Origin of the sequence: Pseudomonas sp. IT-93MI4, from assembly GCF_949767635.1 — a bacterium.
Classification (GTDB): domain Bacteria; phylum Pseudomonadota; class Gammaproteobacteria; order Pseudomonadales; family Pseudomonadaceae; genus Aquipseudomonas; species Aquipseudomonas putida_A.
Genome location: NZ_CATKPP010000033.1, coordinates 1 through 115343, shown reverse-complemented (window position 1 = coordinate 115343; position 115343 = coordinate 1). Strand labels below are relative to the sequence as shown.

The 115343-nt window shown below is 60.5% G+C and carries 106 protein-coding genes (1 of these 106 running past the window's edge); 78 read left to right on the top strand and 28 right to left on the bottom strand.

All coding sequences use genetic code 11. From position 1 onward, the window contains the following. From ydcS to ACM6I7_RS15085, 3 genes are all read right to left on the bottom strand, one after another. Positions 1-891: the 5' portion of a putative ABC transporter substrate-binding protein YdcS gene (gene ydcS / locus ACM6I7_RS15095; protein ID WP_115988133.1), read on the bottom strand. The gene continues 261 nt to the left of window position 1, outside the view; only the first 891 of its 1152 coding nucleotides appear in the window; its start codon is at positions 889-891; its stop codon lies beyond the left edge, outside the window. Between the two features lie 85 nt (positions 892-976). Beyond that, positions 977-2434, bottom strand: coding sequence for a gamma-aminobutyraldehyde dehydrogenase (locus ACM6I7_RS15090; RefSeq protein WP_285375567.1), 1458 nt, complete (start codon positions 2432-2434; stop codon positions 977-979). Between the two features lie 130 nt (positions 2435-2564). After that, the gene (locus tag ACM6I7_RS15085) at positions 2565-3479 is read right to left on the bottom strand and encodes a LysR family transcriptional regulator (RefSeq protein WP_007954670.1); all 915 of its coding nucleotides are present in this window, start codon (positions 3477-3479) and stop codon (positions 2565-2567) included. A 177-nt stretch (positions 3480-3656) separates the two neighbouring features. Between ACM6I7_RS15085 and ACM6I7_RS15080 the strand changes: the two genes are divergently transcribed. The 15 genes from ACM6I7_RS15080 to ACM6I7_RS15010 all read left to right on the top strand — a co-directional run bounded on the left by ACM6I7_RS15080 (position 3657) and on the right by ACM6I7_RS15010 (position 20339). Continuing rightward, a complete protein-coding gene (locus tag ACM6I7_RS15080; RefSeq protein WP_183785734.1) occupies positions 3657-4379 on the top strand; it encodes a tellurite resistance TerB family protein in 723 nt (240 codons plus the stop codon). 352 nt (positions 4380-4731) lie between these two features. Then, a complete protein-coding gene (locus tag ACM6I7_RS15075) occupies positions 4732-6354 on the top strand; it encodes a methyl-accepting chemotaxis protein (RefSeq protein WP_098967409.1) in 1623 nt (540 codons plus the stop codon). Next, the gene (locus ACM6I7_RS15070) at positions 6354-6872 is read left to right on the top strand and encodes a chemotaxis protein CheW (RefSeq protein ID WP_096795801.1); all 519 of its coding nucleotides are present in this window, start codon (positions 6354-6356) and stop codon (positions 6870-6872) included. Before ACM6I7_RS15075 ends, ACM6I7_RS15070 begins: the two co-directional genes overlap by 1 nt. Then, positions 6869-8146: a CheR family methyltransferase gene (locus ACM6I7_RS15065; protein ID WP_346650986.1), complete on the top strand. Its 1278-nt coding sequence runs from the start codon at positions 6869-6871 to the stop codon at positions 8144-8146. The genes ACM6I7_RS15070 and ACM6I7_RS15065 overlap by 4 nt, the downstream gene beginning before the upstream one ends. After that, positions 8143-8838 carry a chemotaxis protein CheW gene (locus ACM6I7_RS15060; RefSeq protein ID WP_007964201.1) on the top strand — a complete coding sequence of 232 codons (696 nt, stop codon included), beginning with the start codon at positions 8143-8145 and terminating at the stop codon, positions 8836-8838. Before ACM6I7_RS15065 ends, ACM6I7_RS15060 begins: the two co-directional genes overlap by 4 nt. Next, the gene (locus ACM6I7_RS15055; protein ID WP_414888810.1) at positions 8835-11123 is read left to right on the top strand and encodes a hybrid sensor histidine kinase/response regulator; all 2289 of its coding nucleotides are present in this window, start codon (positions 8835-8837) and stop codon (positions 11121-11123) included. Before ACM6I7_RS15060 ends, ACM6I7_RS15055 begins: the two co-directional genes overlap by 4 nt. Beyond that, positions 11120-12130 carry a chemotaxis response regulator protein-glutamate methylesterase gene (locus ACM6I7_RS15050; RefSeq protein ID WP_007964205.1) on the top strand — a complete coding sequence of 337 codons (1011 nt, stop codon included), beginning with the start codon at positions 11120-11122 and terminating at the stop codon, positions 12128-12130. The genes ACM6I7_RS15055 and ACM6I7_RS15050 overlap by 4 nt, the downstream gene beginning before the upstream one ends. A gap of 48 nt (positions 12131-12178) precedes the next feature. Then, a complete protein-coding gene (locus ACM6I7_RS15045) occupies positions 12179-13180 on the top strand; it encodes a diguanylate cyclase domain-containing protein (RefSeq protein WP_025112221.1) in 1002 nt (333 codons plus the stop codon). 235 nt (positions 13181-13415) lie between these two features. Continuing rightward, positions 13416-14511 (top strand): peptide chain release factor 2 gene (gene prfB / locus ACM6I7_RS15040; RefSeq protein WP_096795805.1). Its coding sequence is split into 2 segments (ribosomal slippage): positions 13416-13487 and positions 13489-14511, totalling 1095 coding nucleotides; the frame shifts between segments, so codons are not numbered across the junction. A 114-nt stretch (positions 14512-14625) separates the two neighbouring features. Beyond that, a complete protein-coding gene (gene lysS / locus ACM6I7_RS15035) occupies positions 14626-16128 on the top strand; it encodes a lysine--tRNA ligase (RefSeq protein ID WP_003222049.1) in 1503 nt (500 codons plus the stop codon). A gap of 105 nt (positions 16129-16233) precedes the next feature. After that, complete coding sequence (locus ACM6I7_RS15030; RefSeq protein WP_145597861.1) at positions 16234-16947, top strand: TetR/AcrR family transcriptional regulator; 714 nt, start codon at positions 16234-16236, stop codon at positions 16945-16947. 149 nt (positions 16948-17096) lie between these two features. Continuing rightward, positions 17097-17654 (top strand): hypothetical protein, encoded by a 558-nt coding sequence (locus ACM6I7_RS15025; protein WP_223008215.1) that lies wholly within the window; start codon positions 17097-17099, stop codon positions 17652-17654. 24 nt (positions 17655-17678) lie between these two features. Further along, on the top strand, positions 17679-18956 hold the full coding sequence (locus tag ACM6I7_RS15020) for a flavohemoglobin expression-modulating QEGLA motif protein (protein ID WP_003222055.1): 1278 nt from the start codon (positions 17679-17681) through the stop codon (positions 18954-18956). Between the two features lie 151 nt (positions 18957-19107). Continuing rightward, complete coding sequence (locus ACM6I7_RS15015; protein ID WP_414888809.1) at positions 19108-20013, top strand: alpha/beta hydrolase; 906 nt, start codon at positions 19108-19110, stop codon at positions 20011-20013. Next, a complete protein-coding gene (locus ACM6I7_RS15010) occupies positions 20010-20339 on the top strand; it encodes a hypothetical protein (protein WP_064586153.1) in 330 nt (109 codons plus the stop codon). Before ACM6I7_RS15015 ends, ACM6I7_RS15010 begins: the two co-directional genes overlap by 4 nt. Positions 20340-20513: 174 nt before the next feature. On the opposite strand, the gene ACM6I7_RS15005 is transcribed toward ACM6I7_RS15010, so the two are convergent. The 3 genes from ACM6I7_RS15005 to ACM6I7_RS14995 all read right to left on the bottom strand — a co-directional run bounded on the left by ACM6I7_RS15005 (position 20514) and on the right by ACM6I7_RS14995 (position 22474). Next, positions 20514-21302 carry an OmpA family protein gene (locus tag ACM6I7_RS15005; RefSeq protein ID WP_007964218.1) on the bottom strand — a complete coding sequence of 263 codons (789 nt, stop codon included), beginning with the start codon at positions 21300-21302 and terminating at the stop codon, positions 20514-20516. Positions 21303-21358: 56 nt separating this feature from the next. Next, positions 21359-21763 (bottom strand): DUF4398 domain-containing protein, encoded by a 405-nt coding sequence (locus ACM6I7_RS15000; RefSeq protein WP_007964219.1) that lies wholly within the window; start codon positions 21761-21763, stop codon positions 21359-21361. 366 nt (positions 21764-22129) lie between these two features. Then, positions 22130-22474, bottom strand: a complete 345-nt coding sequence (locus tag ACM6I7_RS14995; RefSeq protein ID WP_003222064.1) for a hypothetical protein — start codon at positions 22472-22474, stop codon at positions 22130-22132. 213 nt (positions 22475-22687) lie between these two features. Between ACM6I7_RS14995 and ppc the strand changes: the two genes are divergently transcribed. The 7 genes from ppc to ACM6I7_RS14960 all read left to right on the top strand — a co-directional run bounded on the left by ppc (position 22688) and on the right by ACM6I7_RS14960 (position 30013). Next, positions 22688-25318: a phosphoenolpyruvate carboxylase gene (ppc, locus tag ACM6I7_RS14990; protein WP_150370354.1), complete on the top strand. Its 2631-nt coding sequence runs from the start codon at positions 22688-22690 to the stop codon at positions 25316-25318. Positions 25319-25608: 290 nt separating this feature from the next. Further along, entirely contained in the window at positions 25609-26256 is a 648-nt protein-coding gene (adk, locus tag ACM6I7_RS14985; protein WP_003222067.1) for an adenylate kinase, read from the top strand. A 92-nt stretch (positions 26257-26348) separates the two neighbouring features. Then, positions 26349-27023, top strand: coding sequence for a tRNA (adenosine(37)-N6)-threonylcarbamoyltransferase complex dimerization subunit type 1 TsaB (gene tsaB / locus ACM6I7_RS14980; RefSeq protein ID WP_103368433.1), 675 nt, complete (start codon positions 26349-26351; stop codon positions 27021-27023). A 256-nt stretch (positions 27024-27279) separates the two neighbouring features. Further along, positions 27280-27588 (top strand): hypothetical protein, encoded by a 309-nt coding sequence (locus ACM6I7_RS14975; RefSeq protein WP_003222071.1) that lies wholly within the window; start codon positions 27280-27282, stop codon positions 27586-27588. Further along, positions 27588-28448 carry a DUF72 domain-containing protein gene (locus ACM6I7_RS14970; RefSeq protein WP_414888808.1) on the top strand — a complete coding sequence of 287 codons (861 nt, stop codon included), beginning with the start codon at positions 27588-27590 and terminating at the stop codon, positions 28446-28448. Before ACM6I7_RS14975 ends, ACM6I7_RS14970 begins: the two co-directional genes overlap by 1 nt. A 33-nt stretch (positions 28449-28481) precedes the next feature. Continuing rightward, positions 28482-29318, top strand: coding sequence for an isocitrate lyase/PEP mutase family protein (locus ACM6I7_RS14965; protein WP_134785530.1), 837 nt, complete (start codon positions 28482-28484; stop codon positions 29316-29318). Positions 29319-29320: 2 nt separating this feature from the next. After that, positions 29321-30013, top strand: coding sequence for an extensin family protein (locus ACM6I7_RS14960; protein WP_414888807.1), 693 nt, complete (start codon positions 29321-29323; stop codon positions 30011-30013). A 4-nt stretch (positions 30014-30017) separates the two neighbouring features. Here ACM6I7_RS14960 and ACM6I7_RS14955 read toward each other — a convergent pair whose 3' ends face one another. Beyond that, positions 30018-30638, bottom strand: a complete 621-nt coding sequence (locus ACM6I7_RS14955) for an energy transducer TonB (RefSeq protein ID WP_086792244.1) — start codon at positions 30636-30638, stop codon at positions 30018-30020. A gap of 93 nt (positions 30639-30731) precedes the next feature. Here ACM6I7_RS14955 and ACM6I7_RS14950 point away from each other — a divergent pair, with 93 nt between their 5' ends. Beyond that, a complete protein-coding gene (locus tag ACM6I7_RS14950) occupies positions 30732-31514 on the top strand; it encodes a class I SAM-dependent methyltransferase (RefSeq protein ID WP_097086416.1) in 783 nt (260 codons plus the stop codon). Between the two features lie 104 nt (positions 31515-31618). On the opposite strand, the gene ACM6I7_RS14945 is transcribed toward ACM6I7_RS14950, so the two are convergent. Then, positions 31619-32254, bottom strand: coding sequence for a TetR/AcrR family transcriptional regulator (locus ACM6I7_RS14945; protein WP_097086418.1), 636 nt, complete (start codon positions 32252-32254; stop codon positions 31619-31621). 94 nt (positions 32255-32348) lie between these two features. Between ACM6I7_RS14945 and ACM6I7_RS14940 the strand changes: the two genes are divergently transcribed. The 3 genes from ACM6I7_RS14940 (at position 32349) to ACM6I7_RS14930 (ending at position 37499) form a co-directional block, all read left to right on the top strand. Next, entirely contained in the window at positions 32349-33449 is a 1101-nt protein-coding gene (locus ACM6I7_RS14940) for an efflux RND transporter periplasmic adaptor subunit (protein ID WP_414888806.1), read from the top strand. A 6-nt stretch (positions 33450-33455) separates the two neighbouring features. Then, on the top strand, positions 33456-36524 hold the full coding sequence (locus tag ACM6I7_RS14935; protein ID WP_096795818.1) for an efflux RND transporter permease subunit: 3069 nt from the start codon (positions 33456-33458) through the stop codon (positions 36522-36524). Positions 36525-36764: 240 nt separating this feature from the next. Then, on the top strand, positions 36765-37499 hold the full coding sequence (locus ACM6I7_RS14930) for a hypothetical protein (protein WP_414888805.1): 735 nt from the start codon (positions 36765-36767) through the stop codon (positions 37497-37499). A gap of 38 nt (positions 37500-37537) precedes the next feature. On the opposite strand, the gene ACM6I7_RS14925 is transcribed toward ACM6I7_RS14930, so the two are convergent. From ACM6I7_RS14925 to plsB, 4 genes are all read right to left on the bottom strand, one after another. Beyond that, positions 37538-38227: a DUF4197 domain-containing protein gene (locus ACM6I7_RS14925; RefSeq protein WP_086792179.1), complete on the bottom strand. Its 690-nt coding sequence runs from the start codon at positions 38225-38227 to the stop codon at positions 37538-37540. Positions 38228-38248: 21 nt separating this feature from the next. Then, positions 38249-38647, bottom strand: coding sequence for a YbaY family lipoprotein (locus ACM6I7_RS14920; protein WP_414888804.1), 399 nt, complete (start codon positions 38645-38647; stop codon positions 38249-38251). Between the two features lie 50 nt (positions 38648-38697). Further along, positions 38698-39384, bottom strand: a complete 687-nt coding sequence (locus tag ACM6I7_RS14915; RefSeq protein WP_096795820.1) for a hypothetical protein — start codon at positions 39382-39384, stop codon at positions 38698-38700. A 97-nt stretch (positions 39385-39481) separates the two neighbouring features. After that, complete coding sequence (gene plsB, locus ACM6I7_RS14910; RefSeq protein WP_027611015.1) at positions 39482-41980, bottom strand: glycerol-3-phosphate 1-O-acyltransferase PlsB; 2499 nt, start codon at positions 41978-41980, stop codon at positions 39482-39484. 237 nt (positions 41981-42217) lie between these two features. Between plsB and ACM6I7_RS14905 the strand changes: the two genes are divergently transcribed. Beyond that, the gene (locus ACM6I7_RS14905; protein ID WP_016771489.1) at positions 42218-42427 is read left to right on the top strand and encodes a cold-shock protein; all 210 of its coding nucleotides are present in this window, start codon (positions 42218-42220) and stop codon (positions 42425-42427) included. Positions 42428-42581: 154 nt separating this feature from the next. Here ACM6I7_RS14905 and ACM6I7_RS14900 read toward each other — a convergent pair whose 3' ends face one another. The 4 genes from ACM6I7_RS14900 to ACM6I7_RS14885 all read right to left on the bottom strand — a co-directional run bounded on the left by ACM6I7_RS14900 (position 42582) and on the right by ACM6I7_RS14885 (position 47803). After that, a complete protein-coding gene (locus ACM6I7_RS14900) occupies positions 42582-42959 on the bottom strand; it encodes a hypothetical protein (RefSeq protein ID WP_414888803.1) in 378 nt (125 codons plus the stop codon). Between the two features lie 75 nt (positions 42960-43034). Beyond that, positions 43035-43844: a putative RNA methyltransferase gene (locus ACM6I7_RS14895; RefSeq protein ID WP_135295051.1), complete on the bottom strand. Its 810-nt coding sequence runs from the start codon at positions 43842-43844 to the stop codon at positions 43035-43037. Then, positions 43844-44995, bottom strand: coding sequence for a succinyl-diaminopimelate desuccinylase (dapE, locus tag ACM6I7_RS14890; RefSeq protein ID WP_414888802.1), 1152 nt, complete (start codon positions 44993-44995; stop codon positions 43844-43846). Before dapE ends, ACM6I7_RS14895 begins: the two co-directional genes overlap by 1 nt. Positions 44996-45211: 216 nt before the next feature. Then, positions 45212-47803, bottom strand: a complete 2592-nt coding sequence (locus tag ACM6I7_RS14885) for a glycosyltransferase (RefSeq protein ID WP_003222095.1) — start codon at positions 47801-47803, stop codon at positions 45212-45214. Positions 47804-48184: 381 nt separating this feature from the next. Between ACM6I7_RS14885 and tcdA the strand changes: the two genes are divergently transcribed. After that, positions 48185-49003, top strand: coding sequence for a tRNA cyclic N6-threonylcarbamoyladenosine(37) synthase TcdA (gene tcdA, locus ACM6I7_RS14880; protein WP_414888801.1), 819 nt, complete (start codon positions 48185-48187; stop codon positions 49001-49003). A gap of 102 nt (positions 49004-49105) precedes the next feature. On the opposite strand, the gene ACM6I7_RS14875 is transcribed toward tcdA, so the two are convergent. From ACM6I7_RS14875 to ACM6I7_RS14860, 4 genes are all read right to left on the bottom strand, one after another. Then, on the bottom strand, positions 49106-49510 hold the full coding sequence (locus ACM6I7_RS14875; RefSeq protein WP_414888800.1) for a SufE family protein: 405 nt from the start codon (positions 49508-49510) through the stop codon (positions 49106-49108). Further along, positions 49507-50712 carry an aminotransferase class V-fold PLP-dependent enzyme gene (locus ACM6I7_RS14870; protein ID WP_223008229.1) on the bottom strand — a complete coding sequence of 402 codons (1206 nt, stop codon included), beginning with the start codon at positions 50710-50712 and terminating at the stop codon, positions 49507-49509. The genes ACM6I7_RS14875 and ACM6I7_RS14870 overlap by 4 nt, the downstream gene beginning before the upstream one ends. A gap of 110 nt (positions 50713-50822) precedes the next feature. Further along, on the bottom strand, positions 50823-51857 hold the full coding sequence (gene dapD / locus ACM6I7_RS14865; RefSeq protein WP_003222105.1) for a 2,3,4,5-tetrahydropyridine-2,6-dicarboxylate N-succinyltransferase: 1035 nt from the start codon (positions 51855-51857) through the stop codon (positions 50823-50825). A gap of 32 nt (positions 51858-51889) precedes the next feature. Next, a complete protein-coding gene (locus ACM6I7_RS14860; RefSeq protein WP_003222107.1) occupies positions 51890-52252 on the bottom strand; it encodes an ArsC family reductase in 363 nt (120 codons plus the stop codon). Between the two features lie 279 nt (positions 52253-52531). Here ACM6I7_RS14860 and ACM6I7_RS14855 point away from each other — a divergent pair, with 279 nt between their 5' ends. Next, entirely contained in the window at positions 52532-54163 is a 1632-nt protein-coding gene (locus tag ACM6I7_RS14855) for a Na+/H+ antiporter (protein ID WP_115988118.1), read from the top strand. 21 nt (positions 54164-54184) lie between these two features. Here the strand turns inward: ACM6I7_RS14855 and ACM6I7_RS14850 are convergent, their stop codons facing one another. From ACM6I7_RS14850 to map, 5 genes are all read right to left on the bottom strand, one after another. Continuing rightward, positions 54185-54946, bottom strand: a complete 762-nt coding sequence (locus ACM6I7_RS14850) for a hypothetical protein (protein WP_223849621.1) — start codon at positions 54944-54946, stop codon at positions 54185-54187. 147 nt (positions 54947-55093) lie between these two features. Beyond that, positions 55094-55786, bottom strand: coding sequence for a M12 family metallopeptidase (locus tag ACM6I7_RS14845; protein ID WP_414888799.1), 693 nt, complete (start codon positions 55784-55786; stop codon positions 55094-55096). Positions 55787-55949: 163 nt separating this feature from the next. Further along, positions 55950-57149 carry a succinyldiaminopimelate transaminase gene (gene dapC, locus ACM6I7_RS14840; RefSeq protein ID WP_115988116.1) on the bottom strand — a complete coding sequence of 400 codons (1200 nt, stop codon included), beginning with the start codon at positions 57147-57149 and terminating at the stop codon, positions 55950-55952. Positions 57150-57208: 59 nt separating this feature from the next. Continuing rightward, positions 57209-59911, bottom strand: coding sequence for a [protein-PII] uridylyltransferase (locus tag ACM6I7_RS14835; RefSeq protein ID WP_098967462.1), 2703 nt, complete (start codon positions 59909-59911; stop codon positions 57209-57211). A gap of 41 nt (positions 59912-59952) precedes the next feature. Next, on the bottom strand, positions 59953-60735 hold the full coding sequence (gene map / locus ACM6I7_RS14830) for a type I methionyl aminopeptidase (RefSeq protein WP_007964271.1): 783 nt from the start codon (positions 60733-60735) through the stop codon (positions 59953-59955). 373 nt (positions 60736-61108) lie between these two features. Here map and rpsB point away from each other — a divergent pair, with 373 nt between their 5' ends. The 23 genes from rpsB (at position 61109) to ispD (ending at position 87254) form a co-directional block, all read left to right on the top strand. Next, positions 61109-61846: a 30S ribosomal protein S2 gene (gene rpsB / locus ACM6I7_RS14825; protein ID WP_003222119.1), complete on the top strand. Its 738-nt coding sequence runs from the start codon at positions 61109-61111 to the stop codon at positions 61844-61846. A gap of 203 nt (positions 61847-62049) precedes the next feature. After that, complete coding sequence (gene tsf, locus ACM6I7_RS14820; protein ID WP_027611027.1) at positions 62050-62913, top strand: translation elongation factor Ts; 864 nt, start codon at positions 62050-62052, stop codon at positions 62911-62913. Between the two features lie 212 nt (positions 62914-63125). Then, positions 63126-63869: a UMP kinase gene (pyrH, locus tag ACM6I7_RS14815; RefSeq protein WP_003222124.1), complete on the top strand. Its 744-nt coding sequence runs from the start codon at positions 63126-63128 to the stop codon at positions 63867-63869. Beyond that, positions 63866-64423: a ribosome recycling factor gene (gene frr, locus ACM6I7_RS14810; protein WP_047291868.1), complete on the top strand. Its 558-nt coding sequence runs from the start codon at positions 63866-63868 to the stop codon at positions 64421-64423. The genes pyrH and frr overlap by 4 nt, the downstream gene beginning before the upstream one ends. Positions 64424-64437: 14 nt before the next feature. Then, positions 64438-65193 carry a polyprenyl diphosphate synthase gene (gene uppS / locus ACM6I7_RS14805; RefSeq protein ID WP_003222128.1) on the top strand — a complete coding sequence of 252 codons (756 nt, stop codon included), beginning with the start codon at positions 64438-64440 and terminating at the stop codon, positions 65191-65193. Continuing rightward, positions 65193-65999, top strand: a complete 807-nt coding sequence (locus ACM6I7_RS14800) for a phosphatidate cytidylyltransferase (protein WP_007964272.1) — start codon at positions 65193-65195, stop codon at positions 65997-65999. Before uppS ends, ACM6I7_RS14800 begins: the two co-directional genes overlap by 1 nt. Further along, positions 65996-67186, top strand: a complete 1191-nt coding sequence (gene ispC / locus ACM6I7_RS14795) for a 1-deoxy-D-xylulose-5-phosphate reductoisomerase (protein WP_414888798.1) — start codon at positions 65996-65998, stop codon at positions 67184-67186. The genes ACM6I7_RS14800 and ispC overlap by 4 nt, the downstream gene beginning before the upstream one ends. A gap of 54 nt (positions 67187-67240) precedes the next feature. Beyond that, on the top strand, positions 67241-68593 hold the full coding sequence (gene rseP / locus ACM6I7_RS14790) for a sigma E protease regulator RseP (protein ID WP_414888797.1): 1353 nt from the start codon (positions 67241-67243) through the stop codon (positions 68591-68593). A 74-nt stretch (positions 68594-68667) separates the two neighbouring features. After that, on the top strand, positions 68668-71055 hold the full coding sequence (gene bamA / locus ACM6I7_RS14785; RefSeq protein ID WP_096795834.1) for an outer membrane protein assembly factor BamA: 2388 nt from the start codon (positions 68668-68670) through the stop codon (positions 71053-71055). 45 nt (positions 71056-71100) lie between these two features. Beyond that, positions 71101-71604 (top strand): OmpH family outer membrane protein, encoded by a 504-nt coding sequence (locus tag ACM6I7_RS14780; protein WP_003222140.1) that lies wholly within the window; start codon positions 71101-71103, stop codon positions 71602-71604. 3 nt (positions 71605-71607) lie between these two features. After that, a complete protein-coding gene (gene lpxD, locus ACM6I7_RS14775; protein ID WP_027611033.1) occupies positions 71608-72663 on the top strand; it encodes a UDP-3-O-(3-hydroxymyristoyl)glucosamine N-acyltransferase in 1056 nt (351 codons plus the stop codon). A gap of 106 nt (positions 72664-72769) precedes the next feature. Next, positions 72770-73210 carry a 3-hydroxyacyl-ACP dehydratase FabZ gene (fabZ, locus tag ACM6I7_RS14770; RefSeq protein ID WP_003222142.1) on the top strand — a complete coding sequence of 147 codons (441 nt, stop codon included), beginning with the start codon at positions 72770-72772 and terminating at the stop codon, positions 73208-73210. Then, entirely contained in the window at positions 73207-73983 is a 777-nt protein-coding gene (lpxA, locus tag ACM6I7_RS14765; protein WP_007964278.1) for an acyl-ACP--UDP-N-acetylglucosamine O-acyltransferase, read from the top strand. Before fabZ ends, lpxA begins: the two co-directional genes overlap by 4 nt. Positions 73984-73985: 2 nt before the next feature. Then, positions 73986-75116, top strand: coding sequence for a lipid-A-disaccharide synthase (lpxB, locus tag ACM6I7_RS14760; RefSeq protein WP_027611035.1), 1131 nt, complete (start codon positions 73986-73988; stop codon positions 75114-75116). Between the two features lie 8 nt (positions 75117-75124). After that, positions 75125-75751, top strand: a complete 627-nt coding sequence (rnhB, locus tag ACM6I7_RS14755; RefSeq protein WP_027611036.1) for a ribonuclease HII — start codon at positions 75125-75127, stop codon at positions 75749-75751. Between the two features lie 76 nt (positions 75752-75827). Beyond that, positions 75828-79349 (top strand): DNA polymerase III subunit alpha, encoded by a 3522-nt coding sequence (gene dnaE / locus ACM6I7_RS14750; protein ID WP_123587097.1) that lies wholly within the window; start codon positions 75828-75830, stop codon positions 79347-79349. A 139-nt stretch (positions 79350-79488) separates the two neighbouring features. Further along, entirely contained in the window at positions 79489-80436 is a 948-nt protein-coding gene (locus tag ACM6I7_RS14745) for an acetyl-CoA carboxylase carboxyltransferase subunit alpha (protein WP_064586192.1), read from the top strand. A 145-nt stretch (positions 80437-80581) separates the two neighbouring features. After that, complete coding sequence (gene tilS / locus ACM6I7_RS14740; RefSeq protein WP_414888796.1) at positions 80582-81898, top strand: tRNA lysidine(34) synthetase TilS; 1317 nt, start codon at positions 80582-80584, stop codon at positions 81896-81898. Between the two features lie 274 nt (positions 81899-82172). Next, on the top strand, positions 82173-83804 hold the full coding sequence (locus ACM6I7_RS14735; protein ID WP_003222153.1) for a CTP synthase: 1632 nt from the start codon (positions 82173-82175) through the stop codon (positions 83802-83804). 4 nt (positions 83805-83808) lie between these two features. Beyond that, complete coding sequence (gene kdsA, locus ACM6I7_RS14730) at positions 83809-84654, top strand: 3-deoxy-8-phosphooctulonate synthase (RefSeq protein WP_007954807.1); 846 nt, start codon at positions 83809-83811, stop codon at positions 84652-84654. 156 nt (positions 84655-84810) lie between these two features. After that, complete coding sequence (eno, locus tag ACM6I7_RS14725) at positions 84811-86100, top strand: phosphopyruvate hydratase (protein ID WP_003222156.1); 1290 nt, start codon at positions 84811-84813, stop codon at positions 86098-86100. A 171-nt stretch (positions 86101-86271) separates the two neighbouring features. Beyond that, on the top strand, positions 86272-86550 hold the full coding sequence (gene ftsB, locus ACM6I7_RS14720; RefSeq protein WP_007964293.1) for a cell division protein FtsB: 279 nt from the start codon (positions 86272-86274) through the stop codon (positions 86548-86550). Beyond that, a complete protein-coding gene (ispD, locus tag ACM6I7_RS14715; RefSeq protein ID WP_027611041.1) occupies positions 86547-87254 on the top strand; it encodes a 2-C-methyl-D-erythritol 4-phosphate cytidylyltransferase in 708 nt (235 codons plus the stop codon). The genes ftsB and ispD overlap by 4 nt, the downstream gene beginning before the upstream one ends. A gap of 143 nt (positions 87255-87397) precedes the next feature. Here the strand turns inward: ispD and ACM6I7_RS14710 are convergent, their stop codons facing one another. Next, complete coding sequence (locus tag ACM6I7_RS14710) at positions 87398-88294, bottom strand: LysR substrate-binding domain-containing protein (RefSeq protein WP_007964295.1); 897 nt, start codon at positions 88292-88294, stop codon at positions 87398-87400. A gap of 115 nt (positions 88295-88409) precedes the next feature. Between ACM6I7_RS14710 and ACM6I7_RS14705 the strand changes: the two genes are divergently transcribed. The 8 genes from ACM6I7_RS14705 to rpoS all read left to right on the top strand — a co-directional run bounded on the left by ACM6I7_RS14705 (position 88410) and on the right by rpoS (position 95629). After that, positions 88410-89522: an S-(hydroxymethyl)glutathione dehydrogenase/class III alcohol dehydrogenase gene (locus ACM6I7_RS14705; protein ID WP_027611042.1), complete on the top strand. Its 1113-nt coding sequence runs from the start codon at positions 88410-88412 to the stop codon at positions 89520-89522. Between the two features lie 65 nt (positions 89523-89587). After that, the gene (gene fghA / locus ACM6I7_RS14700) at positions 89588-90433 is read left to right on the top strand and encodes an S-formylglutathione hydrolase (RefSeq protein WP_414888795.1); all 846 of its coding nucleotides are present in this window, start codon (positions 89588-89590) and stop codon (positions 90431-90433) included. A 43-nt stretch (positions 90434-90476) separates the two neighbouring features. Then, positions 90477-90950, top strand: a complete 474-nt coding sequence (gene ispF / locus ACM6I7_RS14695; protein WP_027611044.1) for a 2-C-methyl-D-erythritol 2,4-cyclodiphosphate synthase — start codon at positions 90477-90479, stop codon at positions 90948-90950. Beyond that, a complete protein-coding gene (truD, locus tag ACM6I7_RS14690; protein ID WP_096795839.1) occupies positions 90947-92005 on the top strand; it encodes a tRNA pseudouridine(13) synthase TruD in 1059 nt (352 codons plus the stop codon). The genes ispF and truD overlap by 4 nt, the downstream gene beginning before the upstream one ends. Further along, complete coding sequence (surE, locus tag ACM6I7_RS14685) at positions 91993-92742, top strand: 5'/3'-nucleotidase SurE (RefSeq protein WP_414888794.1); 750 nt, start codon at positions 91993-91995, stop codon at positions 92740-92742. The genes truD and surE overlap by 13 nt, the downstream gene beginning before the upstream one ends. 41 nt (positions 92743-92783) lie before the next feature. Continuing rightward, positions 92784-93419 (top strand): protein-L-isoaspartate(D-aspartate) O-methyltransferase, encoded by a 636-nt coding sequence (locus tag ACM6I7_RS14680; protein ID WP_169841266.1) that lies wholly within the window; start codon positions 92784-92786, stop codon positions 93417-93419. Between the two features lie 212 nt (positions 93420-93631). Further along, on the top strand, positions 93632-94513 hold the full coding sequence (locus ACM6I7_RS14675; RefSeq protein ID WP_027611047.1) for a peptidoglycan DD-metalloendopeptidase family protein: 882 nt from the start codon (positions 93632-93634) through the stop codon (positions 94511-94513). Positions 94514-94618: 105 nt separating this feature from the next. Then, entirely contained in the window at positions 94619-95629 is a 1011-nt protein-coding gene (gene rpoS, locus ACM6I7_RS14670; protein WP_007964304.1) for an RNA polymerase sigma factor RpoS, read from the top strand. Positions 95630-96241: 612 nt separating this feature from the next. Here rpoS and fdxA read toward each other — a convergent pair. Further along, the gene (gene fdxA / locus ACM6I7_RS14665) at positions 96242-96565 is read right to left on the bottom strand and encodes a ferredoxin FdxA (RefSeq protein ID WP_003222178.1); all 324 of its coding nucleotides are present in this window, start codon (positions 96563-96565) and stop codon (positions 96242-96244) included. Positions 96566-96728: 163 nt separating this feature from the next. Beyond that, on the bottom strand, positions 96729-99311 hold the full coding sequence (gene mutS / locus ACM6I7_RS14660; RefSeq protein WP_027611048.1) for a DNA mismatch repair protein MutS: 2583 nt from the start codon (positions 99309-99311) through the stop codon (positions 96729-96731). A gap of 209 nt (positions 99312-99520) precedes the next feature. Here mutS and ACM6I7_RS14655 point away from each other — a divergent pair, with 209 nt between their 5' ends. From ACM6I7_RS14655 to ACM6I7_RS14570, 18 genes are all read left to right on the top strand, one after another. Then, a complete protein-coding gene (locus tag ACM6I7_RS14655) occupies positions 99521-100255 on the top strand; it encodes a LexA family transcriptional regulator (protein WP_414888793.1) in 735 nt (244 codons plus the stop codon). A 525-nt stretch (positions 100256-100780) separates the two neighbouring features. Continuing rightward, complete coding sequence (locus ACM6I7_RS14650; protein ID WP_027611050.1) at positions 100781-101356, top strand: DUF642 domain-containing protein; 576 nt, start codon at positions 100781-100783, stop codon at positions 101354-101356. Positions 101357-101430: 74 nt separating this feature from the next. Continuing rightward, complete coding sequence (locus ACM6I7_RS14645; RefSeq protein WP_003222183.1) at positions 101431-101772, top strand: phage holin family protein; 342 nt, start codon at positions 101431-101433, stop codon at positions 101770-101772. A gap of 72 nt (positions 101773-101844) precedes the next feature. Further along, positions 101845-102366, top strand: coding sequence for a hypothetical protein (locus ACM6I7_RS14640; protein ID WP_096795842.1), 522 nt, complete (start codon positions 101845-101847; stop codon positions 102364-102366). Between the two features lie 3 nt (positions 102367-102369). Then, complete coding sequence (locus ACM6I7_RS14635) at positions 102370-102978, top strand: phage baseplate assembly protein V (RefSeq protein ID WP_414888792.1); 609 nt, start codon at positions 102370-102372, stop codon at positions 102976-102978. Between the two features lie 14 nt (positions 102979-102992). Continuing rightward, a complete protein-coding gene (locus tag ACM6I7_RS14630; RefSeq protein ID WP_414888791.1) occupies positions 102993-103325 on the top strand; it encodes a phage baseplate protein in 333 nt (110 codons plus the stop codon). Beyond that, positions 103322-104317 carry a baseplate J/gp47 family protein gene (locus ACM6I7_RS14625; RefSeq protein ID WP_414888790.1) on the top strand — a complete coding sequence of 332 codons (996 nt, stop codon included), beginning with the start codon at positions 103322-103324 and terminating at the stop codon, positions 104315-104317. Before ACM6I7_RS14630 ends, ACM6I7_RS14625 begins: the two co-directional genes overlap by 4 nt. Next, complete coding sequence (locus ACM6I7_RS14620) at positions 104314-104949, top strand: phage tail protein I (protein ID WP_414888789.1); 636 nt, start codon at positions 104314-104316, stop codon at positions 104947-104949. The genes ACM6I7_RS14625 and ACM6I7_RS14620 overlap by 4 nt, the downstream gene beginning before the upstream one ends. Next, positions 104950-107787 carry a phage tail protein gene (locus ACM6I7_RS14615; RefSeq protein ID WP_414888788.1) on the top strand — a complete coding sequence of 946 codons (2838 nt, stop codon included), beginning with the start codon at positions 104950-104952 and terminating at the stop codon, positions 107785-107787. It abuts the gene before it with no gap. A 10-nt stretch (positions 107788-107797) separates the two neighbouring features. Then, a complete protein-coding gene (locus ACM6I7_RS14610) occupies positions 107798-108307 on the top strand; it encodes a DUF4376 domain-containing protein (protein WP_096795847.1) in 510 nt (169 codons plus the stop codon). A gap of 103 nt (positions 108308-108410) precedes the next feature. After that, positions 108411-108596: a hypothetical protein gene (locus ACM6I7_RS14605; protein ID WP_007964321.1), complete on the top strand. Its 186-nt coding sequence runs from the start codon at positions 108411-108413 to the stop codon at positions 108594-108596. A gap of 2 nt (positions 108597-108598) precedes the next feature. Beyond that, positions 108599-109765, top strand: coding sequence for a phage tail protein (locus ACM6I7_RS14600; protein ID WP_096795848.1), 1167 nt, complete (start codon positions 108599-108601; stop codon positions 109763-109765). Then, entirely contained in the window at positions 109765-110271 is a 507-nt protein-coding gene (locus ACM6I7_RS14595; RefSeq protein ID WP_201135673.1) for a phage major tail tube protein, read from the top strand. Before ACM6I7_RS14600 ends, ACM6I7_RS14595 begins: the two co-directional genes overlap by 1 nt. Before the next feature lie 171 nt (positions 110272-110442). Continuing rightward, entirely contained in the window at positions 110443-111024 is a 582-nt protein-coding gene (locus tag ACM6I7_RS14590) for a phage tail assembly protein (protein WP_096795850.1), read from the top strand. A gap of 128 nt (positions 111025-111152) precedes the next feature. After that, the gene (locus tag ACM6I7_RS14585) at positions 111153-113627 is read left to right on the top strand and encodes a phage tail tape measure protein (protein WP_103370573.1); all 2475 of its coding nucleotides are present in this window, start codon (positions 111153-111155) and stop codon (positions 113625-113627) included. Beyond that, complete coding sequence (locus tag ACM6I7_RS14580; protein WP_346650960.1) at positions 113624-114007, top strand: phage tail protein; 384 nt, start codon at positions 113624-113626, stop codon at positions 114005-114007. The genes ACM6I7_RS14585 and ACM6I7_RS14580 overlap by 4 nt, the downstream gene beginning before the upstream one ends. Then, positions 114000-114212, top strand: coding sequence for a tail protein X (locus ACM6I7_RS14575; RefSeq protein WP_007964330.1), 213 nt, complete (start codon positions 114000-114002; stop codon positions 114210-114212). The genes ACM6I7_RS14580 and ACM6I7_RS14575 overlap by 8 nt, the downstream gene beginning before the upstream one ends. A gap of 9 nt (positions 114213-114221) precedes the next feature. Continuing rightward, on the top strand, positions 114222-115250 hold the full coding sequence (locus ACM6I7_RS14570; RefSeq protein ID WP_346650959.1) for a phage late control D family protein: 1029 nt from the start codon (positions 114222-114224) through the stop codon (positions 115248-115250). Positions 115251-115343 lie beyond the last annotated feature (93 nt).

The following is a 115343-nucleotide window of genomic DNA, read 5'->3' as shown; positions in this document are numbered from 1 at the left end:
ATGCTTGGCTTCGGCGTGCAGCATGGTGGTGTCGGCCCAACCGGTAGCGCCTTCTTTCGGGATGGTCGACGCGATCGGCTGCTTCTCGTTGATCAGGCCGTTGACCTGATACGGCCAGGCGCTCGACGCCACCACGCCTTCGTTCTTGAAGTCGCTCATTTGTACCGTGGTGTCGTGCCAGTAGCGGTGAATCAATGGCTGCTGCGCGCGCAGCAGATCGAGCACGGCCTTGTACTGCGCTTCGGTGAGTTGATACGGATCCTTGATCCCCAGCTCAGGTTTGGCGGTCTTCAGGTACAGCGCCGCGTCGGCGATGTAGATCGGGCCGTCATAGGCCTGCACGCGACCCTTGTTCGGTTTGCCGTCGGGGAAATTCTGCGCGTCGAACAGGACGTTCCAGCTGGTCGGCGGCGTCTTGAACACGTTGGTGTTGTACATCAGCACGTTCGGACCCCACTGATACGGGGTGCCGTAGGTCTGGTTGTTGACCACATACCACGGCGCATCTTTCAGCCGTGGGTCGAGGGTGTTCCAGTTCGGGATCAACGCGGTGTTGATCGGTTGTACGCGCTTGCCGACGATCAACCGCAGCGAGGCATCGCCCGAAGCGGTGACCAGATCGTAACCACCCTTGGCCATCAGGCTGACCATCTCGTCGGAGGTGGCGGCAGTCTTCACATTGACCTTGCAGCCGGTTTCCTTCTCGAAACCGCTCACCCAGTCGTAGGCCTTGTCGCTCTCGCCACGTTCGATGTAACCCGGCCAGGCGACAATATCCAGCTGACCTTCGCCGGCGCCGACAGCCTTCAGCGGCTCGGCAGCTTGCAGGCTGGCGCTGGCCAGCAAGGCTGTGGTGATTGCACTGAACAGTGCGGTCTTGTGCACGAACATGGTTGAACCCTCTTCTTTAAATTATGGTCGGGGCAGTTGTGAACGCGGTGAAGCCATGCCGTTTTGCGGCTTGTTATTAGCGTAGTCAGAGATGCTGGCCGTGGCGGGCCATGATGTGCCGCACCACGCTGTAGTCCTGCAGCGAATCACTGGATAAGTCTTTGCCGTATCCGGAGCGTTTCAGCCCGCCGTGGGGCATTTCGCTGACCAGCATGAAATGGCTGTTGATCCAGGTGCAGCCGTACTGCAAGCGGGCGGCGACCTGCATTGCCTTGTCCAGATTCTGCGTCCACACCGACGAGGCGAGGCCGTATTCGGAATCGTTGGCCCAGTCCACGGCTTGCGCGAGTTCGTCGAAGCGGGTCACGGTCACCACCGGGCCGAACACTTCGCGCTGGACGATTTCATCGCTCTGCTTGCAACCGGCCAGCAACGTCGGTTGGTAGAAGAATCCGGCGCCGGAATGCACCGCCGCGCCGGTCACCCGCTCGATGTGCGGCTGGCCGAGTGCGCGCTCGACGAAACTGGCGACGCGGTCGCGCTGGCGGGTGCTGATCAGCGGGCCGATCTCGTTGTCGGCATCGCGCTTGCCGGCGAAGCGCAGGCTGCTGACTGCTGCGCCGAGTTCGGCGATCAGTTTGTCGTGAATCCCGGCCTGGGCGTAGATGCGGCACGCCGCGGTGCAATCCTGCCCGGCGTTGTAGTAACCGTAGGTGCGCACGCCGTCGACCACCGCTTGAATGTCGGCGTCGTTGCAGACGATCACCGGGGCCTTACCGCCAAGCTCCAAGTGTGTGCGTTTCAGGGTTTTCGCTGCAGCCTGGAGAATCTTCTGCCCGGTGACGATATCGCCGGTCAGCGACACCATGCGCACTTTCGGATGGCCAACAAGGTGGCTGCCGACGCCTTCACCGCCACCGCAGATGATGTTGATCACCCCGCGCGGCAGGATCTCGGCGAGTGCTGGCGCCAGTGCGAGGATCGACAGCGGTGTGTGTTCCGACGGCTTGAACACCAGCGTATTGCCGGCGGCGAGGGCCGGGGCGATTTTCCACGCGGCCATCATGATCGGGTAGTTCCACGGCGCAATCGACGCCACCACGCCAATCGGATCGCGACGCACCATGCTGGTGTAACCCGGCAGGTACTCGCCACTGAGCTGACCGGTCTGGCAGCGCACGGCACCAGCGAAGAAGCGGAACACGTCGACGGTGGCGGTCAGATCGTCCTGCCGCGCCAGGTGCAGCGGCTTGCCGCAGTTCAGCGCTTCGAGGCGGGCGAGGTAATCGGCGTGTTTTTCGACGGCGTTGGCGATGTCCAGCAGCAGACTGGAACGTTGTTGCGGCGTGGTGCGCGACCATTCGGCAAAGGCGCGGTGGGCGGCGAGAATCGCGGTTTCGACCTGCTCGGTGCTGGCCTCGGCGATGTGGGTGAGGATTTCACCGCTGGCCGGGTTGAGGATCGGTTCGACAAAACCCTGCCCGGCGACCAGTTCGCCGTCGATCAACAACGCGGTACACATCGGGGTCTGCACGCCAGCCATTTTCCGCGATCTCTTTTCTTGTGTGGTCATTGTGGCTCCCGTGCCCGGGAGCCGACCGTCTTATAGATGCAGCAAGACTAGTGCGCGGCTCCGAGGTCGACAAATTCTAAATACTGAAGGTGGCATTCGATTAAATAGATGGCTTGCGTCCGCCGTGCGGTTGTTCGCGGGCCACAGTCAAAAACGGGTCGACCAGAGCGGGACGTGCAGTACCGCGGCGCCAGGCCAGACCGACATCGAGGGTCTGGTTGAGGTCGGCAATCGGCCGCGCTTCGATGATGTCGCCCTCCAGTGACCATGGGCGATAAGTCATGTCCGGCTGGATCGACACACCCAAACCCGCCGCCACCAGACTTCGCACCGCCTCGGTGGATGCGGTTCTGAGAGTGATCTTCGGTTGCAGCCCGGCACCGCGCCACAAGCGCTGGGCATTGCGATCCATCTCGTCGACGTTCAGTTGAATCAGCGGCTCGCGAGCGACGTCGGCGAGGTTGATGCTGTCGTGTTCCAGCAGCGGATGCTGGGCCGGCAGCCACAGACGGTGCGGTGAGTGGGTCAGCACTTCGGTCTGCAGGGCGTGGCGGTCTTCGAGGTTGGACAGGATCAGCACGCCGACATCGATCTCGCCGCTGACCAGCAAATGCTCGATGTACGGCCGCTCGTCCTCCATCACCCGGATCTCGACATTGGGATAGGCACGCTGGAACCGGGTGAGCAAATCGGCGAGGTAATAACCGGCGACCAGGCTGGTTACGCCGACGATCAACTGACCGGCGACCTGATCGGTGCTCTGTTGCAGGCTGCGCTTGGCGTTGTCTACGGTGGCCAGAATCAGGTGCGCCTGGCGCAGGAACTGGTGGCCCTGGTGAGTCAGGGTCATGCCCTTGGCGTGGCGGTTGAACAGGCTGACGCCGATTTCCTCTTCCAGTTGCTGAATCGCCAGGGTCAGGGTCGATTGGGAAATAAACGCGGTTTGCGCGGCGGCGGAAATCGAGCCGGTCTCGGCCACCGCGATGAAGTGACGGATCTGACGCAGGGTCATCATGAGGAGGGTACCCGGTGGGCGGTTTTTATAGATTGGCCTGAGTGTATATCTATTTTCGCGAAGGGCTGTTGCAGGCGGAGCAACATCTGGAAGCACACTCGCAAGCAGGGGCGGGGCACTTTCGAACTAGGCTGAGGGCCTGATAGATCCGGATAACCCCTGTTTTGGAGGCGGAATATGAACACCCGTGGATTGCTCGATCAACTACTCAAGTCTGGCCAGGATCTGTTGCAGAACAAGGCCGGTGGCGCGCAGAACAAACCCGCGGCTGGCGGGCTGGGCGGTTTGCTGGGTGGGTCTTCAGGCTCCGGAGCGCTGGGCGGCCTGCTCTCGGGGGCGGGCGGTGGTGCTCTGGCGGCCGGGGCCATGGGCCTGCTGCTCGGCAGCAAAAAGGCGCGCAAGGTCGGCGGCAAAGTTGCGGTCTACGGTGGCCTCGCTGCCCTTGGTGTGCTGGCCTATAAGGCTTACGGCAACTGGAACGCCCAGAAAGGCACCGCCCCACAAACCGAACCGCAGACCCTGGATCGACTGCCACCGGCGCAAGCCGAACAACACAGCCAGGCCATTCTCAAGGCGCTGGTCGCCGCCGCCAAGGCTGACGGCCACATTGATGACCGCGAACGCCAGTTGATCGAAGGCGAGTTCACCAAACTCGACAACGATCAGGAGCTACAGCACTGGCTCCACGCCGAACTCAACAAACCCCTCGATCCCGCAGATGTCGCCCGCGCCGCCAGCACCCCCGAAATGGCGGCGGAAATGTACATCGCCAGCGTGATGCTGGTGGATGAGGAGAGCTTTATGGAAAAGGCGTATCTGGAGGAGTTGGCCAAGCAACTGAAGCTGGAGCCGGGGTTGAAGGTGGAGCTGGAGAAGCAGGTGCGCCTGGCATCGCAATAGAACTGCCTGAGCACGGTATTCATGTAGGAGCTGCGGTACGCTGCGATCTTTTGATTTTTTAAGCCAACAGCAAAAGATCGCAGCGTGCCGCAGCTCCTACAAGGTTTTGGGCCAGACGCCGAAGCCTGCTCGCGATTGCGTTTTCAGCCTCCCTTCCATAGCAATGGCCGATCCAGCGCCCCTTTTTGCCATTCCATCACTGGCACGCCAGCCCCGGATTGTCGGACAGTCCCACCCCAGAGCCTTCCCGCGAACCAAGTCGGGCCGGCCCGAGGGTTAAAAAGCGTCTTATAAATGAAACACCGCCCTCGGCTATACTCCCCGCATTTCGACTTAGGCACGAGGAATCACTGTGAAGAACTGGACGTTGCGCCAACGCATTTTGGCGAGCTTTGCGGTGATTATCGCGATCATGTTGCTGATGGTCGTTGTCTCGTATTCACGCTTGCTGAAGATCGAGGCCAGTGAAAGCAGCGTGCGTGACGACGCGGTTCCCGGCGTCTATTACAGCTCGATGATCCGCGGGGCGTGGGTTGACAGCTATCTGCAGACCCAGGAACTGCTCGGCCTCAAGGAAGGGCAGGGCATCAGCAGCGAAGACGCGGCGGACTACAAGGCATTCGAGACGCGCCTGCAAGAGCAGATGGCCAACTACCGCAACACCGTCACCACCGACGAGGACCGGGTCGAGTTCGCTGCGTTCGAGAAGGATCACGACACCTACATGCAGATCCAGGATCAGGTGCTCGACTTGCACAAGCGCAACCTGGAAGCCGACGCGGTCAAGCTGTTCACCGAGAAGCTGACCCCGGCCTGGTACACCGGCCGCATGAAACTCAACGACATCATCGGCGAAAACAAGCGGGTCGCTGATCAGGCCATGGCCAACATCGACGAGGCAGTGGCGGCGGCCAAGGTCAGCATGTTCGTCTCGCTGCTGGTGGCCGTGCTCGCAGCCGGCGCCTGCGGTCTGTTGCTGATGCGCGCGATCATGGCGCCGATGAACCGCATCGTGAAAATCCTCGAAATCATGCGTACCGGCGACTTGAGCAGCCGTCTGAATCTGGATCGCAAGGACGAGTTCGGCGCGGTGGAAACCGGCTTCAACGACATGATGACCGAGCTGACTTCGCTGGTGTCCCAGGCCCAACGCTCCTCGGTGCAGGTGACCACTTCGGTGACCGAAATTGCCGCCACCTCCAAGCAGCAACAGGCCACCGCCACCGAAACCGCGGCCACCACCACCGAAATCGGCGCGACCTCACGTGAAATCGCCGCCACCTCGCGGGATCTGGTGCGCACCATGACCGAAGTGTCCACCGCCGCCGATCAGGCCTCGGTACTCGCCGGTTCCGGCCAGCAAGGCCTGGCGCGCATGGAAGACACCATGCACTCGGTGATGGGCGCAGCCGATCTGGTCAATGCCAAACTGGCGATCCTCAACGAGAAGGCCGGCAACATCAATCAGGTGGTGGTGACCATCGTCAAGGTCGCCGATCAGACCAACCTGCTGTCGCTCAACGCTGCCATCGAGGCCGAGAAGGCCGGCGAGTACGGGCGTGGTTTTGCCGTGGTCGCCACCGAAGTACGGCGTCTGGCGGATCAGACCGCCGTCGCCACTTACGACATTGAGCAGATGGTCCGCGAAATCCAGTCGGCGGTGTCTGCCGGCGTGATGGGCATGGACAAGTTCTCCGAAGAAGTGCGCCGGGGCATGGCCGAAGTGCAGCAGGTCGGCGAGCAACTGTCGCAGATCATCCATCAGGTGCAGGCGCTGGCGCCGCGGGTGCTGATGGTCAACGAAGGCATGCAGGCCCAGGCCACCGGTGCCGAACAGATCAACCATGCGCTGGTGCAGTTGGGCGACGCTAGCAGCCAGACCGTCGAGTCGCTGCGTCAGGCCAGTTTCGCCATCGACGAACTGAGCCAGGTGGCCGTCGGGCTGCGCAGCGGCGTTTCGCGATTCAAAGTCTGATGAGCGAAGTCACCGCCAAACGCAGCGCTGCGCCGGTGGCGAAGCAGGCGTTGTTCCTGCTGTTTCGCATCGGCAGCGAGCGTTACGCCTTGCGCGCCACCGAGGTGGCGGAAGTGTTGCCGCGCCTGCCGTTGAAGCCGATTGCCCAAGCGCCGAACTGGGTCGCCGGGGTGTTCGCCTATCGCGGTGCGGTGGTACCGGCCATCGACCTCAGCGCGCTGACTTTCGGCCATCCCGCCGAGGCGCGCACCAGTACGCGGCTGGTGCTGGTGCATTACCGTCCGGATGAACAGCAGCCGTCGCGCTGGCTCGGGCTGATCCTTGAGCAGGCGACCGACACCCTGCGCTGCAATCCCGAGGATTTTCAGCCGTATGGCCTGGACAATCGTCAGGCACCGTACCTCGGCCCGGTGCGCGAAGACGCCCAAGGGCTGGTGCAATGGGTACGGGTCAACGACCTGCTGGATGACGCGGTGCGCAGCCTGCTGTTCCCCGCGCCGCATGAGGCGCAGGCATGAGCAGTGATCAGCGTTTTTTCGATTTCCTCAAGGAACGCATCGGCCTGGATGTCACTTCGGTGGGGCCGGCGATCATCGAGCGCGCGGTGCGCCAACGCACCACGCTCTCGCAGGCGGCGCACAGCGATGAATACTGGCAACTGCTGCAGGGTTCGCGGGACGAACAGCAGGCGTTGATCGAAGCGGTGATCGTTCCCGAAACCTGGTTTTTCCGTTATCCGGAATCCTTCGCCACCCTTGGCAAGCTGGCGCGCAAGCGGCTGGACGAATTGAACAACATGCGCGCGCTGCGCATTCTCAGCCTGCCGTGCTCCACCGGTGAAGAACCCTATTCGATTGCCATGGCCTTGCTTGATGCCGGCCTCAAACCGCACCAGTTCAAGGTCGACGGCATGGACGTCAGCCCGCTGTCGGTGGACAAGGCGCGACGGGCGCTGTACGGCAAGAACTCGTTTCGGGGGCAGGATCTGGATTTTCGCGAGCGTCATTTCACCGCCGAGCAGGACGGCCATCGGGTCAGCGAAGCGGTGCGTGAGCAGGTGCGCCTGCAGGCCGGCAATGTGCTGGATCCGACGCTGCTGGCGGGTGAGCCGCCGTTCGATTTTGTGTTCTGCCGCAACCTGCTGATCTATTTCGACCAGCCGACCCAGAAGCAAGTCTTCGAAGTGCTCAAGCGTCTTACGCACATTGATGGCGTGTTGTTCATCGGCCCGGCCGAGGGCAGTCTGCTCGGGCGCCTGGGCATGCGCTCGATCGGCATCCCGCAGTCGTTTGCCTTCAGTCGACACGCTGAACCCATGCCCGAACCTGTGGCATTGCCGACCCCGACCCCTTTGCCGGTGCGCCAACCGCTGCGCAGTCCGCCGCCAGTATCGCCGCCGGTGCGTCCGCGGCCGTTTGCCAGCGTTGCATCGTTGCCCGTCAACAGCAAAAGCGCCAACCCGGACGCGGCGACCTTGCTCGCCAACATCGCCGCGCTGGCCAACGAAGGCAAAAGCGCCGAGGCCCGCGCGGCATGCGAGCAGTATCTGCGCAGTCACGAACCGGTGGCGCAGGTGTTCTATTGGCTCGGTCTGCTCAGCGATGTTGCCGGTGCCGCGCTCGAAGCCCAGAGTCATTACCGCAAGGCCTTGTACCTTGAACCGCAACACCCCGAAGCGTTGATGCACCTGGCCGCCTTGCTGCAGGCCCAGGGCGACAGCGCCGGTGCCAGACGATTGCAGGAACGTGCCGCCCGCAGCGGCCGCACCGCCGACAGTGAGCGTAAACGATGATCCCGTCCGACACCTTGAACGTCACCCACGAAGACGCCCGGGCCATCGATGATTGCTGGAACCGTATCGGTATTCATGGCGACAAGTCGTGCCCGTTGCTGGCCGAGCATATTCACTGCCGCAACTGCGCGGTGTATTCCGCCGCCGCTACGCGCCTGCTGGACCGTTATGCATTGCAGCAGGACGAACGCGATCCGGTCGCCGTGGCGGTCGAAACCGATGTGAAAACCCGTTCGCTGCTGATGTTCCGCCTCGGCGAGGAATGGCTGGGGCTGGCCACCCGCAGTCTGGTGGAGGTAGCGCCGCTGCAGGCGATTCACTCGCTGCCGCACCAGCGTTCGCGGGCCTTGCTCGGCGTGGCGAACGTGCGCGGCGCGCTGGTTGCGTGCCTGTCGCTGGTCGAGTTGCTCGACCTTGATGGCAACGCCGCACCGGCCACTGGCGCGCGGATCATGCCGCGCATGCTGATCATCGCCGCCCACGGCGGACCGGTGGTGGTGCCGGTGGATGAGGTCGACGGCATCCACGCCATCGATGAAAAAATTCTCGACGCCGCGTCGCGTGCCGGCGGTGAGCACAACAGCACGGCCAGCGCCAAATACACCCGTGGTGTCCTGCAATTCCGGGGGCGCAGCCTGCGTTGGCTGGATGAAGAACAGCTGCTGTCCGCCGTGACCCGGAGCCTCACATGACCCCCGAGCAAATGCGCGACGCCTCGCTGCTGGAGTTGTTCAGCCTGGAAGCCGAGGCCCAGACCCAGGTGCTCAGCAGCGGGCTGCTGGCGCTGGAGCGTAATCCGACTCAGGCCGACTATCTGGAATCGTGCATGCGTGCGGCGCATTCGCTCAAGGGCGCGGCGCGGATCGTCGGCATCGACAGCGGTGTCAGCGTCGCCCATGTGATGGAAGATTGCCTGGTCAGCGCGCAGGAGGGGCGGCTGTTGCTGCGTCCCGAGCACATCGATGCGTTGTTGCAGGGCACCGATCTGTTGATGCGCATCGCCACGCCGGCCAATGCTCCGCAAGCGCCGGACATCGAAGCGTATGTGGCGTTGATGGGGCGCCTGCTTGACCCTTCGGCACCGCCCGCAGTCGCGCCACCGCCAATGGCCGAATTGCAGATGCAGGCGCCGCCGCCTGCACCAATTGAAACCCCGGCGCCCGTGATCGATACAGCGCTGGAAACCTCCGATCCGGCACCGCGCAAGAACAAGCGCACCACCGAGGGCGGCGAGCGCGTGCTGCGGGTCACCGCCGAACGCCTGAACAGCCTGCTCGACCTGTCGAGTAAATCGCTGGTCGAAACCCAGCGCCTCAAGCCGCATCTGGCGACCATGCAGCGTCTCAAACGCATGCAGAATAATGGCCTGCGGGCACTGGAAAGCCTCAACGTGCATCTCAAGGAACATGCGCTGAGCCTTGAGGCCCAGGAAGCCCTTGAAGATGCGCGGCGCTTGCTGGCCGAGTCTCAGCAATTGCTCGCGGAAAAGAACGCCGAGCTCGACGAGTTCGCCTGGCAAGCCAGCCAGCGCGCCCAAGTGCTCTACGACACCGCGCTGGCCTGCCGCATGCGCCCGTTTGCCGACGTGCTCACCGGTCAGGTGCGCATGGTTCGAGACCTGGGGCGCAGCCTCGGCAAACAGGTAAGGCTGGAGATCGAAGGCGAGAAGACCCAGGTCGATCGCGACGTGCTGGAAAAGCTCGAAGCGCCGCTGACTCATTTGCTACGCAACGCGGTCGATCACGGCATCGAAACCCCGGAACAACGCTTGCTCAAGGGTAAGTCCGAAGAAGGCCTGATCCGCCTGCGTGCCTCGCATCAGGCCGGTTTGCTGGTGCTGGAGTTGAGCGATGACGGCAATGGCGTCGATCTGGAAAAGGTCCGCCGCAGCATCGTTGAACGCCAATTGTCACCGGCAGAAACTGCCGCGCAGTTGAGCGAAGAAGAACTGCTGACCTTCCTGTTCTTGCCGGGTTTCAGCCTGCGCGACACGGTGACCGAAGTGTCCGGGCGTGGCGTCGGTCTTGATGCGGTGCAGCACATGGTGCGGCAACTGCGCGGCGCGGTGGTGCTGGAGCAGACGGCAGGCGAGGGCAGCCGCTTTCATCTGGAAGTGCCGCTGACCCTGTCGGTGGTGCGCAGTCTGGTGGTCGAAGTCGGCGAGGAGGCTTATGCGTTTCCGCTGGCGCATATCGAACGCATGTGCGATCTGGAGCCACAGGACATCGTGCAGATCGAGGGCCGTCAGCATTTCTGGCACGAAGGTCGGCATGTCGGGCTGGTCGCGGCCAGTCAGTTGCTGAATCGTCCGGCCAGTCAGAGCAGCGGTGAAACCCTCAAGGTCGTGGTGATCCGCGAGCGTGACGCGGTCTACGGGGTGGCGGTCGAGCGGTTTGTCGGCGAGCGCACGCTGGTGGTGCTGCCGCTGGATGAGCGACTGGGCAAGGTTCAGGATATTTCCGCCGGGGCGCTGCTCGACGACGGTTCGGTGGTGCTGATCGTCGATGTCGAAGACATGCTGCGCTCGGTGGACAAACTGCTCAACACCGGGCGTCTCGAGCGCATTGCCCGCCATGGCAATCAGGCCGCCGAAGTGGCGCGCAAACGGATTCTGGTGGTCGATGACTCGCTGACCGTACGCGAGTTGCAACGCAAGTTGCTGCTCAATCGCGGCTACGACGTGGCGGTCGCGGTAGACGGCATGGACGGCTGGAACGCGCTGCGTTCGGAGGACTTCGATTTGCTGATCACCGACATCGACATGCCGCGCATGGATGGCATCGAACTGGTCACCCTGTTGCGCCGCGACAACCGCCTGCAATCGCTGCCGGTGATGGTGGTCTCGTACAAGGATCGTGAAGAGGACCGGCGTCGTGGACTGGACGCTGGCGCCGACTATTATTTAGCCAAGGCCAGTTTTCATGACGACGCCCTGCTTGATGCAGTGGTTGAGCTCATTGGAGGAGCGCGGGCATGAAAATCGCAATCGTCAACGACATGCCCCTGGCGGTGGAGGCTTTGCGCCGTGCGCTGGCCTTCGAGCCGGCGCATCAGGTGGTCTGGGTCGCCAACAACGGCGCCGAGGCGGTGCGGTTGTGCGCCGAAAACACCCCGGATCTGATCCTGATGGACCTGATCATGCCGGTCATGGATGGCGTCGAGGCCACGCGACGGATCATGGCCGAAACCCCGTGCGCGATCGTTATCGTCACGGTCGACCGTCAGCAGAACGTGCACCGGGTCTTCGAAGCCATGGGCCACGGCGCGCTGGACGTGGTCGATACCCCGGCCATTGGTGCGGGGAACGCGCAGGAAGCGGCGGCGCCGTTGCTGCGCAAGATCCTCAACATCGGCTGGCTGATCGGCGAGAAAACCCCGCGCTCGCGCCCGGTGCCGACGCCCCACCGCAGTTCGGCGTCGTGCAAGCGGCTGGTGGCGATCGGCTCGTCTGCCGGCGGACCGGCCGCGCTGGAAGTCCTGCTCAAGGGCCTGCCACGCCATTTCTCGGCCGCTATCGTGCTGGTGCAGCACGTGGATCAGGTGTTTGCCGCGGGCATGGCCGAATGGCTGGCCAGCGCCAGTGGCCTCGATGTACGCCTGGCCCGCGAGGGCGAGCCACCGCAGGCCGGCGCGGTGCTGCTGGCCGGCACCAACCACCATATTCGTTTATTGAAAAACGGCACGCTGGCCTACACCGCCGAGCCGGTCAACGAGATCTACCGGCCTTCGATCGACGTGTTTTTCGAAAGTGTCGCCAGCTATTGGAACGGTGATGCCATCGGGGTTTTATTGACCGGGATGGGACGCGACGGGGCGCAAGGGCTTAAGCTCATGCGCCAGCAGGGTTATCTGACCATCGCGCAGGATCAGCAAAGCAGTGCGGTGTACGGCATGCCCAAGGCAGCAGCGGCGATCGATGCGGCCGTCGAAATCCGTCCACTGGAAAAGATAGCGCCACGATTGCTGGAGGTTTTCCCCAAATGAACAGGCTATTCCGCAATCCTGGCCCCCGCAGTACTCAGGTGACCGCCCATGAATGATTTACAGATCGACGACATTAAAACCGACGAAAACGCCGCCATGGTGTTGTTGGTGGACGATCAAGCGATGATCGGCGAAGCCGTGCGCCGTGGGCTGTCGAATGAAGAGAACATCGACTTCCACTTTTGCTCCGACCCGCACCAGGCCATCGCCCAGGCGGTACGGATCAAGCCGACGGTGATTCTGCAGGACCTGGTGATGCCCGGCCTCGACGGCCTGAGCCTGGTGCGCGAATACCGCAATCATCCGGCGACCAAGGACATCCCGATCATCGTGCTGTCGACCAAGGAAGACCCGCTGATCAAGAGCGCGGCGTTCTCGGCCGGGGCCAACGACTATCTGGTGAAACTGCCGGACACCATCGAACTGGTGGCGCGCATCCGCTATCACTCGCGCTCCTACATGACCCTGCTGCAGCGGGATGCGGCGTACCGTGCGTTGCGCGTCAGCCAGCAGCAATTGCTCGACACCAACCTGGTGCTGCAACGGCTGATGAATTCCGACGGCCTGACCGGGCTGTCGAACCGCCGGCACTTCGACGAGTACCTGGAGCTGGAATGGCGCCGCTCGCTGCGCGACCAAAGCCAGTTGTCGTTGCTGATGATCGACGTCGATTACTTCAAGTCCTACAACGACAGCTTCGGCCACGTCGAAGGCGACGAGGCGCTACGCAAGGTCGCCACAGCGATCCGCGACGCCAGCGCCCGACCGTCGGACCTGCCGGCCCGCTACGGCGGTGAAGAGTTTGCGCTGGTGCTGCCGAACACCTCGCCGGGCGGCGCACGCCTGGTGGCGGAGAAACTGCGCCAGACCGTGGCGGCGCTGAAAATTCCGCACAACACCCCGGGCGACGGGGCGAGCCTGACCATCAGCATCGGCCTGGCGACCATGGTGCCGCAGGCGGGCAGCGATTGCCGGCTGCTGATTTCGGCGGCGGATCGCGGGTTGTATCTGGCGAAAAACAACGGGCGTAATCAGGTGGGTATCGAATAGGTCTCTCGAACCTGCAAATCCCCTGTGGGAGCGGGCTTGCTCGCGAAGGCGGAGTATCACTCGACATCAATGCTTAATGACACACCGCCTTCGCGAGCAAGCCCGCTCCCACAGAGGATGCGCACCAGGCGATGTCAAGTGAATCGCCTTAACAGCCGCCAGACGGGCTGCCGTGACAGCGTGATTACGTTATACTCGCCGGCTTTCAAAAGTTCGCCAACGAGTGCTGCCCGTCATGGAAATCAACCCGATCCTGAACACCATCAAGGACCTGTCCGAGCGCTCCGAAACTATTCGGGGGTATCTTTGACTACGATCAAAAGCATGAGCGTCTGATCGAAGTCAATCGCGAGCTTGAAGATCCTGCAGTCTGGAACAAACCTGAATACGCCCAGGAACTGGGCCGCGAGCGAGCATCGCTGGCGCAGATCGTCGACACCCTGGATGAGCTGTCCAGTGGTCTGGCCGATTCCCGCGAGCTGCTCGACATGGCTGTTGAAGAAAACGACGAAGGCGCGGTAAACGACGTCGTTGAATTGCTTCAAGGGCTTGAAGAGTCACTGGCCAAGCTTGAATTCCGCCGCATGTTCAGCCACGAGATGGACCCGAACAACGCCTACCTGGACATCCAGGCCGGCTCCGGCGGCACCGAGGCCCAGGACTGGGCCAACATCCTGCTGCGCATGTACCTGCGCTGGGCCGACAAACGCGGTTTCGACGCGACCATCATGGAGCTGTCGGCCGGTGAAGTCGCCGGTATCAAAGGCGCGACCGTGCACATCAAGGGTGAATACGCCTTTGGCTGGCTGCGCACCGAGATCGGCGTGCACCGTCTGGTACGCAAGAGCCCGTTCGACTCCGGCAACCGTCGCCATACCTCGTTCTCTGCGGTTTTCGTCTCGCCAGAGATCGACGACAAGGTCGAAATCGAAATCAACCCGGCAGACCTGCGGATCGACACCTATCGTTCCTCCGGTGCCGGTGGTCAGCACGTAAACACCACCGACTCGGCCGTACGTATCACCCACGTACCGACCAACACCGTGGTCAGCTGCCAGAACGAACGTTCCCAGCACGCCAACAAGGACACCGCCATGAAAATGCTGCGGGCCAAGTTGTACGAGCAGGAAATGCAGAAGCGCAACGCCGCCTCGCAAGCGCTGGAAGACACCAAGTCGGACATCGGCTGGGGTCACCAGATCCGTTCGTACGTGCTCGATGCGTCGCGGATCAAGGACCTGCGCACCAACATCGAACGCAGCGACTGCGACAAGGTACTCGACGGCGACATCGACGAATACCTGGAAGCCAGCCTGAAATCGGGGCTGTAAAAGACGCAATACAGCATCGGCTGATTCAGCCCGATCCCTGTAGGAGCCAGCTCTGCTGGCGATCCCCGGGCCGCAAGGTCCGGGGGCAACGAACCTAATGGAATATCTAAAGACATGAGCGACCAACAACTCGACCCGCAAGCCCTGCAACAGGAAGAAAACTCGCTGATCGCCCTGCGCAAGGAAAAGCTGGCTGCCGAGCGCGCCAAGGGCAACGCCTTCCCGAACGACTTCCGCCGCGAAAACTACTGCGAAGATCTGCAGAAGAAATACGCGGACAAGACCAAGGAAGAGCTGGCCGAGGCTGCAATCCCGGTCAAGGTTGCCGGTCGCATCATGCTCAACCGTGGCTCGTTCATGGTGATCCAGGACATGACCGGTCGCATCCAGGTCTACGTCAACCGTAAAACCCTGTCCGAAGACACCCTGGCCGCCGTCAAGACCTGGGACATGGGCGACATCATTGCCGCCGAAGGCACCCTGGCGCGTTCCGGCAAGGGCGACCTGTACGTCGAAATGACCAACGTGCGCCTGCTGACCAAGTCGCTGCGTCCGCTGCCGGACAAGCACCACGGCCTGACCGACACCGAACAGCGCTACCGTCAGCGTTACGTTGACCTGATCGTCAACGAAGACGTGCGCCAGACCTTCCGCGTGCGTTCGCAAGTGATCGCGCACATCCGCAGCTTCCTGATGAAGCGCGACTTCCTCGAAGTCGAAACGCCGATGCTGCAGACCATTCCTGGCGGCGCCGCAGCCAAGCCGTTCGAAACCCACCACAACGCGCTGGACATGGAAATGTTCCTGCGTATCGCGCCTGAGCTGTATCTGAAGCGTCTGGTGGTTGGCGGTTTCGAGAAAGTGTTCGAGATCAACCGCAACTTCCGTAACGAAGGCGTTTCGACCCGTCACAACCCTGAATTCACCATGTTGGAGTTCTATCAGGCTTACGCCGACTATGAAGACAACATGGACCTGACCGAAGAACTGTTCCGTGAACTGGCACAGCTGGTGCTGGGCAGTACCGACGTGCCTTACGGCGACAAGGTGTTCCACTTCGGCGAGCCGTTCGCCCGTCTGTCGGTGTTCGACTCGATCCTCAAGTACAACCCTGAGCTGACCGCCGATGACCTGAACGACATCGACAAGGCGCGCGCCATCGCCAAGAAGGCCGGTGCCAAGGTGCTGGGCTTCGAAGGTCTGGGCAAGCTGCAGGTGATGATTTTCGAAGAGCTGGTCGAGCACAAGCTGGAGCAGCCGCACTTCATCACTCAGTACCCGTTCGAAGTGTCGCCGCTGGCCCGTCGTAACGACGAGAACCCGAACGTCACCGACCGTTTCGAGCTGTTCATCGGCGGCCGTGAAATCGCCAACGCCTACTCCGAGTTGAACGACGCGGAAGACCAGGCCGAGCGTTTCATGGCGCAGGTGGCCGACAAGGACGCCGGCGACGACGAAGCCATGCACTACGACGCCGACTTCGTGCGTGCGCTGGAGTACGGCATGCCGCCAACGGCCGGTGAAGGTATCGGCATCGACCGTCTGGTGATGTTGCTGACCAACTCGCCGTCGATCCGCGATGTGATCCTGTTCCCGCACATGCGACCGCAAGCGTAAACGTTTCAGTTAAAAAGCCGCCTAAAACAGGCGGCTTTTTATTGCCTGTCTGGTACAAATGTATCAATTGGTTAATTTTGCAATAGCAGAGGAAGTCCAGTCGTGATGGTTGCAATCGCTCAAGAAGGTGCAGCGGGTATCGCCACTGCGGTCGCTGAAAGTGTTCAGTACCAAGGCCGCAAGGCCAGCCGACAGGGCAGTGAGCAGCGTCGACAGGACATTCTCGACGCGGCGATGCGCATTGTCGTGCGTGACGGCGTGCGCGCCGTGCGCCACCGTGCGGTGGCGGCCGAGGCCGGTGTGCCACTGTCGGCCACTACTTATTACTTCAAGGATATCGATGACCTGCTCACCGATACTTTCGCCCAATACGTCGAACGCAGCGCGGCCTACATGGCCAAGCTGTGGATCAACAACGAAGGCCTGCTGCGCGAGATGGTCGTCAGTGGCGACGGCAGCCCCGAGTCGCGCTCGCAACTGGCGGACGACATCGCGCGGCTGATGGCTGACTATGTGCACCGGCAACTGGTCAATCGCCGCGAACACCTGATGGCCGAGCAGGCGTTCCGCCAGGAAGCGCTGCTCAACCCGCGGCTGGCGGATCTGGTGCGCTCGCATCAGCAGATTCTGCTGCAAGGCACCTGCCAGTTGTTCCAGGTGCTGGGCTCGCGTGAACCGCAGCAGGATGCCAAGGTGTTGACGGCGATTATCGGACGGATGGAATATCAGGGCCTGCTCAACGAAGCCGAGCCATTGGCCGAACAGGACATGCTCGGGATTCTGACGCGGTATATGCATCTGGTCCTGGCCTCGGTCTGACGCCAATCCCTGTGGGAGCGAGCCTGCTCGCGAATGCGGTCTGACATTCAACATCTTTGTTGCCTGACACACCGCTTTCGCGAGCGGGCTCGCTCCCACAGGTGAAAGTGGTGATCGTCAGGGCGGGATATGTTCATAGGGAGTATTGAATGAAAGCCTGGCGTGGCGTGCTGATCGCCTTGTCGTTCCTGCTGCTCAGTGGCTGTCTGGTGACCTTCAAGGATCCGCTGCCTGCCAGTGACCCGGCGCCCAAGGGCCTGCTGGGCACGTGGTCGAGCACCAATGCCTGGGGCGAGCCGATGAACCTTGAGCTGACCCGCGTCGGCAACGATCGCTATCAGGCCGTCACCTGGTTCAAGGCCCGGCCTCACGAGCGCGAGGCGTACCCGTTCACCGTGTCGCGCCATGGCAGTCGCTGGTACCTGTCGGCGAAAGTGCCGGCGCGTTACGGTGGGCAATACACCATCGCCGGTTTCGAACTCACCGACAAACACGAGCTGGTGGTGTACAACCTCGACCTCGAACAGATCAATCAGGCGATCAAACAACAAACCCTCGACGGCAAGGCTTTCCAGACCGAGGACGACGGCGACGGCGTGCAAGTCGACAGTAGCCTCGACAAGGTCTTTGCTTACCTCGACGATCCGGCCAATTCCGATGTATTCGTCGAGGCCGCGCGCTATCAGCGCCAGGCCCGCGCCAAATAATTCAGTTTTCTACAGGAGTTTCGGGTGGACGATTACCAGCAGACGATACGCACGCTGTCCGATCGCATTGTGCTGGCGCAGACGCCGATCCGCGTGCTCGATGCGGTGAAGTGGGACGAGAACATCCGCAAGGGTTTTCTCAAGGCCAAAGGCAAGGAAATGCCGGCGGTGGATCGCGACTACTACCTCAATCGGCCGCTGTCTTTCGATTCGAGCAAGGTCAAACTGGAATTCCAGAACATCGAGCGCGACATCACCCGCCAGCTCGGCCAGTTCAACCCGGTCGGGCAGATCATGCGGCGCATGTGCAAGGAATACCGCATGGTGGTGCGCATGCTCGAAGCGCGCGGCACCGAGGATTTCGGCCTGATCTCCCAGGAACTCTACGGCGCCGCCTCCGATGCGTTCCACGCCGGCGACCCGACCCTGGCCGACCTCGGCCTGATGATGTCCGACTACCTGAACAACATTGATGGCCGTGGCGACCTGAAGGACGAACCGAAGATCCTCACCGCCAAGGATGCCGTGCATCTGCTGCAAACCCGGTTGAACAAGGTGTTTGGCGAGGCCGAGGAAACCATCCGCGTGTTCGAGTCCGACGGCATCGTCGCCGACGCGGCGGCAGGCGCCGACTACATCAAGATCCGCACTGACGCGCTGTTCAACGACCGCGACGTGCGTGCACTGGAAGTCCACGAAGGTCTGGTGCACGTCGGCACCACGCTCAATGGCTTGAACCAGCCGATCTGCACCTTCCTGTCCAAAGGCCCACCGTCGTCGACGGTGACCCAGGAAGGCCTGGCGATCTTGATGGAAATCATCACCTTCGCCTCCTACCCGAGTCGCCTGCGCAAACTGACCAACCGCACCCGCGCCATTCACATGGTCGAGGAGGGCGCGGACTTTTTGCAGGTGTTCGAGTTCTTCCGCGAGCAGGGCTTTGAAATGGCCGAAAGCTACGGCAACGCCAGCCGGGTGTTCCGTGGTTCGACCCCGACCGGTCTGCCATTCACCAAAGACTTGTCCTACCTCAAGGGCTTTATCATGGTTTACAACTACATTCAGTTGGCCGTGCGTAAAGGCAAGCTCGAGCAGGTGCCGCTGCTGTTCTGCGGCAAGACCACGCTGGAGGACATGCGTACCCTGCGTCAGTTGGTCGATGAAGGTCTGGTGGTGCCGCCGAAATATTTGCCGGAACAGTTCCGCGACATGAACGCGCTGTCGGCGTGGATGTGCTTCTCCAACTTCCTCAATCACCTGAGCCTGGACCGGATCGAGGCGGATTACTCCAATATCCTCTGAACCACACACAAACCCCTTGTAGGAGTGAGCCTGCTCGCGATAGCAGTGTGTCAATCAACATAAATATCGACTGGCACACCGCTATCGCGAGCAGGCTCACTCCTACAGTTTTTGACTGTATTCCAATTCGAATTCTGCGAGGTTTCACCGGATGAGAATCCTCGGCATCCTTTGCCTGCTCCTGACCCTCAGTGGTTGCAGTTCGTTGTTGTTCTACCCCGAGCCGGGCCAGATCTTCACCCCGGAAAAAGCCAAGATCGAATACCGCACCGTCACACTGGTCACGGCCGATGGCTTGAAGCTGAACGCCTGGTGGCTACCAGCCAAACCTGGCGTTGAAGTCAAAGGCACAGTCCTGCACCTGCACGGCAACGGCGGCAACCTGCCGATGCACCTCGGCGGCAGTTGGTGGTTGCCGAAAAATGGTTATCAGGTGCTGCTGGTGGACTATCGCGGGTATGGCTTGTCCGAGGGCAAGCCGAGCCTGCCGGCGATCTATCAGGACATCGACGCCGCGTTCGCCTGGCTCGACAAGGCGCCAGAGGTCAAAGGCAAACCGCTGATCCTCCTCGGCCAGAGCCTCGGCGGCTCGATGGCCGTGCATTGGCTGGTGCAGCACCCGGAGCGGCAGAAGCAACTCAAGGCCTTCGTGCTCGACGGTGTGCCCGCCAGTTATCGCAGCGTCGGCCAGTACGCCCTCAGCACTTCATGGCTGACCTGGCCGTTTCAGGTGCCGCTGTCGTGGCTGGTGCCGGATAGCGACAGCGCGATCAACTCGATGCCGCAGCTCAACGGGGTGCCGAAACTGATCTTTCACAGCATCGATGACCCGCTGGTGCCAATGGCCAACGCCATCCGCCTGTATCAGGCTGCACCGCCACCGCGCGTGCTACAGCTGACCCGCGGCGGCCACGTGCAGACCTTCGGCGACCCTGTCTGGCGCCAGGTAATGCTGCGCTATCTGGAAGATCCCGAACATTTCAACGGCCTGCGCCGCCTCGGCGAGATCCCGAATTATCCGCAAGCTCCGAATTCTGAAGATGAGAGTCCGCAATGACTGAAGAACGTAACGCCATCCCGCTGATCATCACCGGTATCTGCAGCATCCTCGGCACCGTCGGGGCGCTGTGGTACTACGGTTACCTGCACTTCGCCAAACCCGAGGATGCGCTGCTGCTCAACGAATTCACCATGCTCAAGACCGTGCCGGGCGAAGACTACAAAGTCTCACTGGACCCGGCGCCGCAAGTGGCGCAGTGCATCGATGGCGTGCTGGTGCTGTTCGACACCGAGCAGAAAGGCCTGACCGGGGTGCTGATCAATGCGCAGAAAAAAGCCGTGCGCTGCATGGGCCAGGAAACGCCGCAGAAACTCGAGCAATAATCCGATCCATTGTAGGAGTGAGCCTGCTCGCGATAGCGGTGTGTCAGCCAACATATATATTGAATGTCAGACAGCTATCGCGAGCAGGCTCACTCCTACAGGGTATTGTGTTCGTGTATGAAAAAAGCCCCGCCTGACTCAGTCAGGCGGGGCTTTTGCGTTAACGCGTGTTGCTTAGTTCGAGCTGACCGCCGAACGTGGCATCACTGGCTGGTTGTCGTTGGAAATGGTCACTTCCACACGACGGTTCATCGCACGACCCGAGACGCTGCTGTTATCGGCAACCGGGTATTCCTTGCCATAACCCTGAACCACGATGCGCGAAGGATCTACGCCCATCTTGATCAGAGCGACTTGTACCGAGGTGGCACGACGCTCGGACAGCGACTGGTTGTACGAAGCCGCGCCGGTGCTGTCGGTGTAGCCTTCAACGATCACTTTGCGATCAGGGTTTTCCTGAAGGAATTGCGCCAGTTTGTTGATGTTCACCAGACCGCTGGATTTCAGGTCAGCCTTGTTGGTGGCGAACAGTACGTCACCGAAGGTCACCAGGGTACCGCGATCGGTCTGCTTGGCGTTCAGGCTCTGCTGCAGTTGTTTGATCTGCTGATCACGAGCGTCCAGACGCGCCTGGGCACGTTGCGCGGCAGCGTTTTTCAGGTTGTTTTCAGCGGTGCGCAGGGCGATGGTCTGCTTGGCCACTTCCACGCGCTGGTTGGTCAGGTAGGCCAGTTGGTCAACCTTGGCTGCGTCTTGCTTGTCCAGATAAGCCTTGTCGGCCTTGTCCAGGTAATCGCTGGCGTCCTTGGTTTCCAGGGCAGCGACTTTGCTCGCCTGTGGGTTGGCCTGCAGGCCGGCGTAGTTGGTGCGCGCCTGTTCCAGGTTCGGGTTAGGCGGAGTAGAGCAGGCAGCCAGGGCAACGCTTGCGGCCAGAAGAGCGGGGATCATCAGTTGCTTACGCATAATTTGTCGTCCTTTCTATCGATAAAAGTTTCAGCTTTGCGATTCGGGATGCGCGCTTACTGCACGGTGCGCTGACTTTCCTGACGCAGTTCCTGAACACCTTTCTGGGAATCCTTCACAGCCTGTTCGGCCTTGGCAGCCTGAGCCTTACGTTCTGCTACGCGAGCGTCCCATTCAGCTTGTTCGGCGAGGGTGCGAGCCTGCTCATACTTCTTGTCGTGCATGGCAATTTCGGCTTGCTTGAGCTTGTCCTGAGCCTGCTTCATTTCCACTGCAGCGAACTCGGTACCACCGGCGCTGACGGCGCTGTTGACGGCCGATTGAGTCACGGCGTACTGCTCGGTCGGCGGGTTACCGGCGCAACCGGCCAGAACGAAGCTGGTACCGATAGCCAGAGCAGCCAGTTTCAGACCGCGCAGGTGGGAGAACGAGGTTTGGGTCTTCATGGTCTTCAACTCCATTGTTTAACTCCTGATAAAACCGAAAATCCATCCTGGTCGAGGAGCCGCAAGCGTCGTGTAAAAGCGCGTTTTTGAAACGCTCGTTCCAGGCGTGGTTACAGCTTCCGACCGGAGGCGTTTTTCAAAAGTTCAGAAAAGATGGCCTATCGCCAAATTTTTTTTTGACCAAGCGGACAAGGCTCTAAACCGGGAACTTTGGAGGCGGGGAGAGGTACGCGCGGGGGAAAGTCAGAAAACTTTTCAAAAGGAAACACGATCCTGTAGGAGTGAGCCTGCTCGCGATAGCAGTGTGTCAGTCAGCATCAAAAGCCACAGATACACCGCTATCGCGAGCAGGCTCACTCCTACAGTTTGATCTTTGTTGTGTCAGTGTTTTTGCTTGCCGGCAGCGGCGGATAAATCCTGCAGATGCCGGCGAGAAAGCGCCAGAAACCGCGGTGTCGGCCCGACATCTTCATACAGCGGATCACCTTCCTCATCGGTGGCGACCACGGTCGAACCTTTCACATACGGCAGGCTCGCCTCGAATTCTTCGAGCGCGGCGCCGATCAGTTCGCCGAGCAGTTCTTCCGGGTGGCGTTTGGGGTACATCTCGGCGATCGCCGCCAGTCGTGCAGCGGCCTCGACGTCCAGATGAATCGTGTAGCCAGTGTCGGTCAGTCGACCCTTGGCGTTTTCTTCCCAATGCTGGGCGAGTTCACGAATTTTCATGATGACCTCATTTCGCGCCTGCTCGTGGCAGGCCTGGGTGAGTGTCCGGCGGGGCCGGCGGCAAGCCGTTGTGCGGCTTACTGTTGAGACTAGCTCCAAGCCCCAAGGTTTAAAGTCCCTTCGTCGTCTGCTTGTAAGAAGCGCCGTAGAGCGGCACTCTCTGGGCAAAGCATTCGTTTCTGCGCCGTCCCGATTAACGCTGGAGAACTGCTGATGACCGATATTGATGCACGCTTGCGCGAGGACGTTCACCTGCTCGGTGAGCTGTTGGGCAATACCATCCGTGACCAGTACGGCGAGGAATTTCTCGACAAGATCGAGCAGATCCGCAAGGGCGCCAAGGCCGACCGCCGTGGCTCGATGGACGCCGAACTCAGTGCCAGCCTCAATCAGTTGAGCGAAGACGAACTGCTACCGGTGGCGCGGGCGTTCAACCAGTTTCTCAATCTGGCGAACATCGCCGAGCAGTATCAATTGATTCATCGCCGCGAAGAGTCGCAACCGGCGCCGTTCGAATCCCGCGTGCTCCCGGAACTGCTCGCCCGCCTGCGCAACGAAGGCCACAGCGCCGAATCCCTGGCCCGACAACTGGCGCGCCTGGAAATCGAACTGGTGCTGACTGCCCACCCGACCGAGGTGGCGCGGCGCACCTTGATCCAGAAGTACGACGCGATCGCTGCGCAACTGGCCGCCCAGGATCATCGCGACCTGACCAGCGCCGAGCGCGAACAGATCCAGAACACCCTGCAACGGCTGATCGCCGAAGCCTGGCACACCGAAGAAATCCGCCGCACCCGGCCGACCCCGGTCGACGAAGCGAAATGGGGTTTTGCGGTGATCGAGCATTCGCTGTGGCAGGCGATCCCCAACCATATGCGCAAGGCCGACAAGGCGCTGTATGAAGCGACGGGCCTGCGCTTGCCACTGGAGGCGGCGCCGATTCGCTTTGCCTCGTGGATGGGTGGCGACCGTGACGGCAACCCGAATGTCACGGCCGCAGTGACCCGCGAAGTGCTGTTGCTGGCGCGCTGGATGGCTGCCGACCTGTATCTGCGCGATGTCGATCACCTGGCGGCCGAGCTGTCGATGCAGCAGGCCAGCGATGCGCTCAAGGCCAAGGCCGGCGACAGCGCCGAACCTTACCGGGCGGTGCTCAAGCAATTGCGCGAACGCCTGCGCGCCACGCGCAACTGGGCGCACGCCTCGCTGAGCGCAACAACGCCAGCGCCAGCCGACGTGTTGCACAACAACCGCGATCTGCTCGATCCGCTGGAGCTGTGCTTCAACTCGCTGCACGAATGTGGCATGGGCGTGATCGCCGATGGGCCGTTGCTCGATTGCCTGCGTCGGGCGGTGACCTTCGGCCTGTTCCTGGTGCGCCTCGACGTGCGCCAGGATTCGACGCGGCACAGTTCGGCAATGACCGAAATCACCGATTACCTCGGCCTCGGTCGCTACGAAGACTGGGACGAAGAGCAGCGCATCAGCTTCCTCACCCGCGAATTGAGCAATCGTCGGCCACTGCTGCCGGCGCATTTCAAACCGTCCGCCGACACCGCTGAAGTGCTCGCCACTTGCAAGGAAATCGCTGCCGCACCGGGCGCCTCGCTGGGTTCCTACGTGATCTCGATGGCGGGCGCCGCCTCCGACGTGCTGGCGGTGCAACTGCTGCTGAAAGAGTCCGGCGTGCTGCGGCCGATGCGCGTGGTGCCGCTGTTCGAAACCCTCGCCGACCTCGACAACGCCGGGCCGGTGATGGAGCGTCTGTTGCTGCTGCCGGGCTACCGCGCGAGGCTGCAAGGCCCGCAGGAAGTGATGATCGGTTATTCCGACTCGGCCAAGGACGCCGGCACCACCGCGGCGGCGTGGGCGCAATATCGCGCGCAGGAGCGGCTGGTGGAGATCTGCCGCGAGCAGCAAGTCGAACTGCTGTTGTTCCACGGTCGCGGTGGCACCGTGGGCCGTGGCGGCGGTCCGGCGCACGCGGCGATCCTGTCGCAGCCGCCGGGGTCGGTGGCGGGGCGTTTCCGCACCACCGAGCAGGGCGAAATGATTCGATTCAAATTCGGCCTGCCGGACATCGCCGAACAGAACCTCAATCTGTATCTGGCTGCCGTGCTGGAAGCGACGTTGTTGCCACCACCGCCACCGACGCCCGAATGGCGACACCTGATGGATGAACTGGCCGCCGATGGCGTCGCCGCGTACCGCGCCGTGGTGCGTGAAAATCCGCAGTTCGTCGAGTATTTCCGCCAATCGACGCCGGAGCAGGAACTGGGGCGCTTGCCCCTTGGCAGCCGTCCGGCCAAGCGCCGTGCCGGTGGGATCGAGAGCCTGCGGGCGATTCCGTGGATCTTCGGCTGGACGCAAACGCGGCTGATGCTGCCGGCGTGGCTCGGCTGGGAAACTGCGCTGAGCAAGGCGCTGGAGCGCGGCGAAGGCGAACTGCTCGGGCAGATGCGCGAACAGTGGCCGTTCTTCCGCACCCGTATCGACATGCTGGAAATGGTCCTGGCCAAGGCCGACGCTGACATCGCGCTGTCGTACGACCAGCGTCTGGTCGAGCCGGACTTGCTGCCGTTGGGCGCGCAGTTACGCGACCTATTGTCGCAGGCGTGTGCGGTGGTGCTTGGTCTGACCGGGCAGTCGCAGCTGCTGGCACATAGCCCGGACACCCTGGAATTCATCCGTCTGCGCAACACTTATCTTGATCCGCTACATCTATTGCAGGCCGAGCTGTTGGCCCGATCACGGCAGCAAAATGTCGAGCAGGGCAGCCCGGTGGAGCAGGCGCTGCTGGTGTCTGTGGCGGGGATTGCCGCCGGGTTGCGCAATACCGGCTAAGGTTTTTGCGGTGGTATCAGGCACCCGGTGCACAGGCCGGGTGCCGCTTTGTACACAGAGAGAAAGTGCGGTCAGGCGACAGTTAGTGATGGGGTTGCGACTTGGGTTACCGCGTCGCAAGGTCGCGGCGGGCGCCGGTTTCTCCGACTTTTGGCGTCTTGTGTGGGCGCAGCCTGCTGTGTATCTTGATCAGCCTTTGGCCGTTTGTGCGGCCACGACCCGTTTTTTTGAGATTGGCCCAAAGAGGCGAATCCCGTTGTTTTCTATATAAAAAATTGAGGAGCACATCGATGCGCGTCATTCTGCTGGGAGCTCCCGGGGCCGGTAAAGGTACTCAGGCTAAGTTCATCACCGAGAAATTCGGCATTCCGCAAATCTCCACCGGCGACATGCTGCGTGCAGCGGTCAAGGCTGGCACTCCACTGGGCGTTCAAGCCAAGAGCATCATGGATGCGGGCGGCCTGGTGTCGGATGACCTGATCATCGCGCTGGTGCAGGATCGCATCGCTCAGCCAGACTGCGCCAACGGCTTTCTGTTCGACGGTTTCCCGCGCACCATTCCACAGGCCGAAGCGCTGGTAACTGCCGGTGTCGAGCTGGACGCCGTGGTTGAAATCGCTGTTGAAGACGAAGAAATCGTTCAGCGTATCGCCGGTCGTCGCGTTCACGAGGCCAGTGGCCGCGTTTACCACATCGTCTACAACCCGCCGAAAGTGGCTGGCAAAGACGACGTCACCGGCGACGATCTGGTGCAGCGCAAGGACGACACCGAAGAAACCGTACGTCATCGCCTGTCGGTCTACCATTCGCAGACCAAGCCGCTGGTGGATTTCTACCAGAAGCTCTCCGCTGCCAACGGCAAGCCGAAGTACAGCCATATTCCGGGCGTTGGTTCGGTTGAAGCGATCACTGCCAAGGTGCTCGAAGCGCTGAGCTGAAAAAGCTGATCGGCTGCATCATCTACGGCCCGCTTGCGGGCCGTAGTTGTTTATACTGACGCACTTTTTCCCCACCTGTTTTGGATACATCGATGAGCACCTTGCTGGCCCTGGACACCGCGACCGAAGCTTGCTCCGTTGCCTTGCTGCATGACGGCAAGGTCACGAGCCATTACGAGGTGATCCCGCGTCTGCACGCGCAGAAGCTGCTGCCGATGATCCAGCAACTGCTGGCCGATGCCGGCACCACGCTGCAAGCGGTGGACGCGATCGCGTTCGGTCGCGGGCCGGGTGCGTTTACCGGTGTGCGGATTGCCATCGGCGTGGTGCAGGGGCTGGCGTTCGCGCTGGATCGTCCGGTGCTGCCGGTGTCCAACCTCGCCGTCCTGGCGCAACGTGCATATCGCGAACACGGCGTGAGCCAGGTCGCGGCGGCTATCGATGCGCGGATGGATGAAGTGTATTGGGGCTGCTACCGCGAAACGGCTGGCGAGATGCGTCTGGTCGGCGTCGAGGCGGTACTGCCGCCGGAAGTCGCGGCGCTGCCGGGCGATGCCAGCGGTGAGTGGTTCGGTGCAGGTACCGGTTGGGGCTATGGCGAGCGGATCGCGGTCAACCTCACCGGCTCCGATGCCGGCATGCTGCCTCACGCCGAAGACCTGCTGACCCTGGCGCGGTTTGCCTGGGAACGCGGCGAGTCGATCCCTGCCGATGATGCGCAACCGGTTTACCTGCGCGACAAAGTCGCCACCCCCAAGGCTCGCTGATTCACCACAAAACCTGTGGGAGCGGGCTTGCTCGCGAAGAGGCCATGTCAGTCTCTATCCAGGTGCCTGACACACCGCTTTCGCGAGCAAGCCCGCTCCCACAGATCCGGTGTTCAATTAAAGTCACTGCCAATCGTCAGTTTCCAACCCCGCGCTTTAAACCTTTTGCGCTTTATGTGTTCTAGTTATCACTCGGCAATTTGCTAAGTCGGTCAAGTGCCGCTAAATTGCCATCATCGATACCGAGCATGAAATTATGCGTATAGACGGCCTCTCCTCTCAGTCCTACCCCATCAAGCGCAAGCCTCGCAAAGGCAATGTGGCGCTGGATGAATCCGTCGACGATATCGACGGCGAGCTGGAATTCCCGACTGAAGAGCAACTGGCCGCCCGCGCTGCCAAAGCCTCCGCACAACGCCTGGCCAATCTGCCCGCCCGTCAGCAAGACATGATTTATCACCGCGCCATGAGCAAAAGCGTAGCGATGGCCTTGGCCAGCTACCTGAGCACCGCCGGTTTTGTCGATTGGGATGCGGATGTGCTGGGCCTCGACCTATACATCTGATGGATCTGCCTTACTACCTCGGTTGTCCGTCCTGGAGTGAAAACGCCTGGCGCGAGTATCTGTACCCCGAAGACGCCAAGACCGCCGATTTCCTCAGCCTCTACTCCCAAGTGTTCAATGCAGTCGAAGGCAACACGACCTTCTACGCCAGCCCGTCGCCGGCCACTGTGCAGCGTTGGGCCGAGACCATGCCCGAACACTTTCGCTTCACTGCCAAGTTTCCCGGCGACATCAGCCACAGCGGTGATCTGCGCGATCAACTGACCGCCGCCGAAACCTTCGTAAATCTTCTCAGCCCGCTCGGCGAACGTGTTTCGCCGCTGTGGCTGCAACTGTCGAAAAGCTTCACCCCGCATCGACTGCCGGAGCTGACCTCGTTCATCGACGCGCTGGACCGACCGCTGGCGGTGGAAGTGCGTCACGAACAGTTCTTCGCCAAGGGTGAGAGCGAACGCCTGCTCAATCGCTTGCTGCTCGACCGTGGCGTAGAACGCATCTGCCTCGATCCACGGGCGCTGTTCAGTTGCCTGTCGACCGAGTCTTCGGTGATCCACGCGCAATCGAAAAAGCCGCGGGTGCCGACGCGGCCGGCGGCGTTTACCCAGTTCCCGCAGGTGCGCTTTATCGGCCACCCGGAGCTGGAAGCGAATGATCCGTTCCTGGTGCCGTGGGTGGCTAAAATCGCCGAGTGGATCGAAGAGGGCCGCACGCCGTACATCTTCCTGCACACCGCCGACAACGTCATGGCGGCGAAGCTGGCGCAACGTTTTCACGCACAATTGATGCAACGTTTGCCTGGCCTGCCATCCCTGCCTGAGCTATACAGAGAACCCGCCGCCGAGCAACTCGGCTTGCTCTGAAGGCGGATTTTTCCCCTGCCCAGGAGCCTGCCGATGGACGCCCACGCCCTTCAAGAACAAACCCGAAAAGCCCAGGCCTTCAAGGCCCTGCATGAAGGTGCGGGGATTTTCGTGATTCCCAACCCGTGGGATGCCGGTTCGGCGAAGATGCTCGCCAGTCTGGGTTATCAGGCACTGGCAACCACCAGTGCCGGTTACGCGTTTTCTCAGGGCAAGGCCGATGGCGCCTTGAGTCTCGATGACACCCTGGCCAACGTCCGGGCGATTGTCGCGGCCACGGATTTGCCGGTAGCGGTGGATCTGGAAAACGGTTTCGCCGATGACCCGGCCGAGTGCGCCAAAAGCTTGCTGCGTGCGGCCGAGGCCGGCGCGGTCGGTGGTTCGATCGAGGACGCCACGGGCCGTGCCGACGCACCGATCTACTGCTTCGAACACGCCGTGGCACGCATCGAAGCCGCCGTCGCTGCGGTGCGCACGCTGCCATTTCCCTTCATCTTGACCGCCCGCGCGGAAAACTACCTGCACGGCAATCCCGATCTCAACGACACCATTCGCCGCCTGCAAGCCTTTGCCGAGGCGGGCGCCGACGTGCTGTATGCGCCGGGTTTGCGTAGCGCCGAAGAGGTGTTGGCGGTGGTGCGCGCGGTGGCGCCAAAACCGGTCAACGTGCTCATGTCCGGCGGTTTGAAACTGACCGTACAGGAGTTGGAAGAAATGGGCGTGCGCAGGATCAGCACCGGCTCGGCGCTGGCCTTGGCAGCGTTCGGCGAGTTCTTCCGCGCGGCTGAAGAGATCCAGCAGCGCGGGACGTTCGGCTTTACGTCGCAGTCGATGCCGTACGCCAAGGCCAATCAGTTTTTCAAAGGCTGAGCATGGGCCGCTGGATCGCGCTGTCGTTACTGCTGATCATCGCGGGTGCCGTGCTCAGCGTCTGGCGCGGCTGGCTCGACGTGCCGGCCGAGTGGAACCCGTGGGCGCCGCTGGACGTGAAGGCCGCGCCGAACTGGCTGACCGGTTTCAAACAGATGCGCCTGCGCGGCAATCCCGAATTATGCGCACAAGTCCTGAGCAACTCGGGTCTGCGCGTCACCGCGCAAGCCGACAGCCCCGACGCCAAGTGCCCGCTGATCGGCACCGTGCGCGTGCAGGGCGGTGAGGTGGCGCTGAGCAGCAGCTTCCTCGCCAGTTGCCCGCTGGCGGTGGCTTACGCGATGTTTGAACGGCATACCCTGCAACCCGCCGCGCAATCTGTTTACGGGCAAAGGGTGGCGCGCCTTGATCACCTCGGCAGCTTCGCCTGTCGCAATGTCTACAACCGCGAGAGCGGAGCGCTCAGTCGGCATGCCAGTGCCGATGCGCTGGATATCAGCGGTTTTCGGCTGGCCGACGGGCGCAGCATCAGCGTGCTCAAGGACTGGCCGAAACAGAATCAGGACGCGCGGTTTCTGCGGCAGGTGCGCGATGGCGCCTGCGAGGCGTTCAGTGTGGTGTTGAGTCCGGATTACAACGCCGCCCACCGCAATCACTTTCATGTCGATGTCGGGCGCTGGAGCGTGTGTCGCTGAGGGATCAGGCGGCGAGGCGCAGGTTCTGCAAGACGATCGGGCGCGCCCAACCGTTATCGAAGTCCAAAGCCTTCTGCTGCTCGACGATTTCTTCCGGCGGGAACGGTGGATAAGGTTTTTGCAGCAGATCGAGGTCGAATTCGGCAATTGGCAGGTACAGCGGCTTCTTCTGCGGCGCCGGGCCAGGCTCGGGAAGCGGCTGACCATTGTTGATCACGATTGGACGGACCCAGCTGCTGTCGAAGTCCTGCTGCTCTTGCTGAGCTTTGAGTTCTTCTGGCGGGAACGGTGGGAACGGCTTGTCCAGCAGATCGGTTTCGAACTCGGCGATCGGCAGGAACAGCGGCTCCGGCGGGCGCACTTCGGTCTCGACCACATCGCACTGACGCTGCTCGACGATGTGCGCGTGCAGCTCGCTGCCCAGGGTCGGTTCTTCCGGGCTGTTCAGGTCAACCGGTGGAAAGGTGCCACAGGCCGGCACCACATCACTCGTCTGTTCGGCCATCGCCTGGGCAAAGAAATCCTGCCACAGGTGACTGACGCCGCCCAATGCTTGAGTGTTATGACGGCTGAAGTCGCCCTTGGGCGAAATGTAGCCAATCGATGTGGGAAGAATGCCTGACATTTTTTTCGGTTGACGCTCAGCTCTGGCAAAATGCGCGTTGATTGGTTTATCGGCCACTTTTTGCCGATCCTTAACTTTTTTGAGCGTGTTTTCATGATTGAGCAACCCGCGGCCTGCCGCATCCATGTCCAGGCCCTCGGCCCGACGTTTGAAGCGCAAGCCGAGCAGTGGGCCAAGCGTCTGGACCTGCCGCTGCAGGTGGACGACGGTGAGTTCGCCTTGCAGGTCGGCGAGCAGGGTTTGCAGCTGCAGCAGCTCGGCCCGGATGCACCAGGGCCGGTGCGGGTGGACTTTGTCGAGGGCGGCGCGGCGCATCGGCGTCTGTACGGTGGCGGCAGCGGGCAGATGATCGCCAAGGCGGTCGGCATTGCTCAAGGCGTGCGCCCACGGGTGCTGGATGCCACGGCGGGGCTGGGCAAGGACGCGTTCGTGCTGGCCAGTCTGGGTTGCGAGATGAGCCTGATCGAACGCCAGCCGTTGATTGGGGCGTTGCTGGAGGATGGTCTGGCGCGGGCGGCGGAAGATTTCGACGTGGCGCCGATTGTCGCGCGGATGAAGTTGCTCAAGGGCAACTCGATCGAGGTCATGCGCAACTGGGAGGGCGAGCCACCGCAGGTGATCTACCTCGACCCGATGTTCCCGCACCGCGAGAAAACCGCGCTGGTGAAGAAGGAAATGCGCCTGTTCCGGCCGCTGGTCGGGGATGATCCGGATGCGCCGGCATTGCTCGAAGCGGCGCTGGCCCTGGCGACACACCGGGTGGTGGTCAAGCGCCCGCGCAAGGCGCCGTGCATCGAGGGGCCGAAGCCGAGCCATGCGCTGGATGGCAAGTCGAGCCGGTATGACATCTACCCGAAGAAAGCACTCAAACCCTGAGACCGCGTCGCCGCCTTCGCGAGCAGGCTCGCTCCCACATTGGAATGCATTTCAAATGTGGGAGCGAGCCTGCTCGCGAAGGGGGTAGACCAATCACCAGGTCTCTAGGGTCTGTAAGCCCGCATGAACAACCCCACTACCTCCTGCACATGACTCTCTGAGGCCTCTTCGCTCAGCGGCTCGCCGCAGCAATACAGCAAACGAAAATTCCCCGCACCCTTGAGCAGGCAGAAGAAATGCTCGGCCGCATTACGCGGCAGGTCGATGCTCAGCGCGCCGGTCTCGTCGATGCGTTTCAGCAACCGCTCCATGCCTTGCACCATGCGCTCGGGGCCGGCCTCGAAGAAAATCTGTGACAGCTTCGGATCCTGCGTGCCCAGCGCCATCATCAAGCGATGCAGATTCACCGACTCGTCGCTGTTGATCAGTTGATGAAAGCCTCGAGCAATGTTCAGCAACACATTTTCCACGGGGATTCCGGCGGGCAATTCGAAGAACAGCGGCGGTAACTGCTCCTCGCATTTGGCCATCACCGCGGAGGAGAACAGCGTCTCCTTGTCGTTGAAGTGGCTGTAAACCGTCAGTTTCGACACGCCAGCCTCGGCGGCGACCGCGTCCATGCTGGTGTTGGCGTAGCCGTGACTCAGAAACAGGGTTTTCGCCGCGTCGAGGATCGCCCGGCGCTTGGCCGGATCCTTCGGACGGCCCGGGCCGTTTGGAGCTGCAAGATTGTTCGACATTCTTCGCTTTTAATACTGGACTGGTGAGTTTGCTATTAATACCATACCGGCCAGTATAAATATTCCAAGCACCATTAGCGAAAGGTCCGTCACCATGTTCCGCCATGCGTTGTCGTTTGCCGTGCCAGTCAGCCTGGCTGTTTTATTGTCCGCATGCGGTCAGGAAGAGGCGACGCAAGTCAGCATTCGACCGGCCATGGTGGTGCAGCCAGAGCCTTCAGCGCAGGCGATGGAAAGTTATCCGGGCGAGGTGCGCGCCCGTTACGAACCGGATCTGGCGTTCCGCATTGGCGGCAAAGTCAGCCGACGACTGGTCGAAGAAGGTCAGCGCGTGAAGGCCGATCAGCCACTGGCCGAGCTCGATCCGCAGGATGTGCGCCTGCAACTGGAAGCCACCCGCGCACAGGTCACCGCCGCCGAAGCCAATCTGAATCTGGTGCGCGCCGAGCGTGACCGCTACAAGACTTTGATGGAACGGCAGATGGTCAGTCGTTCGGCCTACGACAACGCGGAAAACCTCTACCGCTCCGGCGAAGCGCGCCTCAAGCAGATCAAAGCCGAATTCAACGTCTCGACCAACCAGGCCAGTTACGCCGTGTTGCGCGCGCCGCAGGACGGCGTGGTGGCCAAGCGTGCGGTGGAAGTCGGGCAGGTAGTCGCCGCCGGGCAAACCGTGTTCACCCTCGCCACCGATGGCGAGCGCGAAGTGTCGATCAGCCTGCCGGAACAGAGCTTCGGACGGTTCAAGGTCGGCCAGCCAGTGACCGTTGAACTGTGGACCCAGCAGAACCAGCGCTTCGCCGGGCAGATTCGTGAACTGTCTCCGGCAGCCGACCCGAAATCCCGCACCTTCGCTGCGCGCATCTCGTTCACCAGCGGCAAAGTCCCGGCTGAGCTCGGGCAGAGCGCCCGGGTGTTCGTGCAATCGGCGGATGCTGTGCCGCTGTCGGTGCCGCTTTCGGCCCTGACTGCCGAGAACGGCGCGACCTACGTCTGGGTCGTCAACGCCAACAACACCTTGAAAAAGACCCCGGTGCGCATCGGCCCGTTCGGCGAGAAAAGCGTGCCGGTGCTCGAAGGCCTGAATGCCAGCGACTGGGTAGTCGCCGCCGGGGTTCACGTATTGCTCGAAGGTCAGCAGGTGCGGCCTGTGGATCGCTCCAACCGAGTGGTCAATCTGGCGGACAAGGAGTAAGTCCCGATGCGCTTCAACCTCTCTGAATGGGCGCTGCGTAATCGCCAGATCGTACTGTTCCTGATGCTTTTGCTGGCCATCGTCGGCGCCTTGTCCTACACCAAGCTCGGCCAGAGCGAAGACCCGCCGTTCACCTTCAAGGCCATGGTCATTCAGACCCGCTGGCCGGGGGCGACCGCGCAGGAAGTCTCGCGTCAGGTCACTGAACGCATCGAAAAGAAATTGATGGAAACCGGCGAGTACGAACGCATCGTGTCGTTCTCCCGCCCGGGTGAGTCGCAGGTCACGTTTATTGCCCGCGATTCGATGCATTCCAAGGAAATTCCCGACCTCTGGTACCAGGTGCGCAAGAAGGTCAGTGACATTCGTCAGACCTTGCCGCCGGATATTCAGGGACCGTTCTTCAACGATGAATTCGGCACCACGTTCGGCAACATCTATGCGCTGACCGGCGACGGTTTCGATTACGCGGTGCTCAAGGATTACGCCGATCGCATCCAGATTCAGCTGCAACGAGTCAAAGATGTCGGCAAGGTCGATCTGCTCGGTTTGCAGGACGAGAAGATTTGGGTCGAGTTGTCCAACGTCAAACTCGCCACCCTTGGCTTGCCACTGGCGGCCGTGCAGCAAGCGCTGCAAGAGCAGAACGCGGTGTCCACCGCCGGGTTCTTTGAAACCGGCAGCGAGCGCGTGCAACTGCGGGTCTCGGGGAATTTTCAGACGGTCGAGGAGATCAAGAACTTCCCGATCCGTGTCGGTGACCGGACGTTCCGCATCTCCGATGTCGCCGATGTGCATCGCGGTTTCAACGATCCACCGGCGCCGCGCATGCGCTTCATGGGCGAAGACGCCATTGGCCTCGCAGTAGCGATGAAGGACGGCGGCGACATTCTGGTGCTGGGCAAAGCGCTGGAAGGCGAGTTCTCGCGCCTGCAGAAAAACCTTCCGGCCGGCATGCAATTGCGCAAGGTGTCCGACCAACCGGCGGCAGTGAAAACCGGGGTCGGCGAGTTCGTCCAGGTGCTGGTCGAGGCACTCGCGATCGTGTTGCTGGTGAGCTTCTTCTCCCTCGGCGTGCGCACCGGCATGGTGGTTGCGCTGACCATTCCGCTGGTGCTGGCGATGACCTTCGCCTGCATGTATTACCTCGGCATCGGTCTGCACAAGATCTCGCTCGGCGCGCTGGTGCTGGCGCTGGGCTTGCTGGTGGACGACGCGATCATCGCCGTGGAAATGATGGCGATCAAAATGGAACAGGGCTTCGACCGGATCAAGGCTGCGAGCTACGCCTGGACCAGCACCGCGTTCCCGATGCTCACCGGTACGCTGATCACCGCCGCGGGTTTTCTACCGATCGCCACCGCGCAGTCCGGCACCGGCGAATACACCCGTTCGATCTTTCAGGTAGTGACCATCGCCTTGCTCGCCTCATGGGTGGCAGCGGTGATGTTCGTACCGTATCTGGGGGAAAAACTCCTGCCGGATCTGGCAAAGATTCATGCGGCCAAACACGGCACGACTGACGGGCAAGCCGACCCGTATGGCACGCCGTTTTATCAACGGGTTCGACGTCTGGTGGAGTGGTGCGTGGCGCATCGAAAAACCGTGATTGTGCTGACAGTGGGGCTGTTTATTGCGTCGGTGATGCTGTTCCGTTTCGTCCCGCAGCAGTTCTTCCCGGCCTCCAACCGACTGGAATTGATGGTCGATCTGAAGCTGGCTGAAGGTGCGTCGCTGGCCAACACCACGGCGGAGGTCAAACGCCTGGAAGCGATGCTCAAGGATCACGCCGGCATCGATAACTACGTAGCGTATGTCGGCACCGGCTCGCCGCGTTTCTACCTGCCGCTGGATCAACAACTGCCGGCGGCGAGCTTCGCCCAGTTTGTGGTGTTGGCGAAAAACATCGAGGAGCGCGAGACCCTGCGCACTTGGTTGATCGAGACCCTTAACGAGCAATTCCCGACCCTGCGTTCGCGGGTCACGCGTCTGGAAAACGGCCCGCCTGTTGGCTATCCGGTGCAGTTCCGCGTCACCGGTGAACACATCGAGGAAGTCCGTGCGCTGGCGCGCAAAGTGGCGGCCAAGGTTCGCGAAAACCCGCATGTGGTCAACGTGCACCTGGATTGGGAAGAGCCGAGCAAAGTGGTTTACCTGAACATCGATCAGGATCGTGCGCGGGCGCTCGGTGTGAGCACGGCCAATCTGGCGAAATTCCTCCAGAGTTCGCTGACCGGCTCGAGTGTCAGCCAGTACCGCGAGGACAACGAGTTGATCGAGATTCTGCTGCGCGGCACGGTGCATGAGCGCACCGAGTTGACGTTGCTGCCGAGTCTGGCGGTGCCGACCGATAACGGTCGCAGTGTGGCGCTGTCGCAGATTGCCACGCTGGAGTACGGGTTTGAGGAAGGGATCATCTGGCACCGTAATCGTCTGCCGACCGTGACAGTGCGTGCCGACATTTACGGCAAGGAGCAGCCGGCGACGCTGGTGAAGCAGATCGAGCCGACGCTGGATCCGATCCGTGCCGAATTGCCTGACGGGTATCTGCTGGATGTTGGCGGTACGGTTGAAGATTCGGAGCGTGGACAGAAGTCAGTGAATGCCGGGGTGCCGATGTTCATTGTGGTGGTGCTGACGTTGCTGATGGTGCAATTGCGCAGTTTCTCGCGTACGGCGATGGTGTTTCTGACGGCACCGCTGGGGTTGATCGGGGTGGTGTTGTTTCTGATGGTGTTCCGCCAGCCGTTCGGGTTTGTGGCGATGCTGGGGACGATCGCGCTGTCGGGGATGATCATGCGCAACTCGGTGATTCTGGTGGATCAGATCGAGCAGGATATTGCCTCTGGTCTCAAGCCTTGGCAGGCGATTATCGAGGCGACGGTGCGGCGGTTTCGGCCGATTGTGTTGACGGCTTTGGCGGCGGTGCTGGCGATGATTCCTTTGTCGCGCAGTGTGTTTTTCGGGCCGATGGCGGTGGCGATCATGGGGGGGTTGATTGTGGCTACGGCTTTGACGCTTTTGTTTTTGCCTGCTTTGTATGCGGCCTGGTTCCGAGTGCGTCGCGACGCTTGATGGTTTTGGACTTGGCGGCCTTTGGGCCGACCAGGTTCTGGGGGTTTTGGGTTTATATCCGTTGCTTCGGGTGCTGCGGCTGGCGGTTTCGCCCTTACGGCGAGTCACTTTTGCAGACGCCCAAAAGTAACCAAAACGCTGGGCCCCGGCGTACGGCCCTCGCTTAGGCTCGGGTTCCTTCGTTGCGGGGTTCATCCGGGCGCATCGCCTCCGGTTTGCTTCGCTGCACCTCCTCTCGATGTGTTCGACTTCGTCGAACGGTCGCTGCGCTCCCACCCCCGGACAAACCCCTCCACTCAGCCTGCCGAAGGGGCCGGCAAGGCAAGATCAAGAGCTTCAGCCGAGCTTGCGCTCATCCTGTTGAGTGGTGAAAAGCATGTGGTCGGCTTTTGCTTTTCTGTAGGAGTGAGCCTGCTCGCGATGGCGGCCTGCCAGCCGACCAAACTCCAACTGACCGTCCCCAATCCCACTGTGGGAGCTGGCTTGCCAGCGATGGAGGCCTACGAGCCGAACAATCTCCAACTGCCTGCACCCAATCCCACTGTAGGAGTGAGCTTGCTCGCGATGGCGGCCTATGAGCCGACCAATCTCCAACTGCCTGCACCCAATCCCACTGTAGGAGTGAGCTTGCTCGCGATGGCGGCCTACGAGCCGGCCAATCTCCAACTGCCTGCACCCAATCCCACTGTAGGAGTGAGCTTGCTCGCGATGGCGGCCTATGAGCCGACCAATCTCCAACTGCCTGCACCCAATCCCACTGTAGGAGTGAGCTTGCTCGCGATGGCGGCCTATGAGCCGACTAATCTCCAACTGCCTGCACTCAATCCAACTGTGGGAGCGGGCTTGCTCGCGAAGAGGCCCGCCCAGCCACCCAATCTCTTTGGTCTGTTTAAAAATCGCTCGCTGAGCTGTCGGTTAACCGCGTCCTCGATCAGGTCGATCCGCAAGGCTGACACGCAACAAAAAGCCCGCTGACCTTCACCGGTTCAGCGGGCTTTTTCGTGCGGCAAAAATTACAAAGTGCCGAACACTTTCTTCGCAAGGCCCGTCGCTGCAGCAGCCGGATTCTTGCGGATGGTTTCTTCCTGTTTGCCGATCATTTCGAACAGGCCATTGAGCGCTTGTTCGGTGACGTAGTTTTCGACGTTGGCGCTCTTCGCATCCACCACGCCGAGGGTCGCGGCCTGGCCGGCGAAGGCGTTGTATTTCTGCGCTACGCCGACCTTGTCGGTGGCTTGTTTGACGATGGGCAGGAACTTGGCGCGGATCTGCTCGCGGCTGGTTTTGTCCAGGTATTGGGTGGCCGAGTCAGTGCCGCCGCTGAGGATGCCTTTGGCGTCGGCCACGGTCATTTTCTTCACGGCGTCGACGAGGATCGGCTGGGCCTGGGTCACGGCGCTTTCTGCGGCCTTGTTCATCGCGGTTTCGAGTTCGTCGACCTGGGCGCCCATGCCGAAGGCTTTCATCTTGCCGGCGACTTTGCCGAGTTTGCCCGGCAGTTCGATTTTCACTTCCGGGTTGTTGCTGAAGCCGCCCGGGGTGCCGAGTTGTTTGACGGCGATTTGCGCGCCTTGGGTCAGGGCGTCCTTGAGGCCGCCGGTGGCGTCTTGTTGCGAGAGGTCGCTGAGCGACAGCGCCAGGGCGCTGGCAGAAATCATCAGGCCCGCGCACAGGCCGGCGAAGCGAAGGGTAGGGCGGAGCATGGCAGCTTCCTTGAAAGACAATTAGCGAATGGCGTCGACGCGGATTCTCAGCGGCTGCGGATCGTTGCCGTCCAGTTGCACGGCGTGGTTTTCGGTGGTGATGAACATCAACTCGCCGTTGACTTCGATGCGCGCGCTGACCGAGTAGCGGTGGCCGGGTTTGACCTGGGCCGGATCGTAACTCAAGTGGAACGGCAGCGGCACCTGGCCTTTGACCGGGCCTTTCTGTTCGTCGAGAACCACCGCCGGGGCGTCGGCCAGCGACACGTCCTGCAGGCTCACGCTCAGGGTCGCGCTTGGTGGCAGGGCGATGCGTTGCAGGTAGAACACTTCGCCGTCGAGGCCGACCTTGCCGGCGGGGGTGGTCGACTGGCAGGCGCTCAACAGGGTGGCTGCGGCGAGAAGGGTGAGTTTTTTCATCGGGACCTCTGAGACGATTGCGCCGGAAGAATCCCGGCGCCGAAGGAAATCTAGCGGATTTTGGCGCCAGCGTCAGTGAACAAACGTAAGGGTTTTTCCAGCCACTGCATTAATTTCTGAAACGACAGCGCGCGGGTACTGGGCACCGCGGGAGCCAGTTCGACTTGTTCAGGCGAGATCAAAAGACGTTGATGGTAGCGGTTTTCAATACCCGTCAGTGCATAGCGTTTACCGGGTATAACGCTGTCAGGATCATATTTCAGATAAAACCCGGAGACTGACTGTTCGTCCTGTTTGACACTTACCAGCTCAACTTCGGGAGACTCTGCTTCATGCAGACTGATGGTGACCGCTTCTTCTGGCGCAACAATTTCGGCTTCTTGAGCCTCGACATATAGAAAACCGATCGGGCTCAGGTGCAGGGTTTGCCGATGGGGAGTGTTGTTGACAGTGACGAAGTAGTCCTGCTCGATCAGCAAGGGTATTTGGTCATGAAGGATCTGCACATTGACTTGGTACCTGACGCCTACATCGCCGTAGTGATGAGGGAAGTCAAATTTCCAGCCAGCGTCGAAGATCGCAGCACGGTGCCAGTCCTTGATGTTAACAGGCGATTGGGAATTGAAAACTTTGACGCTGACAATGGTTTCATTGACACCATCGGCAGGCGCGTGGAATTCGGGCGGTAGGCGGAAGTCCAGGATTACTGCGCAAGTTTCTTCGGTTAACAGGCTCATCTCGATATCCGTATCGTGATTGGTGGAGTGAGCCTATTAATCCATGAATCAACTAACGGGGCCATTGAAGTGCGCGCCCGTTAGTTGTCAGCAAGTTTCAGACTTGTGGTGTATCCGCTGTTTCGGCGGCATCTTCACTGCGATGCAAAGCCACCTGACGAATCGACAGACGAATCTCCGCCGGCAACACCCGTTTGGCAGCGCCTTCGGCCAGTTCGCCGAGCAGTTCGTGGTAGCTCAACTTGCCCGCTTCGTCGCGACGCAGCACGTCGAGGTCGAGCAGGGTCTGGATGAAGTGGCGGAACAGGCTCTTGTCGAAGAACTCCGGGGCGTTCAAACCGTGGAGGATCGACAGGCGCTGGGCCATGACCGTGCACAGATCCTCCAGCTCTTCGGCGCTGATGCTGTTCTGGCCGCTGTTGAGCAGCAGGGACACGGTCATGTAGAAACGCTGCAGGGTCTGGGCGATGCTTTTCGACAGCAGGGTCAGCAACACAAAGTGCCGCGAACTTGGCGCCGGACGCATGTACACGTCCTTCTCGAAACGCAGCAGGCCTTGCTCGACGAACGCTTCCAGCCATTGATCGACCACGCCGTCCAGTTCCTCCAGCGACCAGCGAATGAACAGCTCCGACTGCAAGTACGGATACAGCGCGCGGGTGTAGCGCAGGATCTGCTCGCGGCTCATGCGCGAGGTGCTCTGGAAGAAGCTCGCCAGCAGCGCCGGCAAGGCGAAGATGTGCAGCACGTTGTTGCGGTAGTAGGTCATCAGGACGGCGTTCTGCTCGTCCAGATAGAGAATCTTGCCCAGCGCATCGTTCTGCTCGGACAGCAGATCCATGTCCTTCACATGCTCGATCAGCGCGCGGCCATCGCCTTCCGGCAGGGTCGTGTGCGGCGAGTAAGGGACTTTGCGCAACAGCGCCAGATACAGATCCAGCACCCGTGCCATGGCCCGATCGTCCAGTGCCAGGCGGGTGGTCGAGAGCAGCGCCAGCGCCACCAGATTGACCGGGTTGATCGCCGCTGCTTCGTTCAAGTGCTGCGCGACTTTCTCGCCAAGGCGGTTGGTGGTCTCGTTGAGCCACGCCGGTTTGTACTGCGGGCCGAGTTCCTGCTGGCGCCAGTCTGGCTGTTCGCTGTCGAGGAATTCCGCGAGTTTGATCGGCTCGCCGAAGTTCACAGCGACCTGACCGAAGCGCTGCTTGAGCGCGCCGATGACTTTGAAGATGTCGAAGATCGACTCTTTCTTCTTGCTCGCGCCACGCAGTTCGCCGAGGTAGGTACGACCTTCCAGCACGCGCTCGTAACCGATGTACACCGGCACGAAAACGATCGGCATCCGCGACGAACGCAGGAAGCTGCGCATCGTGATCGCGAGCATCCCGGTTTTCGGTTGCAGCATGCGCCCGGTGCGCGAGCGGCCGCCCTCGACGAAGTACTCGACCGGGAAACCTTTGGTGAACAGGGTGTGCAGGTATTCGTTGAACACCGAGGTGTACAGCGGATTGCCCTTGAACGTGCGGCGCATGAAGAACGCGCCGCCACGACGCAGCAGGCTGCCGATCACCGGCATGTTCAGGTTGATCCCGGCGGCGATGTGCGGCGGGGTCAGGCCGTTGCGGAACAGCAAGTAAGACAGCAACAGATAGTCGATGTGGCTGCGGTGGCACGGCACGTAGATCACTTCGTGACCCTGGGCGACCTTCTGCACGCCTTCGATGTGGTTGACCTTGATCCCGTCGTAGATCTTGTTCCAGAACCAGCTCAGCACCACTTCGAGAAAACGGATCGCGGTGTAGGTGTAGTCCGAGGCGATCTCGTTGCCGTAGCGCAGGGCCTGGGCCTTGGCTTTTTCCGGGGAGATGTTTTCGCGCTCGGCTTCGTCGAGGATCGCTTGCTTGACCAGTGGCTGGTTGAGCAGGCCTTTGACCAGGTTACGGCGGTGGGAAATGTCCGGGCCGATCACCGCGGCTTTGAGGTTGCGGAAGTGCACGCGCAGGATCCGCTGGGCCATGCGTACGGTGCGTTCGTGGCCCTTGTTGTGCTCGATCAGTTCGCGCAGGTGAATCGGCGCGGAGAACTGCACGCGGGTCTTGCGCCCCAGAACGATGATGCTCAGCAGCCGGCGCAGGCGCCCGGTGACGGCCCAGCTGTCGGCAAACAGCAACTTCCACGGACTGTTTTCGCTGTCCGGCGACTGGCCCCAGAACACGCTCACCGGAATGATCTGCGCGTCTTCGGCAGCGTTCTGGGTCAGGGCGCTGACCAGACGGGTCAGGGTCGGCGGTGCGCCGCGCTTGTCCTGACGACCGAGCCAGTCCGGATCCGGCGTCAGATAGAAAAACGCCGCCGGTTCGATCAACGGCCCCACCGACACCGGCAGCACCGGACGCGGCAGACCGGCCTTGGTGCACTCGGTGTCGACCACCGCCAGATCGGTGAGCGAAGGGTTTTGCAGGACGTAGAACACCGGACGACTGCGGTCGAGGTTGAGGGTGAACGACGACTGGTTGATCGTCTCCGAGCGAACCCAGAGGTACAACAGTCGGCGCAAGGTGCCAAACACAAGACGGCGGAACGGGGAACGGGTCATACGGCTTCTGCGTGAGTGAATAAAACCGAGCGTTTGCTCGGGCGGTCGACAGTTTGCCGTATTAGTCGAAAATCGGCAAAAAAGCGGCGAAGTAATCTCCTGTTGAGACTTTTTGCGCCTGTCATATACTCGGCAATCTGTCGCCGGGGCCCTTTATGGACGTCGGGCGCAGGCTGACGTTCCGCAAAGGCTTTCCTGCGAAAAGCCTGTTCAATAATAAAAAAGGAGTATGAACAGATGGCAACACGTGAAACCGGCAATGTGAAGTGGTTCAACGACGCCAAGGGCTACGGCTTCATTCAGCGCGACGACGGGGTGGACGTGTTCGTGCACTACCGCGCGATCCGTGGCGAAGGGCATCGCTCGCTGACTGAAGGTCAGCAGGTTGAGTATGCGGTGATTACTGGCGAGAAGGGTTTGCAGGCTGAGGATGTGGTCGGTCTGTAACACAACCCTCCAAAACATCCCAAAACCACTGTGGGAGCGGGCTTGCTCGCGAATGCGTCGTGTCATTCAGCACATGTGTAGCTGATACACCGCATTCGTCGGAACGCCGCCCGGAGCAAGCCCGCTCCCACATTTGGATCTGCGTTGACTGTTGTTACGCGGTTTTCCAGGTGATCTCTTCTTCACCGTCGGCGCTGATGCGAATCCAGCGATCAGCCGTTTCCTCACCCTCTTCCTCGACCCACGTTCCCGGTGCGCAACGCACTTCGACGTTCAGCGCGGCGAAAGCTGCACGGGCGCAGGCGATGTCGTCGTCCCATGGGGTCGCATCGCTTTCCAGGTACAGGCTGTTCCACTTGCCCACGGCTTTCGGCAACCAGGTCACCGGGATGTTGCCGGCCTTGCACTTGTAGGTCTGGCCTTTCTGTACCCAGTCGCTGCACTGGCCCAGAGCCTCACCGAGCCAGGCGGAAATTGCCTTGTGGTCGACGTCGGCGTCTTTCAGGTAAATCTCGATATCCGGTTGGCGCATGGATGTCCTCACTGCGGGTCTGAAAAATCCATTCGCGGATTTAGCCGGCCCCGGGCACTTGCCCGAGACCAAAAGTTATTGAAGAACGAAATAATCGTAGCGCATCGATACGGTGGTCACGAACGGCTCGGCCTGTTCGATCACGGCGGCGCGGCGTTCGGCACTGGCGCGCCAGCCGTGGGGCGTCATCGCCAGCAGGTTGGCGCGATCCTCGGGCTTGTCCAGCGTCAGTTTGAATTCCAGGGTTTCGCTGTGCGCCAGCGCCATGCCTTCCGGCACCAGGGCCAGATGCTTGTCGTCGGTGTATTCGCGCACTTCGTCGTACAGACGTTCGCGCAGTTCCATCAGGTGGCCGCTGGTCGGGCCGACCTTCATCAGGCCGCCGCCGACGCTGAGCAGGCGCTTGGCTTCTGCCCAGTCCAGAGGGCTGAAAACGCTGGCGAGAAACTGGCAACTGCCCGACGCCAATGGCACGCGGGCCATGCTGGCGATCAACCAGGTGATTGCCGGATTACGCTTGCAGGCGCGTTTGACCGCCTCGCGGGAGATGTCCAGTGCGTAGCCATCGGCGTCCGGCAGGGCATCGGCGATCTGTGCGGTGTAGTAACCCTCGCCACAGCCGATATCGACCCAGCGCGCTGGCGCATAACTCGCCGCCAGCTCGGCCAGACGCTTGGCCACCGGCGCGTAATGCCCGGCATTCAGGAAGTCGCGGCGCGCCTCGACCATCGCCTGATTGTCGCCAGGGTCACGGCTGTTCTTGTGCTGCACCGGCAACAGATTCAGGTAGCCCTGACGCGCACGGTCGAAGCGGTGGCCTGCGGGGCAGACCACGCCGTTGTCGACGCTGTTCAGCGGTTCACTGCAGATCGGGCACGCGAGCATCAGGCGAGCAACTTGATCAGGGTCTGGTAGTAGATCTCGGTCAGCACGTCGAGATCGGCCGCCAGCACACGCTCGTTGACCTGGTGGATGGTCGCGTTGACGGGGCCCAGTTCAACAACCTGCGTGCCCATGGTCGCGATGAAGCGGCCATCGGAAGTGCCGCCGCTGGTCGACGCCTTGGTCTCACGGCCGGTGATGTCCTTGATGCTCGACGACACCGCGTCGAGCAGCGCGCCCGGCTCGGTGAGGAACGGCAGACCGGACAGCGCCCAGTCGATGTGCCAGTCCAGATCGTGTTTGTCGAGGATGTCGGCCACGCGTTTCTGCAGGCCTTCGACGGTGGATTCGGTGGAGAAGCGGAAGTTGAACACCGCCACCAGATCACCCGGGATCACGTTGGTCGCGCCGGTGCCGGAGTTGAGGTTGGAAATCTGGAAACTGGTCGGCGGGAAGAAATCGTTGCCGTGATCCCAGTGCTCGGCGGCCAGCTCGGCCAGCGCCGGAGCGGCGAGGTGGATCGGGTTCTTCGCCAGATGCGGGTAGGCCACGTGACCCTGCACGCCGCGCACGGTGAGCTTGGCGCCCAGCGAGCCGCGACGACCGTTTTTCACCACGTCACCGACCAGCGTGGTGCTCGACGGTTCGCCGACGATGCACCAGTCCAGACGTTCTTTGCGCGCCACCAGACGTTCAACCACCGCTTTGGTGCCGTGGTGCGCCGGGCCTTCTTCGTCGCTGGTGATCAGGAACGCGACCTTGCCCTTGTGGTTCGGGTAGTCGGTGACAAAGCGCTCGGCGGCGACGGTCATCGACGCCAGGCTGCCTTTCATGTCCGCCGCGCCGCGACCGCAGAGCATGCCGTGTTCATCGATCACCGCGTTGAACGGGTCGATCTGCCAGGCGGTCACCGGACCGGTCGGCACCACGTCGGTGTGGCCGGCGAAGCACAGCACCGGGCCGTCGTCGTTGCCGTGGGTGGCCCAGAAGTTATCCACGTCCTCGATGCGCATCGGCTCCAGGGTGAAACCGGCATCGCCCAGGCGCTGCATCATCTGCTTCTGGCAATCGGCGTCGACCGGCGTCACGGACGGACGGCGGATCAGGTCGATGGCGAGTTGAAGGGTCGGCGAAAGGTCGGCGTGGGCCGTCATGGAAAACTCCGGAGTCATGAATGTGGGCGCGGACTATCAATGTGGGAGCGAGCCTGCTCGCGAATGCGGTGTGTCAGTCAACATAATCGGTGAATGTTACAAAGCCTTCGCGAGCAGGCTCGCTCCCACAGGGATTAGAGGAGTGCCCCGCAAAATGGCGGTTATCTTAAAGCAAAACGGCGACCATTGGCCGCCGTTTAGTGGATCAAAGAGGAATTAGACGACAGGCGCCGGTTCAGGCGCTGTCGCAGGTTTTGGCAGCGACGAGAGGAACGCCATGATCAGCGCGGCCAGGTACGGCAGCGACTGCACCAGCAGCATCGCCACCCAGAAGCGCATGTCGTTGCTCGGAATGCCCTGCACCAGGTAGATCCCCAGCGCCGCGCCCCACAACAGCAGCATGATGAACAGCTCTTCCCGCGCTTCGGAAATCGCCACCCAGAAGCCATGGTTGTCGGCGTTTTTCGGCGTGCGGAAGAACGGAATGCTGCTGGTGAAGAAGCCGTACAGCACCGCTTTGGCGATGGTGTGCGACAACGCCAGGCCAGCCAGTGCGGCGCAGAACGCATCTTTGAGGTTCACGCCGACGGCGCGACGGTAGAGGAAGATGATCTTGCCGACCTTGAACACGAACAGCGCCAATGGCGGGATTGCGAAAATCAGCAGCGGCGGATCGACCCGTTGCGGCACGATGATCATCGCCGCCGACCACAACAGCGCGCCGACGGTGAAGAAGATGTTCATGCCGTCCGCGACCCACGGCAACCAGCCCGCGAGGAAGTGGTAACGCTGGCCACGGGTCAGTTCGGTGTCCTTGCCGCGCAGCAGGCTGCGGGTGTGACGCTTGATGATCTGGATTGCGCCGTAGGCCCAGCGGAAACGCTGCTTCTTGAAGTCGATGAAGGTGTCCGGCATCAGACCCTTGCCGTAGCTGTCGTGGTAATACGCCGCCGACAGGCCTTTTTCGAACACGCGCAGGCCGAGTTCGGCGTCTTCACAGATGCACCAGTCGGCCCAGCCCAGCTCTTCCAGAACCGAACGCCGGGTCATGGTCATGGTGCCGTGCTGAATGATCGCGTCGCGGTCGTTACGGGTGACCATGCCAATGTGGAAGAAGCCCTTGTATTCGGCGTAGCAGAGCTTCTTGAAGGTGCTTTCGTTCTGGTCGCGGTAATCCTGCGGCGACTGCACCACGGCGATTTTCGGATCGGCGAAGTGCGGCACCATGTGCTTGAGCCAGTTCGGATGCACGCAGTAGTCGGAGTCGATCACCGCAATCACTTCGGCGTCCTTGGCGGTGTGCGGAATCAGGTAGTTCAGCGCACCGCCCTTGAACCCGGCTAGCGGTGATACGTGGAAGAACTTGAAGCGCGGGCCGAGGGTTGCGCAGTAGTCGCGCACCGGCTCCCAGACGGCCGGGTCTTTGGTGTTGTTGTCGATGATCAGGACTTCATAGTCCGGGTAATCGAGGGCGGCCAGGGCATCAAGGGTCTGTTTGACCATCTCCGGCGGCTCGTTGTAGCAAGGGACGTGGATCGAGACTTTCGGCCTGTAGTCCGAGTCGCCCACCACCGGCAGGAATTCACGCCGGCGCTTGTGGGTCCAGACCGCTTCGGCCAGTTCATGCGCCTCGGTCAGCAACACGATAAACACCCCGAGCGCACCCAGCGCCAGGAGGAAACCCACCGTCAGGCTGAACCACGTGCTGTATTGCTGGCTGTAGTCGTAACCGATCCACACCAGCACCGAACCGCAAAGGAACGCGATAAAGGTCAGGAAGGTGCGGCCACGCTGGCGCAGGGCCGAGCCGTCGATCATCAGCAGGGTCAGCGACAGCAGCGCCAGCACCACCGAACCGATGGCCAGCACGCGCCATTGCGGGATGGCGACCACCGGGCCTTCGAAGTTGAATTTCTGCTGGCGCGCGGCGTTGAACACGCCCCAGTAGGCGCCCACCGAACCTTCGTCACTGGCCTTCCACGGCTGGTCGAAGGCTTCGATCACGAAGTAGTTGAAGCCCTGACGGTTGAGTTTGTTGACCAGCGTACGCAGATAGATAGCCTGATCCGCCGGCGACGCATCGGCGCCACCACGCATGCGACCGTTGCTCGGCCAGCCGACTTCGGACAGCAGCAACGGTTTTTTCGGGAACAGCTTTTTCAGGTCACGGGCGCGGTCGAAGACGAACTGTCCGGCCTTGTCCACGGGGATGAATTCCCAGTAAGGCAGGACGTGCGCAGCGATCAGGTCAACGTGCTTGGCCAGTTCCGGGTGTTCTTCCCAGACGTGCCACTGCTCGGAGGTGGTCACCGGCACTTTCACCGCCGCGCGCACGCGATCCAGCAGCACGCTCAGTTGCTCGGCGGTGATTTCCTTGCGGAAGATCGCCTCGTTACCGACCACCACACGAACCACGCTGCGCGAAGTATTGGCCAGTTCGATGGCGCGCTGGATCTCGCGCTCGTTGCGTTCCTGATCGGGGCTGATCCAGATCCCGAGGGTCACGCGCAGACCGAACTCTTCCGCCAGTTTCGGGATGTCCTGCAGCGAACCGTCGACCGAGTAGATGCGGATGTTGTCCGTCAGCTTGCTCATGATCTCCAGGTCACGGCGCATTTCGTCGTCAGTCGGATACTGATCCTTCTGTGGGAATTGGCCCTGCTGGAATGGCGAATAAGAGAAACCGGAGATCTGCTCCGGCCAGTTGGGCGCGGAGACCGGGCGATTGATCAGCGCCCAGAAACCGGTGAACAGGGCGGCGATTGCCAGAACCACCACCAGGTTGAGACCAAATTTACGCGATGACATAGCTATTTCGGGTTCCAAAGGCTGTGGAACGAAGGAACGGATCGGCTTACGCCAAAAGGGCGCGAATCCTACACCGGCAGTTCACTGCTCGTACACCGGGCAGGAAAATGCCCGACATTGGGCAGTCCAACCTGATTTAAGTTCTTTAGTAACAGCTTGTAAGAGAAAACTTTGTTGTTTAGTTATAGCAATTCCCAGTGGCGAGGGAGCTTGCTCCCGCTGGACTGCGAAGCAGGCCGCTTTTCAAGGGCCGCTTCGCGACCCGGCGGGAGCAAGCTCCCTCGCTACAAGGTTCGTGCAAACGGCTGCGTTCACCGTTCATAGCGTCAAAGATGCTCTTGGCCGCCGACGGCCCTATAATGCGCGCCGGTTTTTGGGGTAATGGTCATGAGTACAGAAGATCCGCGGTTTGCAGGCATCGCCCGTTTGTATGGCATCAAGGGCCTTGAGCGCCTGCGTGCGGCCCATGTGGCGATTGTCGGCGTCGGTGGCGTCGGTTCCTGGGCGGCGGAAGCAATGGCCCGCTGTGGCGTCGGCGAGATTTCGCTGTTCGACCTCGATGACGTCTGCGTCAGCAACGCCAACCGCCAGTTGCACGCGCTGGACAGCACCGTCGGCAAACCCAAGGTCGAAGTGATGGCCGAGCGCCTGCGCGGGATCAATCCGGATTGCACCGTGCATGCGGTGGCGGACTTCGTGACGCGCGACACCATGGCCGAGTACATCACGCCGAACATCGACTGCGTGATCGACTGCATCGACGCGGTCAACGCCAAGGCTGCGCTGATCGCCTGGTGCAAACGCCGCAAGATCCAGATCATCACCACCGGCGGTGCGGGTGGGCAGATCGATCCGACGCTGATTCAGGTCTGCGACCTCAACCGCACGTTCAACGACCCGCTGGCCTCGAAAGTGCGTTCGACGTTGCGTCGCGACTATGGCTTCTCGCGTACCGTGACTCGCCATTACAGCGTGCCGTGTGTGTTCTCCACCGAACAACTGCGCTATCCGAAACCGGACGGCAGCATCTGTTTGCAGAAGAGTTTTGTCGGCGACGGGGTGAAGCTCGACTGCGCTGGCGGGTTTGGCGCGGTGATGATGGTCACGGCGACGTTCGGCATGGTCGCGGCGACCAAGGCGGTGGACAAGATTGTGGCGGGTGTGCGGCGGCCAGCGGATCGGGTGAAGCCTCAGGTTTGATTCTGGGGCTGATGGCCTCATCGCGAGCAGGCTCACTCCTACAGGGGGACGCATTCCAATTGTAGGAGTGAGCCTGCTCGCGATGGCTGCGAAGCAGCCGCTTTATTTAGCCAACTCATTCATCCGCTGGAGCACGGCATTCAAGCCATTACTGCGCGACGGCGACAACTGCCGCGAAAGTCCCAGCTGATTGAACCAATCGGGCAAATCCACCTGCCGCAACTCGGCAGCGCTTAAGCCGTTGACCCGCAACAGCAGCAACGCCACCAGCCCACGAATCATCCGCGCATCGCTGGCAGCGCTGAACTGCCAGTGACCGTCCTGCAACTCACCCACCAGCCACATTTGACTCTCACAGCCATGCACCCGGTTGGCTTCGCATTTGTCCGCGTCGTTCAGCGGCGGCAGACGATCGCCAAACTGCATGAGCAACCGCGCCCGTTGTTCCCAACCGGCGGCATTCTGAAAGGTCTGCAGCGCTTCGGCGGCGGCGAGCGGCAGGCTCATCGCAGCAACTCCAGGGCCTGATCCAGCGCTTCGAAGAAACGCTCCAGATCCTCGGAGTCGTTGTACAGCGCCAGTGACACGCGAATAGCCCCGGCCAGTTCGAAGCTTTTCAGCAACGGCATGGCGCAGTGATGCCCGGCGCGCACGGCGATACCTTGCTCGGTCAGCAAGTGCGCCAGATCGGCGTTGTGCACGCCCTCGACGACGAAACTCGCCAGCGCCAATTGCGGCTTGCCCAGCAGACGAATGCCGTTGCGCGCGGCCAGGCCTTGCAGCAGGTAAGCGTGCAGCGCAGCTTCGTGGGCCGACACCGCGTCCTGATCCAGGCCAGCCAGATAATCGAGGGTTGCGCCGAGGCCGATCACGCTGGCAATCGGCGGCGTGCCCGCCTCGAAACCCAGCGGGGCAGGGCGGAAGCGTGCATCGTGATAGTTGGCTTCCAGCACCATTTCGCCGCCGAACTGCCATGGCTGCAGTTGCTCAAGCGCCTTGTTGCGCCCGAACAGCACGCCGAGACCATCGGGGCCGTACAGCTTGTGGCTGGAAAACACATAGAAGTCGCAACCCAGCGCCTGCACGTCGTGGCGACCATGCACCACACCTTGTGCGCCATCGACCACGGTCAGCGCGTTGTGCGCCTTGGCCATCGCCAGCAGCGCCGGTAACGGTTGCCAGGCACCGAGCACGTTGGACAGCTGACTGACCGCCAGCAAGCGAGTGCGCGGGGTGATCAGACGCACAGCGGCGCCGAGGTCGATCACGCCGTCGGCGTCCAGCGGCAGGATCACCAGTTTCAGCTCGCGACGCTGCGCCAGTTGCTGCCACGGCAGCAGGTTGGCGTGATGCTCCAGGGCGCTGATGACAATTTCATCGCCCGGGTGGAAAAGATGTTCCAGGCCATAGGCCAGGAGATTCAGCGCACTGGTGGCGCCATGGGTGAAGATGATCTGCCCGCTGTCACCGGCATTCAGCCACTGGGCAACCTTGAGCCGACTGTCTTCGAACGCCTGCGTCGCGTGCGCGCCGGGCAGATGCTGCGCACGGTGCACATTGGCTGCGCCGTTGGCGTAGTAATGCGTCAGTGCGTCGAGCAGGGCCTGGGGTTTTTGCGTGGTGGCGGCGTTGTCCAGATAGGTCTGGTCTTGCCGTTGCAGGGCGGCGATGGCCGGAAAGTCGGCGCGCCAGGGGGAGGGAATCATCATCTGTTCAGCCTGTACACAAGACACTGTGGGAGCGAGCCTGCTCGCGAAGCTTTTTGCGACCTCAAGGACGCCTTCGCGAGCAGGCTCGCTCCCACAAGTGCCTGCGGCACTTAGTTGTGAGCGTGCAGCGCTTCGTTCAGCTCGATCGCCGATTTGTGGGTCTTGCACTCCACAGCACCGGTTTCCGAGTTGCGACGGAACAGCAGGTCAGTCTGACCGGCCAGTTCACGCGCCTTCACAACCTTGACCAGGTTGTTGTGCTCGTCCAGCAGCGCGACCTTGGTGCCGGCGGTCACGTACAGGCCCGACTCGACGGTGTTGCGGTCGCCCAACGGGATACCGATACCGGCGTTGGCGCCGATCAGGCAGCCTTCGCCCACCTTGATCACGATGTTGCCGCCGCCCGACAGGGTGCCCATGGTCGAGCAGCCGCCGCCCAGGTCCGAACCCTTGCCGACGAATACGCCAGCGGAAACGCGGCCTTCGATCATGCCCGGGCCTTCGGTGCCGGCGTTGAAGTTGATGAAGCCTTCGTGCATCACGGTGGTGCCTTCGCCCACGTAAGCGCCCAGACGCAGACGTGCCGCGTCAGCGATACGCACGCCGGCCGGCACCACGTAGTCGGTCATTTTCGGGAACTTGTCCACCGAGAACACTTCCAGCAGCTCGCCGCGCAGACGCGCTTCCAGTTGCATTTCGGCCAGTTCGCTCAGGTCGATTGCACCCTGGCTGGTCCAGGCCACGTTCGGCAGCAGCGGGAAGATACCGGCCAGGCTTACGCCGTGTGGCTTGACCAGACGATGCGACAGCAGGTGCAGCTTGAGGTACGCCTCAGGCGTCGAGGTCAGCTGTGCGTCTTCGGCCAGCAGGGTGGCGACCAGTGGCTTGTGGCTCTCGGCCAGACGGGTCAGCAGTTTGCCTTGAACGGCGTCGATGCCTTTGACCGCTTCAGCCAGTTGCGCAGCCTGCGCAGTGGTGAAGGTGATGGCCTGGTTGCCTTCGGTGTAACCGAGGATCGGCGCAACAGCGGCGACCAGTTCGGCCGACGGGTTGAGCAGTGGCTGAGCGTAGAACACTTCCAGCCAGGCGCCTTGACGGTTTTGCGTGCCGACACCAAAGGCGATGCTGAACAGAGAGTTGGACATGTGAATACCTCTAGCAATAAGTGACGGGCTGCTTACTTGAGTGCGGCCGCGTAGATGTCTGGCTTGAAGCCAATCAGGGTTCGGTCACCGAGATCGAGCACCGGGCGCTTGATCATCGAGGGTTGAGCGAGCATCAGTTCGATGGCTTTCGACTGGTCGAGATCGGCTTTACGTTCGTCGTCGAGTTTGCGAAAGGTCGTGCCTGCACGGTTCAACACCGTTTGCCAGCCGTGCTCGTCACACCATTGGGTCAGGTGCTCACGGTCGATACCGGCGGTTTTGTAATCGTGAAAGTCGTAGCTGACAGCGTGTTCATCGAGCCAGGTGCGCGCCTTCTTCATGGTGTCGCAGGCTTTGATGCCGAAAAGGTGCAACGTTTTACTTGAAACGGTCAAGGAATCGCCCCCTTTACAGGTGCTGGAAAAAAATGGTGTCGGATTATGCCATGACCAAAGCGTTTCGTCGGCCACGGTTGTCGTAACGCTGCAAAACCTGTGGGAGCGAGCCTGCTCGCGAAGGGGCCATGACAGGCAATATTTCTGTTGAAGGAGACACCGCATTCGCGAGCAGGCTCGCTCCCACAAGGGCAGTGAGACATAGGTGCAAACGCCAGACGCATCCTAAGCGGCTAATATGGCAGTTCAACGCTGTCGATTGTCTGAGATTTCCGCTTTATGCAAACCGCTTATACCGTCCTGATCCTGCTGATGCTGGTCAGCGTTTCGCGGCTGGTCGGACGGGTCATCCCGCTGCCACTGCCCCTCGTGCAAATCGCCGCCGGTGCCTTGCTGGCCTGGCCGACACTGGGCCTGCACGTCGCGCTGGACCCCGAATTGTTCCTGTTTCTGTTCCTGCCCCCGCTGCTGTTTTCCGACGGTTGGCGCATGCCCAAACGCGAGTTCTGGCATCTGCGCGGGCCGATCCTGACGCTGGCGGTTGGCCTGGTGCTGTTCACCGTGGTCGGCGCCGGGTACTTCATTCACTGGCTGTTGCCGAGCATTCCGCTGCCGGTGGCCTTCGCGCTGGCGGCCGTGCTCTCGCCGACTGACGCCGTGGCGGTCTCGGCGATCTCGCAGAACCGCTTGCCGACACCGCTGATGCACATCCTGCAAGGCGAGGCGTTGATGAACGATGCCTCGGGTCTGGTGACGTTCAAGTTTGCCTTGGTGGCGGCGGTGACCGGGGTGTTCTCGCTGGCCAATGCCAGCCTGACGTTCGTACTGGTGGCGGTCGGGGGCTTGGCCGTCGGCGTCGCGCTGAGCTGGCTGGTCGGGCGCTTGCGCGCGTGGATGATCGCCCGTGGCTGGGACGATCCGGCCACCCACGTGGTGTTCATGTTGCTGCTGCCGTTCGCCGCCTATGTACTGGCCGAGCGACTGGGCGCTTCGGGGATTCTTTCGGCTGTCGCGGCGGGGATGATGCAGAGCTGGCTCGATCTGCTGCCGCGGCAGACCAGCACCCGGCTACTCAATCGCAGCGTCTGGTCGCTGCTTGAATTTGCCTTCAACGGCCTGATCTTCCTGCTGCTGGGTCTGCAATTGCCGGACATCATCAAGGCCGTGGTCAGCCACGAACCGACGTTGTGGCCGACGCTGATGTATCGCGGCCTCGACGTGGTGGCAATTTTCCTTGCCCTGGTGCTGTTGCGCTTTATCTGGGTGCAGAGCATCTGGCGTTTGTCGGTGCTGCTGCGACGGCTGCGCGGCAAGGGCGACCTGACGCAAGTGCCGACCGCTCGATCTTGCTGGCTGCTGACTGTCGGCGGAGTGCGCGGGGCGGTGACGCTGGCCGGTGTGATGTCGGTACCGATGTTGATGGGGGCCGAGGCGTTCCCCGAGCGTGATCTGCTGATTTTCATCGCCGCCGGGGTGATTCTGTTGTCGCTGATTTGCGCCTGCATAGCCTTGCCGTTGCTGTTGCGCGGCATCGAGAAAAGCCCGGACGACAAGCGCCGCCAGGAAGTGCGCGACGCCTGGCGCAAGACCGCCGAGGCGGCGATCCATGCGCTGGAAACCGAAGAGGTCGGCCCGCAGGATGCGGCGCAGGCCGCACTCTCGGCGGAACTCAAGGCGCGGATCATGTCCGAGTATCGTCATCAGCTCGACGTGTTCAATGATTCGGCCGAAGCCCAGGCGCTGGCGTTCCAGATGGATCTGCTGGAACGCCGCTTGCGCTTGAAGGCGTTGCGGGCGCAGCGCCTGGAGTTGTATAGCCTCAGTCGTCAGCACCAGATCGGTGATGACGTGTTGCGTGAGGTATTGGGTGAGCTGGATTTGAGTGAGGCGAATCTGGGTCAGGTCAAATAGCCTGACACGGACCTGATGCGCTCACTCACTCGCGGGGCAGGGATAAGCGTTCGCCATGAAGATTTTGTCCTTTTCGCTGAGATCCAGATTAATGAAGAGCTGGAAGTCTCCGATGGTCCAGGACTGGCTGATGCGATAGTGCATGATCGACTTTGGATCGTATTCCGAATAAATGCTTTCGTCGGGATTGCCGCGGTCAAAGTACCAGTCGTGCAGGCGTTTGCGCGTCACGCTGGCCTGGGAGTCGTCTTCTTCCGGGTCGGCGGTGATTCCAAATTGTGCATAGATGGCTGGCTTGTCCCAGGGAATATCTGCCGTGGGATTGGTCTGTTCATGCTCCGCGCCCAGCATGTGACCGAACTCATGCATGACATTGGCTGCGAAGTAACGTGGCAGACTCGGATGCGGCCACAGTGTCATGGTCGGCTCATCGGGGTGTAGCAGAGCATCCGTACCTATCCGGGAGGAAAACGTTCCTTCCTGACTGAGTATGCGGATGTCGCCCACTTCACCTTCAACGAAATCGAATTTCAAGTTGATGTGCGGCAACCAGTTGCTGGCAGCGGCAATGGTCGCGTCCTTGAATTCCTGCGTACCGTTGAGGAAGGCGATGCGGAGAGTGCTGCCGGGAGTCCAGAATTTTGCCGGATTGTTTTTAGCCCACATTTTACTGAACCTCCGAAGTGCATTTGATGTTGCGGGAGGTGCGTGTGGTTTCGGTTTTTTTGTTTGGCTGAAGCCGGGTTGAGTGCATAACTGAACATCCATGTTTTCGTTCGTCATATGTAACTTCTCGGGCTGCTTTTTGTTCCCGGAAAGTCGCTTTGAATGAAGGATGCTAGTTGCTGCGCCTGAGCAGGTAAATTGGATATGTGTACGATTTTATGACGGATTACCGTGCCAACAGAACTGGCACGGTAAAGATGTGATTCAACGTGGGTAAATCAACCGCATGAGCTGTTTGTCTTTATCACTGATTTCGCGATTGATCGGATTCGCCCAATTGCCAAGCGTCAAATTGTTGGGAACAGGATGGTGCATGATGGATTTTCGATCGTATGGCAAGTAAAGCGCGTCGGCATCGTCAAAAGGCGTAAATATATTGTCGTCAACTTCGCCTCGCGACAGTGGATTCATCGGTCTGTTCTGGTAGTAGTTGTAAACATTTTCTTTATTCCAGGGGATTTGCGCCTTGGGGTGCTGGTGTTCGTGCATCGCGCCGAGTGCGTGGCCAAACTCGTGGATGACGACCGTCTCGAAGTCTTCGTGTTCGGGGTCGATGCCAAGGTTCATGGTTGGCGTGTCAGGAAACATATCCAGTGCATCGGTACCCAGAAATGAACTGTTCACCACACCCTCGGTGGCGATTCGGATCTCACCCTCTACGCCTTCAACGAACTCAAACTTCAAACTGATATAAGGAAGCCATTTTTCGGCGGCGGCAATGATTTTATCTTTGTGTTCCGGAGTTGGGTTATCCATGAAAGCTATTTTCAGAGTGTGTCGGCTTGGCCAAAGTTTGTCGTAGTGTACCAACGAGCGTTTTTTTCGGCTGTTTTTAAGGGCGCTGGATTTGAGTTCTTTAGCCGGTTTTTGCAGCGTGCAATATTGAAAGTTGTCCATGCTTTGTCTTGCTCCTTGATTTGTCTTTTTGGTTGTTTCGCGCATGCAAAAAACCACTGCGCGAGATTAAGCTTCGGGCAGTGTCTGGAGTAGTCGTAAAGTGGTTTTAAATGTAACTTGAGGGGTATGTCCGTGCCAGATGACTGGCACGGATATTAAAAACTCAGTGTTGGCGGGTGATGAAGTCGCGGATCCGTTCTGCAGCTTCAACACATTCAGCCAAAGGCGCAACCAGTGCCATGCGCACGCGCCCGGCGCCCGGATTCACGCCGTCGACCTCGCGCGACAGATACGAGCCTGGCACGACAGTCACATGTTCCTGCTCGAACAGGTCGCGGCAGAATGCGGCATCGTCACCGGCCACGTTCGGCCAGAGGTAGAAGCTGCCGTCCGGACGCTGTACGTCCATCACCGGGCTGAGAATTGCCAGCACTGCGTCGAACTTCTCGCGGTACAGCGCACGGTTGGCGCGTACATGCACTTCGTCATTCCACGCCGCAACGCTGGCCAGTTGGGTTTGCACCGGCATCGCGCAACCGTGGTAGGTGCGGTACAGCAGGAAACCCTTGAGGATATCCGCGTCACCGGCGACGAACCCGGAGCGCAGGCCCGGCAGGTTGGAGCGCTTGGACAGGCTGTGGAACACCACGCAACGCTTGAAGTCCTTGCGGCCCAGTTCGACGCAGGCGCTGAGCAGGCCCGGCGGCGGGGTCTGTTCGTCAAAGTACAGTTCGCTGTAGCACTCGTCGGCGGCGATCACAAAGTCGTATTCGTCGGCCAGGGCGATGAGTTTTTTCAGTACATCAACCGGGATCAGCGCGCCGGTCGGGTTGCCTGGCGAGCACAGAAACAGGATCTGGCAGCGTTTCCAGATGTCTGGCGACACGGCGTCGAAATCCGGGTTGAAGCCGTTTTCGTCCAGGCAAGGCAGGTAGTGCGGCTTGGCCCCGGCGAGGAACGCTGCGCCTTCGTAGATCTGATAGAACGGGTTCGGGCTGACCACCAGTGCATCGTCGCCACGGTTGACCACGGTCTGGGTGAAAGCGAACAGCGCTTCGCGGGTACCGTTGACCGGCAGCACATTGCGCGCCGGATCGATCCAGCCGCTCGGTACGCCAAAACGACGTTCGCACCAGCCGGCGATGGCTTCGCGCAGGGCCGGGATGCCGAGGGTGGTCGGATACACCGCCATCTGATCCAGATTGTTCGCCAGCGCTTCGGCGACAAAGCTTGGCGAGCGATGTTTCGGCTCGCCGATCGACAGGGCGATCGGGCGTTTGTCCGGGTTCGGCGTGACCGTGCCAAGCAGCGCGCGGAGTTTTTCGAACGGGTAGGGCTGGAGCTGGTTCAGAGCGTTGTTCATGGGGGCCTCGTTCAATGTGGGAGCGAGCAAGCCCGCTCCCACAGGGGGGAATTGCTGGATCAAATACTGATGCGCGAAAGCTTGATATCCGGTTCCTGATTGACGCTCAGTTGCTCGACGATTGCGTCCTGCAGGCGACTGCACAGCAGCGGGTCGGAGAGCGGCTGGTTGTGGGCGTCGGTGATGAAGAACACGTCTTCTACGCGTTCGCCCAGGGTCGCAATCTTGGCGTTCTGCAGCGACAGGTCGAATTCGAGGAAGATCCCGCCGATCCGTGCCAGCAGGCCCGGGCGGTCAGGCGCCGTCAACTCCAGCACTGTCACCGGACGCTGGGCGTCGTTGTGGATCGTCACCTGCGGCGCGAAGGCGAAGTGCTTGAGCTGGCGCGGCACCCGGCGCTGGATGATCGTCGGGTAATCGTCAGGATTGCGCAGCGCTTCGGTCAGACCGTCGCGAATCTGTTTGACCCGCGCCGGGTTGTCGCCGATCGAGTCGCCGTCGGTATCGAGCACGATGTAGGTGTCGAGGGTGAACTGGCTGCTCGACGTGATGACCCGGGCGTCGTGAATGTTCAGGTTGAGCTGGTCCATCGCGGCCACGGTCACGGCGAAGAAGTCGTGCTGGTCCGGGGCGTAAATGAAGATCTGCGTGCCGCCCTCGAACTCGCGCTGGGTGGTTTCCTTGATCAGCACCAGCGGACCGCCATCGGCCGGCTGCTGCAGGATCGCGTCACTGTGCCAGGCCACGTCGCCGGCTGTGTGACGCAGGAAATAGTCATCGCCCAACTGTGCCCACAACTGCTCGACATCGTCCGGATCAGTGCCACCGCGCACCAGGATGTCCAGCGCCGCACTCTGGGTCTGGCGGATCTGCTCTTCGCGATCCACCGGGTTTTCCAGGCCACGGCGCAGAGCGCGTTTGGTCTCGGTGTAGAGCTGGCGCAAGAGGCTGGCGCGCCACGAATTCCACAGGGTCGGGTTGGTGGCGTTGATGTCGGCCACGGTCAGCACGTACAGGTAATCCAGACGGGTTTCGTCGCCGACGATCTGGGCGAAATCGTGGATCACCTGCGGATCGGACAGATCCTTGCGCTGTGCGGTGGTCGACATCACCAGGTGGTTCTGCACCAGCCAGACGATCAGGCGGCTGTCCCACAGCGGCAGCTGATGGCGCTGGCAGAACGCTTCGGCATCGACTGCGCCGATGTCCGAGTGATCGCCATGCCGGCCCTTGCCGATGTCGTGATACAGGCCGGCCATGTAGATCAGTTCGGGCTTGGGCAGTTTGGCCATTAGCTTGGCGGCCAACGGGAATTTTTCCGACACCTGGGTGTACTGCAACTTACGCAGGTGCTTGATCAGGTTCAGCGTGTGCGCATCGACCGTATAGATGTGGAACAGGTCGTGCTGCATCTGCCCGACGATGAAGCCGAACTCCGGCAGATAGCGCCCGAGGATGCCGTAGCGGTTCATCCGGCGCAGGTTGCGGTGCACGCCGATCTTGCACTTGAACAGCTCGATGAACAGGCTGGTGTTGCGGATATCGTTGCGGAAATTGTCGTCGATCAGGTGCCGGTTCTCGCGCAGCAGACGAATGGTGTCGGCGCGCACGCCTTTGATTTCCGGCTGCTGGGCCATCAGCACGAAGATCTCGAGCATGGCGAACGGCGTGCGGCGGAATACGTTGTCGTTGCGTGCTTCGATGTAGCCGTCGTGCAACTGGAAGCGCGAGTTGATCGGCTGCGGCGGTGCTTCGTCTTCCGGGGCGAGGATGACTTCCTCGAAGTGCTGGATGATCAGGTCGCTGAGCTGGGCGATGCTCATGACCACGCGGAAGTACTGCTGCATGAAGTTTTCGACGGCCTGTTTGGCGTCGTCGCCTTCAAAACCGAGCAGGCCGGCGATGGTCCGTTGATGATCGAACAAGAGGCGGTCTTCCGAGCGCCCGGCGAGCATGTGCAGGGCGTAACGCACTTTCCAGAGGAATTCCTGGGACGACGCCAATAGGGCGTTTTCGCTCTCGACCAGGAAACCTTCACCGGCGAGGGCGCGCAGGTTCAGGGTGCCGTACTGACGCCGGGCCACCCACAGAATCGTCTGGATATCCCGCAGGCCGCCGGGCGAGCCTTTGACGTTGGGTTCCAGGTTGTATTCGGTGTCGTTGTACTTGTGGTGACGGGCCTTTTGTTCGGCGCGTTTGGCCAGGAAAAACTCCTTGGCCGGCCACATGTGCGCGGTGCTGGTGACATCGAGCATGCGCTGGCGCAGGCGTTCGGGGCCGCAGATGGTGCGGCTTTCCATCAGGTTGGTGACCACTGTCAGGTCGGCGCGGGCCTCTTCGGCGCATTCGTCGACCGAGCGTACGCTCTGACCGACTTCCAGACCGATGTCCCACAGCAGCGTCAGAAAACGCTCGATGGAATCGCGGAAGACTTCGTGATCGGCGCTGTCCAGCAGGATCAGCAGGTCGATGTCGGAATAGGGGTGCAACTCACCCCGGCCGTAGCCGCCGACCGCGACCAGCGCGATGTCGGCGTCTTCGCTCCAGTTGAACTGCTCCCAGGCTTTTTGCAGGATGTTGTCGACGAACCACGCACGGTCTTCGATCAGTCGGCGGATGTCGCGGCCGCTGCGAAAACGCGTGTCGAGGACCTCGCGCGCCTGGCGGATCGCCTTCTTGAACGCCGCGATGGGACTCGCTTTCAGGGCCAGTTCCGCCTGGAACTGGCCGCGGTCGAAGAGTTCGGGATCCACCTGCGGCATCGATTGGCTTTCCTTCTATAAGGCTGGAAACGTTCTTGGGATCAGGCCGAGACGCGCGGGATGGTGTCGTCGGCGCGCAGGGTGAAAATCTCGTAGCCGGTGTCGGTCACCAGCAGGGTGTGTTCCCACTGCGCCGAGAGTTTGCGGTCCTTGGTGATCGCGGTCCAGCCGTCGCCCAGTACCTTGGTGTCGGCCTTGCCCTGGTTGATCATCGGTTCGATGGTGAAGGTCATACCGGCCTTCAGTTCCATGCCGGTGCCGGCGCGACCGTAATGCAGGATCTGCGGCTCTTCGTGGAACACCTTGCCGATGCCGTGGCCGCAGAACTCGCGAACCACCGAGAAACCGTTCTTTTCCGCGTGCTTCTGGATGATCTCACCGATGTCGCCGAGGCGGCAGCCAGGTTTGACGATTTCGATCGCCTTGTACATGCATTCCTGAGTGACCTGCGACAGGCGTTCGGCCCAGACCGGCACTTCGCCAACGTGGAACATGCGGCTGGTGTCGCCGTGGTAGCCGTCCTTGATCACGGTGACGTCGATGTTCAGGGTGTCGCCATTCTTCAGCGGCTTGTCATTCGGGATGCCGTGGCAGACGACGTGATTGATCGAGGTGCAGATCGACTTCGGGTAGCCCTTGTAGTTGAGCGGGGCAGGGATGGCCTGCTGCACGTTGACGATATAGTCGTGGCAGATCTGGTTCAGTTGATCGGTGGTCACGCCCGGTTTGACGTGTTCGGCAATCATTTCCAGCACATCGGCGGCCAGTTTGCCGGCGACACGCATGCCAGCGATGTCCTCGGGGGTTTTGAGGTTGACGGTCATACAGGCTCTCTCTGCGCTCGGCGGCGCTTGCTGATACGGATAGGGTGGCAGGTGTGCGTTTTGCGACCCTGAAAAACGCGATTCTACCAGACGAAAGGAGCAAATCCGCGCCTGCGTGCATCGCGTCTGTCTATACAATGGTGCGCTTGAAGGCGATTCCAAGGGGGCTGCGCCCATGTCCCTGGTGCGATTGCAGATTCCGGGTTCCGTTTCTGTGCACCCTGTGGTATAAAATGCGCCGCTTTCCGGGGATGCCCCGAAAAGCTTAAATCCACACACGTGTCGACACGATGACCTGGGTGCTTTTGGCTTTATGCCACTGGTTGGTCATTGGGATACGTGGAGGCCAAACCCGACTTATTAAGGAACTATCATGTCCCAAGTCAACATGCGCGATATGCTGAAGGCCGGTGTGCACTTCGGTCACCAAACCCGTTACTGGAATCCGAAAATGGGTAAGTACATTTTCGGCGCGCGTAACAAGATTCACATCATCAACCTTGAAAAAACCCTGCCAATGTTCAACGAAGCTCTGACTTTCGTAGAGCGTCTGGCCCAGGGCAAAAACAAGATTCTGTTCGTCGGCACCAAGCGTTCCGCTGGCAAGATCGTTGCTGAAGAAGCAGCACGTTGCGGTTCGCCGTACGTCGATCACCGCTGGTTGGGCGGCATGCTGACCAACTTCAAAACCATTCGTGCTTCCATCAAGCGTCTGCGTGACCTTGAAGTTCAAGCCGAAGACGGTACTTTCGCCAAGCTGACCAAGAAAGAAGCGCTGATGCGCTCCCGTGACCTGGAAAAGCTGGATCGTTCGCTGGGCGGCATCAAGGACATGGGCGGTCTGCCAGACGCACTGTTCGTGATCGACGTTGACCACGAGCGCATCGCGATCACCGAAGCCAACAAGCTGGGCATCCCGGTCATCGGCGTTGTCGATACCAACAGCAGCCCGGAAGGCGTTGACTACATCATCCCAGGCAACGATGACGCAATCCGCGCTATCCAGCTGTACATGGGTTCGATGGCTGACGCAGTGATCCGTGGTCGCAACAATGTTGCTGGCGGCACTGTTGAATTCGCAGCTGAAGAAACTCAGGCTGCAGCTGAGTAATCGACGCCCTGGCGTTGACTCAGTAAGCAAAAAGGGGGCTTGGCCCCCTTTTTGCCACCTCGAAAACCGTTTGTTGGCGCCCACTTGTGGCAGCGCACCTCCTGCATTTGTAACGTGCAGCAGCTACAAGGTGTTTCGGGAAGAATTGAACGCCCGTTCGATCGGGTGGAATGGTTGAAAACCTATCCAAGAGGAATTTGAAAATGGCAGCAATTACTGCAGCGTTGGTTAAAGAACTGCGCGAGCGTACCGGCGAAGGCATGATGGACTGCAAGAAAGCCCTGGAAAAGGCTGACGGCGACATCGAAAAAGCCATTGATGACATGCGTGCTTCGGGCGCGATCAAGGCTGCGAAAAAGGCTGGCAACGTTGCCGCTGAAGGCGCAATCGCAATCAAGGACGACGGTAAAGCTGCCGTTATCCTGGAAGTGAACTCGCAGACCGACTTCCTGGCTCTGCAAGACGACTTCAAAAACTTCGTCGCTGCCAGCGTTGAAAAAGCTTTCGCTGACAAGCTGACCGACGCTGCTCCGCTGATCGCTTCGCAAGAAGCTGCTCGCGAAGCACTGGTTGCCAAAGTAGGCGAGAACGTCAACATCCGTCGTCTGGCCCGTATCGAAGGTGACGTTGTCGGTTCTTACCTGCACGGCAACAAGATCGGCGTGGTTGTGGCTCTGAAAGGCGGTGACGTCGAGCTGGCCAAAGACATCGCGATGCACGTAGCTGCCAGCAACCCTGAGTTCCTGCTGCCTTCGCAAGTTTCGGCTGAAGCGATCGAGCGTGAAAAAGCTGTGTTCCTGCAGCTGAACGAAGAGAAGATCAAAGGCAAGCCAGAAAACATTGTTGAGAACATGGTTAAAGGCCGTATCAGCAAGTTCCTGGCAGAAGCAAGCCTGGTTGAGCAGGCGTTCGTCAAGAACCCTGAAATCAAGGTTGGCGAGCTGGCCAAGAAAGGCGGCGCAGAAATCGTTTCCTTCACCTACTTCAAAGTAGGCGAAGGCATCGAGAAGCCGGTCGACAACTTCGCTGAAGAAGTTGCTGCCCAGCTGGCTGCCGCCAAGCAATAAGACGGTTTTTCAACTGTCGCCCGAAAGAGGCTGCCCGCTCACGCGCGCAGCCTCTTTTCAGATGGGGTTACCATTTTTTAATTGGTTTCCACTGGGAACTGACTTACAAAGCCAGGTTCCGATGGCGCTGAAGCAGCGCCAAGCTAGAGTGAACGGCAGCTGTAAAACAGCTTGCACAGAATTTTTTAAATACGCCGCAGGAGAGATTCGCAATGGCTCAGCAGGGCAGTGGTTATCAGGCTCGCTATAAACGCATTCTACTCAAGCTTAGCGGCGAGGCCCTGATGGGCTCGGAAGAGTTCGGGATCGATCCAAAAGTGCTGGATCGGATGGCGCTGGAAGTCGGCCAACTGGTCGGCATTGGCGTACAGGTCGGTCTGGTGATCGGCGGTGGCAACCTGTTCCGTGGCGAGGCCTTGAGCAAGGCTGGCATGGATCGGGTGACAGGCGACCACATGGGCATGCTGGCCACTGTGATGAACGCCCTGGCCATGCGCGATGCGCTGGAACGTGCCAATATCTCAGCCATCGTGATGTCGGCCATTTCCATGGTTGGCGTGACCGATCACTATGATCGCCGCAAAGCCATGCGCCACCTGAACTCCAAGGACGTGGTGATCTTCGCCGCCGGTACCGGTAATCCGTTCTTTACCACGGATTCGGCAGCCTGCCTGCGTGCCATCGAAATCGATGCGGACGTCGTGCTGAAAGCGACCAAGGTTGATGGCGTTTACACCGCAGACCCGTTCAAAGACCCGCATGCCGAGAAGTTCGATCATCTGACTTATGATGAAGTGCTGGATCGCAAGCTGGGTGTAATGGATCTGACTGCTATCTGCCTGTGCCGCGATCACAAGATGCCGCTGCGCGTATTCAACATGAACAAGCCCGGCGCCCTGCTGAACATTGTGCACGGCGGCGCTGAAGGGACTTTGATCGAGGAAGGCCAACAATGATCAACGAAATCAAGAAAGACGCCCAAGCGCGTATGCAGAAATCCCTGGAATCTCTGAACCACGCGTTCGGCCAGATTCGTACCGGCAAGGCTCACCCGAGCATCCTCGGCAGCGTCATGGTGCCTTACTACGGCACTGACACCCCGCTGAGCAGCGTCGCCAACGTCACCGTGAAAGATTCGCGTACCCTGCAAGTCGTGGCCTTCGAGCGCAACATGCTCGCTGCCGTCGACAAGGCGATCCAGAGCGCCGGTCTGAACCTCAATCCGACCAACCTGGGTGAGTTGCTTTTGATCCCGATGCCTGCCCTCACCGAGGAAACGCGCAAGGGCTTCACCAAGCAGGCTCGTAGCGCAGCGGAAGATGCGCGCGTTGCCGTGCGCAACATTCGTCGTGACGCATTGGGTGAGCTTAAAAAGCTGGTCAAGGACAAGGAAATCAGTGAAGACGAAGAGCGTCGTGCCATCGCTGATATCGATAAGCTGACCAAGGAATCCGAGGCCCAGATCACCAAGGCCACGGACGAGAAAGAAAAAGACCTGATGGCCGTATAAGGGTCGAGCTTTTAATGGACAAGACCAAGCAGTCTGCGCCGTCCGCGGTGCCGCGCCATGTCGCGATCATCATGGATGGCAATAATCGCTGGGCGAAAAAACGCTTTATGCCGGGTGTCGCCGGGCATAAGGCCGGCGTGGATGCTGTGCGGGCAGTGATCGAGGTGTGCGCCGAGGCCAAGGTCGAAGTGCTCACCCTGTTCGCCTTTTCCAGTGAAAACTGGCAGCGCCCGGCCGATGAAGTCAGCGCCTTGATGGATCTGTTCTTCAAGGCGCTGCGTCGTGAGGCCAAGCGTCTGAACGACAACAACATCAGCTTGCGCATCATCGGCGATCGCTCGCGTTTCCATCCTGAGCTTCAGGCAGCGATGCGCGAAGCGGAAGCCATGACCGCCGGTGCCAACCGTTTCATCCTGCAGATCGCCGCCAATTACGGCGGTCAGTGGGATATTGCCCAGGCGGCGCAGCGTCTGGCGCGTGAAGTTCAGGCCGGGCATCTGCGTCCGGAAGACATCACACCGGATCTGCTGCAAACCTGTCTGGCCACCGGCGACCTGCCGTTGCCGGACCTGTGCATCCGCACCGGTGGCGAGCACCGCATCAGCAACTTCCTGCTGTGGCAACTGGCGTATGCCGAGTTGTACTTCTCCGACCTGTTCTGGCCGGACTTCAAACACGAAGCCATGCGCACCGCGCTGGCCGATTTCGCTTCGCGCCAGCGTCGCTTCGGTAAAACGAGCGAACAGGTCGAAGCTGGAGCCCGGGTTTAATGCTTAAACAACGAATCATCACTGCGCTGATCCTGCTGCCGATCGCTTTGTGCGGGTTTTTCCTGCTCGAAGGCTCCGGTTTTGCGCTGTTCATCGGTCTGGTCGTAAGCCTGGGCGCCTGGGAATGGGCACGCCTAGCGGGCTTTACCGCACAGTCGTTCCGTGTCGGCTTTGCCGCTGTCGTCGCGCTGATGCTGTTCGTCATGTACGTCCTGCCGGGCCTCGCCCCTTGGGTGTTGGGCGCTTCGGTGTTGTGGTGGGCGGTGGCGACGTACCTGGTGCTGACGTACCCGCGTTCGAGCGAGCACTGGTCCACGGCGGCCACCAAACTGGTGATCGGCTTGCTGATCCTGTTGCCGGCCTGGCAAGGGCTGGTGCAGATCAAACAGTACCCGCTGGGTAACTGGCTGATCATGGCGGTGATGGTGCTGGTCTGGGGGGCCGACATCGGTGCCTATTTCTCCGGCCGTGCTTTCGGCAAGCGCAAGCTGGCGCCGCAAGTCAGCCCGGGTAAGAGCTGGGAAGGCGTTTATGGTGGTCTGGCGCTGAGTCTGGTGATCACCGCGATCGTCGGCCTGGTGCGTGACTGGACCGTGGCCGAACTGCTCAAGGGCCTGATCGGCGCTGCATTGATCGTATTCATTTCGGTGGTGGGCGACCTCACCGAAAGCATGTTCAAGCGCCAGTCCGGCATCAAGGACAGCAGCAACCTGCTGCCCGGTCATGGCGGTGTGCTTGATCGCATCGACAGCCTGACCGCTGCGATCCCGATTTTTGCCGTACTGCTGTGGATGGCTGCACCGTGAGCCGCCCGCAACAGATCACTGTTCTGGGGGCGACCGGTTCGATTGGCCTGAGCACCCTGGACGTCATCGATCGGCATCCCGAGCGTTATCAGGTTTTCGCCCTGAGCGGCTTTACCCGCCTGAGCGAGTTGCTGGCCTTGTGCGTTCGGCATGTGCCGCAGTTTGCGGTGGTGCCTGAAGTGGCTGCGGCGCGTGGCTTGCAGGACGACCTGCGGGCTGCCGGGCTGTCCACTCGGGTGCTGGTGGGGGAAGAGGGCCTGTGCCAGGTCGCCTCCGCCCCTGAAGTTGATGCTGTGATGGCGGCCATTGTCGGCGCCGCGGGCCTGCGCCCGACGCTGGCGGCGGTGCAGGCCGGGAAGAAAATTCTCCTGGCCAACAAAGAGGCGCTGGTGATGTCTGGCGCGCTGTTCATGCAGGCCGTGCACAAGAGCGGTTCAGTGTTGCTGCCGATCGACAGCGAACACAACGCGATCTTCCAGTGCATGCCGCAGGATTTTGCCCGTGGACTGGGTGCGGTCGGCGTGCGGCGGATTCTGCTGACAGCTTCGGGCGGTCCTTTCCGGCAGACGCCGATGAGCGAGCTGGCGCATGTTTCGCCTGATCAGGCGTGTGCGCACCCGAACTGGTCGATGGGTCGCAAGATTTCGGTGGACTCCGCCAGCATGATGAACAAGGGCCTGGAGTTGATCGAGGCCTGCTGGCTGTTCGATGCCAAGCCGTCGCAGGTCGAGGTGGTGATCCATCCGCAGAGTGTGATTCACTCGCTGGTCGACTATGTGGATGGCTCGGTATTGGCGCAGTTGGGCAACCCTGACATGCGCACGCCGATTGCCAACGCACTGGCCTGGCCTGAGCGAATCGACTCGGGTGTGGCACCGCTGGATCTGTTTGCCATCGCGCGCCTGGATTTCGAGGCGCCGGATGAACAGCGCTTTCCTTGCCTGCGCCTGGCGCGGCAGGCGGCGGAGGCTGGCAACAGCGCACCGGCCATGCTCAATGCGGCCAACGAAGTGGCAGTCGCGGCGTTTCTCGACGGACGCGTTGGCTATCTGGAAATCGCGAGTATTATCGAGGACGTGCTGAACCTCGAGCCAGTGGTTGCGCTTGAAGATCTGGATGCGGTGTTTACCGCAGACGCGAAAGCGCGGATTCTGGCCGAACAATGGCTTGATCGTCACGGCCGATAGCCGTTGCAGACCCATGGCTTCACGCGGCACTGAACAGGATTGCGGAGAAAGTAGATGAGCGCGCTCTATATGATTGCCGGCACCCTGATCGCTTTGGGTGTACTGGTCACCTTTCACGAATTCGGCCACTTCTGGGTCGCGCGTCGCTGTGGCGTCAAGGTTCTGCGTTTTTCCGTTGGCTTCGGCATGCCGTTGTTGCGCTGGCACGACAAGCAGGGCACCGAATTTGTCGTCGCCGCGATTCCGCTGGGTGGCTACGTCAAAATGCTCGATGAGCGTGAGGGCGAAGTACCGGCCGATCAGCTTCATCAATCCTTCAATCGCAAATCGGTTCGCCAGCGCATCGCCATTGTCGCGGCGGGACCGATCGCCAACTTCCTGCTGGCCCTGGTGTTTTTCTGGGTGCTGGCGATGCTCGGCAGTGAGCAGATCCGTCCGGTCATCGGTGCGGTCGAGTCCGGCAGCATCGCGGCCAAGGCCGGTTTGAATGCCGGTCAGGAGATCGTCGCCATCGATGGCGAGCCGACTTCCGGCTGGGCGGCCGTCAATTTGCAGCTGGTCCGTCGTCTTGGGGAAAGCGGTTCCCTGCAATTGCTCGTGCGCGAGCGGGGCTCTACCGCTGACACGCCGCGCGAACTGGCGCTGGATCACTGGCTCAAAGGCGCCGATGAGCCCGATCCGATTCGCTCGCTGGGTATTCGCCCATGGCGCCCGGCGTTGCCGCCGGTGCTGGCCGAGCTCGATCCAAAAGGTCCGGCGCAGGCCGCTGGTCTGAAAACCGGCGACCGCCTGTTGTCGCTCGATGGCCAGGCGCTGAGTGACTGGCAGCAAGTGGTTGATACCGTTCGTACGCGTCCTGATACCAAAATCTTGCTGCGCGTCGAGCGCGACGGTGCTCAAATCGACGTCCCGGTGACCTTGGCTGCGCGTGGCGAAAGCAAGGCGCCGAGCGGTTATCTGGGTGCTGGCGTGAAAGCAGTGGACTGGCCGCCGGAAATGATCCGCGAGGTCAGTTATGGCCCGTTGGCCGCAATTGGCGAGGGTGCCCGGCGTACCTGGACCATGAGCATCCTGACGCTGGACTCACTGAAGAAAATGCTGTTTGGCGAGCTCTCGGTAAAAAACTTGAGTGGGCCGATAACCATTGCTAAAGTGGCGGGCGCTTCTGCCCAGTCGGGCGTTGCTGATTTCCTGAATTTCCTTGCTTATCTGAGTATTAGCCTGGGGGTTCTGAATTTGCTGCCCATTCCTGTACTGGATGGGGGGCATTTGTTGTTTTATCTGATTGAGTGGGTGCGTGGTCGCCCCTTGTCGGATCGGGTGCAAGGTTGGGGGGTGCAGATCGGTATCAGTTTGGTGGTCGGAGTGATGTTGCTTGCTCTGGTCAATGATCTGGGTCGACTGTAAAGCTTCGCTGAATTGCGAATCTGCCGCATTTTGCGGCAGTTTGTTTATTGCCAGTTGGAATAAGAAAGGACTTCATGAAACGTCTGCTGCTAACTGCGGTTCTCACCGTATTGATGATCGCCGAAGTTCACGCCGAGTCCTTCACTATCTCTGATATTCGCGTCAATGGCCTCCAGCGGGTCTCCGCGGGTAGCGTCTTTGGTGCCTTGCCGTTGAACGTCGGCGAGCAGGCGGATGATCGTCGCCTGGTGGAATCCACTCGTGCGTTGTTCAAAACCGGTTTCTTTCAAGATATCCAGCTGGGCCGCGAAGGCAACGTTCTGGTGATCACGGTCGTCGAACGTCCGTCGGTCGCCAGTATCGAGATCGAAGGCAACAAGGCGATCTCCACCGAAGACCTGATGAAAGGCCTCAAGCAGTCCGGTCTGTCCGAAGGTGAAATCTTCCAGCGCGCCACCCTCGAAGGTGTCCGTAACGAGCTGCAGCGTCAGTACGTTGCCCAGGGCCGTTACTCGGCGACCGTCGACACCGAAGTGGTCTCGCAGCCGCGCAACCGCGTCGCGCTGAAAGTGAAGATCAACGAAGGCACCGTGGCGGCCATCCAGCACATCAACGTGGTGGGTAACACGGTCTTCCCTGATGACGATCTGATCGACCTGTTCGAGCTGAAAACCACCAACTGGCTGTCGTTCTTCAAGAACGACGACAAGTACGCCCGTGAAAAACTCTCCGGTGACCTGGAGCGCCTGCGTTCCTACTACCTGGACCGTGGCTACATCAACATGGATATCGCTTCGACCCAGGTGTCCATCACCCCGGACAAGAAGCACGTCTACATCACCGTCAACATCACCGAAGGCGAGAAGTACACCGTTCGTGACGTCAAGCTCAGCGGTGACCTGAAAGTGCCTGAAGACCAGGTCAAGTCGCTGTTGCTGGTGCAGAAAGGCCAGGTGTTCTCGCGCAAGCTGATGACCACCACCTCCGAACTGATCACCCGCCGTCTGGGTAACGAGGGTTACACCTTCGCCAACGTCAACGGCGTACCTCAGCCGCATGACGACGATCACACTGTGGACATCCTGTTCGCCGTCGATCCGGGCAAACGTGCCTACGTCAATCGCATCAACTTCCGCGGCAACACCAAGTCCGAGGACGAAGTGCTGCGTCGTGAAATGCGTCAGATGGAAGGTGGCTGGGCTTCGACCTACCTGATCGACCAGTCCAAGACCCGTCTGGAGCGTCTGGGCTTCTTCAAGGAAGTGAACGTTGAAACGCCGGCTGTACCGGGTGTCGACGACCAGGTTGACGTGAACTACGCCGTTGAAGAACAAGCTTCCGGTTCGATCACTGCCAGTGTCGGTTTCGCGCAGAGTGCCGGTCTGATCCTCGGTGGTTCGATCACCCAGAACAACTTCCTCGGTACCGGTAACCGTGTGAGCGTGGGCCTTACTCGCAGCGAATACCAGAGTCGCTACAACTTCGGCTACGTTGACCCCTACTGGACCGCCGATGGCGTGAGCCTGGGTTACAACGCGTTCTATCGCACCACCGACTACAAAGACCTCGACGTCGACGTAGCGAGCTATGCGGTAGACAGCCTGGGTGCCGGCGTCAACGTTGGCTACCCGATCAGCGAGACTTCGCGTCTGACCTTCGGTCTGTCCGCTCAGCAGGACAAGATCAAGACCGGTCAATACACCGTTGACGAGATTTTCGACTTCGTTAACAAGGAAGGCGACAACTACCTGAACTTCAAGGCTTCGGCCGGCTGGTCCGAGTCGACCCTGAACAAGGGCGTGCTGCCGACCCGTGGCCGTTCGCAGAGCCTGACGCTGGAAACCACGATCCCGGGCAGCGACCTGTCGTTCTACAAGCTCGACTACCGTGGTCAGTTGTTCCAGCCGATCACCGAAAACTACACCCTGCGTCTGCACACCGAACTGGGTTATGGCGACGGTTATGGTTCGACCGACGGCTTGCCGTTCTATGAAAACTACTATGCTGGTGGTTTCAACTCGGTACGTGGCTTCAAGGACAGTACGCTGGGTCCTCGCAGTACCCCGAGTCGTGGTGCCGGGGTTACAGGTAACGCCGGTACGCTGGCCGACCCGGATCAGGATCCGCTGCCGTTCGGTGGTAACGTGCTGATCCAGGGTGGTGTTGAAGTCCTGTTCCCGCTGCCGTTCGTGAAAGATCAACGCTCCCTGCGCACCTCGGTATTCTGGGATGTGGGTAACGTGTTCGATTCGACTTGCAAGTCGACCAGCAACGCTGACGGTACAAAAGCCAACACTCAGTGCAACGACATCAGCCTGAGCAACATGGCCAGTTCCGTCGGTGTGGGCGTGACGTGGGTAACCGCACTGGGGCCTTTGAGCTTCGCGTTGGCCATGCCGATCAAGAAACCGGATGACGCTGAAACTCAAGTGTTCCAATTCTCCCTCGGCCAGACGTTCTAAGCGTCTGACCCAAGATAACGACAATGGATTTTGTAGGAGTGCATCGTGCGTAAGTTGACTCAATTGGTTCTCCTGGCCTCCGTACTGGTGGCAGGCCCGGCGTTCGCCGACATGAAAATCGCCGTTCTGAACTATCAGATGGCACTGCTGGAGTCCGACGCGGCCAAGAAATACGCCGTGGATGCCGAGAAGAAGTTCGGTCCGCAACTGACCAAGCTCAAGACGCTGGAAAGCAGCGCCAAGGGCATTCAGGACCGTCTGATGGCCGGTGGCGACAAGATGCAGCAGGGCGAGCGTGAGCGTCTGGAGCTGGAATTCAAGCAAAAGGCCCGTGACTTCCAGTTTCAGTCCAAGGAGCTGAACGAAGCCAAGGCAGTTGCCGACCGCGAAATGCTCAAGCAACTGAAGCCGAAACTGGATAGCGCAGTGGAAGAAGTCATCAAAAAAGGTGGTTTTGACCTGGTGTTCGAGCGTGGCGCAGTGATCGATGTCAAACCTCAGTACGACATCACGCGCCAGGTTATCGAGCGCATGAATCAGCTGAAGTAACCCATGACCGTGACTATCAAGCTCGGCCAGTTGGCCGAGTTCCTCGGCGCCACCCTGCGTGGCGACCCCGAGAAGCAAATTACTGGGCTAGCCACCTTGCAGGAGGCTGGCCCAGCTCAGTTGAGCTTTCTGGCAAATCCTCAATACCGTAAATACCTGGCAAGTTCCCAGGCGGCTGCGCTATTGCTCAAGGAAGCCGACGCCGAAGGTTTTGCCGGTAACGCGCTGGTGGTGCCGGATCCTTATCTGGCTTACGCCCGTATCTCCCATCTGTTCGATCCCAAACCGAAAGCCACTGCGGGTGTTCATCCCACGGCGGTGATTGCACCGGATGCGGTGGTTGATCCAAGCGCCAGCATCGGTCCGTTTGTGGTGATCGAGGCCGGTGCGCGCATCGGTGCGCAGGTCACCCTGGGCGCCCATTGCGTCATCGGTGCCCGCAGTGAAATCGGCGAGGGCGGCTGGCTCGCTCCTCGGGTGACGCTGTACCACGACGTGCGCATCGGCAAGCGTGTAGTGATCCAGTCCGGTGCCGTTCTCGGTGGTGAAGGCTTCGGTTTTGCCAACGAGAAAGGTATCTGGCAAAAGATCGCCCAGATCGGCGGCGTGACCATCGGCGACGATGTCGAGATCGGCGTGAACACTGCCATCGACCGTGGCGCGCTGGCGGATACCGTGATCGGCAACGGCGTGAAACTCGACAACCAGATCCAGATCGCGCACAACGTCCAGGTCGGTGATCACACCGCCATGGCGGCCTGTGTCGGTATCTCCGGCAGCACCAAAATCGGCAAGCACTGCATGCTCGCCGGTGGTGTCGGCCTGGTGGGGCACATCGATATTTGCGACAACGTTTTCCTGACCGGGATGACCATGGTGACCCACTCGATTACCGAGCCAGGCGCCTATTCTTCCGGCACAGCCATGCAACCGGCGGCCGAATGGCGCAAAAGCGCGGCCCGCATCCGTCAGCTCGATGACCTCGCGCGACGTTTGAAGCAGCTGGAAAAGCGCGTCGGAGAAGTGACCCCCGGCAGCAATGCTTCATCTGATGGCTGATACCATTTCCATATCAAGTGTGCACAGCCTCTAGACTGCCTCCTTGATTTGCTAGAGGAGTGCGCGTCAGTCGCGCTCCCAATCTTTACATAGGCTTCCCCCCGAAATGATGGACATCAACGAGATTCGCGAATACCTGCCTCACCGTTACCCGTTCCTGCTGGTGGACCGGGTGGTGGAACTGGACACTGAAGGCAAGCGCATTCGCGCCTACAAGAATGTCAGCATCAATGAGCCATTCTTCAACGGCCACTTCCCGGCGCACCCGATCATGCCGGGCGTACTGATCATCGAAGCGATGGCCCAGGCTGCCGGGATCCTCGGTTTCAAAATGCTCGACGTGAAGCCGGCCGATGGCACCCTTTACTACTTCGTCGGTTCCGACAAGCTGCGTTTCCGTCAGCCAGTGCTGCCGGGTGACCAGTTGATCCTGGAAGCCAAGTTCATCAGCTGCAAGCGCCAGATCTGGAAATTCGAATGCCAGGCTTCGGTCGACGGCAAGCCAGTCTGCTCGGCTGAAATTATCTGTGCGGAACGCAAGCTATGAGTTTGATTGACCCTCGCGCAATCATCGATCCGTCGGCCGTTCTGGCTGACGGCGTCGAGGTCGGCCCGTGGTCGATCGTCGGCGCAGGTGTGGAAATCGGCGAGGGTACTGTGATCGGACCGCATGTGGTCCTCAAAGGCCCGACCCGCATCGGCAAGCACAACCGCATCTACCAGTTTTCCTCGGTAGGCGAAGACACGCCGGATCTGAAGTACAAAGGCGAAGAAACCCGTCTGGTGATCGGTGATCACAACGTCATTCGCGAAGGCGTGACGATTCACCGTGGCACCGTGCAGGACCGTTCGGAAACCACGCTGGGCGATCACAACCTGATCATGGCCTATGCCCACATCGGGCATGACAGCGTGATCGGCAACCACTGCATCCTGGTCAACAACACCGCGTTGGCCGGGCATGTGCACGTTGACGATTGGGCGATCCTTTCCGGTTTCACCCTGGTGCATCAGTACTGCCACATCGGCGCCCACAGTTTTTCCGGCATGGGCACCGCCATCGGCAAGGACGTTCCGGCTTTCGTCACCGTGTTCGGCAACCCGGCCGAAGCGCGCAGCATGAACTTCGAAGGCATGCGCCGTCGTGGTTTCAGCGAAGACGCGATTCATGCGCTGCGTCGCGCTTACAAAACCGTGTATCGCCAGGGCCTGACCGTGGAGCAAGCGTTGGCCGAATTGGCCGAACCTGCTGCGCAGTTCCCGGAAGTCGCGCTGTTTCGTGACTCGATCCAGTCGTCGACTCGCGGCATCACCCGCTGATCATGGCCAGTCTGCGTATTGCGCTGGTGGCGGGCGAAGCTTCCGGCGACATTCTGGGCGCCGGCCTCATGCGCGCCCTCAAGGCTCAACATCCGGCAGTCGAGTTCATCGGTGTCGGCGGTCCGTTGATGCAGGCCGAGGGCCTGACGTCTTATTTCCCCATGGAACGTCTGTCGGTCATGGGGCTGGTGGAAGTCCTTGGGCGGCTGCGCGAGTTGCTCAAGCGCCGCAAGGACCTGATCGCCACGCTGATCGCCGAGAAACCGGATGTGTTCATCGGCATCGACGCTCCCGATTTCAACCTCAACATCGAACTCAAGCTGCGTCAGGCCGGGATCAAGACCGTGCATTACGTCAGCCCTTCGGTGTGGGCGTGGCGCCAGAAGCGTGTGCTGAAGATTCGCGAAGGCTGCGATCTGATGCTCACCCTGTTGCCGTTTGAAGCAAAATTCTACGAAGAGAAGGGCGTGCCGGTGCGGTTCGTCGGTCATACGCTGGCCGATACCATTCCGCTGCAGGCCGATCGCGCCGCAGCGCGTGCCGAACTCGGCTTGCCCGACGGGCCGCTGGTGGCATTGATGCCCGGCAGTCGCGGTGGCGAAGTCGGCCGTCTCGGTGCGCTGTTCCTGGATACGGCCGAGCGTCTGCGGGCCATGCGCCCCGGGCTTCGCTTCGTCATCCCGTGCGCCAATGCCGAGCGTCGCGCTCAGCTCGAAGAGTTGCTGGTTGGCCGCGACTTGCCAGTAACCCTGCTCGACGGCAAGTCGCATCTGGCCTTGGCGGCGTGTAACGCGGTGCTGATCGCTTCGGGCACGGCGACGCTGGAAGCGTTGCTGTACAAGCGGCCAATGGTCGTCGCGTATCGCCTGGCACCGCTGACCTTCTGGATTCTCAAGCGCATGGTCAAGAGCCCGTACGTGTCGCTGCCGAACCTGCTGGCCCAGCGTCTGTTGGTGCCGGAATTGTTGCAGGATGATGCGACAGTCGAGGCCCTGGCCCAGACACTGTTGCCATTGATCGAAGGCGGCGAAGAGCAGACCCGAGGCTTCGACGAGATCCACCGCACCCTGCGGCTGGATGCTTCCAATCAGGCGGCGGATGCCGTCCTCAACCTGATCGGTCAGAAACAATGAGCAAGACGATGCAGATGGGCCTGGATTTCACCCTGGTCGCCGAAGTCGAAGAACTGGTGGCCGGTGTCGACGAAGTCGGTCGTGGCCCGTTGTGCGGCGCAGTGGTGACGGCGGCGGTGATCCTCGATCCGAACCGGCCGATCCTCGGCCTCAACGACTCGAAGAAACTCACTGAAGCCAAGCGCGAGAAACTCTACGACGAGATCATCGAGAAATCCCTGAGCTGGTGCATTGCACGCGCCGAAGTCGAGGAAATCGACGAGCTGAACATCCTCCACGCGACCATGCTCGCCATGCAACGCGCGGTGGCCGGGCTGCATATTCAGCCGAAACTGGCGATGATCGACGGCAACCGCTGCCCGAAACTGCCGATGCGCGCCGAAGCGGTGGTGCAGGGTGACGGCAAGGTACCGGCCATCGCTGCCGCGTCGATTCTGGCCAAAGTCAGCCGCGACCGTGAAATGGCTGCATTCGAATTGATCTACCCGGGGTACGGCATCGGCGGTCATAAAGGCTACCCGACGCCCGTTCATCTGGAAGCGTTGGTGCGCCTTGGCCCGACCCCGATTCACCGGCGCTCCTTCGCCCCGGTGCGTCAGGCTTACGAGGCGCTCGAAGGCCTGACGCAGGTTTAGGCGCAAGGCTGATGTTTTGTTCGAGGCCCGGTACAATCCGGGCCTTGTTGTCTCTATGTAACTGGACAGGATCACTATGCCGGCTTCATTCGTTCATCTACGCCTGCACACTGAATACTCCCTGGTCGACGGGCTGGTGCGGATCAAGCCACTGGTCAAGGCGCTGACCGGCATGAACATGCCGGCCGTGGCGGTCACCGATCAGAACAACATGTGTTCCCTGGTCAAATTCTATAAAAACGCCATGGGCGCCGGCATCAAGCCGATCTGCGGTGCCGACCTGTGGCTGTCGAACAAGGATCCGGACGGGCCATTGAGCCGGATCAGCCTGTTGGTGATGAACGCCAAGGGTTATCGCAATCTCACCGAGCTGATCTCGCGCGGCTTCATCGACGGCCAGCGCAACGGCATGATCATCATCGAGCGTGAATGGGTCGCCGAGGCCAACGAAGGCCTGATCATGCTGTCCGCTGCCAAAGAAGGCGAGATCGGCATGGCCATGATCAGTGGTAACCCGGACGAAGCCGAGATGTTGGCGCGCGAATGGATGGCGGTGTTCCCGGATCGTTTCTATCTGGAAATCCAGCGCACCAATCGTCCCAACGACGAAGAGCAACTGCACGGTGCCGTGGCCCTGGCCGACAAGCTCGGCGCGCCGCTGGTGGCGACCAACGATGTGCGTTTCATCAAGCAGGAAGACTTCGCCGCTCACGAAACCCGCGTGTGCATCGGTGAGGGCCGTGCCCTCGACGATCCGCGGCGTTCGAAGAATTACAGCGACCAGCAATACCTCAAAAGCGCCGAGGAAATGGCCGAGCTGTTCAGCGACATTCCCGACGCGATCGAAAACACCGTCGAGATCGCCAAGCGCTGCAACATCGACGTGAAGCTGGGCAAGCACTTCCTGCCCGACTACCCGATTCCCGATGGCATGACCATCGATGAATACTTCCGCAAGGTGTCGTTCGACGGTCTGGAAGACCGCCTCAGCGTACTGCTGCCCAAGGACACTACCGAAGATTACGAGGCCAAGCGTCAGGTCTATGTCGACCGGCTGAATTTCGAGCTGGATATCATCATCCAGATGGGCTTCCCCGGTTATTTCCTGATCGTGATGGACTTTATCCAGTGGGCCAAGAACAACGGCGTGCCGGTGGGCCCGGGCCGTGGGTCGGGTGCCGGCTCGCTGGTGGCCTATGTGCAGAAGATCACTGACCTCGATCCGCTGGAATACGACCTGCTGTTCGAACGTTTCCTCAACCCGGAACGGGTCTCGATGCCCGACTTCGACGTCGACTTCTGCATGGACGGTCGTGACCGGGTGATCGACTACGTGGCCGAGAAATACGGTCGCAACGCGGTAAGCCAGATCATCACCTTCGGTTCCATGGCCGCCAAGGCTGTGGTGCGCGACGTGGCGCGGGCCCAGGGCAAGTCATTCGGCCTGGCGGATCGTCTGTCGAAGATGATTCCGTTCGAAGTCGGCATGACCCTGGAAAAAGCCTACGAGCAGGAGGAGATCCTGCGCGATTTCATCAAGGTCGATGAGGAAGCGGCGGAAATCTGGGAGATGGCGCGCAAGCTTGAGGGCGTGGTGCGTAACGTCGGCAAGCACGCCGGTGGTGTGGTAATCGCCCCGACCAAGCTGACCGACTTCTCGCCGATCTATTGCGACGAGGCTGGCGATGGTCTGGTGACCCAGTTCGACAAGGACGACGTCGAGGCGGCCGGTCTGGTGAAGTTCGACTTCCTCGGCCTGCGGACCCTGACGATCATCGACTGGGCGCTGAAAACCATCAACCGTGACCGCGCCAAGGTCAACGAGCCGCCGCTGGATATCGCGTTTATCCCGCTGGATGACAAACCGACTTATCAGTTGCTGCAAAAAGCTGAAACCACCGCGGTATTCCAGCTCGAATCCCGGGGCATGAAAGAGCTGATCAAAAAGCTCAAGCCTGACTGTCTCGAAGACTTGATCGCACTGGTGGCCCTGTTCCGTCCGGGCCCGCTGCAATCGGGCATGGTGGATGACTTCATCAACCGTAAGCACGGTCGCGCCGAATTGGCTTATCCGCATCCGGATTACCAGTATGAAGGCCTGCAGCCGGTACTGGCGCCGACTTACGGCATCATTCTGTATCAGGAACAGGTGATGCAGATCGCCCAGGTCATGGCCGGTTACACCCTCGGTGGTGCGGACATGCTGCGTCGGGCGATGGGTAAGAAAAAACCCGAGGAAATGGCCAAGCAGCGCGGCGGCTTCATTGAGGGTTGTGCGTCGAACAATATCGACGCGGATCTTGCCGGTAACATTTTCGACCTGGTGGAAAAATTCGCCGGTTACGGCTTCAACAAGTCCCACTCCGCTGCTTATGGCCTGGTGTCGTACCAGACTGCCTGGCTGAAAGCCCACTACCCGGCGCCATTCATGGCGGCGGTGCTTTCGGCGGATATGCACAACACCGACAAGGTCGTGACCTTGATCGAGGAAGTGCGCACGATGAAGCTGCGCCTCGACGCGCCGGACGTGAACACTTCGGAGTTCAAGTTCACGGTGAACGACGAAGGCCGCATCGTGTACGGCCTGGGCGCGATCAAAGGTGTCGGTGAAGGTCCGGTGGAAGCGATTACCGAGGCTCGTCAGGCCGGTCCATTCAAGGATCTGTTCGACTTCTGCGCCAGGGTCGACCTCAAGCGCATCAACAAGCGCACGCTGGACGGTTTGATCCGCAGCGGCGCGCTGGATCGCCTCGGGCCGTACTTCCATGACGAGCAGAAGGCTTATCAGGCCAACATCGACCGCAACCGCGCGGTGCTGTTGGCGGCGATGGAGGAGGCGATCAAGTCGGCCGAACAGACCGCGCGCACCCGCGACAGCGGCCATGCCGACCTGTTCGGCGGGCTGTTTGTCGAGGAAGATGCGGACGTCTACGCGACGCACCGCAAGGCCAAGGAGCTGACCCTCAAGGAGCGGCTCAAGGGTGAGAAAGACACTCTGGGCCTGTACCTGACCGGTCACCCGATCGACGAGTACGAAGGCGAGATTCGCCGTTTCGCCCGGCAGCGCATCATCGACCTGAAACCGGCCCGCGACACGCAAACCGTGGCCGGGATGATCATTGCCCTGCGGGTGATGAAGAACAAGAAGGGCGACAAGATGGGCTTCATCACCCTCGACGACCGCTCGGGGCGGATCGAGGCGTCGCTGTTTGCCGATGCGTTTCACTCTGCGCAGTCGCTGTTGCAGACCGACGCGATGGTGGTGGTTGAAGGCGAGGTCAGCAACGACGACTTCTCCGGCGGCCTGCGCCTGCGGGTCAAACGGGTGATGAGCATGGAAGATGCACGGACCAATCTGGCCGAGAGCCTGCGCCTGAAGCTGCACACTCAGGACTTGAAAGGCGATCAGCTACGCTGGTTGGGTGAGCTGCTCAAGCGTCACCGCGGGGCGTGCCCGATCACCATGGAGTACACCAGCCCCGATGCGAAGACCTTGCTGCAGTTCGGCGAGACGTGGCGAATCGACCCGGCGGATGCGTTGATTCAAGCCCTGCGTGACCAGTTCGGGCGAGACAACGTCTTCCTCCAATACCGTTGACCGGCAAGTGCCATCATTGCGCTTGCCCACAACCTGAATTTTTAATCTCGACCTCAGCGCGCCTCTCCCTTAAGGTAGGGCGCGAATAGACAACCGGCCGGCCCAAGCTCATTTGGGACACGACCCAAGACGGACGCCTATGAACCCGAATTTTCTAGATTTCGAACAGCCGATCGCCGACCTGCAAGCCAAGATCGAAGAGTTGCGCTTGGTCGGTAATGACAATTCGCTGAATATCGGCGATGAGATCTCCCGCTTGCAGGACAAGAGCCGCACGCTGACCGAAGACATCTTCGGCAAGCTGACCAGCTGGCAGATCGCACGCCTGGCGCGTCACCCGAAACGCCCGTACACCCTCGACTACATCGAGCACATCTTCACCGAGTTCGACGAACTGCACGGTGACCGTCACTTCTCCGACGACGCGGCCATTGTGGGCGGCGTTGCACGTCTGGAAGACCAGCCGGTGATGATCATCGGCCACCAGAAGGGCCGTGAAGTGCGCGAAAAGGTACGCCGCAACTTCGGCATGCCGCGTCCGGAAGGCTACCGCAAGGCCTGCCGTCTGATGGAGATGGCCGAGCGCTTCAAGATGCCGATCCTGACCTTCATCGACACCCCGGGTGCTTACCCGGGCATTGACGCTGAGGAGCGTAACCAGAGCGAGGCTATCGCCTGGAACCTGCGCGTGATGTCGCGCCTGAAGACCCCGATCATCGCCACCGTCATCGGTGAGGGTGGTTCCGGCGGTGCACTGGCGATCGGTGTCTGCGATCAGCTGAACATGCTGCAATATTCGACCTACGCGGTGATCTCGCCGGAAGGTTGTGCTTCGATTCTGTGGAAAACCGCCGAAAAGGCACCGGATGCCGCTGAAGCCATGGGCATTACCGCCGAGCGCCTGAAAGGTCTGGGTATCGTTGACAAGGTGATCGGCGAGCCTCTGGGCGGCGCCCACCGTGATCCGGCCGCTGCCGCTGCGTCGATCCGTGCCGAGCTGAGCTCGCAACTGGCGATGCTGAAGAAGTTCGACAACGAAGCGCTGCTCAAGCGTCGTTACGATCGTCTGATGAGCTACGGTCTCTGACAGATCTCGCAATACCCAATGTGGGAGCGGGCTTGCTCGCGAAAGCGGTATAACAGTCGACAGATGTGTTGATTGTTGAAACGCCTTCGCGAGCAAGCCCGCTCCCACATTTGATTTGGGCAAACAGTTAGATAGGGGTCAGTCCGTGAGTGATCTGCCGTCCCGGCTTCTGCTGAACCTTGCAGCCTGGCGCAATGCCAGGACCTGGCGCGTGGCTTTCTCCGGTGGTCTCGATTCCACCGTCCTGCTGCATCTGCTTGCGCATCTCGCTAAACACCATTCCCTGCCGGCGCTCAGCGCCATCCATATCCACCATGGCCTCCAGGCTGCGGCCGATTCGTGGCCGGAACATTGTCAGTCGGTCTGCGATGCGCTGGGCGTTTCTTTGCAAGTGATTCGGGTGTCAGTACAACCCGGCGCCAGTCTGGAGCGGGCGGCGCGGGAGGCGCGGTATACGGCGTTCACCTCGCTGACGGAGGCGGATGAGGTGCTGCTGACCGGGCAGCACCGTGATGATCAGGCTGAAACCCTGTTGTTTCGCTTGATGCGCGGTGCCGGCGTGCGCGGACTTTCGGCGATGCCGGCGCAGCGACCGTTGGGGCAGGGCGCGCTGCTGCGGCCATTGCTCGACGTGACGCGCGCCGAGCTTGAGGCTTACGCCCGCGCGCATCAGTTGAACTGGATCGAAGACCCGTCAAACCAGGATCGGCAGTTCTCGCGCAACTACCTGCGCCATCAGGTGCTGCCGTTGCTCACCGCGCGCTGGCCGCAGGCGCAGGCGAGCATGGCCCGCAGCGCGGCGCACCTGCGTGAGGCGCAAGGCTTGCTCGATGAGCTGGCGCAGCTAGATCTCGCGCAAGCCGCCACGCCGAGCGAGTTTTCATGGCTGGGTCTGCCGTCGCTGGAGCTGGCGCCGCTGACGAGTCTGTCCGCCGCTCGCCAGCGCAATGCACTCAGCCACTGGCTCGAACCGCTGACCCGGTTGCCCGACACTGACCATTGGTCGGGTTGGAACGACCTATGCGGTGCTGCCAGCGATGCATCCCCGATCTGGTGTCTGGCCGACGGTGAGCTGCATCGCAGCGCCGGCCGGGTATGGTGGTTGAGCGGAGGCTGGCTGCGCGCGCCAGCGGTCAGCGTCGAGTGGCCTGACCCGTCGACGCCGCTACGCTTGGCGAATAACGGGCGTGTCATGTTCAGCGGGCAGACTCCCGTCGGGCCGCTGTGCATTGGCTATCGGCAGGGCGGCGAGCTGATGCATCTGGCGGGGCGCGGCCACCGCGATCTCAAGCGCCTGCTCAATGAGCGCGCGGTGCCGGGCTTCGTCCGTGGCAGATTGCCGCTGCTGTTTCGCGGCGCAGAATTGCTCGCCGTGGCGAACCTGCCGGGCCTTGACGGGCAGGGGCCGGACGGCTGGAAATTGCATTGGCAGCCAACAGACGAAGATCAAGGTTTGAGATGAAAGGGGCATTCCGGTAGACTACGCTCCCTTCTTGATACAACTTCTGTGGATTCGCCTGAATTGCAGGAGTTGCCGATTACCAAGCAGTCTTTGCTGGGCGATTCCAAAAAATGTGTAGCGAGCAACGTACCGGTGTTTCATCTGCCGGTCTGTCCCAACGCGGCGGTTTTTTTGAAAGGTGCACTGTGATTAATGCAGGTGATCGGGGGCTTCGGCCTTCCTTCGCTTTCCCCGGCGGCTCGTACCGCTTTAACGCAGACTTCTAGGGTTTTTCATGACGCGCTACATATTCGTCACGGGCGGTGTTGTTTCTTCATTGGGGAAAGGCATTGCCTCGGCTTCATTGGCGGCCATCCTGGAGGCGCGGGGGCTTAAGGTCACCATGCTTAAGCTGGATCCGTACATCAACGTCGACCCGGGCACCATGAGCCCGTTCCAGCACGGTGAAGTGTTCGTCACCCACGACGGCGCCGAGACCGACCTGGACCTGGGCCACTACGAGCGGTTCATCCGCACGACCATGACCCAGAACAATAACTTCACCACCGGCCGTGTCTACGAGCACGTGCTGCGCAAAGAGCGCCGTGGTGACTACCTGGGTGCAACCATCCAGGTGATTCCGCACATCACCGACGAAATCAAGCGTCGCATCATCAAGGGTGCCGGCGATGCCGACGTGGCCCTGGTGGAAATCGGCGGTACCGTTGGCGACATCGAATCGCAACCGTTCCTCGAAGCCATCCGTCAACTGCGTGTGGAAGTCGGTTCCAAGCGCGCGATGCTGATGCACCTGACGCTGGTTCCGTACATCGCCACCGCTGGCGAGACCAAAACCAAGCCAACCCAGCACTCGGTAAAAGAGCTGCGTTCGATCGGCCTGCAGCCAGACGTGCTGATCTGCCGCTCCGACCATCCGGTGGATGTGTCGTCGCGTCGCAAGATCGCGCTGTTCACCAACGTTGAAGAGCGTGCGGTGATCTCCCTGGAAGACGTCGACACCATCTACAAGATTCCGGCCGTGCTGCACGCTCAGGGTCTGGACGATTTCGTCGTCGAGCGTTTCGGCCTGCAATGCAATGGCGCCGACCTGTCCGAGTGGGAAAAGGTCGTCGATGCCAAGCTCAATCCAGAGCACGAAGTGACCATCGCGATGGTCGGCAAGTACATGGAACTGCTGGACGCCTACAAGTCGCTGATCGAAGCGATGAGTCACGCCGGCATCACCAACCGTACCAAGGTCAACCTGCGTTACATCGATTCCGAAGACATCGAGAACCAGGGCACTGCGCTGCTCGAAGGTGTCGACGCGATCCTCGTTCCGGGCGGCTTCGGTCTGCGTGGCGTGGAAGGCAAGATCACTGCCGTTCAGTACGCTCGTGAAAACAAGGTTCCGTACCTGGGCATCTGCCTGGGCATGCAAGTGGCGGTTATCGAGTTCGCCCGTAACGTGCTGGGCTGGAAAGACGCCAACTCCACCGAATTCGATCGCGCCAGCGGCCATCCGGTCGTGGGTCTGATCACCGAGTGGGAAGACGCCACCGGCGCAGTTGAAGTGCGTACCGAAGCGTCCGATCTGGGCGGCACCATGCGCCTCGGCGCTCAGGAATGCCTGCTCGAAGCCGGCTCCAAGGTGCACGATTGCTACGGCAAGGACGTGATCGTTGAACGTCACCGTCACCGCTACGAAGTGAACAACAACCTGCTGCCACAAATCATCGAAGCCGGCCTGAAAATCTCCGGTCGCTCCGCTGATGCCGCGCTGGTTGAAGTGGTCGAAGCACCGGATCATCCTTGGTTCGTCGCTTGCCAGTTCCACCCGGAGTTCACCTCGACGCCACGTGACGGTCACCCGCTGTTCAGCGGTTTCGTGAAAGCTGCGTTGGCTCAACACCAGAAGAAGGCGTAACCCGATGGCACAGAAGATCATCCGCGTCGGCGACATCGAAATCGCCAACGACAAACCCATGGTGCTGTTCGGCGGCATGAACGTGCTGGAAAGCCGCGACATGGCCATGCAGGTTTGCGAAGAGTACGTGAAGGTCACCGAGAAACTCGGTATCCCTTACGTGTTCAAGGCCAGCTTCGACAAGGCCAACCGATCTTCTGTGACCTCGTATCGCGGTCCTGGCCTGGAAGAGGGCATGCGCATCTTCCAGGACATCAAACAAGCCTTCGGCGTGCCGATCATCACCGACGTCCACGAGCCTGATCAGGCCGCGGTCGTCGCTGAAGTCTGCGACATCATTCAGCTGCCGGCCTTCCTGTCGCGCCAGACCGATCTGGTCGTCGCGATGGCCAAGACCAACGCTGTGATCAACATCAAGAAAGCCCAGTTCCTCGCGCCTCAGGAAATGAAACACATCCTGAACAAGTGCGTGGAAGCGGGTAACGATCAATTGATCCTCTGCGAGCGTGGTTCGAGCTTCGGCTACAACAACCTCGTGGTCGACATGCTCGGCTTCGGCATCATGAAGCAGTTCGAGTACCCGGTATTCTTCGACGTGACTCACTCGCTGCAAATGCCTGGCGGTCGTTCCGACTCCGCCGGCGGTCGCCGCGCCCAGGTCACCGATCTGGCCAAGGCCGGCATGAGCCAGTCGCTGGCCGGTCTGTTCCTCGAAGCGCATCCGGATCCGGACAACGCCAAATGCGACGGCCCTTGCGCCTTGCGTCTGGACAAACTGGAGCCATTTCTGGCCCAGCTCAAAGCCTTGGACGAACTGGTGAAGAGTTTTCCGACGGTAGAAACCGCGTAAAGCTCAATTCTCCGGTAAAGTACCGCACGATTTGTCGCACATGCCCTCGGGCATGTGCGTTGTCGTCTGCAAGCTGCCCGCTGCACACCACTTGCCGACGGTAAAAAGATTTCCTCTAGCTGCGTCGTTTTCGTCAACTTTGGAGTGTTTACAACAATGGCAAAAATCGTCGACATCAAAGGTCGTGAAGTTCTCGACTCCCGTGGCAATCCCACCGTGGAAGCGGACGTGCTTCTCGACAACGGCATCATCGGCAGCGCTTGCGCGCCGTCCGGTGCATCCACTGGCTCGCGTGAAGCGCTCGAGCTGCGTGATGGCGACAAGAGCCGTTACCTGGGCAAAGGTGTGCTCAAGGCGGTAGCCAACATCAACGGTCCGATCCGCGATCTGCTGCTGGGCACCGACCCAAGCGACCAGAAAGCCCTCGACCACGCGATGATCAAGCTCGACGGTACCGAAAACAAGGCAACCCTGGGCGCCAACGCCATCCTCGCCGTATCCCTGGCTGCGGCCAAGGCGGCTGCACAGGACCAGGATCTGCCACTGTACGCACACATCGCCAACCTGAACGGCACCCCGGGTGTGTACTCGATGCCGGTTCCGATGATGAACATCATCAACGGTGGCGAGCACGCCGATAACAACGTCGACATCCAGGAATTCATGGTGCAGCCGGTTGGCGCCAAGACGTTCTCGGAAGGTCTGCGCATGGGCACCGAGATTTTCCATCACCTTAAAGCAGTGCTGAAGGCCCGTGGCCTGAGCACCGCCGTTGGCGACGAAGGCGGTTTCGCACCGAACCTGGCGTCCAACGAAGACGCGCTGAAAGTGATCTCCGAAGCCGTGGCCAACGCCGGTTACAAGCTGGGCACCGACGTGACCCTGGCACTGGACTGCGCAGCCAGCGAATTCTACGAAGACGGCAAGTACAACCTGTCCGGCGAAGGCCAGGTGTTCACCGCTGAAGGTTTCGCCGATTATCTGAAAGGCCTGACCGAACGTTATCCGATCATCTCGATCGAAGACGGTCTGGACGAGTCCGACTGGGCTGGCTGGAAGATCCTCACCGACAAAATCGGCGAGAAGACCCAACTGGTCGGCGACGACCTGTTCGTGACCAACACCAAGATCCTGAAAGAAGGCATCGATAAAAAGATCGCCAACTCGATCCTGATCAAGTTCAACCAGATCGGCACCCTGACCGAAACCCTGGAAGCCATCCAGATGGCCAAGGCTGCCGGTTACACCGCGGTGATCTCGCACCGTTCGGGCGAAACCGAAGATTCGACCATTGCCGACCTGGCCGTGGGCACTTCGGCTGGCCAGATCAAGACCGGTTCCCTGTGCCGTTCCGACCGCGTTTCCAAGTACAACCAACTGCTGCGTATCGAAGAGCAGTTGAATGGCAAAGCCAAGTACAACGGTCGCTCCGAGTTCCGCGGTTAAGCAGTAGATGGTAAAAAGACACCGGATTGTGTCGGAAAAGTCGTGACAGCGATGGATTTGCCACTAATCTGATGCCTTACATGCACAAGCCTGGATCTTCCAGGCTTCGTGCTATCAGACGTTTCAAAGTTTTGGCGTGGCTGTCTTTTTTCACTGGATACCTGATATTCGATGCGCAGTCCTTACTGGTTGTTTCTCGTTTTGCTCTTGCTGCTGGCCGGTCTGCAGTACCGCCTGTGGGTGGGCAATGGCAGTCTGGCGCAGGTCGCCGAGCTGAAGCAGCAGATTGCTGATCAGCACGCCGAGAACGAAGGCCTGCTGGAGCGCAATCGGGTGATGGACGCCGAAGTCAGCGAGTTGAAGAAAGGCATGGAGACCGTTGAAGAACGGGCTCGCCATGAGCTGGGCATGGTCAAGGACGGTGAAACCCTTTACCAGCTCGCGCAATGATCGATTCTCTGCCGGCCTTCTGGGCCGTGATTCCTGCCGCGGGCGTCGGTGCCCGAATGGCCGCAGACCGTCCCAAGCAATACCTGCAACTGGGCGGGCGCACAATTCTCGAACACAGCCTCGGCTGTTTCCTTGATCACCCGAGCCTCAAGGGGCTGGTGGTCAGTCTGGCGGTTGATGATCCTTATTGGCCAAACCTGGCTTGCGCCAGCGACTCGCGGATTCAGCGGGTCGAGGGTGGCACGGAGCGTTCCGGGTCGGTGCTGAACGCTTTGCTGCATTTGCATGCGCAGGGTGCCGATGACGATGACTGGGTGCTGGTGCACGATGCTGCACGGCCCAACCTGAGTCGCGACGATCTCGACAAGTTGCTGGTTGAACTGGCGGATGATGCCGTCGGCGGTCTGCTGGCCGTGCCGGCGCGCGATACCCTGAAGCGGGTCGACAAGCACGGTCGTGTGCTTGAAACCGTGGATCGCAGCGTGATCTGGCAAGCCTATACGCCGCAGATGTTCCGTCTCGGTGCCTTGCATCGGGCGTTGGCTGACAGTCTGGTGGCGGACGCGGTGATTACCGATGAAGCCTCGGCGATGGAGTGGGCCGGTCTGGCGCCGCGTCTGATCGAAGGGCGGGCGGACAACCTCAAGGTCACCCGGCCGGAAGACCTGGAGTGGTTGCGTCAACGTTGGGCTAACCGTCGCTGATTGCTGTGGCGCTTGTTCGATCGCTTTCGCGAGCAAGCCCGCTCCCACCCTTGAATTGCGCCGAACACAAATTTTGCATTCGCCGCCAATCCCCTGTGGGAGCGGGCTTGCTCGCGAAGGCGGTCGCACAGACATCCCATCACTCAGCCCCGATACTCCGGCCGCTCGGCCAACCCTTCCTTCAAGAAATCCACCAGCTTGCGCACCTTCGGCGACAAATGCCGCTGCTGTGGATACAACGCCCACACCGCCGTATTCGGCGGCTGATGCGCCTCCAGCAGCGAAATCAGCGCACCACTGTGCAAATGCTCCAGCACGTAATAGTCCGGCAACTGACACAGGCCGACCCCTTGCAGCGCCGCATCCAGCACCGCTTGCCCACTGTTGCAGCGCCAGTTTCCCTGTACGCGCTGGGAAAATTCCCGGCCGTTCTGTTCCAGTTGCCACAGATCCGAACTGCCGATCAGGCAATTGTGCCGGCTCAGTTCCGACAAGCTGTGTGGGCGGCCATACCGTTCCACGTAGGAAGGAGACGCGCACAGGTACATCCGACGCGGCGCCAGGCGGGTGGCGACCAATCGAGAATCCTGCAATCGGCCCAGACGGATCGCCAGATCCAGTCCCTCATGCACCAGATCGAGTTGGCGGTTACTCAGCTCGATATCAACGCGCAGTTGCGGGTATTGCCCCATGAACCGCGTCACCAACGGCACGATAAACCGCTCGCCATAGGCCACGGCGCAGGTCATGCGCAGCATGCCTTTCGGTTCGCTGGTCAGGTCGCCGACCGCGCGCAGAGCTTCTTCGCGACCGTCCTGCAGGCGCTGACAATGCTGCAGAAAGGTCTGACCGGCTTCGGTCAGGGTCACACGACGGGTGCTGCGGTAGAGCAGGCGCGTCTGTAATCGATCCTCCAGCCGTACGATTTGTCGACTGATGTGTGAGGAGGAAACCCCAAGGCGTTCGGCCGCAGCGGTGAATTGGCTGCATTCGGCGACGGCGACGAACTCGTCGATACCTTCCCAGCGGTTTTCGGACATTTGATTATCCCTGTACAGCAATAATATTTTGCATTTGTCCGGATTATTAATCAGTTGGCGCTGAACTACACTGCCGGTCTGGTTTTTTATTCATTGGATTCACTGGAGAGTCAGCATGATCAAGTCGCGCGCCGCCGTTGCCTTCGAGGCCAAGAAGCCGCTGGAAATCGTAGAAGTCGATGTGGCCATGCCCAAGGCCGGTGAAGTGTTGCTGCGCGTGGTGGCTTCCGGGGTTTGCCACACTGACGCCTACACCCTGTCCGGCGCGGATCCGGAAGGTATCTTCCCGTCGATCCTCGGCCACGAAGGTGGCGCGATCGTTGAAGCCATCGGCGAGGGCGTCACCTCGGTCGCCGTCGGTGACCACGTGATTCCGCTGTACACCCCGGAATGCGGCCAGTGCAAATTCTGCAAGTCGGGCAAGACCAACCTGTGCCAGGCGATTCGCGCTACTCAGGGCAAAGGCCTGATGCCGGACGGCACTTCGCGCTTTTCCTACAAGGGCCAAACGATTTTCCACTACATGGGTACTTCGACGTTCTCGGAATACACCGTACTGCCGGAAATCTCCGTGGCGAAAATCGCCAAGGATGCGCCGCTGGAAAAGGTCTGCCTGCTCGGTTGCGGTGTAACCACCGGTATCGGTGCGGTGATCAACACCGCCAAGGTCAAGCCGGGTGACACTGTGGCGATCTTCGGTCTCGGCGGCATCGGTCTGTCGGCCGTCATCGGTGCAGTGAAAGCCAAGGCTGCGCGGATCATCGCCATCGACATCAATCCGGCCAAGTTCGAGATCGCCAAGCAGTTGGGCGCCACCGATTGCGTCAACCCGAAAGACTTCGATCGTCCGATCCAGGAAGTGATCGTCGACATGACCGACGGCGGCGTCGATTTCTCTTTCGAGTGCATCGGCAACGTGCAACTGATGCGCGCGGCGCTGGAATGCTGCCACAAGGGCTGGGGCGAATCGGTGATCATCGGTGTTGCCGGTGCCGGTCAGGAAATTTCGACCCGTCCGTTCCAACTGGTGACCGGTCGCGTCTGGCGTGGTTCGGCGTTCGGTGGCGTGCGTGGCCGTACCGAGCTGCCAAGCTATGTCGACATGGCGCAGAGCGGCGAGATTCCGCTGGATACTTTCATTACCCACACCATGGGGCTGGAAGATATCAACAAGGCCTTCGATCTGATGCACGAAGGCAAGAGCATCCGTACCGTCATTCATTTCTGATCATTCGCGACGCCACGGCTACAGACCTTGAAGGTTTATAGCCGGGGCCGCGTAGGAGTCTTTACATGAGTCTGGAAAATATCTCCTGTCAGAAAAGTTTCGGCGGCTGGCACAAGCGCTATCGCCACCGTTCCGACGTGCTCGGCTGCGACATGGTGTTTGCCGTGTACCTGCCGCCGCAAGCGGAGCAGGGTGGCAAGCTGCCGGTGCTGTACTGGCTGTCCGGTCTGACCTGCACCGACGAGAACTTCATGCAGAAGGCCGGGGCGATGCGCATGGCCGCCGAACTCGGTCTGATCATCGTCGCGCCGGACACCAGTCCGCGCGGCCCGGATGTGCCGGGTGATCCAGATGGCGCCTGGGATTTCGGTCTCGGTGCCGGGTTCTACCTGAATGCCACGCAGGAACCGTGGTCGCGGCACTATCGGATGCATGACTATGTCGTGCAGGAATTGCCTTCATTGGTTGAAGCGCATTTCCCGGCGTCGGACAAACGCAGCATCAGCGGCCACTCCATGGGCGGTCACGGTGCACTGGTCTGCGCGCTGCGCAACCCGGGGCGTTATCAGTCGGTGTCGGCGTTTTCGCCGATCAACAACCCGATGGATTGTCCGTGGGGGCAGAAAGCATTCTCCCGCTATCTGGGCGAAGACCGTTCCAAGTGGAAAGAATGGGATGCCTGCGCGCTGATTGCTGAAGCCGACGAGAAACTGCCGTTGCTGGTCGATCAGGGTGATCGCGATGACTTCCTCGTCACGCAGCTCAAACCCGAAGCCCTGCAACAAGCTGCAAAACAAGCGGGTCATCCGCTGACGCTGCGCCTGCAACCGGGCTACGACCACAGCTATTTCTTCATCTCAAGCTTCATTGACGACCACTTGCAGCATCACGCACGCGCCCTGCGCGGTTAATGCAGGTAGAATCACGCCCTGACAAAAATCGGGGCGTTTTTTTATGCGTATTGGCCACGGCTACGATGTTCACCGTTTCGCTGAAGGCGATTTCATTACTCTGGGCGGCGTGCGTATTGCACACGGCTTCGGGCTGCTCGCTCATTCCGACGGTGACGTCCTGCTGCATGCCTTGAGCGATGCCTTGCTCGGCGCGGCCGCGCTGGGCGATATCGGCAAGCACTTTCCGGACACCGACCCGCAATTCAAGGGCGCCGACAGCCGTGTCCTGCTGCGGCATGTGGTCGCGCTGATCCACGCCAAGGGTTGGAAAGTCGGCAACGTCGACAACACCATCGTCGCTCAGGCACCGAAAATGGCCCCGCATATCGAAGCGATGCGCGCGTTGATCGCCGCCGATCTGCAAGTTGAACTGGATCAAGTGAACGTGAAAGCTACCACCACCGAAAAGCTCGGCTTTGTCGGTCGCGAAGAAGGCATCGCCGTGCATTCCGTTGCCTTGTTGCTGCGCGCATGAACGAACTGCAATTGCTTGGCCCGCGGGCCTATGGCGAACCACTCGGCACTGCGGTTCTGAAAGCCATCGCCGAAGATTTTCAGGTCGATGAAGTGCTCGACATCCCGTTCAGCGGCGATGGTGAGCACCTGTGGATCTGGGTCGAAAAACGTGGCCTGAATACCGAAGAAGCCGCGCGCCGAATTGCCAAGGCCGCCGGCGTGCCGTTGCGCACCGTCAGTTATGCCGGGCTCAAGGATCGTCAGGCGTTGACCCGTCAGTGGTTCAGCGTGCAACTGCCGGGCAAGGCTGATCCGGATCTGTCGGCGGCGGAAAACGACACGCTGAAGATCCTTAAAACCACGCGGCACAAGCGCAAGCTGCAACGCGGCGCGCATTCGGCGAACGGCTTCACCTTGCGCCTGACCCAGTTTGCCGGCGACAAGGATGCGATCGAGCAGCGTCTGCAACTGATCGCCAGGCAAGGCATTCCCAATTATTTCGGCGCCCAGCGTTTCGGCCATGACGGCGGTAACGTCGTTGATGCGCGTGCCTGGGCGGCGCGCAATGCGCTACCGGAGCAGCGCAATGTGCGCTCGCGGCTGCTATCGACGGCGCGCAGTTTTCTGTTCAATCAGGTACTGGCCGCTCGGGTTGCCGATGGCACCTGGCAGCAGGCGCAAGTCGGCGATCTGCTGGCGTTCACCGACAGCCGCAGTTTTTTCCCGGCCGGTGAGGCCGAATGCAGCGATCCGCGCCTGGCGATTCTCGACCTGCACCCGACCGGTCCGCAGTGGGGCGAAGGTGACTCACCCGCCGCTGGCGCTGTCCATGATCTGGAGCAGGGGATTGCCGAGCGTGAAGCGGATCTGCGCGATTGGTTGATCAATGCCGGAATGAGCCACGAACGTCGCATCCTGCGGCTGCCCATTGGCGGGTTGTCGTGGCATTATCCCCAGCCTGACATTCTGCAACTGGAATTCGTCCTCCCGGCCGGATGCTTCGCCACCGTATTGGTGCGCGAACTCGTTGATCTGGTGCCGGTGGGGCAGACGGACAGCCCATGCGTATTCTGATTTCTAACGACGATGGGGTAACCGCACCCGGTCTCGCCGCGCTTTATGCTGCGCTGGCGGATTACACCGAGTGCGTGGTTATCGCCCCGGAGCAGGACAAAAGCGGCGCCAGCAGTTCGCTGACGCTCGACCGTCCGTTGCACCCGCAATACCTGGCAAACGGTTTCATCAGCCTCAACGGTACGCCGACCGACTGTGTGCACCTGGGCCTCAACGGCCTGCTGGAGCGCGAGCCGGACATGGTGGTTTCCGGGATCAACCTCGGTGCCAATCTGGGCGATGACGTGCTGTATTCCGGCACCGTGGCGGCTGCCCTCGAAGGGCGCTTTCTCGAGCGCCCTTCGTTTGCGTTTTCGCTGTGTTCGCGACAGGTGGACAACCTGGCGACAGCCGCACATTTCGCGCGCAAACTGGTCGAAGCCCACGCCGGGTTGGACCTGCCGCCGCGCACGGTGCTGAACGTGAACGTTCCCAATCTGCCGATCGATCATATTCGTGGTATTCAACTGACCCGTCTGGGCCATCGCGCCCGTGCTGCGGCGCCGATGAAAGTGGTCGACCCGCGTGGCAAGGCCGGCTACTGGATTGCTGCGGCCGGTGATGCCGAAGACGGCGGCCCGGGCACCGACTTTCATGCGGTGATGCAGGGGTATGTGTCGATCACGCCGTTGCAGCTCGATCGCACTTTCAATGATGCCTTCAGAAGTCTCGACGGCTGGCTGGAGGAACTGCGCTGATGGCTCGTGAACACGAAGACAGACTGCGCAGTGGCATCGGCATGACGTCGCAGCGCACCCGTGAACGTCTGATCCAGCGTCTATATGAAGAAGGCCTGTCCAACGCCAAGGTGCTGGAAGTGATCCGCCGTACGCCGCGTCATCTGTTTGTCGATGAAGCGCTGGCGCATCGCGCCTATGAAGACACCGCGCTGCCGATCGGCCACAACCAGACCATCTCCCAGCCTTATATGGTGGCGCGCATGAGCGAGCTGCTGCTGGAGGCGGGGCCGCTGGACAAGGTGCTGGAGATCGGTACCGGTTCGGGCTATCAGACCGCCGTGCTGTCGCAACTGGTCGAGCGGGTATTTTCGGTCGAGCGCATCAAGGTTCTGCAGGATCGGGCCAAGGAACGCCTGGTCGAGCTCAACCTGCGCAATGTGGTGTTCCGCTGGGGCGATGGCTGGGAGGGCTGGCCGGCGCTAGCGCCATACAACGGCATCATCGTCACCGCAGTCGCGACTGATGTACCGCAGGCCTTGCTCGATCAACTGGCACCGGGTGGACGGATGGTGATTCCGGTTGGCTCGGGGGAAGTGCAGCAACTGATGCTGATCGTGCGTGAAGAACACGGCTTTTCCCGTCACGTATTGGGAGCTGTGCGCTTCGTGCCATTGCTCAATGGCCCGCTGGCCTGAGCATTTGTTTGCGGGCGCTGAATTCCTTGCGCCGGCCTGTGTCTTACACCGGCAGTGATGGTTTAAACGCTACGAATTGTCCAAGGGCAAACGTGTGCGTGAAGCGTTTTCGCATCTTTAACGGTAAAGCCGGTTCGGCCCGTTATACTTGCGACACTACTTGCCGCGATTCGGCATTCCACATATTTCAGCCACCACAAAGGGAGCGGCGGGTGAGTCTCACAGTCATTGCGCAGCGTATGGGTAACACGAGCTTTCAGCGCCTGGTGACTGGCCTTGTATTGAGCACCCTGCTGGTCGGTTGCTCCAGCACCAAATCGAGCAACGTGCGGGTGGTCGATCGCAACAGCGCGGCGGCCCAGCGTCCGGCCGTCACGACCGGGCAGTATGTAGTCCGTCCGGGCGATACGCTGTTTTCCATCGCTTTTCGCTACGGCTGGGACTACAAAGCCCTCGCGGCCCGCAACAATATTCCTACGCCGTATACGATCCACCCGGGTCAGACAATTCGCTTTGACGGCCGCACCGGTTCAACACCGACAGCGGTGGTGAGCAACGGCAGTTCCGCGCCATCATCGTCGAGCAAAACCACGGTAATCCGGCGCCAGGCGAATGGCACGACGACCACCACCGTGACCGGCTCCGGAGCCGCTGCTGCGGGGGCTGCACCGTCCGTCGCGAACAAATCGGCTCCGGCTCCGATGCCTCCACCGGGCCCGGCCCCGACCGGCTGGGGATGGCCATCTAATGGCATTCTGATTGGAAAATTCTCTTCAAACGGTAGTTTGAATAAAGGAATTGATATCGCCGGAGATTTGGGACAGCCTGTTTTAGCTGCGTCTGATGGGACGGTGGTTTACGCCGGGAGTGGCTTAAGGGGCTACGGCGAATTAGTCATCATCAAACACAGCGAAACCTACGTCAGTGCCTACGGACATAACCGCAGGCTGTTGGTACGGGAGGGGCAGCAGGTCAAGGTCGGACAGACAATTGCCGAAATGGGGTCCACGGGTACAGACCGGGTGAAACTGCATTTTGAGATTCGCCGCCAAGGTAAACCTGTAGATCCGCTGCAGTTCCTGCCCAAACGTTGATTTGAGGCCAGCCTGTTCCGTCGCGTAGAGGGGACAGGCTCCAGCGCTGCCAAGGATAAAGGCGTCGCTTGAGCTTGGGGTCGAACTCACCAAAGGACTATAACAATGGCTCTCAGTAAAGAAGTGCCGGAGTTTGACATCGACGATGAGGTTCTCCTTATGGAGGCCGGCATCGATTCGGAATCTTCGATGTCGAATGATGAAGGGGCTGCTCCACCTTCCGTTCGTTCCAAATCCAGACAATCCGCTTCACTTAAACAACACAAGTACATCGACTACACTCGGGCACTCGATGCCACGCAGCTGTATCTCAACGAAATCGGCTTTTCACCACTGCTCTCCCCGGAGGAAGAAGTTCATTTTGCGCGACTGTCGCAAAGTGGCGACCCTGCCGGGCGCAAGCGCATGATTGAAAGTAACCTGCGGCTGGTCGTGAAGATTGCCCGGCGTTACGTCAATCGGGGGCTGTCGCTGCTGGATCTGATCGAAGAGGGTAACCTCGGCCTGATCCGCGCAGTGGAAAAGTTCGATCCCGAGCGTGGCTTCCGCTTCTCGACCTACGCGACCTGGTGGATCCGTCAGACCATCGAGCGCGCGATCATGAATCAAACCCGGACCATCCGGTTGCCGATCCATGTGGTCAAGGAGCTCAACGTGTACCTGCGGGCGGCACGGGAGCTGACGCAAAAGCTCGATCACGAACCCTCACCCGAAGAAATCGCCAACCTGCTGGAAAAACCGGTGGGCGAGGTCAAGCGCATGCTCGGCCTGAACGAGCGGGTTTCTTCGGTCGATGTCTCGCTGGGTCCGGATTCGGATAAAACCCTGCTGGACACCCTGACGGATGACCGTCCGACCGATCCATGTGAACTGCTGCAGGATGACGACCTGTCGCAGAGCATCGATCAATGGCTCTCAGAACTGACCGACAAGCAGCGCGAGGTGGTCGTACGCCGCTTCGGCCTGCGCGGCCATGAGAGCAGCACGCTGGAAGACGTAGGCTTGGAGATCGGCCTGACCCGGGAACGGGTGCGGCAGATCCAGGTGGAGGGCCTCAAGCGCCTTCGCGAAATCCTCGAGAAGAATGGCCTGTCGAGCGAGTCGCTGTTTCAGTAAGCGCCTCACACGCCTGCCGCAAGAAGCCCCGACTGGTTCGGGGCTTTTTTATTGCTCGGATATTGGCTGATGACTGTCTGTGGCGAGGGAGCCTGCTCCCGCCGGGTTGCGCAGCAACCCAAAAAATTCATGAGCGCTACGCACTCAAGCGGGAGCAAGCTCCCTCGCCACAAAGTTCATTGCCGGACAAATGGTCAGCATTTCCATCGTTTGTAGTCTCGCGGTGTAAGCCTTGGCTTACTCTTTCGTAAGCGTTCCCCATTTTTGCAGGACGGTAGACGTCGACTTCTGCCGAGAGTCGTATTTAACCAATTGATTTATATGCTTATTTTTTAATATGAAGTGCTTATTACAGCGACTTTCACCCCGCCGGGCCGATTGCTCTCGGCAGGGAACTCTCTAGTATCAGCACTGTGTCGACGGACAGACACGCCCTTCAAGGAAGAGGGGAACGGACATCGCAGGACGCGATTCATCAGGACGATGAAAAGGAATACAGGGAATAGGGAAAAAATGTGGGCGGGTCAAACCGCCCCTTTTTTTGCCTGTAGAAAAGTAAATTCCGAAAAAGCAAAAAGGCCCGCAAGGGGCCTTTTGGTAACGCGCGACAGATCAGCGTTCGAGGTCTTTGATCTTGCCTTTGACGCCATCCCACTCTTCGGCATCCGGCAGCGATTCTTTCTTCTCGGTGATGTTCGGCCAGATTTCGGCCAATTCAACGTTCAGTTGAATGAACTCCTGCATATCCTCCGGAACTTCGTCCTCGGAGAAAATCGCGACGGCCGGGCATTCCGGTTCGCACAGGGCGCAGTCGATGCACTCGTCCGGGTGAATCACCAGGAAGTTCGGGCCTTCGTAAAAGCAGTCCACCGGACAGACTTCTACGCAGTCGGTGTACTTGCACTTGATGCAGTTGTCGGTGACGACGAAGGTCATTTCTAATTTTCTCCTCAGGCGGCGGCAGCGTAGCCCCTTCACGGTTGGGGTCGCCAGGTTCGGGAGCGATGTCTGCCAGCCAGGCTATTAGCCAGCAGCATCCCAAACCGCGCGAGATTCTAACAGCTTGAAGCCGTTTGCGTTATATCCGGTTCTTCGCTGCTTAGATCCGGTTCTTAAGTGCATATAACAATTCGAGCGCTCGACGCGGGGTCAGGTCATCGAGATCCACTTTCGCCAACTCATCGAGCACTGGGTGCGGCAGGCTGGCAAACATGTCGCTCTGCTGGGGGACCGCCGGTTTGCCTTTGACGGCAGGCTTGGGCGCTTCATGCGGCAATGCGGTGTCTTCCAGTCGGCTCAGGTGCTCACGGGCCCGCACGATCACTTCACTCGGCACGCCGGCCAGTTGCGCCACCGCCAGGCCGTAGCTCTGGCTGGCAGGCCCCGGCAACACGTGGTGCAGGAACACGATGCGCTCGTTGTGCTCAGTGGCGTTGAGGTGCACGTTGGCCACCAGCGGCTCGGCTTCCGGCAACACGGTCAGTTCGAAATAGTGCGTGGCAAATAGAGTATAGGCACGCAGATGCGCCAGACGCTCGGCGGCGGCCCATGCCAGGGACAGACCGTCGAAGGTGCTGGTGCCGCGACCGACTTCGTCCATCAGCACGAGACTGCGTTCGGTGGCATTGTGCAGGATGTTGGCGGTTTCGCTCATCTCGACCATGAAGGTCGAACGGCCACCGGCCAGGTCATCGCTGGAACCGATCCGAGTGAAGATCCGGTCCACCAGCGACAGTTCGCAACTGGCCGCCGGCACGAAGCTGCCGATATGCGCCAACAGTACGATCAACGCGGTCTGGCGCATGTAGGTGGATTTACCGCCCATGTTCGGGCCGGTGATTACCAGCATCCGGGTGTTGTCATCCAGGCTCAGGTCGTTGGCCACGAACGGCGTGGTCAGCACCTGCTCGACCACCGGGTGACGACCCTGGGTGATGCGCATGCACGGCTCGCTGACGAAGCGCGGGCAGTTCAGGTCAAGGTTCAGCGCACGCTCGGCAAGGTTGCTCAGCACATCCAGCTCGGCCAATGCGCCGGCAGTGTCCTGCAGCGGTGGCAACTGGCTGATCAGGTCTTCCAGCAGCGCCTCGTAGAGCATTTTCTCGCGAGCGAGGGCACGGCTCTTGGCCGACAGCGCTTTGTCTTCAAATTCTTTCAGCTCGGGCGTGATGAAACGCTCGGCGCCCTTGAGCGTCTGGCGACGGATGTAGTCTGCCGGAGCCGATTCCGCTTGCTTGCTCGGCAGTTCGATGAAGTAGCCATGAATGCGGTTATAGCCAACTTTCAGGTTGGCCAGACCGGTGCGGGCTTTTTCCCGGGCTTCCAGATCGATGAGAAACTGGCCGGCGTTTTCGCTCAGCGACTGCAGCTCGTCGAGTTCGCTGTCGTAACCGGTTTTCAGCACGCCGCCGTCGCGGATCACCGCTGGCGGGTTGTCGATGATGGCTTTTTCCAGCAGCGCCGCCAGTTCCGGGTAGGTGCTGGTGGTAGTCGCCAGGCGTTGCAGGTGCGGTGCTTCGAGGTCGGTCATCGCCACTTGCAGTTGCGGCAGGGCACCGAGCGCATCGCGCAGGCGAGCGAGGTCACGAGGGCGCGCATTGCGCAGACCGATCCGCGCGAGAATCCGCTCGATGTCGCCGATTTCCTTGAGCTGCGGCTGCAGCTTTTCGAAGCGATAGCCGTCGAGCAAACAAGTGATCGAGGTCTGGCGCGCCAGCAGCACGGTCAGATCGCGCAGCGGACGGTTCAGCCAACGGGTCAGCAAGCGGCTGCCCATGGCGGTCTGGCAGCGATCAACCACCGATTGCAGGGTGTTGTCGCGACCACCAGCCAGGTTAGTGTCGAGTTCGAGGTTGCGGCGGCTCGCGCCGTCGAGCACCACGGTGTCGTCCAGACGCTCATGACGCAGGCTACGCAGATGGGGCAGGGCGGTGCGCTGGGTTTCCTTGGCGTAGGCCAGCAGGCAACCGGCGGCGCCGATGGCCAGGGTCAGGGTTTCGCAACCGAAGCCTTTCAGGTCTTGTGTGGAAAACTGCTGGCAGAGACTTTTCAGCGCTGAATCACGCTCGAAATCCCACGGCGCGCGACGACGCACACCACGGCGTTTTTCCGCCGGCAGGTCTTTCGGCCAATCGTCCGGGATCAGCAGCTCCACCGGGTTGACCCGCTCCAGCTCCGCCAGCAGGTTTTCCCAGCCCTTGATCTCGAGCACAGTGAAGTTGCCGCTGGTGATGTCCAGCACTGCCAGACCGAACAGGCGCTCGTCGCCTAGCACGGCGGCAATCAGGTTGTCGCGGCGTTCATCGAGCAGCGCTTCGTCGCTGACTGTGCCCGGGGTAATGATCCGTACCACCTGACGTTCTACCGGGCCCTTGCTGGTGGCCGGATCGCCGACCTGCTCGCAGATCACTACCGACTCGCCGAGCTTGACCAGTTTCGCCAGGTAACCTTCCGCCGCGTGGTAAGGAATCCCGCACATCGGGATCGCTTGCCCCGCCGACTGGCCGCGCGCGGTCAGAGTGATGTCGAGCAACTTGGCCGCCTTCTTCGCGTCTTCATAGAAGATCTCGTAGAAGTCGCCCATGCGATAGAACATCAGCTGATCCGGGTGCTGATTCTTCAGGCGCCAGTATTGCTGCATCATCGGGGTGTGGGAGGACAGGTCGGAGACGGCTTTATTCATCGGATTGTCAGGTAACTCGTTAAATGATGTAGGGCAAAAGCGAGGGCAACCGCCGGGCTTTTCCGCGATGGGCGCAAGGTTACCATGGGCGGTCGGCTCGACGCAGGCATGACGGCCGGCTGACACTTTTTGCGTTTAATTGTGATTGATGCACGATTTATGCAAATCAGCATTTGTCTTCGGAAAAAACTTCAAGCACTATGCGCGTTATGCAAAAACGCAACGTATCCTCCGTCTTAAGAGCACTGCTCGACCAGCACGGGATCTCCCCCACGGAGCTCCACCGTCGCACCGGCGTGCCTCAATCAACGCTCTCGCGGATTCTCAGCGGGAAGATCGTCGATCCTTCGGATAAACATATCTCGAAGATCGCCGAATACTTCAATGTGAGCACCGATCAATTGCGTGGCCGCGCCGATGTCGCGATCGCGACCGATGGCGCGCGCGATGACGCGCATGCGGAACTCAAGGACATAAGCCTGTGGGACGACGATACCCCTGTCGATGACGACGAGGTGTCGGTGCCCTTTCTTCGTGAGGTTGAATTGGCTGCTGGATCAGGAAGATTCGTCATCGAAGAGAGCGAACGCTCTAGCCTGCGCTTCGGCAAGCGCAGCCTGCGCCACAACGGTGTGCAGTTCGACCAGGCCAAATGCGTGACGGTGCGCGGTAACAGCATGATGCCGGTGTTGCGTGACGGCGCCACGGTCGGAGTCAATGCCGGCAAGTGTGGCATCGGCGATATCATCGATGGCGACCTGTACGCGATCAACCACAACGGTCAATTGCGCGTGAAGCAGCTCTACCGCCTGCCGACCGGTATCCGTCTGCGCAGTTTCAACCGTGATGAACATCCGGACGAGGACTACAGCTTCCAGGATATGCAGGACGAGCAGATAGTCATCCTTGGTCACGTCTTCTGGTGGGGCATGTACGCTCGATAGGTACTCCCCTTCGCATAAAACCCGCCTCATGGCGGGTTTTTTTTCGCCTGAACAAAACCCTCGGCGCCTTGATTTATGCGGTCTGCATGCGTCCGTGCATTCATCGCGCATAAATAAATGCATTTATGCATTGACTGTATATGCATCCATGCATATTCTTGCCACCAAGCCGCTCGACAAAGCGGCTGGCAACAACAGCTCTTTAGTTCCACAAGAACAGGCAGCGATGAACCGGCCTCAACGGTTCAGAGGGTTGGCAACTGACCCGGGTGTGCAGCGTAAAGCACCAAGAGCAGTTATCCGGCGGGCAGGGACCGCGGTCGGAAAAACAATTTGAATGGACTCGTACCGCGCCAGTAGCGCCGAAAAGTCAGCTTCCTTCTCGGATACGGGATTTGAAGGAAGGCGAAGGAACGCATTACTGAAAAGCCCGGCGTAATGCCGGGCTTTTTGGAATGCCTACCTTGTTCGCAATAACCCCTGAGGCGTTACCCATCAATCCTTTCACGGAAGAGAAACCCGAATATGTTTAAGAAATATCTTGCTCCGTTCCTGGCCAGCGCAATGTTGCTCGGTGCAGGCACGAATGTGCTGGCAGCCAACTTGTTGGTCAACGGCAGTTTTGAACAGTCGACCTGCGGTGGTGGCTGCATTCTGGACACTCCCGCCAAAACCAATGCGATCACCGGCTGGACAACCTTTCTGTCCGGTGCCGAGTACTTCAACATGCCAAATGCAATTGGCGGCTCCGTCGCAGCCGACGGCGTGATGATCGTAGATCTGGCCAATTATGTTTATGGCAATGGTGGCGGGATTCAACAGAACTTCGCCACGACCATCGGGGCGAAGTACCGACTCACCTTCAGCGCAGGTAATTCGCGGTTTGCCAGCCGCTCCGGTGACGGTGTCATCCAGGTCAAAGTGGCCGGGCAAACGTCGACGTTCAATACCCCGACGGCTAAAGGTGTTGCAGTGGAGTGGAGCACCATCACTTACGAATTCACCGCCATCACAGCGCAGACAACGCTCGCGTTTTTCAACGAGCAAAACCCGAACGCCAACTTCGCCTTTATCGATAACGTCATTGTTGAGCGCCTGTAGCGCCCATAACCGGGGAGCAGCGTGGGTTGGCTTTTCACCGTTCTTTATTCATCCGCACTTACAGGAGGCGTGACATGACAAACGAGCAACAAGCGTTGGCGGACATGCCGATCTGGCTGGTCATCCTCCTCGCTGTAGTGGGCGGGGTGTCCGGCGAAATGTGGCGCGCCGACAAGGAGGGCGCCCGTGGCTGGTCATTGCTGCGGCGTCTGGCCCTGCGCTCCGGCGCCTGCATGATCTGCGGAGTCTCGGCGATCATGCTGCTGTATGCAGCCGGGCTTTCGATCTGGGCGGCCGGCGCCTTCGGTTGCCTGACCGCCATGGCCGGGGCCGACGTGGCCATCGGTCTGTACGAACGCTGGGCCGCCAAGCGCATCGGCGTCTGCGAAGTTCCCCCGCCGCGCGATCCCCAGTAACTCAAAACTTTCCTGCCTCGCTGCAACTGATGCGGCGGGGCTGCGCGTGGACAATTGAAAAGGAGGTCATGCATGCCCGCACCGATCCAGCAGCCTTCGCAGCTGTTCACGGCGATGGCGACAACCTTGCGCAACAGCGCCGGCCTGAATCTGCAGGTCGGCAATCACGACGACTTCACAACACCCGGCGCTCAGGCCTGGGCGTTGATCGACTTCGACCGTAATGCACCGGGTGCACGTGCCGCTGACGGGCGAATTGCCCACGTCATGACGGTATCGCTGCAAGTCATTCCGGCACTTTCTGCGAGCGCATTTGCCGCCTGCGACCTGATCGCCGTACTGAAAAACCTGATCACCGACAACCGTTGGAACCTGCCCGGCGCTCAATGTGATCTACCGATGAACATTGATGGTTTGCCGTCAGTGCTCACACGCGCCGAGCAGCAATACAAGGCATGGACGCTGACTTTCACCCAGACCCTCTACCTCGGTCCGACGCTGCTCGACGACCCGCTCGGCACGCCGAAATTCGCCCGTACCTGGGAAGTCAGCGACATCGACGACCCCGACCAATACACCGCGCTGGAGGCCTGACCGATGTTCGACGCATTACTGCGCATGCAACTGGGGCCGATCATCGAGCGGCTGGCCGAGATGGAAGCGGAAATCGACGACCTGCACCGCCGAGCCGAGAGTTTCTGTCGCATCGGCGTCTGTCAGGCAGTCGATGCCGCGAGCAACACCTGCCAAGTCAGCCACGGAGGATTGCTCACGCCGGCGATCAAGTTCTTCAACCCGAGCGCCGGAGCGCAGAGCGAGTCACGAATTCCCAGCGTGGGCGAGCAGTGTCTGCTGCTCAACTACGGCAGCGGTGAAAGTGGCGCGCAAAGCGTGGCGTTGTTTGGTTTGAACAGTGACCGCTTTCCACCGACGGCAACGGTACCGACGCTGACGCGCCGGGTGCATGTCGATGGCACTGAAAGCGGCTACGACGACGCTACACACACCCTGCACTGGCAGAACGGCCCGGCGGCTTTCACCGGTTCTCGCGAATCGCTTGCACTGAGCATCGGCCCGGCACAACTGACGATGACGCCACAGCTGATCAGCCTGCAACTGGGCGGCGTCGGCCTGAGCATCGACGCCTCGGGCGTGCACTTCAGCGGCCCGTTGGTGGATCACCAGGGCCGCGTCATCAGCCCCTGAATCAAGAGCTTCCCATGATCGGAATCGATAGAGACTCCGGGGCCACGGTCGACGACTGGCTGCAGTTCGTGCAGCGCGCGACCCGGGCCCTGACCACGCCGCTGGGCACCCGGCAAAAAAGGGCCCTTTATGGCTCGCTGATCCCCACGCTGCTGGGGCAGAACCTCGGTGACGACGTTCTGCTTCTGGCCCAGAGCCACGCGGCTCAGGCGTTCTACAACACGCAGAACGGGATCAGTGATTTTCAGCCGAGCGTGATCGTCGCCAGCCGTCACGGCGCCGGTCTGCTGCTGCGTTTCGCCGGCACCTGGAAAAACCGTCAACAGACATTCGAGGTCGTGACATGAGCATGTTGATCCCCGGCCAGAACCAATTGGCCGAACCGGCGCTGATCACCGTCGACGCCTTCGAAGACTTGCTCGCCGAGTTCAAGACTTTCGTCGTCGAATACGTCGGCGCCCGGGCGCCGGACAGCGCGGCGAAACTCAAGACCAGCCTCGACAACGAGAGCGAGCTGCTGACCTTGGCGCTGGAAGCCTTCTGCGTGCGTCTGCAAACCCATGAACGCAAATACAACGCCCGCATCAAGCAGATGCTGGCGTGGTGGGCGACCGGCAGCAACCTCGACGCCCGCCTAGCGGACATGGGCCTGGAGCGCCAGTTGCTCGATGCGGGTGACCCTGCGGCATTCCCGCCGGTACCACCAATTTATGAAAGCGACGACGACGCCCGGCTGCGTTATTACCTGGCGCCACATGCCCCGGCAGCGGGCTCGCGAATGCAGTATCGCCGCGAGGTATTCACCCTCGGTGAACGGCCGACAGTGAAGGTCGAATCCACCGACGCCGGTGTGGTGAATGTCACCTACACCTTCAACCCGGACGGCCTCGCTGCACAGGTCAAGGACGGCAACGGTCGCCGCACGGCGCCTGGCGAAGTGCAGGTCACGGTGTTGTCGCGAGACGGCGATGGCACGCCATCCGCCGCATTGCTCGATGGCGTGCGTCAGCACTTCGACCGCCCTGATGTGCGACCGGAAACCGACCTGGTCACGGTCAAGGCTGCGGACATTCAACGCTACAAGATTCGTGTGGTGGCCAAGATCAATTCCGGCCCCGACTCGGGCCTGACCAAAGTCGCCGCGCAGCAACAATTGCAGGCCTACGCCGACAGTTGCCATCGCCTCGAAGGGCGGGTCGACCCGAGCTGGATCGACTACACGCTGCACAGCGCTGGCGCCGTGCAACTGCAGATTCTTGAACCGCTGGAGCCGATCATCACCAGCGCCTTCGAGGCGCCGTACTGCACGGCGGTCGAGGTCGAGGTGCTGACACTATGAGTGAGCCAACGCATAGCCCGACGTTGCTGCCGGCCAACAGCTCTCCACTCGAACGTGGACTGGATCTGGGCTTCGGCGCACTGCTTGATCGCATCGCGCCGCCGTTTCCCGAGCTGATGAATCCGAGCGAAACACCGGTCGCATTCCTGCCGTATCTGGCAGCGGATCGCGGTGTCGCCGAATGGAGCACCAGCGCACCGGAAGCGGAAAAGCGCCTGACCGTCGAACTGGCCTGGCCCACCGCACGCCAGGCCGGTACTCGCAAGGCGTTGGAAAACGCGGCCAAGGGTTTGCAACTGCGCCCCGACATCCGCGCATGGTACGAACAGACGCCGCCCGGCGTGCCTTACAGCTTCAGCGTGCGCGCCTTCAGCGACCAGCCCTACAGCGCAGAAATCGACGCCCGTCTCGACCGACGCCTGGCCGATGCCAAGAGCGAACGGGACCTTCTCTCGGTAACAGTTGGCTTGAGCGCGTTCGGCAGTCACTCCATCGCCGCCGCGACCTTTTGCGGTGAGCTGACGACGATCTATCCGGTATTCATCGAAGGGCTTGAAACCTCTGGCGAGGCGTTCATGGCCGCAGCTTTGTACACCGTCGAAACATCCACTATTTATCCCCAGGGGGCCTGAATGGCTGACTATTACACCCTGCTCACCAACGCAGGGATTGCCTACGAAACGGCGTGCAAGGCCGCGGGCGTGCCGATCAAGTTGACGCAGATTTCTGTCGGCGACGGCGGCGGCGCGGTCTACAACCCGGCCGCGACCGCCACCGCGCTGAAACGCGAAGTCTGGCGCGGGCCGCTCAATGCGCTGTTCCAGGACGAGAAGAACCCGAGCTGGCTGCTCGCCGAAGTGACCATTCCGCCGGACGTTGGCGGTTGGTACGTGCGAGAAGCGGGGCTGTGGACCGACACCGGGATTCTCTACGCCATCGTCAAATATCCGGAGTCGTTCAAGCCGGTGCTGGCGACGTCGGGCTCGGGCAAAGAGTTCTACATTCGCTCGATTTTCGAGACCAGCAATGCGTCGTTGGTAACGCTGCTGATCGATGACACGGTGGTCAAGGCCACACGTGCCTGGGTCATGAGTTATCTCGCCGAAGAACTCGGCAAACTCGATGGCAAGCAATCGGTGCGCGTTGCGGCCTCCACCAACATCGTGTTGAACGGTGCGCAGCAAATTGACGGTGTCGCCGTGGTTGCCGGCGACCGTGTGCTGCTGGCGAACCAGACCTTGGTCAAGGACAACGGCCTGTGGATCGTCGCCAATGGCGACTGGGTGCGGGCGACTGATGCCAATACCAGCGCCAAGGTCACGCCGGGCCTGACGGTCATGGTCGAGGAGGGTACGGCGAACGGCGATTCGCTGTGGCACCTGACCACCAACGCGCCGATCACCCTCGGCACCACCGCGCTGACGTTCAAGATGCTCGCCGGGCGCACGGGGATTGCTGCCGGGACTTACAAGAGCCTGACGGTTGATGAATATGGTCGAGCGACGGCAGGTGCGAATCCTGAAACGTTGGCCGGGTTTGGCATCAAGGATTCCTACACCAAGGCTGAAGTCGAGGCGTTGATTGCCAAGGCATCGGCATTGCCGGTGGGTTCGATTGTGGCGTTCCCGGTGGATGCACCGCCGCCGGGTTTTCTGGAGCTGGATAACAGCGTCAAGAGCAGTGCGACTTACCCGGACTTGAGCGCTTATCTGGGAGGCAAGTTCAACAAGGGTGATGAGGGCGTCGGGAATTTCCGTTTGCCGGAAGCGCGTGGGGAATTTTTACGCGGTTGGGATCATGGACGGGGAGTCGACCTGGGACGTCAAGTCGGTAGCCTTCAGGCTGATGATTATAAAAGTCACAGTCACCGGTACTTTGACAGCGTAGCTGCAAACATTGACCCTTTTGGGGGGACGGGCGCTGGAGTTGTTAACGGTGTCGTAACACCTCCCGCTACGGGTGGGTATCTGGCAACTTCAGGGCCTGATTCAAACAATCTGACGTCGCCCACAACTACCGTCAATGCAGGGGGAAATGAAACTCGCCCACGCAACATCGCCGTCATGTGGTGCATCAAAGCCTGGAACGCCCCGGTCAATCAGGGAACCATCGATGTAGCCGCACTGGCCAAGGAAGTCGAACGGCTCAAATCCGCTGTTCCGGTGGGGGCCGTTCTGGCATTCCCGACGGGGATCGTCGCGCCGGGTTATCTGGAACTGGATGGCAGTGTGCAGAGCATTGCGACTTATCCGGATCTGGCGGCTTTTCTCGGTACCACTTACAACAAGGGAGATGAGGGCGCGGGCAACTTCCGCTTGCCGGATTCGCGCGGTGAGTTTCTCCGTGGTTGGGATCATGGGCGTGGTGCTGACACGGGGCGGGCAATTGGTAGCTGGCAAGTAGGCACCGCAACTTATGGCGATGGTGATGGTGTCAATCTGCCGATCCCGAACCTGAATGACCCCAAACATGTGAGGGTTCTTGGGCTTGAGTACGACACGACTCCGGCGGTTGTCGAGTCCGTGACGGTTAATGGCACGACTACTGCTGCCTCGCAAGGGCTCAACATGGATGGAGTGCAGACTCCGGGTACCGCCTATATCGGCGTGGACTTCATGCGGTCAAGGCCTCGAAACCTCGCCGTCATGTGGTGCATCAAAGCTTGGAACGCACCTATCAATCAGGGAAGCATCGACATCGCCTCTCTGGCTACTGAAGTCAAACTGGCTCGCCTAAATGGTGCGGAAGTAGGCGCCATGCGTAATCTGAGAATATCGCTGCCTGTCGCTACTTCCGTTGCAACGGTTACTGCTGATCAACTGATTGTCGAGCAACCGGGTGTCGCGCAGTACAAGTTGTCGAATCTCAATCTATCGCTCGATCTGACAACCGTCGGTGCAGGTGGCATGGACACCGGTATCGCTCCAGCAAACGGCAGTGTCGGGATTTACGTCATCTACAACCCCGAGTTGAAGGTTGCGAAGCTGCTGGGCGTCAATGCGACATTGAGTACCGCTCCTGAAATTTATGCGGGCACGAATATGCCCGCCGGTTATAGCGCCAGTGCGCTGGTCAGCGTGTGGCAAACCGGTGCCAGTCGATTGATGAACCCCGGCATTCAACATCAGCGTTCAATTTCCATTGCTCGGACGGTAGTGCTGGAAAACGGCATGTCGATGTCGCCGACACCGATCTCGCTGGCCTCTGTTGTTCCGAAGAATGCAAAAACCGTCGGTGGCTACATTCATTACATTGGTAGCGCTGATTTTCCGGGCGGTGGCTCTCTGGGGCTTTCTCCGGATGTTACCGAAGTAGGTATGAAAGCATGCGGCATTGGTGGAATCGTCGGACTGGGTGTTCTAAGTCCGTTCTCGGACCTGGTCATGGCGACTCCACAGATGATCTATTACCGTCTCTATGCGTCGGTCTCTCGTGCAAACGATGTCCACATCTCCCAATACACTTTTTAAGGAGTCATCTATGTTGAGAGCCTACTCAAATGTGGGGACGACCTTTCGATGTGTCGCCTCGGACTGGCCATTGGCTGACGGTGAAGTACTCTTCGACCATGAACCCACCCTTCAGGAACTGGAAAACTCATTTGGTTTCGCGAACGGCGAGCTGGTCTTGAAGCGCCAATTGGACCTGATTGCGCAGGAGCGATTTCGCCGAGAAGGTTCGGGTATCGTGGTCGCCGGTTTGATTATCGATTCATCCCGTGACAGTCAATCGCTGATTGCTGGAATGGCGGTTTCCGCGATGCTCGATCCTGAATATCGTTGCAGCTACAAGTCTGTTGCCGGGTTTGTCGATTTGACAGCTCAACAGATCCTGCAAATTGCACAGGCTGTACGGTCTCATGTTCAGGCCTGTTTTGATCGGGAAAAAGCGCTGTCCGAGTCTGCTCGAGCAGGAACGTTCGGCAACGAAATGCTGACCGAGGGCTGGCCAGATTCCTTGCCTGAAACGCCAGTCCCAAACCTTCAGTAAAACACCCCTGCACCCCGGGGCGTTTTCTTGTCCGCTTAAAACAAATCAACACCCGCCAAGCCCCTCCCCACGAGGGGCTTTCCCGTTTATGGAGAAACGAAAAATGGCAACCCGCCAAACCTACACCGTGCTCGTTCCATTCCCCACCGGCGGTGGGCACTGGTCGAGCGTCGGTCAAGACCTTGATCTGCTCGACGTCGAGGCCAGTGCGCTGCACAGCGCCGGTCGACTGGAACTGAAAACACCCTCCACCCAGGCCAAAAAGGCCGCTGCCAAGAAGGCTGACTAACCATGGCTGAGGTTTTGAACTTCGAGCACAACGGCATTACCGTCAATGCCACTGAATCCCCCGAGGCCATGGGTGGCCTGGGTGACAACGTCATCGGTCTGGTCGGCACCGCGCCGAAAGCCGATCCGCTGATTCCGCGTAACGCACCGTTTCGCATCAACAGCTTCACCACTCATGCACTGCTCGATCCGACCGGTTCGGAAGAGGGCACCCTTTATCACGCGGTTTACCAGATCCTCAAAGTGGTCAAGGTGCCGGTGTACGTGGTGATCGTCGAAGCGGGCGCAACCCCGGCCGACACTGTCAACGCGGTGATCGGCGGTGTTGAGCCAGCCACCGGCCGCAAACTCGGCCTGGCCGCACTGGGCAGCGTCCCGGAAGACCTGACCATCATCGGCGCGCCGGGCTTCACCGGCAGCAAAGCGGTGGCCAGTGAGTTCGCTTCGTTCGGCAAGCGTATCAAGGCCCGTGTGGTACTGGACGGCAAAGACGCTTCGGTCGCTGATCAAGTGGCGTACAGCCAGGAACTGGGCGGCGCCGACCTAGGCTTCGACCGTTGCCTGGTGGTGCACAACATGCCCGCCGTGTACTCGAAAGCCGCGAAGAAAAACGTCTTCCTCGCGCCGTCCAGCCTGGCGATTGCCGCGCTGGCCAAGGTCAAGCAGTGGGAGAGCCCGGGCAACCAAGTGACCTACGCCGAAGACGTGTCCCGCGTCGTTGAGTACAACATCCTCGATACCTCCACCGAAGGCGATCTGCTCAACCGCTACGGCGTGAGCTACTACGCCCGCACCGTGCTCGGTGGCTTCTCGCTGCTGGGTAACCGTTCGATCACCGGCAAGTTCATCAGCTACGTCGGTCTTGAAGATGCGATCAGCCGCAAGCTGGTCAAGGCCGGCCAGAAAGCCATGGCCAAAAACCTGACCAAATCGTTCATGGATCAGGAGGTCAAGCGCATCAACGACTGGCTGCAGACCCTGGTCGCCGACGAAACCATTCCTGGCGGCAGCGTCTATCTGCACCCGGAACTCAACAGCGTCGAGAAGTACAAGAACGGCACCTGGTACGTGGTCATCGACTACGGCCGCTACGCGCCGAACGAACACATGGTTTATCAACTCAACGCCCGCGATGAAATCATCGAGCAGTTCCTGGAGGACGTTCTCTAATGTTTACCAACCGCGTAAGACAGGCCATCGCGGCCACCCTGCAAGGCCTGCCGTTGTCGGCGACCGTTGAGGAGTTCACCCCGCCGAAAATCGATTTCGACATGGAAAGCATGACGGGCGGGCGCTTCATCGTTGAGGAAATGGCCAAGAGTGCCAAGGCTCTGAACGCCACGCTCAAGCTGCAAGGCACCGGTGCAGAAGTGTTGCTGGCGATGGGGGTGAAGCTGGGCGACGACATCCTGCTGAACGTGCGTGAAGCCGGTCAGGATCAGGACGGCAACACCTGGTTCACCTATCACACCATCGGCGGCAAGCTCAAAACCATGGGTGAAGACGCGATCAAGATGGGCGGCAAAGCCCTGACGACTCTGGAGTTCTCCTGCCGCACCTACAACCGCCTGGAAAACGGCATCCCGGTGATCGACATCGACGTACGCACCCAGAAATTCGTGCTCAACGGCGTCGACATCCTTGGTGATGCGCGCCGTGCGGTGCTGATGCCGTAGTCCGTTACACCGCAAAACCTGTGGGAGCGAGCCTGCTCGCGAAGAGGCCATCACATTCGCTACCTATGTGACTGTAAGACCGCTTTCGCGAGCAGGCTCGCTCCCACACTGGGTCGGGTTGACTGGCCCCATTGCGCAATACCCCCTCAAGAATCACCAAGGAATTCATACATGTCGTGGATGCCACCCAAGCATGACCTGCTGTCGCCGATCACCGGCGACGACGGCGCGCAGATCGAACAGATCCAGCTCAAGCCGCTGTTCTACGCCGCGCAAAAAGAAGCGCTGGAACGCGCCGGCGATGATGAAGACGATCAGTTCTTCGAACTGGCGCTGCTCGCCACCGGCCTGTCGGTCAAGGAACTCGACCAGCTCAAACGCCCGGACTACGTGAGCATCGCCCAGTACGTGCACGAGATGTCGACCCGTCCGGCGTCGTACTTTCTGGAGCAGGTCGAGGATGCAGAAAAGTCCGCCGATCCTGACCAGGTGCAACTGCTGCAACCGCTCGCCGTGACTGGCCGCACCGTGACCTCGCTGTCGCTGGAAATGCCGGCACTGCGCGCCACCAAAGTGATGAAGAAACTGAAAACGGCCAAGGAACGCGCCGAGTTCATCACCGCGCATTGCACCGGTCTGATGATCCCCGATCTGGCCCAACTGAGCGTCCCGGACTGGACCCAATTGCAGGTGCGCATCGACGATTTTTTAAACCAGCCGGCGGCCTACTTTCGGAACGCGACATCGAAGTAATCCTCGATATCGTCCCGCTCATTTACCCGGTAAGTGAAGCGGAGATTCTGGAATGGGACGCCGAAAAGGCGTTGCGCCGCTACGACATAGCGATCACTCGCCTTGGCGTGAAACAGGAGTAGAGCGGCATGGCAGACACATCGTTTTCGCTGATGTACGCCGCGCAAACCGGCGGCGCGGGTTCCGGTTTGTCGGCAGGGGGATCGGCCACAGACAGCCTGATCAACCCACTGTCCGAACTGAAAGAGGCGCTGCTCACGGCCAGCCTGGACATCCGCAGTCTGGTGCGTGAACAGATCAAACTCGGCGCCGTTGTCCTGGGGCTGAACACGGCCTTGGCATCGTTCAAGGTGCCAATGGTAACTGCCGCACCGGCGGCTGGCGGCGAAAGCAAGTCAAAGCTCAAGGCTGAGATTGAACAACGCTCGCCTCCGGCCTACCTGCAATCGGCCATGGCCCTGGAAACCGCCATGGCCCAGATCAAGCAGGTTCAAGGCCTGAGTGGCGACCTCGACACGCTGTCGAAAGCCAACCTTGAACTGGCCACCGACAAACGAGTTGCCGGCAGTGGGGCGACGGTCGTGGATCTGGTGCAGGTCGAAGTCGCGGCTGGCCGATCCGGGATTGGCGCGGGTCTCAAGGGCGCCGACAAGGAACAGGTGCTGCTGGACTTTGCCCAGGATGCAGCGGTCAATGCGTCGGCGTTCGGCATCAGCCTGAAGTCGGCCGGTGAAATGCTGTCGGCCTGGCAATTGTCGATGAAACTGGATCGCACTCAAGGTCAGCTGCTGGCCGATGCGACTCAGCATCTGGGCAACAGCGGACTGAATGCGACGGCTGCCGACATCGGCTCGGTCGTGCAGCAATCCGGCGAGTCGGCCGTTGCAGTGGGGATCCTGCCCGAGCAGTTGGCGGCGCTGTCAGCCGCGTTGCTCAACGCTGATGTCGACAAGGCCGGTGCCGGCGCGGCGGTGAAACGTATCAGCGCAGCCCTGGACAAAGGCACCCAAGGCTCGGCGGCCGAGCAGTCGGCGTGGAAGGCGTTGGGCCTTGATCCCGGCAAGTTGACTGAAAACGTACCGGACAACCTTGTCAAAGCGTTGGCGGCATTGAAGCAACAACCGGCAGAGCAGCAAACGGAGCTGGTCAAGACACTTTTCGGTGGTAACGACGGTGTGCGCAAACTGCTGGCGAAACCCGAAGACCTGCAAAAAGCGTTTTCGCTGGTTGCGCCGGCCAAACTGGAAGGAACGTCGACGCTTGTGCCATCGCAAGCGACCCAGGGCAGCCTCGCATCGCCATTCAAGGGTGAGGGGGGCGTGCGCCAGTGGATGGGCAAGCCCGGGGAGGCTCAGACGCCGCTTTCATTGCTCAAGCCTGATGATCCACTGACACCGGCTTACAGCGGCGCGATTCAACGCAGCGCCGAGCCTGCGGGTAAAGATCCTCAGCGAAGCTGGAACGCGTTCGATGCCAGTCTCAATCGTCTGATCACGGCGTTGGCACCGGATGCGACCGGCACGCTGGACTCGCTGACGAATATGACCAATGGCGTGGCCGATATGGCTGAAGCCCATCCCAAGACCTCGACGGCATTGGCCCTTGCGGGCGCTGGACTGTCGGCCATCGTGGTGGCGGTGATGGCCAAGGCATTCGGCAATTTCACCGACAAGCTGCTCAAGGGCGTCGCTTCAAAATTGCCGCTTGGTCTTGGCGGTTTGATTGCCGATATTGAAGACCCGAAAGCCAAGAAAACGTCTGCCGGAAATGGCGCGGGTCATGACTGCTGCTGCAAACCGCTGGGCGGCGGGACAGGCGACAAACTCAAGCCTCGCCGGTCAAGCACCAAGCCTCGGGTCAGACGTGAACAAACCGGTCGAGGCGGGAAAAGCCCCCGCACGGTGCCTCCTCGGCCACTACGGATCAGTGCACCGCCGGCGTCGCCGGCACGACCCGTTCTGCCCCGCATGTCCGGCACGTCCTGGCCGGCAAGCATGACCGCATTTGCAGGGTCATCAGCCGTCAGTCCTGCCCCGGCCGCTTCACTGTCCGGTTCTTACGCCAAGGCAGGCAGACTGCTTGCCAAACGGGCACCGCCGCTGCGGTTGCTCAGTGCCGGATATGAAATGGTCACCGGCGTCATGAAGGGCGATACGCGTGCCGTCGTGTCGTCCGGTGCCTCGTTGGCCGGGTCTTCTGCTGGGGCCGCCGTCGGTGCAGCACTTGGCACGTTGATTTTGCCCGGTGTGGGCACGGCAATTGGCGGGTGGCTCGGAAGCATGGCGGGGGGCGCGATCGGTGAATCCTTGGGCGACAAGCTAGGGACACAAGTCGATCGTCTCGGCTCACCTGCACAGGTCAGCAAAGACCTTATCGCGACTTCGGCGATTTCCACGATCCCCGGGGCACCTGCGATCACAGCCGCCAGCCAGCCGGTCACGTTCAACTCAACCATTAACATCAATGGTCAGGACCAGACCAGCGCCCAGGCACTGGCCAATCTGGTGGTGCAAACCACCATGGGGCAGTTGGGCCAGATCATGCCGACCAATTCCCTCGCCACACGACGTGACGCAGCCCTGACCGATGGAGTCGCCACATGAAACAACAAATGGCCTTGGGCAGTTTCATCTTTGGCCTGTCACGCGGCTTTGCCTACAGCAGTTTTCTGCGCAAGTCCGACGGCGGCTGGACGGAACTGCAGATTCTCACCAGCAAACCCAAGTCCCATCAAATTGGCCAGAAACCCGAAACCCTGACCATCACCGGTAAATCAATGTACGCGGTGGCCATGGATCGGCTGGATGAGCTGCGGGCGCTGCAAGCCCTTCTTGTGCCGCTACCGCTGATTGATGGCATCGGCCGTAATTGGGGCCTGTGGCGAATCACCATGGTTCAGGAAACCCAGACCTGCATCATCGATGATGGTACGGCAATGGTGGTCGACTGGACCCTTGAACTGGCGGAGTTCAACAATGCGTAAGGTACGAAGCATGGCCGGCGATTCGGTGAATCTGTTGCTCTACCGTGAAACCGGTCGCAGCGATGACAGCGCCGAAGAAGCCCTGTGGAAACTCAACCCGACCTTGGCCGAACGTGGTCCGATTCTCCCGGCAGGTGTCTGGGTGACACTGCCGGAACTCGACAGCAAACCCGCCGCGATCAAACCGGTTCTGGCCTGGGACTAAGGAGGTTGCATGACACAGGGATTCACCCCGGCGATCGAAATCTACGGGGCCAACAAAGACTTGCTGAATCAGCGTCTGATCAGTTGGGAGCACGTTGATGCTGCCGGGATGGAGTCCGATCAACTGACACTGGTGATCGACCTGGAAGGCCTCGAAGGCTTGCCGACCCTGGGCGGAACCATCGGCCTGCGGGTGGGTTATCTGGAATCCGGGCTGGTCGAAAAGGGCCAATTCAAGGTGACCAGACTGACACCAACGCTGTTCCCGCTGCGCCTGACGCTGGTCGCTACGGCCGCGCCTTTCAGCGGCAAGGACGAAACCGGATTCAAGGAACGGCGTACGGCCAGTCATGGCCCCACCACCCTTGGCGCACTGTTTCGCGAACTGGTCTCGCGGCACGGTTTTTCGCCGCGCGTCGATCCTGAACTGGCGCTGATCCGGATTGCTCATATCGACCAGTCGAACGAAACCGACATGAGCTTCATCACGCGACTGGCAAAGAAGTACGACGCGGTGGCCAAACCGTTCAACAACCTCTACGTGCTGGCTAAACCGGCGCAGTTGAAAAACCTCTCGGGCCAGGTGATACCGGACGTCAGGCTGTCGGTGACCAGCAACAATCGGCCGGGTGATCACGCCTTTATCAGCGCGACACTGGAAGAGACTGCCCGCACCCAGAATCAGGGTTGCAAGACCTGCTTCTGGGACGGTGCTCTTGGCAAGCTGCAGGAGGTGATCACCGGTTCCGCGCCCTACAAGGTCATTCGCCAGAAACAGGCGAGTGAAGAAGAAGCCAAGGCCATCGGCGAAGCCGAAGTGCGCAAGATGCTGCGCGAGAAATACAAGCTGAAGGTCACTTGCCCGGGCGACCCGCTACTGGCTGCCGAAGGCCTGTTGGTACTCGATGACACCTGGCCAGACTTCATGCGCGGTCGCTGGTCGATCGAAAAAGTCACCGCCAGCGGCAAGCGCGAGGAAAGCTATCGCTGCCTGATCGAAGCAACCGGCCTCGATCCCAAGGCGGACGCCAAAGCCTGATCACTCTTTCTCAGAGCGACAACCCCCCCTGTGGGAGCGAGCCTGCTCGCGAAAGCGGTGGATCAATCAACACTGTTTTTGAATGTAAGTCCG

Excerpts from the sequence above, each read along its gene's own strand:
- lpxB (WP_027611035.1), top strand. The coding sequence starts at position 73,986 with ATGGCCAGTCTGCGTATTGCGCTGGTGGCGGGCGAAGCTTCCGGCGAC.
- truD (WP_096795839.1), top strand. The coding sequence starts at position 90,947 with ATGAACGAACTGCAATTGCTTGGCCCGCGGGCCTATGGCGAACCACTC.
- ppc (WP_150370354.1), top strand. The coding sequence starts at position 22,688 with ATGACCGATATTGATGCACGCTTGCGCGAGGACGTTCACCTGCTCGGT.
- ACM6I7_RS15005 (WP_007964218.1), bottom strand. The coding sequence starts at position 21,302 with ATGCGTAAGCAACTGATGATCCCCGCTCTTCTGGCCGCAAGCGTTGCC.
- ACM6I7_RS14940 (WP_414888806.1), top strand. The coding sequence starts at position 32,349 with ATGTTCCGCCATGCGTTGTCGTTTGCCGTGCCAGTCAGCCTGGCTGTT.
- ACM6I7_RS14995 (WP_003222064.1), bottom strand. The coding sequence starts at position 22,474 with ATGAAAATTCGTGAACTCGCCCAGCATTGGGAAGAAAACGCCAAGGGT.
- mutS (WP_027611048.1), bottom strand. The coding sequence starts at position 99,311 with ATGAATAAAGCCGTCTCCGACCTGTCCTCCCACACCCCGATGATGCAG.
- fghA (WP_414888795.1), top strand. The coding sequence starts at position 89,588 with ATGAGTCTGGAAAATATCTCCTGTCAGAAAAGTTTCGGCGGCTGGCAC.
- lpxD (WP_027611033.1), top strand. The coding sequence starts at position 71,608 with ATGACCGTGACTATCAAGCTCGGCCAGTTGGCCGAGTTCCTCGGCGCC.
- ACM6I7_RS14585 (WP_103370573.1), top strand. The coding sequence starts at position 111,153 with ATGGCAGACACATCGTTTTCGCTGATGTACGCCGCGCAAACCGGCGGC.
- ftsB (WP_007964293.1), top strand. The coding sequence starts at position 86,272 with ATGCGCAGTCCTTACTGGTTGTTTCTCGTTTTGCTCTTGCTGCTGGCC.
- ACM6I7_RS15070 (WP_096795801.1), top strand. The coding sequence starts at position 6,354 with ATGAGCGAAGTCACCGCCAAACGCAGCGCTGCGCCGGTGGCGAAGCAG.
- ACM6I7_RS15060 (WP_007964201.1), top strand. The coding sequence starts at position 8,143 with ATGATCCCGTCCGACACCTTGAACGTCACCCACGAAGACGCCCGGGCC.
- ispD (WP_027611041.1), top strand. The coding sequence starts at position 86,547 with ATGATCGATTCTCTGCCGGCCTTCTGGGCCGTGATTCCTGCCGCGGGC.
- ACM6I7_RS14935 (WP_096795818.1), top strand. The coding sequence starts at position 33,456 with ATGCGCTTCAACCTCTCTGAATGGGCGCTGCGTAATCGCCAGATCGTA.
- ACM6I7_RS14600 (WP_096795848.1), top strand. The coding sequence starts at position 108,599 with ATGGCTGAGGTTTTGAACTTCGAGCACAACGGCATTACCGTCAATGCC.
- ACM6I7_RS15015 (WP_414888809.1), top strand. The coding sequence starts at position 19,108 with ATGAGAATCCTCGGCATCCTTTGCCTGCTCCTGACCCTCAGTGGTTGC.
- ACM6I7_RS14950 (WP_097086416.1), top strand. The coding sequence starts at position 30,732 with ATGATTGAGCAACCCGCGGCCTGCCGCATCCATGTCCAGGCCCTCGGC.
- rseP (WP_414888797.1), top strand. The coding sequence starts at position 67,241 with ATGAGCGCGCTCTATATGATTGCCGGCACCCTGATCGCTTTGGGTGTA.
- rpoS (WP_007964304.1), top strand. The coding sequence starts at position 94,619 with ATGGCTCTCAGTAAAGAAGTGCCGGAGTTTGACATCGACGATGAGGTT.
- dapE (WP_414888802.1), bottom strand. The coding sequence starts at position 44,995 with ATGACGGCCCACGCCGACCTTTCGCCGACCCTTCAACTCGCCATCGAC.
- ACM6I7_RS15000 (WP_007964219.1), bottom strand. The coding sequence starts at position 21,763 with ATGGAGTTGAAGACCATGAAGACCCAAACCTCGTTCTCCCACCTGCGC.
- ACM6I7_RS14710 (WP_007964295.1), bottom strand. The coding sequence starts at position 88,294 with ATGTCCGAAAACCGCTGGGAAGGTATCGACGAGTTCGTCGCCGTCGCC.
- ACM6I7_RS15030 (WP_145597861.1), top strand. The coding sequence starts at position 16,234 with ATGGTTGCAATCGCTCAAGAAGGTGCAGCGGGTATCGCCACTGCGGTC.
- ACM6I7_RS14875 (WP_414888800.1), bottom strand. The coding sequence starts at position 49,510 with ATGAGCCTGCCGCTCGCCGCCGCCGAAGCGCTGCAGACCTTTCAGAAT.
- surE (WP_414888794.1), top strand. The coding sequence starts at position 91,993 with ATGCGTATTCTGATTTCTAACGACGATGGGGTAACCGCACCCGGTCTC.
- ACM6I7_RS14975 (WP_003222071.1), top strand. The coding sequence starts at position 27,280 with ATGCGTATAGACGGCCTCTCCTCTCAGTCCTACCCCATCAAGCGCAAG.
- tsf (WP_027611027.1), top strand. The coding sequence starts at position 62,050 with ATGGCAGCAATTACTGCAGCGTTGGTTAAAGAACTGCGCGAGCGTACC.
- tsaB (WP_103368433.1), top strand. The coding sequence starts at position 26,349 with ATGAGCACCTTGCTGGCCCTGGACACCGCGACCGAAGCTTGCTCCGTT.
- tcdA (WP_414888801.1), top strand. The coding sequence starts at position 48,185 with ATGGTCATGAGTACAGAAGATCCGCGGTTTGCAGGCATCGCCCGTTTG.
- ACM6I7_RS14610 (WP_096795847.1), top strand. The coding sequence starts at position 107,798 with ATGTTGAGAGCCTACTCAAATGTGGGGACGACCTTTCGATGTGTCGCC.
- ACM6I7_RS14960 (WP_414888807.1), top strand. The coding sequence starts at position 29,321 with ATGGGCCGCTGGATCGCGCTGTCGTTACTGCTGATCATCGCGGGTGCC.
- kdsA (WP_007954807.1), top strand. The coding sequence starts at position 83,809 with ATGGCACAGAAGATCATCCGCGTCGGCGACATCGAAATCGCCAACGAC.
- map (WP_007964271.1), bottom strand. The coding sequence starts at position 60,735 with ATGACCGTCAACCTCAAAACCCCCGAGGACATCGCTGGCATGCGTGTC.
- ACM6I7_RS15055 (WP_414888810.1), top strand. The coding sequence starts at position 8,835 with ATGACCCCCGAGCAAATGCGCGACGCCTCGCTGCTGGAGTTGTTCAGC.
- rnhB (WP_027611036.1), top strand. The coding sequence starts at position 75,125 with ATGCAGATGGGCCTGGATTTCACCCTGGTCGCCGAAGTCGAAGAACTG.
- ACM6I7_RS14855 (WP_115988118.1), top strand. The coding sequence starts at position 52,532 with ATGCAAACCGCTTATACCGTCCTGATCCTGCTGATGCTGGTCAGCGTT.
- ACM6I7_RS14640 (WP_096795842.1), top strand. The coding sequence starts at position 101,845 with ATGCCCGCACCGATCCAGCAGCCTTCGCAGCTGTTCACGGCGATGGCG.
- ACM6I7_RS14955 (WP_086792244.1), bottom strand. The coding sequence starts at position 30,638 with ATGTCAGGCATTCTTCCCACATCGATTGGCTACATTTCGCCCAAGGGC.
- ACM6I7_RS14645 (WP_003222183.1), top strand. The coding sequence starts at position 101,431 with ATGACAAACGAGCAACAAGCGTTGGCGGACATGCCGATCTGGCTGGTC.
- plsB (WP_027611015.1), bottom strand. The coding sequence starts at position 41,980 with ATGACCCGTTCCCCGTTCCGCCGTCTTGTGTTTGGCACCTTGCGCCGA.
- ACM6I7_RS14945 (WP_097086418.1), bottom strand. The coding sequence starts at position 32,254 with ATGTCGAACAATCTTGCAGCTCCAAACGGCCCGGGCCGTCCGAAGGAT.
- uppS (WP_003222128.1), top strand. The coding sequence starts at position 64,438 with ATGGACAAGACCAAGCAGTCTGCGCCGTCCGCGGTGCCGCGCCATGTC.
- ACM6I7_RS14970 (WP_414888808.1), top strand. The coding sequence starts at position 27,588 with ATGGATCTGCCTTACTACCTCGGTTGTCCGTCCTGGAGTGAAAACGCC.
- ACM6I7_RS14630 (WP_414888791.1), top strand. The coding sequence starts at position 102,993 with ATGATCGGAATCGATAGAGACTCCGGGGCCACGGTCGACGACTGGCTG.
- ACM6I7_RS14655 (WP_414888793.1), top strand. The coding sequence starts at position 99,521 with ATGCAAAAACGCAACGTATCCTCCGTCTTAAGAGCACTGCTCGACCAG.
- ACM6I7_RS14635 (WP_414888792.1), top strand. The coding sequence starts at position 102,370 with ATGTTCGACGCATTACTGCGCATGCAACTGGGGCCGATCATCGAGCGG.
- ACM6I7_RS14885 (WP_003222095.1), bottom strand. The coding sequence starts at position 47,803 with ATGTCATCGCGTAAATTTGGTCTCAACCTGGTGGTGGTTCTGGCAATC.
- ACM6I7_RS15090 (WP_285375567.1), bottom strand. The coding sequence starts at position 2,434 with ATGGCTGGCGTGCAGACCCCGATGTGTACCGCGTTGTTGATCGACGGC.
- ACM6I7_RS14590 (WP_096795850.1), top strand. The coding sequence starts at position 110,443 with ATGTCGTGGATGCCACCCAAGCATGACCTGCTGTCGCCGATCACCGGC.
- ACM6I7_RS14580 (WP_346650960.1), top strand. The coding sequence starts at position 113,624 with ATGAAACAACAAATGGCCTTGGGCAGTTTCATCTTTGGCCTGTCACGC.
- rpsB (WP_003222119.1), top strand. The coding sequence starts at position 61,109 with ATGTCCCAAGTCAACATGCGCGATATGCTGAAGGCCGGTGTGCACTTC.
- ACM6I7_RS14745 (WP_064586192.1), top strand. The coding sequence starts at position 79,489 with ATGAACCCGAATTTTCTAGATTTCGAACAGCCGATCGCCGACCTGCAA.
- ACM6I7_RS15050 (WP_007964205.1), top strand. The coding sequence starts at position 11,120 with ATGAAAATCGCAATCGTCAACGACATGCCCCTGGCGGTGGAGGCTTTG.
- ACM6I7_RS14680 (WP_169841266.1), top strand. The coding sequence starts at position 92,784 with ATGACGTCGCAGCGCACCCGTGAACGTCTGATCCAGCGTCTATATGAA.
- ACM6I7_RS15025 (WP_223008215.1), top strand. The coding sequence starts at position 17,097 with ATGAAAGCCTGGCGTGGCGTGCTGATCGCCTTGTCGTTCCTGCTGCTC.
- ACM6I7_RS14870 (WP_223008229.1), bottom strand. The coding sequence starts at position 50,712 with ATGATGATTCCCTCCCCCTGGCGCGCCGACTTTCCGGCCATCGCCGCC.
- fdxA (WP_003222178.1), bottom strand. The coding sequence starts at position 96,565 with ATGACCTTCGTCGTCACCGACAACTGCATCAAGTGCAAGTACACCGAC.
- ACM6I7_RS14965 (WP_134785530.1), top strand. The coding sequence starts at position 28,482 with ATGGACGCCCACGCCCTTCAAGAACAAACCCGAAAAGCCCAGGCCTTC.
- frr (WP_047291868.1), top strand. The coding sequence starts at position 63,866 with ATGATCAACGAAATCAAGAAAGACGCCCAAGCGCGTATGCAGAAATCC.
- bamA (WP_096795834.1), top strand. The coding sequence starts at position 68,668 with ATGAAACGTCTGCTGCTAACTGCGGTTCTCACCGTATTGATGATCGCC.
- ispF (WP_027611044.1), top strand. The coding sequence starts at position 90,477 with ATGCGTATTGGCCACGGCTACGATGTTCACCGTTTCGCTGAAGGCGAT.
- ACM6I7_RS14570 (WP_346650959.1), top strand. The coding sequence starts at position 114,222 with ATGACACAGGGATTCACCCCGGCGATCGAAATCTACGGGGCCAACAAA.
- adk (WP_003222067.1), top strand. The coding sequence starts at position 25,609 with ATGCGCGTCATTCTGCTGGGAGCTCCCGGGGCCGGTAAAGGTACTCAG.
- lysS (WP_003222049.1), top strand. The coding sequence starts at position 14,626 with ATGAGCGACCAACAACTCGACCCGCAAGCCCTGCAACAGGAAGAAAAC.
- ACM6I7_RS14920 (WP_414888804.1), bottom strand. The coding sequence starts at position 38,647 with ATGAAAAAACTCACCCTTCTCGCCGCAGCCACCCTGTTGAGCGCCTGC.
- ACM6I7_RS15045 (WP_025112221.1), top strand. The coding sequence starts at position 12,179 with ATGAATGATTTACAGATCGACGACATTAAAACCGACGAAAACGCCGCC.
- dnaE (WP_123587097.1), top strand. The coding sequence starts at position 75,828 with ATGCCGGCTTCATTCGTTCATCTACGCCTGCACACTGAATACTCCCTG.
- ACM6I7_RS14900 (WP_414888803.1), bottom strand. The coding sequence starts at position 42,959 with ATGCGCCAACCGGATATCGAGATTTACCTGAAAGACGCCGACGTCGAC.
- ACM6I7_RS14625 (WP_414888790.1), top strand. The coding sequence starts at position 103,322 with ATGAGCATGTTGATCCCCGGCCAGAACCAATTGGCCGAACCGGCGCTG.
- eno (WP_003222156.1), top strand. The coding sequence starts at position 84,811 with ATGGCAAAAATCGTCGACATCAAAGGTCGTGAAGTTCTCGACTCCCGT.
- ACM6I7_RS14595 (WP_201135673.1), top strand. The coding sequence starts at position 109,765 with ATGTTTACCAACCGCGTAAGACAGGCCATCGCGGCCACCCTGCAAGGC.
- dapD (WP_003222105.1), bottom strand. The coding sequence starts at position 51,857 with ATGTCCAACTCTCTGTTCAGCATCGCCTTTGGTGTCGGCACGCAAAAC.
- ACM6I7_RS14850 (WP_223849621.1), bottom strand. The coding sequence starts at position 54,946 with ATGACGAACGAAAACATGGATGTTCAGTTATGCACTCAACCCGGCTTC.
- ACM6I7_RS14650 (WP_027611050.1), top strand. The coding sequence starts at position 100,781 with ATGTTTAAGAAATATCTTGCTCCGTTCCTGGCCAGCGCAATGTTGCTC.
- ACM6I7_RS14835 (WP_098967462.1), bottom strand. The coding sequence starts at position 59,911 with ATGCCGCAGGTGGATCCCGAACTCTTCGACCGCGGCCAGTTCCAGGCG.
- ACM6I7_RS14925 (WP_086792179.1), bottom strand. The coding sequence starts at position 38,227 with ATGCTCCGCCCTACCCTTCGCTTCGCCGGCCTGTGCGCGGGCCTGATG.
- ACM6I7_RS14735 (WP_003222153.1), top strand. The coding sequence starts at position 82,173 with ATGACGCGCTACATATTCGTCACGGGCGGTGTTGTTTCTTCATTGGGG.
- ACM6I7_RS14800 (WP_007964272.1), top strand. The coding sequence starts at position 65,193 with ATGCTTAAACAACGAATCATCACTGCGCTGATCCTGCTGCCGATCGCT.
- ACM6I7_RS14895 (WP_135295051.1), bottom strand. The coding sequence starts at position 43,844 with ATGCTCGCGTGCCCGATCTGCAGTGAACCGCTGAACAGCGTCGACAAC.
- ACM6I7_RS15085 (WP_007954670.1), bottom strand. The coding sequence starts at position 3,479 with ATGATGACCCTGCGTCAGATCCGTCACTTCATCGCGGTGGCCGAGACC.
- ACM6I7_RS14575 (WP_007964330.1), top strand. The coding sequence starts at position 114,000 with ATGCGTAAGGTACGAAGCATGGCCGGCGATTCGGTGAATCTGTTGCTC.
- fabZ (WP_003222142.1), top strand. The coding sequence starts at position 72,770 with ATGATGGACATCAACGAGATTCGCGAATACCTGCCTCACCGTTACCCG.
- lpxA (WP_007964278.1), top strand. The coding sequence starts at position 73,207 with ATGAGTTTGATTGACCCTCGCGCAATCATCGATCCGTCGGCCGTTCTG.
- ACM6I7_RS14605 (WP_007964321.1), top strand. The coding sequence starts at position 108,411 with ATGGCAACCCGCCAAACCTACACCGTGCTCGTTCCATTCCCCACCGGC.
- ACM6I7_RS14705 (WP_027611042.1), top strand. The coding sequence starts at position 88,410 with ATGATCAAGTCGCGCGCCGCCGTTGCCTTCGAGGCCAAGAAGCCGCTG.
- ACM6I7_RS14845 (WP_414888799.1), bottom strand. The coding sequence starts at position 55,786 with ATGGACAACTTTCAATATTGCACGCTGCAAAAACCGGCTAAAGAACTC.
- dapC (WP_115988116.1), bottom strand. The coding sequence starts at position 57,149 with ATGAACAACGCTCTGAACCAGCTCCAGCCCTACCCGTTCGAAAAACTC.
- ACM6I7_RS15065 (WP_346650986.1), top strand. The coding sequence starts at position 6,869 with ATGAGCAGTGATCAGCGTTTTTTCGATTTCCTCAAGGAACGCATCGGC.
- ACM6I7_RS14615 (WP_414888788.1), top strand. The coding sequence starts at position 104,950 with ATGGCTGACTATTACACCCTGCTCACCAACGCAGGGATTGCCTACGAA.
- ACM6I7_RS15010 (WP_064586153.1), top strand. The coding sequence starts at position 20,010 with ATGACTGAAGAACGTAACGCCATCCCGCTGATCATCACCGGTATCTGC.
- pyrH (WP_003222124.1), top strand. The coding sequence starts at position 63,126 with ATGGCTCAGCAGGGCAGTGGTTATCAGGCTCGCTATAAACGCATTCTA.
- ACM6I7_RS14905 (WP_016771489.1), top strand. The coding sequence starts at position 42,218 with ATGGCAACACGTGAAACCGGCAATGTGAAGTGGTTCAACGACGCCAAG.
- ACM6I7_RS15080 (WP_183785734.1), top strand. The coding sequence starts at position 3,657 with ATGAACACCCGTGGATTGCTCGATCAACTACTCAAGTCTGGCCAGGAT.
- ACM6I7_RS14915 (WP_096795820.1), bottom strand. The coding sequence starts at position 39,384 with ATGAGCCTGTTAACCGAAGAAACTTGCGCAGTAATCCTGGACTTCCGC.
- ACM6I7_RS14620 (WP_414888789.1), top strand. The coding sequence starts at position 104,314 with ATGAGTGAGCCAACGCATAGCCCGACGTTGCTGCCGGCCAACAGCTCT.